Annotated in this window: 107 protein-coding genes and 5 riboswitches (1 of these 112 cut by a window edge); of the genes, 55 read left to right on the top strand and 52 right to left on the bottom strand. The window is 65.8% G+C overall.

Going from position 1 to position 115,343, the window contains the following annotated elements; all coding sequences use genetic code 11:
- Together MWU77_RS06095 and MWU77_RS06090 are read right to left on the bottom strand one after the other, a co-directional pair.
- Positions 1-599: the 5' portion of a Rid family hydrolase gene (locus MWU77_RS06095; RefSeq protein WP_169687024.1), read on the bottom strand. It extends 76 nt beyond the left edge of the window; 599 of the gene's 675 nt are visible here — the first part of the coding sequence; it begins with the start codon at positions 597-599; its stop codon lies off the left edge, out of view.
- Between the two features lie 25 nt (positions 600-624).
- Complete coding sequence (locus MWU77_RS06090) at positions 625-2,199, bottom strand: FAD-dependent oxidoreductase (RefSeq protein ID WP_169687437.1); 1,575 nt, start codon at positions 2,197-2,199, stop codon at positions 625-627.
- Between the two features lie 251 nt (positions 2,200-2,450).
- Between MWU77_RS06090 and MWU77_RS06085 the strand changes: the two genes are divergently transcribed.
- From MWU77_RS06085 to MWU77_RS06065, 5 genes are all read left to right on the top strand, one after another.
- Positions 2,451-3,995, top strand: a complete 1,545-nt coding sequence (locus MWU77_RS06085) for an APC family permease (protein ID WP_169687023.1) — start codon at positions 2,451-2,453, stop codon at positions 3,993-3,995.
- Complete coding sequence (locus MWU77_RS06080; RefSeq protein WP_169687022.1) at positions 3,992-4,735, top strand: IclR family transcriptional regulator; 744 nt, start codon at positions 3,992-3,994, stop codon at positions 4,733-4,735. The genes MWU77_RS06085 and MWU77_RS06080 overlap by 4 nt, the downstream gene beginning before the upstream one ends.
- A gap of 34 nt (positions 4,736-4,769) precedes the next feature.
- Positions 4,770-4,963: riboswitch (cobalamin riboswitch) on the top strand.
- 51 nt (positions 4,964-5,014) lie between these two features.
- Entirely contained in the window at positions 5,015-6,061 is a 1,047-nt protein-coding gene (locus tag MWU77_RS06075) for an ABC transporter substrate-binding protein (RefSeq protein ID WP_169687435.1), read from the top strand.
- Complete coding sequence (locus tag MWU77_RS06070) at positions 6,061-7,110, top strand: iron ABC transporter permease (protein WP_247273173.1); 1,050 nt, start codon at positions 6,061-6,063, stop codon at positions 7,108-7,110. The genes MWU77_RS06075 and MWU77_RS06070 overlap by 1 nt, the downstream gene beginning before the upstream one ends.
- Positions 7,107-7,883: an ABC transporter ATP-binding protein gene (locus MWU77_RS06065; RefSeq protein WP_169687021.1), complete on the top strand. Its 777-nt coding sequence runs from the start codon at positions 7,107-7,109 to the stop codon at positions 7,881-7,883. Before MWU77_RS06070 ends, MWU77_RS06065 begins: the two co-directional genes overlap by 4 nt.
- Positions 7,884-7,907: 24 nt before the next feature.
- On the opposite strand, the gene MWU77_RS06060 is transcribed toward MWU77_RS06065, so the two are convergent.
- Positions 7,908-8,138 (bottom strand): WhiB family transcriptional regulator, encoded by a 231-nt coding sequence (locus MWU77_RS06060; protein WP_308198769.1) that lies wholly within the window; start codon positions 8,136-8,138, stop codon positions 7,908-7,910.
- 28 nt (positions 8,139-8,166) lie between these two features.
- Positions 8,167-9,591: a short-chain fatty acyl-CoA regulator family protein gene (locus MWU77_RS06055; RefSeq protein ID WP_169687019.1), complete on the bottom strand. Its 1,425-nt coding sequence runs from the start codon at positions 9,589-9,591 to the stop codon at positions 8,167-8,169.
- A 144-nt stretch (positions 9,592-9,735) separates the two neighbouring features.
- On the opposite strand from MWU77_RS06055, the gene prpD reads away from it, so the two are divergent.
- From prpD to MWU77_RS06040, 3 genes are read left to right on the top strand one after another with little or no spacing between them, the layout of a single operon-like run.
- A complete protein-coding gene (gene prpD, locus MWU77_RS06050) occupies positions 9,736-11,238 on the top strand; it encodes a 2-methylcitrate dehydratase PrpD (protein WP_247273171.1) in 1,503 nt (500 codons plus the stop codon).
- Positions 11,238-12,152, top strand: coding sequence for a methylisocitrate lyase (gene prpB / locus MWU77_RS06045; protein WP_169687017.1), 915 nt, complete (start codon positions 11,238-11,240; stop codon positions 12,150-12,152). Before prpD ends, prpB begins: the two co-directional genes overlap by 1 nt.
- Positions 12,152-13,276 (top strand): bifunctional 2-methylcitrate synthase/citrate synthase, encoded by a 1,125-nt coding sequence (locus tag MWU77_RS06040; RefSeq protein ID WP_247273170.1) that lies wholly within the window; start codon positions 12,152-12,154, stop codon positions 13,274-13,276. The genes prpB and MWU77_RS06040 overlap by 1 nt, the downstream gene beginning before the upstream one ends.
- A 104-nt stretch (positions 13,277-13,380) precedes the next feature.
- On the opposite strand, the gene MWU77_RS06035 is transcribed toward MWU77_RS06040, so the two are convergent.
- Complete coding sequence (locus MWU77_RS06035) at positions 13,381-14,340, bottom strand: CoA ester lyase (protein WP_169687015.1); 960 nt, start codon at positions 14,338-14,340, stop codon at positions 13,381-13,383.
- Between the two features lie 60 nt (positions 14,341-14,400).
- Between MWU77_RS06035 and MWU77_RS06030 the strand changes: the two genes are divergently transcribed.
- Entirely contained in the window at positions 14,401-14,940 is a 540-nt protein-coding gene (locus MWU77_RS06030) for a flavin reductase family protein (protein ID WP_247273169.1), read from the top strand.
- Positions 14,941-14,963: 23 nt separating this feature from the next.
- On the opposite strand, the gene MWU77_RS06025 is transcribed toward MWU77_RS06030, so the two are convergent.
- Entirely contained in the window at positions 14,964-15,674 is a 711-nt protein-coding gene (locus tag MWU77_RS06025) for a GntR family transcriptional regulator (RefSeq protein WP_169687013.1), read from the bottom strand.
- A 107-nt stretch (positions 15,675-15,781) separates the two neighbouring features.
- Between MWU77_RS06025 and MWU77_RS06020 the strand changes: the two genes are divergently transcribed.
- From MWU77_RS06020 to MWU77_RS06010, 3 genes are read left to right on the top strand one after another with little or no spacing between them, the layout of a single operon-like run.
- A complete protein-coding gene (locus MWU77_RS06020; protein ID WP_247273168.1) occupies positions 15,782-17,185 on the top strand; it encodes an LLM class flavin-dependent oxidoreductase in 1,404 nt (467 codons plus the stop codon).
- A gap of 22 nt (positions 17,186-17,207) precedes the next feature.
- Positions 17,208-18,413: a CaiB/BaiF CoA-transferase family protein gene (locus tag MWU77_RS06015; protein ID WP_169687433.1), complete on the top strand. Its 1,206-nt coding sequence runs from the start codon at positions 17,208-17,210 to the stop codon at positions 18,411-18,413.
- Positions 18,410-19,315, top strand: a complete 906-nt coding sequence (locus MWU77_RS06010; protein WP_169687012.1) for a CoA ester lyase — start codon at positions 18,410-18,412, stop codon at positions 19,313-19,315. Before MWU77_RS06015 ends, MWU77_RS06010 begins: the two co-directional genes overlap by 4 nt.
- 1 nt (position 19,316) lies before the next feature.
- Here the strand turns inward: MWU77_RS06010 and MWU77_RS06005 are convergent, their stop codons facing one another.
- On the bottom strand, positions 19,317-20,087 hold the full coding sequence (locus tag MWU77_RS06005) for an SDR family oxidoreductase (RefSeq protein ID WP_169687011.1): 771 nt from the start codon (positions 20,085-20,087) through the stop codon (positions 19,317-19,319).
- Between the two features lie 14 nt (positions 20,088-20,101).
- Positions 20,102-20,554, bottom strand: a complete 453-nt coding sequence (locus MWU77_RS06000; protein ID WP_247273167.1) for a DUF1772 domain-containing protein — start codon at positions 20,552-20,554, stop codon at positions 20,102-20,104.
- A gap of 88 nt (positions 20,555-20,642) precedes the next feature.
- Here MWU77_RS06000 and MWU77_RS05995 point away from each other — a divergent pair, with 88 nt between their 5' ends.
- Positions 20,643-21,218 carry a TetR/AcrR family transcriptional regulator gene (locus MWU77_RS05995; RefSeq protein WP_247273166.1) on the top strand — a complete coding sequence of 192 codons (576 nt, stop codon included), beginning with the start codon at positions 20,643-20,645 and terminating at the stop codon, positions 21,216-21,218.
- A gap of 156 nt (positions 21,219-21,374) precedes the next feature.
- Here the strand turns inward: MWU77_RS05995 and metE are convergent, their stop codons facing one another.
- The 6 genes from metE to MWU77_RS05965 all read right to left on the bottom strand — a co-directional run bounded on the left by metE (position 21,375) and on the right by MWU77_RS05965 (position 28,509).
- Positions 21,375-23,657: a 5-methyltetrahydropteroyltriglutamate--homocysteine S-methyltransferase gene (gene metE, locus MWU77_RS05990; RefSeq protein ID WP_247273165.1), complete on the bottom strand. Its 2,283-nt coding sequence runs from the start codon at positions 23,655-23,657 to the stop codon at positions 21,375-21,377.
- Between the two features lie 146 nt (positions 23,658-23,803).
- Positions 23,804-24,009, bottom strand: a riboswitch (cobalamin riboswitch).
- 185 nt (positions 24,010-24,194) lie between these two features.
- Positions 24,195-24,755 carry a hypothetical protein gene (locus MWU77_RS05985; protein ID WP_247273164.1) on the bottom strand — a complete coding sequence of 187 codons (561 nt, stop codon included), beginning with the start codon at positions 24,753-24,755 and terminating at the stop codon, positions 24,195-24,197.
- Entirely contained in the window at positions 24,752-25,222 is a 471-nt protein-coding gene (locus MWU77_RS24925; RefSeq protein WP_247273163.1) for a (2Fe-2S)-binding protein, read from the bottom strand. The genes MWU77_RS05985 and MWU77_RS24925 overlap by 4 nt, the downstream gene beginning before the upstream one ends.
- 169 nt (positions 25,223-25,391) lie before the next feature.
- Positions 25,392-26,213 (bottom strand): ABC transporter ATP-binding protein, encoded by an 822-nt coding sequence (locus MWU77_RS05975; protein WP_308198768.1) that lies wholly within the window; start codon positions 26,211-26,213, stop codon positions 25,392-25,394.
- Positions 26,210-27,310: an iron ABC transporter permease gene (locus tag MWU77_RS05970; RefSeq protein WP_247273162.1), complete on the bottom strand. Its 1,101-nt coding sequence runs from the start codon at positions 27,308-27,310 to the stop codon at positions 26,210-26,212. Before MWU77_RS05970 ends, MWU77_RS05975 begins: the two co-directional genes overlap by 4 nt.
- Positions 27,307-28,509 carry an ABC transporter substrate-binding protein gene (locus MWU77_RS05965; protein WP_247273161.1) on the bottom strand — a complete coding sequence of 401 codons (1,203 nt, stop codon included), beginning with the start codon at positions 28,507-28,509 and terminating at the stop codon, positions 27,307-27,309. Before MWU77_RS05965 ends, MWU77_RS05970 begins: the two co-directional genes overlap by 4 nt.
- A 35-nt stretch (positions 28,510-28,544) precedes the next feature.
- A riboswitch (cobalamin riboswitch) is annotated at positions 28,545-28,678 on the bottom strand.
- 70 nt (positions 28,679-28,748) lie between these two features.
- Between MWU77_RS05965 and MWU77_RS05960 the strand changes: the two genes are divergently transcribed.
- Entirely contained in the window at positions 28,749-29,327 is a 579-nt protein-coding gene (locus MWU77_RS05960) for a TerD family protein (protein WP_247273160.1), read from the top strand.
- A gap of 240 nt (positions 29,328-29,567) precedes the next feature.
- Here MWU77_RS05960 and MWU77_RS05955 read toward each other — a convergent pair whose 3' ends face one another.
- The gene (locus MWU77_RS05955) at positions 29,568-30,218 is read right to left on the bottom strand and encodes a hypothetical protein (RefSeq protein ID WP_169687431.1); all 651 of its coding nucleotides are present in this window, start codon (positions 30,216-30,218) and stop codon (positions 29,568-29,570) included.
- Positions 30,219-30,464: 246 nt separating this feature from the next.
- On the opposite strand from MWU77_RS05955, the gene MWU77_RS05950 reads away from it, so the two are divergent.
- Together MWU77_RS05950 and MWU77_RS05945 are read left to right on the top strand one after the other, a co-directional pair.
- Positions 30,465-31,754: an adenylosuccinate synthase gene (locus tag MWU77_RS05950; protein WP_169687001.1), complete on the top strand. Its 1,290-nt coding sequence runs from the start codon at positions 30,465-30,467 to the stop codon at positions 31,752-31,754.
- 67 nt (positions 31,755-31,821) lie between these two features.
- Positions 31,822-32,304 carry a hypothetical protein gene (locus MWU77_RS05945; RefSeq protein ID WP_169687000.1) on the top strand — a complete coding sequence of 161 codons (483 nt, stop codon included), beginning with the start codon at positions 31,822-31,824 and terminating at the stop codon, positions 32,302-32,304.
- A gap of 27 nt (positions 32,305-32,331) precedes the next feature.
- Here MWU77_RS05945 and MWU77_RS05940 read toward each other — a convergent pair whose 3' ends face one another.
- Positions 32,332-33,219: an alpha/beta fold hydrolase gene (locus MWU77_RS05940; RefSeq protein ID WP_247273159.1), complete on the bottom strand. Its 888-nt coding sequence runs from the start codon at positions 33,217-33,219 to the stop codon at positions 32,332-32,334.
- Positions 33,220-33,317: 98 nt separating this feature from the next.
- Between MWU77_RS05940 and MWU77_RS05935 the strand changes: the two genes are divergently transcribed.
- Complete coding sequence (locus tag MWU77_RS05935; protein ID WP_169686998.1) at positions 33,318-33,905, top strand: TetR/AcrR family transcriptional regulator; 588 nt, start codon at positions 33,318-33,320, stop codon at positions 33,903-33,905.
- A 124-nt stretch (positions 33,906-34,029) separates the two neighbouring features.
- Positions 34,030-35,487: a PLP-dependent aminotransferase family protein gene (locus MWU77_RS05930; protein ID WP_169686997.1), complete on the top strand. Its 1,458-nt coding sequence runs from the start codon at positions 34,030-34,032 to the stop codon at positions 35,485-35,487.
- Between the two features lie 47 nt (positions 35,488-35,534).
- Here the strand turns inward: MWU77_RS05930 and MWU77_RS05925 are convergent, their stop codons facing one another.
- The 3 genes from MWU77_RS05925 to MWU77_RS05915 are packed head-to-tail and all read right to left on the bottom strand — an operon-like array spanning position 35,535 to position 39,426.
- Positions 35,535-36,146 (bottom strand): DUF305 domain-containing protein, encoded by a 612-nt coding sequence (locus MWU77_RS05925; RefSeq protein ID WP_247273158.1) that lies wholly within the window; start codon positions 36,144-36,146, stop codon positions 35,535-35,537.
- Positions 36,143-37,636, bottom strand: coding sequence for a hypothetical protein (locus MWU77_RS05920; protein ID WP_169687430.1), 1,494 nt, complete (start codon positions 37,634-37,636; stop codon positions 36,143-36,145). Before MWU77_RS05920 ends, MWU77_RS05925 begins: the two co-directional genes overlap by 4 nt.
- A gap of 26 nt (positions 37,637-37,662) precedes the next feature.
- Positions 37,663-39,426 (bottom strand): alpha/beta fold hydrolase, encoded by a 1,764-nt coding sequence (locus MWU77_RS05915; RefSeq protein WP_247273156.1) that lies wholly within the window; start codon positions 39,424-39,426, stop codon positions 37,663-37,665.
- 44 nt (positions 39,427-39,470) lie between these two features.
- Between MWU77_RS05915 and MWU77_RS05910 the strand changes: the two genes are divergently transcribed.
- Both MWU77_RS05910 and MWU77_RS05905 read left to right on the top strand, forming a co-directional pair.
- Positions 39,471-40,130, top strand: coding sequence for a TetR/AcrR family transcriptional regulator (locus MWU77_RS05910; RefSeq protein ID WP_169686994.1), 660 nt, complete (start codon positions 39,471-39,473; stop codon positions 40,128-40,130).
- A gap of 103 nt (positions 40,131-40,233) precedes the next feature.
- On the top strand, positions 40,234-43,521 hold the full coding sequence (locus tag MWU77_RS05905; protein WP_247273155.1) for a serine/threonine-protein kinase: 3,288 nt from the start codon (positions 40,234-40,236) through the stop codon (positions 43,519-43,521).
- 34 nt (positions 43,522-43,555) lie between these two features.
- On the opposite strand, the gene MWU77_RS05900 is transcribed toward MWU77_RS05905, so the two are convergent.
- Both MWU77_RS05900 and MWU77_RS05895 read right to left on the bottom strand, forming a co-directional pair.
- The gene (locus MWU77_RS05900) at positions 43,556-44,653 is read right to left on the bottom strand and encodes a CaiB/BaiF CoA-transferase family protein (protein ID WP_169686992.1); all 1,098 of its coding nucleotides are present in this window, start codon (positions 44,651-44,653) and stop codon (positions 43,556-43,558) included.
- An 88-nt stretch (positions 44,654-44,741) separates the two neighbouring features.
- Entirely contained in the window at positions 44,742-45,122 is a 381-nt protein-coding gene (locus MWU77_RS05895; RefSeq protein ID WP_169686991.1) for a nuclear transport factor 2 family protein, read from the bottom strand.
- A gap of 90 nt (positions 45,123-45,212) precedes the next feature.
- On the opposite strand from MWU77_RS05895, the gene MWU77_RS05890 reads away from it, so the two are divergent.
- Positions 45,213-45,593 carry a VOC family protein gene (locus MWU77_RS05890; protein WP_169686990.1) on the top strand — a complete coding sequence of 127 codons (381 nt, stop codon included), beginning with the start codon at positions 45,213-45,215 and terminating at the stop codon, positions 45,591-45,593.
- A 6-nt stretch (positions 45,594-45,599) separates the two neighbouring features.
- Here the strand turns inward: MWU77_RS05890 and MWU77_RS05885 are convergent, their stop codons facing one another.
- Both MWU77_RS05885 and MWU77_RS05880 read right to left on the bottom strand, forming a co-directional pair.
- Positions 45,600-46,028, bottom strand: a complete 429-nt coding sequence (locus MWU77_RS05885; protein ID WP_169686989.1) for a hypothetical protein — start codon at positions 46,026-46,028, stop codon at positions 45,600-45,602.
- A gap of 27 nt (positions 46,029-46,055) precedes the next feature.
- Positions 46,056-48,797 (bottom strand): vitamin B12-dependent ribonucleotide reductase, encoded by a 2,742-nt coding sequence (locus MWU77_RS05880; RefSeq protein ID WP_247273154.1) that lies wholly within the window; start codon positions 48,795-48,797, stop codon positions 46,056-46,058.
- 45 nt (positions 48,798-48,842) lie between these two features.
- Between MWU77_RS05880 and purT the strand changes: the two genes are divergently transcribed.
- Positions 48,843-50,066, top strand: coding sequence for a formate-dependent phosphoribosylglycinamide formyltransferase (purT, locus tag MWU77_RS05875; protein ID WP_169686987.1), 1,224 nt, complete (start codon positions 48,843-48,845; stop codon positions 50,064-50,066).
- Complete coding sequence (locus MWU77_RS05870; protein ID WP_247273153.1) at positions 50,063-50,545, top strand: DUF456 domain-containing protein; 483 nt, start codon at positions 50,063-50,065, stop codon at positions 50,543-50,545. The genes purT and MWU77_RS05870 overlap by 4 nt, the downstream gene beginning before the upstream one ends.
- Before the next feature lie 69 nt (positions 50,546-50,614).
- Here MWU77_RS05870 and MWU77_RS05865 read toward each other — a convergent pair whose 3' ends face one another.
- Positions 50,615-52,009, bottom strand: coding sequence for an FAD-dependent oxidoreductase (locus MWU77_RS05865; RefSeq protein ID WP_169686985.1), 1,395 nt, complete (start codon positions 52,007-52,009; stop codon positions 50,615-50,617).
- A 286-nt stretch (positions 52,010-52,295) separates the two neighbouring features.
- Here MWU77_RS05865 and MWU77_RS05860 point away from each other — a divergent pair, with 286 nt between their 5' ends.
- The 8 genes from MWU77_RS05860 to MWU77_RS05825 all read left to right on the top strand — a co-directional run bounded on the left by MWU77_RS05860 (position 52,296) and on the right by MWU77_RS05825 (position 59,363).
- On the top strand, positions 52,296-52,739 hold the full coding sequence (locus MWU77_RS05860) for a hypothetical protein (RefSeq protein ID WP_169686984.1): 444 nt from the start codon (positions 52,296-52,298) through the stop codon (positions 52,737-52,739).
- Between the two features lie 84 nt (positions 52,740-52,823).
- Positions 52,824-53,234: a rhodanese-like domain-containing protein gene (locus MWU77_RS05855; RefSeq protein ID WP_169686983.1), complete on the top strand. Its 411-nt coding sequence runs from the start codon at positions 52,824-52,826 to the stop codon at positions 53,232-53,234.
- A complete protein-coding gene (locus tag MWU77_RS05850) occupies positions 53,231-54,454 on the top strand; it encodes an O-succinylhomoserine sulfhydrylase (RefSeq protein WP_169686982.1) in 1,224 nt (407 codons plus the stop codon). Before MWU77_RS05855 ends, MWU77_RS05850 begins: the two co-directional genes overlap by 4 nt.
- Positions 54,455-54,519: 65 nt before the next feature.
- A riboswitch (cobalamin riboswitch) is annotated at positions 54,520-54,592 on the top strand.
- A gap of 103 nt (positions 54,593-54,695) precedes the next feature.
- The gene (locus MWU77_RS05845; protein ID WP_374229814.1) at positions 54,696-55,589 is read left to right on the top strand and encodes an ABC transporter substrate-binding protein; all 894 of its coding nucleotides are present in this window, start codon (positions 54,696-54,698) and stop codon (positions 55,587-55,589) included.
- Between the two features lie 59 nt (positions 55,590-55,648).
- Entirely contained in the window at positions 55,649-56,611 is a 963-nt protein-coding gene (locus MWU77_RS05840) for an iron ABC transporter permease (protein WP_247273433.1), read from the top strand.
- Positions 56,608-57,408: an ABC transporter ATP-binding protein gene (locus MWU77_RS05835; protein ID WP_169686980.1), complete on the top strand. Its 801-nt coding sequence runs from the start codon at positions 56,608-56,610 to the stop codon at positions 57,406-57,408. The genes MWU77_RS05840 and MWU77_RS05835 overlap by 4 nt, the downstream gene beginning before the upstream one ends.
- Positions 57,408-58,742, top strand: coding sequence for a bifunctional adenosylcobinamide kinase/adenosylcobinamide-phosphate guanylyltransferase (gene cobU, locus MWU77_RS05830; RefSeq protein ID WP_247273152.1), 1,335 nt, complete (start codon positions 57,408-57,410; stop codon positions 58,740-58,742). Before MWU77_RS05835 ends, cobU begins: the two co-directional genes overlap by 1 nt.
- A gap of 375 nt (positions 58,743-59,117) precedes the next feature.
- Entirely contained in the window at positions 59,118-59,363 is a 246-nt protein-coding gene (locus MWU77_RS05825) for a WhiB family transcriptional regulator (RefSeq protein ID WP_169686978.1), read from the top strand.
- Positions 59,364-59,429: 66 nt separating this feature from the next.
- Here MWU77_RS05825 and MWU77_RS05820 read toward each other — a convergent pair whose 3' ends face one another.
- The 3 genes from MWU77_RS05820 to MWU77_RS05810 form a co-directional block, all read right to left on the bottom strand.
- On the bottom strand, positions 59,430-60,188 hold the full coding sequence (locus MWU77_RS05820) for an HAD-IIA family hydrolase (protein ID WP_247273432.1): 759 nt from the start codon (positions 60,186-60,188) through the stop codon (positions 59,430-59,432).
- 74 nt (positions 60,189-60,262) lie between these two features.
- Positions 60,263-61,036: a sulfite exporter TauE/SafE family protein gene (locus tag MWU77_RS05815; protein ID WP_247273151.1), complete on the bottom strand. Its 774-nt coding sequence runs from the start codon at positions 61,034-61,036 to the stop codon at positions 60,263-60,265.
- A gap of 91 nt (positions 61,037-61,127) precedes the next feature.
- Positions 61,128-61,991, bottom strand: coding sequence for a DUF559 domain-containing protein (locus tag MWU77_RS05810; protein WP_169686976.1), 864 nt, complete (start codon positions 61,989-61,991; stop codon positions 61,128-61,130).
- Positions 61,992-62,204: 213 nt separating this feature from the next.
- Between MWU77_RS05810 and fgd the strand changes: the two genes are divergently transcribed.
- The 3 genes from fgd (at position 62,205) to MWU77_RS05795 (ending at position 66,588) form a co-directional block, all read left to right on the top strand.
- Positions 62,205-63,218, top strand: a complete 1,014-nt coding sequence (gene fgd, locus MWU77_RS05805) for a glucose-6-phosphate dehydrogenase (coenzyme-F420) (protein ID WP_247273150.1) — start codon at positions 62,205-62,207, stop codon at positions 63,216-63,218.
- An 80-nt stretch (positions 63,219-63,298) separates the two neighbouring features.
- A complete protein-coding gene (pta, locus tag MWU77_RS05800) occupies positions 63,299-65,383 on the top strand; it encodes a phosphate acetyltransferase (RefSeq protein ID WP_247273149.1) in 2,085 nt (694 codons plus the stop codon).
- Positions 65,384-65,397: 14 nt separating this feature from the next.
- Positions 65,398-66,588 (top strand): acetate kinase, encoded by a 1,191-nt coding sequence (locus MWU77_RS05795; protein WP_247273431.1) that lies wholly within the window; start codon positions 65,398-65,400, stop codon positions 66,586-66,588.
- 48 nt (positions 66,589-66,636) lie between these two features.
- Here the strand turns inward: MWU77_RS05795 and MWU77_RS05790 are convergent, their stop codons facing one another.
- The 3 genes from MWU77_RS05790 to MWU77_RS05780 are packed head-to-tail and all read right to left on the bottom strand — an operon-like array spanning position 66,637 to position 71,262.
- Positions 66,637-68,931 (bottom strand): serine/threonine-protein kinase, encoded by a 2,295-nt coding sequence (locus tag MWU77_RS05790; RefSeq protein ID WP_247273148.1) that lies wholly within the window; start codon positions 68,929-68,931, stop codon positions 66,637-66,639.
- A gap of 7 nt (positions 68,932-68,938) precedes the next feature.
- Entirely contained in the window at positions 68,939-69,913 is a 975-nt protein-coding gene (locus MWU77_RS05785) for a glutamate ABC transporter substrate-binding protein (protein ID WP_247273147.1), read from the bottom strand.
- Positions 69,910-71,262 (bottom strand): hypothetical protein, encoded by a 1,353-nt coding sequence (locus MWU77_RS05780; RefSeq protein ID WP_247273146.1) that lies wholly within the window; start codon positions 71,260-71,262, stop codon positions 69,910-69,912. The genes MWU77_RS05785 and MWU77_RS05780 overlap by 4 nt, the downstream gene beginning before the upstream one ends.
- Before the next feature lie 174 nt (positions 71,263-71,436).
- Here MWU77_RS05780 and MWU77_RS05775 point away from each other — a divergent pair, with 174 nt between their 5' ends.
- Positions 71,437-72,321: an NUDIX hydrolase gene (locus MWU77_RS05775; RefSeq protein WP_169686970.1), complete on the top strand. Its 885-nt coding sequence runs from the start codon at positions 71,437-71,439 to the stop codon at positions 72,319-72,321.
- Positions 72,322-72,325: 4 nt separating this feature from the next.
- Here the strand turns inward: MWU77_RS05775 and thiE are convergent, their stop codons facing one another.
- On the bottom strand, positions 72,326-73,027 hold the full coding sequence (gene thiE / locus MWU77_RS05770) for a thiamine phosphate synthase (protein WP_169686969.1): 702 nt from the start codon (positions 73,025-73,027) through the stop codon (positions 72,326-72,328).
- A gap of 26 nt (positions 73,028-73,053) precedes the next feature.
- A riboswitch (TPP riboswitch) is annotated at positions 73,054-73,168 on the top strand.
- Between thiE and thiO the strand changes: the two genes are divergently transcribed.
- From thiO to MWU77_RS05740, 6 genes are all read left to right on the top strand, one after another.
- Positions 73,164-74,228: a glycine oxidase ThiO gene (gene thiO, locus MWU77_RS05765; protein WP_247273145.1), complete on the top strand. Its 1,065-nt coding sequence runs from the start codon at positions 73,164-73,166 to the stop codon at positions 74,226-74,228. It overlaps the preceding riboswitch by 5 nt.
- Positions 74,225-74,440, top strand: a complete 216-nt coding sequence (thiS, locus tag MWU77_RS05760) for a sulfur carrier protein ThiS (protein WP_169686967.1) — start codon at positions 74,225-74,227, stop codon at positions 74,438-74,440. Before thiO ends, thiS begins: the two co-directional genes overlap by 4 nt.
- Positions 74,433-75,230 carry a thiazole synthase gene (locus MWU77_RS05755; protein ID WP_308198767.1) on the top strand — a complete coding sequence of 266 codons (798 nt, stop codon included), beginning with the start codon at positions 74,433-74,435 and terminating at the stop codon, positions 75,228-75,230. The genes thiS and MWU77_RS05755 overlap by 8 nt, the downstream gene beginning before the upstream one ends.
- Positions 75,231-75,288: 58 nt before the next feature.
- The gene (locus MWU77_RS05750) at positions 75,289-76,218 is read left to right on the top strand and encodes an ABC transporter ATP-binding protein (RefSeq protein ID WP_169686966.1); all 930 of its coding nucleotides are present in this window, start codon (positions 75,289-75,291) and stop codon (positions 76,216-76,218) included.
- Positions 76,218-76,997 (top strand): ABC transporter permease, encoded by a 780-nt coding sequence (locus MWU77_RS05745; RefSeq protein ID WP_169686965.1) that lies wholly within the window; start codon positions 76,218-76,220, stop codon positions 76,995-76,997. The genes MWU77_RS05750 and MWU77_RS05745 overlap by 1 nt, the downstream gene beginning before the upstream one ends.
- 26 nt (positions 76,998-77,023) lie before the next feature.
- The gene (locus MWU77_RS05740; protein ID WP_247273144.1) at positions 77,024-78,490 is read left to right on the top strand and encodes a M28 family peptidase; all 1,467 of its coding nucleotides are present in this window, start codon (positions 77,024-77,026) and stop codon (positions 78,488-78,490) included.
- Between the two features lie 13 nt (positions 78,491-78,503).
- Here the strand turns inward: MWU77_RS05740 and thiD are convergent, their stop codons facing one another.
- Positions 78,504-79,352, bottom strand: a complete 849-nt coding sequence (thiD, locus tag MWU77_RS05735) for a bifunctional hydroxymethylpyrimidine kinase/phosphomethylpyrimidine kinase (protein WP_169686964.1) — start codon at positions 79,350-79,352, stop codon at positions 78,504-78,506.
- A 137-nt stretch (positions 79,353-79,489) separates the two neighbouring features.
- On the opposite strand from thiD, the gene MWU77_RS05730 reads away from it, so the two are divergent.
- Positions 79,490-79,834 (top strand): GNAT family N-acetyltransferase, encoded by a 345-nt coding sequence (locus MWU77_RS05730; RefSeq protein ID WP_374229813.1) that lies wholly within the window; start codon positions 79,490-79,492, stop codon positions 79,832-79,834.
- A gap of 95 nt (positions 79,835-79,929) precedes the next feature.
- On the top strand, positions 79,930-80,592 hold the full coding sequence (locus MWU77_RS05725; RefSeq protein ID WP_247273143.1) for a hypothetical protein: 663 nt from the start codon (positions 79,930-79,932) through the stop codon (positions 80,590-80,592).
- On the opposite strand, the gene MWU77_RS05720 is transcribed toward MWU77_RS05725, so the two are convergent.
- Genes MWU77_RS05720 through MWU77_RS05710 form a run of 3 tightly spaced genes read right to left on the bottom strand, consistent with a single transcriptional unit; the run spans position 80,559 to position 82,960 of the window.
- Positions 80,559-81,362, bottom strand: coding sequence for an exodeoxyribonuclease III (locus tag MWU77_RS05720; protein WP_169686962.1), 804 nt, complete (start codon positions 81,360-81,362; stop codon positions 80,559-80,561). The genes MWU77_RS05725 and MWU77_RS05720 overlap by 34 nt on opposite strands.
- Before the next feature lie 19 nt (positions 81,363-81,381).
- A complete protein-coding gene (locus tag MWU77_RS05715) occupies positions 81,382-82,371 on the bottom strand; it encodes a GNAT family N-acetyltransferase (RefSeq protein WP_247273142.1) in 990 nt (329 codons plus the stop codon).
- A complete protein-coding gene (locus MWU77_RS05710) occupies positions 82,361-82,960 on the bottom strand; it encodes a peptide deformylase (protein ID WP_169686960.1) in 600 nt (199 codons plus the stop codon). The genes MWU77_RS05715 and MWU77_RS05710 overlap by 11 nt, the downstream gene beginning before the upstream one ends.
- 135 nt (positions 82,961-83,095) lie before the next feature.
- Here MWU77_RS05710 and MWU77_RS05705 point away from each other — a divergent pair, with 135 nt between their 5' ends.
- The 4 genes from MWU77_RS05705 (at position 83,096) to MWU77_RS05690 (ending at position 86,124) form a co-directional block, all read left to right on the top strand.
- A complete protein-coding gene (locus MWU77_RS05705) occupies positions 83,096-83,461 on the top strand; it encodes a DUF3263 domain-containing protein (RefSeq protein ID WP_169686959.1) in 366 nt (121 codons plus the stop codon).
- A 31-nt stretch (positions 83,462-83,492) separates the two neighbouring features.
- Positions 83,493-84,176, top strand: a complete 684-nt coding sequence (locus MWU77_RS05700; protein ID WP_169687423.1) for a LytR C-terminal domain-containing protein — start codon at positions 83,493-83,495, stop codon at positions 84,174-84,176.
- A 97-nt stretch (positions 84,177-84,273) separates the two neighbouring features.
- The gene (locus tag MWU77_RS05695) at positions 84,274-84,924 is read left to right on the top strand and encodes a superoxide dismutase family protein (protein WP_247273141.1); all 651 of its coding nucleotides are present in this window, start codon (positions 84,274-84,276) and stop codon (positions 84,922-84,924) included.
- A gap of 78 nt (positions 84,925-85,002) precedes the next feature.
- Complete coding sequence (locus MWU77_RS05690) at positions 85,003-86,124, top strand: glutamate--cysteine ligase (protein WP_169686957.1); 1,122 nt, start codon at positions 85,003-85,005, stop codon at positions 86,122-86,124.
- Positions 86,125-86,151: 27 nt separating this feature from the next.
- Here the strand turns inward: MWU77_RS05690 and mnhG are convergent, their stop codons facing one another.
- From mnhG to MWU77_RS05630, 12 genes are all read right to left on the bottom strand, one after another.
- Positions 86,152-86,487, bottom strand: a complete 336-nt coding sequence (gene mnhG / locus MWU77_RS05685; RefSeq protein ID WP_169686956.1) for a monovalent cation/H(+) antiporter subunit G — start codon at positions 86,485-86,487, stop codon at positions 86,152-86,154.
- The gene (locus tag MWU77_RS05680; protein WP_169686955.1) at positions 86,484-86,744 is read right to left on the bottom strand and encodes a monovalent cation/H+ antiporter complex subunit F; all 261 of its coding nucleotides are present in this window, start codon (positions 86,742-86,744) and stop codon (positions 86,484-86,486) included. The genes mnhG and MWU77_RS05680 overlap by 4 nt, the downstream gene beginning before the upstream one ends.
- A 2-nt stretch (positions 86,745-86,746) precedes the next feature.
- Positions 86,747-87,286, bottom strand: a complete 540-nt coding sequence (locus MWU77_RS05675) for a Na+/H+ antiporter subunit E (RefSeq protein ID WP_169687422.1) — start codon at positions 87,284-87,286, stop codon at positions 86,747-86,749.
- The gene (locus tag MWU77_RS05670) at positions 87,286-88,872 is read right to left on the bottom strand and encodes a Na+/H+ antiporter subunit D (RefSeq protein WP_169686954.1); all 1,587 of its coding nucleotides are present in this window, start codon (positions 88,870-88,872) and stop codon (positions 87,286-87,288) included. Before MWU77_RS05670 ends, MWU77_RS05675 begins: the two co-directional genes overlap by 1 nt.
- On the bottom strand, positions 88,869-89,588 hold the full coding sequence (locus tag MWU77_RS05665; protein ID WP_169686953.1) for a Na(+)/H(+) antiporter subunit C: 720 nt from the start codon (positions 89,586-89,588) through the stop codon (positions 88,869-88,871). Before MWU77_RS05665 ends, MWU77_RS05670 begins: the two co-directional genes overlap by 4 nt.
- Positions 89,585-92,422 carry a Na+/H+ antiporter subunit A gene (locus tag MWU77_RS05660; RefSeq protein WP_169686952.1) on the bottom strand — a complete coding sequence of 946 codons (2,838 nt, stop codon included), beginning with the start codon at positions 92,420-92,422 and terminating at the stop codon, positions 89,585-89,587. Before MWU77_RS05660 ends, MWU77_RS05665 begins: the two co-directional genes overlap by 4 nt.
- Positions 92,423-92,655: 233 nt before the next feature.
- Positions 92,656-93,834: a hypothetical protein gene (locus MWU77_RS05655; protein ID WP_169686951.1), complete on the bottom strand. Its 1,179-nt coding sequence runs from the start codon at positions 93,832-93,834 to the stop codon at positions 92,656-92,658.
- 1 nt (position 93,835) lies between these two features.
- Complete coding sequence (locus tag MWU77_RS05650; protein WP_169686950.1) at positions 93,836-96,037, bottom strand: AAA family ATPase; 2,202 nt, start codon at positions 96,035-96,037, stop codon at positions 93,836-93,838.
- A gap of 21 nt (positions 96,038-96,058) precedes the next feature.
- Positions 96,059-96,913: a phosphatidylcholine/phosphatidylserine synthase gene (locus MWU77_RS05645; protein WP_169687421.1), complete on the bottom strand. Its 855-nt coding sequence runs from the start codon at positions 96,911-96,913 to the stop codon at positions 96,059-96,061.
- A 65-nt stretch (positions 96,914-96,978) separates the two neighbouring features.
- Entirely contained in the window at positions 96,979-97,707 is a 729-nt protein-coding gene (locus MWU77_RS05640; RefSeq protein WP_169686949.1) for a phosphatidylserine decarboxylase, read from the bottom strand.
- A gap of 85 nt (positions 97,708-97,792) precedes the next feature.
- On the bottom strand, positions 97,793-98,257 hold the full coding sequence (locus tag MWU77_RS05635) for an SRPBCC family protein (RefSeq protein WP_169686948.1): 465 nt from the start codon (positions 98,255-98,257) through the stop codon (positions 97,793-97,795).
- A 77-nt stretch (positions 98,258-98,334) separates the two neighbouring features.
- A complete protein-coding gene (locus tag MWU77_RS05630) occupies positions 98,335-101,778 on the bottom strand; it encodes a TM0106 family RecB-like putative nuclease (protein ID WP_247273140.1) in 3,444 nt (1,147 codons plus the stop codon).
- A 145-nt stretch (positions 101,779-101,923) separates the two neighbouring features.
- Between MWU77_RS05630 and MWU77_RS05625 the strand changes: the two genes are divergently transcribed.
- Positions 101,924-103,072, top strand: a complete 1,149-nt coding sequence (locus tag MWU77_RS05625; RefSeq protein WP_169686946.1) for an RNA-guided endonuclease TnpB family protein — start codon at positions 101,924-101,926, stop codon at positions 103,070-103,072.
- Positions 103,073-103,195: 123 nt separating this feature from the next.
- On the opposite strand, the gene MWU77_RS05620 is transcribed toward MWU77_RS05625, so the two are convergent.
- Positions 103,196-103,786 (bottom strand): DUF1707 domain-containing protein, encoded by a 591-nt coding sequence (locus MWU77_RS05620; RefSeq protein WP_206039656.1) that lies wholly within the window; start codon positions 103,784-103,786, stop codon positions 103,196-103,198.
- 125 nt (positions 103,787-103,911) lie between these two features.
- Between MWU77_RS05620 and MWU77_RS05615 the strand changes: the two genes are divergently transcribed.
- Positions 103,912-104,469, top strand: coding sequence for a PadR family transcriptional regulator (locus MWU77_RS05615; RefSeq protein WP_169686945.1), 558 nt, complete (start codon positions 103,912-103,914; stop codon positions 104,467-104,469).
- Here MWU77_RS05615 and MWU77_RS05610 read toward each other — a convergent pair.
- Complete coding sequence (locus MWU77_RS05610; RefSeq protein ID WP_169686944.1) at positions 104,443-105,705, bottom strand: FAD-binding oxidoreductase; 1,263 nt, start codon at positions 105,703-105,705, stop codon at positions 104,443-104,445. The genes MWU77_RS05615 and MWU77_RS05610 overlap by 27 nt on opposite strands.
- A 124-nt stretch (positions 105,706-105,829) precedes the next feature.
- Between MWU77_RS05610 and htpG the strand changes: the two genes are divergently transcribed.
- The 6 genes from htpG (at position 105,830) to MWU77_RS05580 (ending at position 113,573) form a co-directional block, all read left to right on the top strand.
- Complete coding sequence (gene htpG / locus MWU77_RS05605; protein WP_169686943.1) at positions 105,830-107,755, top strand: molecular chaperone HtpG; 1,926 nt, start codon at positions 105,830-105,832, stop codon at positions 107,753-107,755.
- A 33-nt stretch (positions 107,756-107,788) separates the two neighbouring features.
- Complete coding sequence (locus MWU77_RS05600) at positions 107,789-108,565, top strand: HAD-IIA family hydrolase (RefSeq protein ID WP_169686942.1); 777 nt, start codon at positions 107,789-107,791, stop codon at positions 108,563-108,565.
- Between the two features lie 85 nt (positions 108,566-108,650).
- Entirely contained in the window at positions 108,651-109,178 is a 528-nt protein-coding gene (locus tag MWU77_RS05595) for a DUF6764 family protein (protein WP_169686941.1), read from the top strand.
- A gap of 276 nt (positions 109,179-109,454) precedes the next feature.
- A complete protein-coding gene (gene groL, locus MWU77_RS05590; RefSeq protein ID WP_169686940.1) occupies positions 109,455-111,080 on the top strand; it encodes a chaperonin GroEL in 1,626 nt (541 codons plus the stop codon).
- Positions 111,081-111,329: 249 nt separating this feature from the next.
- Positions 111,330-112,343: an alpha/beta hydrolase family protein gene (locus tag MWU77_RS05585; protein WP_247273139.1), complete on the top strand. Its 1,014-nt coding sequence runs from the start codon at positions 111,330-111,332 to the stop codon at positions 112,341-112,343.
- Positions 112,344-112,637: 294 nt separating this feature from the next.
- A complete protein-coding gene (locus MWU77_RS05580) occupies positions 112,638-113,573 on the top strand; it encodes an alpha/beta hydrolase family protein (RefSeq protein WP_169686938.1) in 936 nt (311 codons plus the stop codon).
- A 519-nt stretch (positions 113,574-114,092) separates the two neighbouring features.
- On the opposite strand, the gene MWU77_RS05575 is transcribed toward MWU77_RS05580, so the two are convergent.
- From MWU77_RS05575 to MWU77_RS05565, 3 genes are all read right to left on the bottom strand, one after another.
- A complete protein-coding gene (locus MWU77_RS05575) occupies positions 114,093-114,293 on the bottom strand; it encodes a PspC domain-containing protein (protein WP_169686937.1) in 201 nt (66 codons plus the stop codon).
- A 133-nt stretch (positions 114,294-114,426) separates the two neighbouring features.
- The gene (locus MWU77_RS05570) at positions 114,427-114,747 is read right to left on the bottom strand and encodes a hypothetical protein (RefSeq protein ID WP_169686936.1); all 321 of its coding nucleotides are present in this window, start codon (positions 114,745-114,747) and stop codon (positions 114,427-114,429) included.
- A gap of 189 nt (positions 114,748-114,936) precedes the next feature.
- Positions 114,937-115,326 (bottom strand): phage holin family protein, encoded by a 390-nt coding sequence (locus MWU77_RS05565; protein WP_169686935.1) that lies wholly within the window; start codon positions 115,324-115,326, stop codon positions 114,937-114,939.
- Positions 115,327-115,343: the final 17 nt, after the last annotated feature.

The following is a 115,343-nucleotide window of genomic DNA, read 5'->3' as shown; positions in this document are numbered from 1 at the left end:
CCGACCTCGAGTGCGAACCGGCTCGGGCGGGCCTCGTTTCGCTCGAGCGGCGCTGCGGGTTCGGCGGTACCGAGCGGGACGAGTTCGGTGTCGCCGGTCTCGAGGTTCGTGTTGGCGAAGAACTGGCGGTAGGCGCGGTTCCAGCCGGCGTAGTCGGCCCGATCGGAACCGGGCGCGTTGTCGAGGAACACTCGCATGGTCGTGACGTCGGCAAGAGTCAGACCTTGCGATTCGAGGTTGGCTCGAATGTTCTCGAGCACATTGATGCCCTGCGCCTCGGTCAACGTGACGCCGTCCGGCAATGCTCCGCCGCTGAACTGCGAGGGGATATATGACTCCGGGCTACCCTGTGGCGCAGCCGAGTTCGACGCGGACGGGCCGAGACCGCTGGACTTGTAGATGGTCGCCCCGGCGCTGATCGTCACGCCCTCGGCAATCATCGGGTTCGCCTCGCCCGGTGGGATCACGGCCTGAGCGGCCACGGTGGGCTCGTCGGGCGCGGCATGGTCATCGCTCCCGGACGAGCAGGCGGTCAGTACGACCGCAGTAGTTGCCAGGCTCGCGGCCAGTGTTGCAGTGCGAAAAGTGTTTCGCTTCATGATGTCTCCTGAATGTGTGTGGTGGCTAGGTCGCTGCGACGCGCTGGTGCAGCGCGGTGACGACGTCGCGGGCGGAAGTGAACGCGCCGTGCTGCCATGCGATCGCGTTCGAGAGGTGGTCGCCTGCAAAATAAATCCGGTCGACAGGCTCGAGTAGCAGCTCGTACTCGGGGGTGGCGCTGTCACTGTGCCCGTAGCTCGAGCCCTTCCAGCTCACCCAGGCGCCTTCGGAATACTTCATCCGGCGCCAGCTTCCCGAGAACGAGGAGGCGATGTCGCGGCCGTACTTGTCGCCGTGAATCGCCATGCCCTCGGTGACCGCCTTCGCCAGACGCTGTTCGTGAGTGAGGGATTCGAAGGCGAGGTGCCGTCTGCCGCTGGTGTAGTACCCGACGACGACACCGCGGTCCGAGCCGTAGTGGTCGTACGGGAACATGATCTGGTTGATGTCCTTGTCGGTGTTCGATGCCCCGCCGTAGATGCGGTCCTCGGTTTCCCACCAGCGGCGGGTGTACTCGATTCCGAGTTTGCCGCCGGAGACGGGGACGGCAGCGGTCAGCGCGTTCAGGACATCGGCGGGTAGGTTGTTGTCGAGGCGCCCGATCAGGTTCGGCGGGACCGTGCAGATGCAGTAGTCGGCGGTGATCGACTTGCGCGAGCCGTCCTGCGTGTAGGCCACGGTGACACCGTCGGGGACGTTCTTCATCGACGTAACCTCGGCACCGAACTGGATCTTGTCGGTGCCGATCTTTTCCTGGAAGGCGTAATAGATGCGGTCCATGCCGCCGACCGGTGTCATCATGATCGTGGCCTGGTCGTAGCCGAACTCGAAGCTGATGTTGCGGCCGAGTCCCGAGCGGATGACGTCGGGCATCGCGAACGGCTCGGTCCGGGTGCCGAAATCGAGGCCGGCACCGGGTTCGTCGGAGAACCCGCGGCGCGACGAGCCGATGTAGCGTCCGTCGCTGGACAGGTCACCGAAATCGCTGAGGAACTCTGACAGTGCGTCCTTGTCGTCGGGGGACAACAGGTCGTCCAGAGCGCCCCTCGACGTCGCCTTGTGTAGCAGCTCCGACATATAGCCGAAGGTGTCGGCTTTCGCAGCACGGTACTGGACCGACTGCCCCGATAGCGGGGTGTTGCTCTGATAGTTGACGAGCGTGTTTGCGTTCTGGTTGCCGAACGGCTGGATCTCCACGCCGAGTTCGTGGCAGTAGTCGAGGGTGATGTGATTCTGAGGGATGCGTGTGGCACCGAGGTTGTAGTAGTGCCCATCGGCGAACGTGCAGGTCTGGCGCTCCCCGCCGATCTCGGTTTCCGTGGTGCCGCCGCGCACCGAATAGACACGCCCGCCCGGTCGGGTGCGGGCCTCGAGGACCGTGACGGCGTAGCCGGCCTTACCGAGTTCGTAGGCCGCGCACAGGCCCGCGGGTCCGCCGCCGAGCACGACCACGGACTGCGAGCCGGGTGCCTTCCCGATGAGGTCGCCCATCGTGGGGGCTTGAAACCGGCTGGGGGCGCCCACCGCCGGCGCGAGACCTAGTGTGGACATCGCCCCGTAGGCCAGTCCGACGCCGCCGGTCATGCTCAGGCCTCGCATGAATGATCTTCTGGTGACGCTCACTTCGTGTCTCCCATCGCCCTGTCGTTGTCGGCACCAATCGTGGAACGGGTGTGATTCCGGATCGATACGGCGACGCAACGGTTACGCGGCGGCGAGTGGGAAACGATCGGACGACGTCTTCTCACTCGGATCGGCGACACATGACTCACGCCCGAAACACTCGGGAAACATAGCGTGGCTAGGTTCTGCGAGGCCGGCGTCGAGTCCACTGAGGAGCGGGAGGTGTCATGGCAGAGACATCTGCATTGGCGGATGCCATCGCGCGGTCGTTCGCGTGTCAGGAACCGCGGCGTGCCGCGGTGTCGCCCCTCCATGCGCTCGGTCGCAGACAGCTGTCGGGCTGGGAGGTTCTCGCTCAATCCGTTGCCACCACAGCGCCGGCAGCCTCCATGGTGCTGCTGCCCGTCACCATGCTGAACCACAGGGCATCAGCGACGAACACACCCGCATCGGCCTCGACGTCGGGTCTGATCGCGATCGTCACAGCTGCGGTATTCGTCACGATGATCGCCTGGTGCACCACGCAGTTCACTCGGAGGATGGTCGCGTCCGGTGGGCTCTACGCATTCGTCGCGAAGGGGCTCGGTGCACGTGCTGCCCTGGTCACCGGCATCGCGATGGCAGTCAAGTATCTGGTCAGCGGTGCGTTGAGTCTGTATTCCGGTGGGCTGGCGGTGATCACCATCGCGGCATTGTGCGGGGTCGAGATCCGTGGCCCGGCGACCCTCACGGTGTACCTGGGGATCGCTGCGGCGATTCTTGTCGCGCTGGTACGTGGAGTTCGTTTCGCGGCACTCGCGATTCTCGTGATCGAGGTCTGCTCACTGGTGTTCATCATCGGGCTGATGATGGTGGCCGGTGGGGAATCGACTCCGGTGCAACCGCTTTCCGGTGGCGGTACCGGGATGTGGCTTCCCGTGGTCCTCGCTGCCCTGTTCGCCTTGGCCGGATTCGAGAGTGCGACGTTCATCGGCCCCGAAGCGCGTCGCCCGATGGTCACCGTCACCCGGACAGTGCTCGCCACCCCGATCATCTGCGGAACCTTGTTCGTCTTCGCAGGATGGGCAGCCTGGAGCGGACACGCCGACGCCGTGGTCGGGGCATACCTGCACGGCACATCGACCGGTGTGAGTCCGGTGGTTGTTGCGCTGCTGCATATCGGTATGTGCTGCTCGTGGCTTGCGTCCGCGATGGCCTCGTCGAATGCCGTATCGAGATTGCTGTATTCGATGGGCGTCGAAGGGGTACTGCCGAGGATCCTCGGGACTGTGCACAGCCGCCTGTGCACCCCGTATGCAGCGCTCGCCACTGCGGTGACGGTCCTCGCTATCGGCGCGTCGGTTCTTGCTGTCTTCGGTTCCAGACCGGACTGGATCAACGTCACGTTGCGCGTCGCACTCCTGATCGCCTACGTCCTGGTAGCTGCCTCGGCGGTAGCGTTTCTCGCCCGGATCCGGGAGTCGACGCCGGCGATCGCTCTGATGGGTGGCCTCGGAACCGCTACCGGTGTCGCGGTAATCGGATTCATCGTCGCCGGTCATGTACTGGACGGACGGTTCGCGGGACTCATCGCCGTCGTCGCTGTTCCGGTGATTGCTATGCTCTGGTACCGGTACCTGAGTCGTGCGCGCCCGGCGAGTCTCGCCGATGTCGGGATATTCGACAGCCCCGGTTCGGAGGACGTGCTTCCCGGTTCGGCAGCCTTCGCCGAGAATGCCCGCGGCGACATGGCGCTCGTCGGTGCCGACCATCCGGGTGCGGAGCAGCGATGAGCGTCGGCTCGGGTGGGCATGAGCCGCGATCCGTTCAACGTGCCCTCGCGATGCTCGAGGCCGTTGCCACACTGGGTACGGGCGCGTCGGCGCGGGACATCGCCAGACTCACCGGAACCCCGCCCGCGACCGCATACCGGCTCCTCAACCTCCTCGTGGCCGACGGGTATCTCGTGCGTGTGGAGGATCTGTCCGGTTTCGCGCTCGGCCGTCGGCTCCGCGAACTCGCCTCCGCCGCGCCCGATCCACTGCAGGACGTCGAAACGGGTCGTGTCGTCGAAGAGCTGCGGACCCGGACCCGGTACGGCATCTACCTCGCCTCCTACAGCGGTGGTCGAGTGCACCTGGTGGACCGCGACCCCGACCACGAACTGTCCGGCGAATCGACGTGGACCACGCACCTGCATGCGTCGGCGATCGGCAAGTTGCTTCTGGCACAGCGGCCCGAACTGATCGGGACCGGCCGACTGCGCCGAGTCACCGAGCGCACCAAGATCGAGCCGTCGGAGCTGATGGCGGAGCTGCGGGGCGTTCAGGACTCGGATGCTGCCCACGAGGTCGATGAGAGTCGTATCGGGCGGACCGCACTGGCCGTGCCCGTGCGCTCGAGCGACGGACGGCTCACCGGAGCGCTGGCCGCCACTGGACGCACCGGAAGGCTCGACGTGAATGATCCGACCGTCTGGGAGCTGTTGCGGTCGTACGCCTCGCTGCTTCGGGGGTCGCGAGCCGTCCTCTGATCACGAGCGGACCGAGGTGGACGAGGCATCCATGCGCTCGGAGGCCGAGGCCGGTCTTGTACTGTTCGAACCGACGTAGGGAACACCGGTGTGAATCCGGGGCTGTCCCGCAACTGTCACCGAGGAGCTGCCCTCCAACGCATGGTCACGGCCCACACGGGCTGGAAGGCCGGGGGAAAGCATCGATCCGGGAGCCAGGACACCTGTGTCGGCCGAAGAGGTACCACGAGGATGGACATGATCGATTCAATATTTTCCGCCCGCAAGGGGCGGCGCACGATGCTGCGCGCAGGTATCGCCCTTGTCGCAGTAGCGATGACAGTTGCAGGCTGCTCGTCGAGCGATACCGGCTCCGACGCCGCCGATCAGCAGGAGACCCGCGCCGCGTCGGGGTCGACGAACTACCCGCTGACCATCGAGAACTGTGGCCGCGAGGTCACGGTCGACGCCCCGCCGCAGCGTGCCGTATCGCTCAACCAGGGGTCGACGGAGATCCTGTTGTCGCTCGGCCTGGCCGAGCGCATGGTCGGCACCGCGACGTGGACCGATCCGGTGCGCGAGAACCTCGCGGCCGAGAACGAGCGGGTCCCGCGCCTGGCCGACAACAATCCGTCGTTCGAGGTCGTGCTCGATACCGAACCCGACTTCGTGTCGGCATCGTTCGGCGGCACCCTAGGCGAAGGCGGCGTCGCGACCGCGGAGCAGTTCGAGCAGCTCGGGGTGCCGTCCTACCTCTCGCCCACCGACTGCGACGGCAAGGACGACAACAGCGTCAACTCCGACGGCAACCGCACCGAGCCGCTGACGATGGACGCGGTGTACAAGGAGGTTCGCGAACTCGCCGCGATCTTCGACGTCACCGAGCGCGGTGAAGAGTTCGTCGCCGAGCTCCGGCAGCGGTACGAGACGGCCGCGGGTGAGATCGACGCCTCCGGGGTGTCTCTCGCGTACTGGTTCGCCGACACGGCCACCCCGTATGTCGCGGGGTGCTGCGGTTCGTCGGGCATCATCACCAACTCCGTCGGTGCGAAGAACGTCTTCGACGACACCACGAACGAGTGGCCGCAGGTGAGCTGGGAGTCGGTCCTCGATCGGGATCCCACTGCCCTCGTACTCGGAGACCTGAGCCGGCGCAGCATTGCGGGTGACGCGCTGGACAGCAAGATCGAATTCCTCGAAACGAATCCGGTGACCCAGCGTCTGACGGCCGTGCAGAACCAGCGGTACATCGTCGTCAACGGTGCCGACATGAACCCGTCGATCCGCACGATCGACGGAATCGAGAAGGTCGCCGCCGCATTGCGCCAGTGGAATCTCGCGGGCTGATGGTGTCGGCGACGAAGGATCGGTCGCCTACCGAGCGTGGCCCGGTCGCAGCAGTCGTCGTCGCGATCGGACTGGTCGTACTGGCGCTTTCGATCGCTGTGACGGTCACGATCGGCCCGGCCGAACTGTCCGTGCCGGACGTCTACGCCGTCATCTTCGACCGGTTGGGGCTCGCTGAGAGTTCGGTCAGCGCGATCCGTGAGGGGATCGTCTGGGAGCTGAGGCTGCCGCGGACCCTGCTGGCCGCGGTGTGCGGCGCCGGTCTCGCGGTGTGCGGGGTGATCATGCAGTCGCTCTTGCGCAACCCGCTGGCCGATCCGTTCGTTCTGGGGATCTCGTCGGGTGCCTCGACGGGAGCCGTGATGATTGCGGTGCTGGGTATCGGGGGCGGCGCAGTGTCGCTGTCGGGCGGCGCATTCCTGGGTGCGCTCGCGTCGTTCGCGCTCGTGTTGCTGCTCGCCACCGGCGCAGGTGGCGGTACCTCACGTGTGGTTCTCGCAGGAGTTGCGGGAACCCAACTGTTCTCGGCATTGACGTCGTTCATCGTGATCTCCTCCGCTGACGCGGAGCGGACACGTGGTGTGCTGTTCTGGCTCCTGGGATCGCTGTCGGGCGCCACGTGGAGCGATGTGGTGCTCTGCGGCGCGGTGTGCGCGCTCGGTATCTTCGTGTGCCTGATCAAAGCATCCTCCCTGGACGCATTCACGTTCGGTTCGTCGACCGCTGCGACGCTCGGCGTCTCGGTGGGCCGTACTCGCCTGATGTTTCTACTGGTGACCGCTCTGATCACGGCCGTGCTGGTGAGTGCCGCGGGTGCGATCGGGTTCGTCGGTCTCGTCCTTCCACACGCAGCACGATTCCTGGTGGGCCCCCGGCACAGTCATCTCGTGCCCGTCACCGCGGTGGTGGGCGCGGTGTTCATGGTGTGGGTGGACGCGGTGGCCCGCACTGTGTTTGCGCCGCAGGAGGTTCCGGTGGGTGTGGTGACCGCTTTGATCGGCGTCCCGGCTTTCGCGCTGATCCTGTTCCGTACGAGGAGTACGCCGTGACACTCTCTGCGCAGTCGCTGCGGTGGAGCCGCGGCGGAAACCTCGTCATCGACGACGTGACGATCGACCCGGTGCCGGGGGAGACCATCGGGCTGCTCGGGCCGAACGGATCAGGAAAATCGTCGCTGTTGCGCCTGCTTGCCGGCATCGATCGTCCCGACGACGGGACGGTGACTCTCGACGGAACCGATATCGGGAGCCTAGGTCGGCGACGACTGGCGCGCCGCGTAGCGATGGTCGGGCAGCATGCGCACACCGAGGTGGACATTCGGGTGCGAGATGTGGTGCGACTCGGTCGTATTCCCCACTCCGATGCGTTCGGGCGCGACGAAGGCGGACGCGCCGCTATCGACCGGGCGCTCGAAGTGACGGGGATGGTCGAGTTCGCCGGGCGGTTGTGGCGTTCGATGTCCGGTGGTGAACGTCAGCGAGCGCAGATCGCTCGGGCCCTCGCGCAGGAACCTGAAGAGCTGTTGCTGGACGAGCCGACGAACCACCTCGATATTCAACATCAACTGGACATTCTCGAGCGTGTCGCGGCTCTTCCGGTGACCAGTTACGTGGCGTTGCACGATCTCAATCTCGCCGCGATGTTCTGCGATCGGGTGGTGGTGCTCTCGCGGGGAAGGATCGTCGCGCACGGCACACCGGTCGAGGCGCTCACCGCTGACCTGGTCGAGCGGGTGTACGGCGTTCATGCAACGGTCGAGGTCGATGACGGAGTTCCCGTGATCCGTTACCACAGGTTGCGCAGCCCGGCTGCCCGTGCGTGATTCTGGTAGTTCCGGATACCGAAATCACGCACGGGTCAGGGACTTACGTTCCCGTTCCGAGGTCCCACCCCAGATCCCGAACTGTTCGCTGCTGTCGACCGCGTACTGAAGACACTTGTCGACGACAGAGCAACCGGCGCAGATCCGCTTGGCGTGATGCTCACGGCGGAGTCGCTCGGCGGGCGATTCCGAGTCGGGTCCGAAGAAGGCCGAGGGACCGAAGAACCGGCAATCGGCCTGTGCCCACCAGTCCACATCCTGATCCAAGTGTCGCTCGTGCATCTCACCGGCGCTCGGTGGCGGAGTAGGGCACGAGGCCCGCGTTGTTCTCGTCGATCCGGATGGTGCGGCCCAGATGCGGGAATGCCCGCTGGGTGCACGACGGGCGGTCGCACACTTTACAACCCGCGCCGATGGGCACCGTGGTGTCGGGATCGTCGAGACGCAACCCTCGCGAGTAGACAAGTTTGTCGGCGTAGCCGATATCGCAGCCCAGACCGACTGCGAAATCCCTTTTGGCGGCGAGATAGCCGGGGGCGCCCTCATGGGTGGTGCGGGCGATCCACAGGTAGGTACGGCCATCGGGCATCTGCGACACCTGCGTCAGGATGCGTCCCGGCGACGTGAATGCATCGTGCACAACCCACAGCGGACAGCTGCCACCCACGCGGGAGAAATGGAAAGCGGTGGCGGACTGGCGTTTCGATATGTTACCGGCTCGATCGGTGCGGACGAAGAAGAACGGCACCCCGCGCTGCCCTGGCCGCTGCAGAGTCGACAACCGGTGACACACCGTTTCGAAACCCACCTCGAACTTCGCGCCGAGAAGGTCGATGTCGTACCGCATCGCCTCGGCGGAGCGCAGGAATTGGGTGTACGGCAGGATCAGTGCCCCGGCGAAGTAGTTGGCCAGGCCGACACGCGCAAGGGCACGTGAGCGTTCGGGCAAGCCCTCGGCGTCCGCGACGACTGCGTCGACAGTGCCGGCGTGCGCGATGAACGCGAGTTGTGTCGCCAGCTGGAATGCGCGCTGTCCTGGTGTCAGGCGTCGCGCGAGGGTCAGAATCTTCGCAACCGGATCGTAGCTGCGTTTCGGACCGATACGGTCGGGTTCGTCGGTGCGGATGACCACGGTGATGCCGTGCTCGTCGTGCAGCAGACCGCTCAACTGCAGATCGAGCCCGCCGACTGTCAGTCCCCGGCTGGTGAACAGTTCCTCGGCGGCATCGTCGAGTTCGGCGATGTGGTTGCGGCGGTCGTAGAAGAAGTCGCGGACCTCCTCGTAGGGTGTCGTGGCGGACTGGTCGGCGACGGCGCCCGGATCACCAGGGGCGAGTTGTTCGAGCTGTTCGGTGACGCCGCGCAGTCTCCTGTAGAGGCCGACGAGTGCCCGCGCGGCGAAAGGATTCCGCGACAGCAATTCGTCGATCTCCGACAGTGAGACATCCGCGGCCTCGGGACTTTCCGCGAGTACATCCTGTAGATCGGCGAGTAGTCGCGCGTCGGTGTCGGCAGCGAAGAACGCCATGTCCAGATCGAACATCGAATTCAGGCGTAGAAGTACCGGCACCGTGAGTGGACGGTGGTCGTTCTCCAGTTGGTTGACGTAGCTCGTCGACAGTCCGAGCGTGTGCGCAAGCGCGGTCTGCGTCAGGCCGCGCTCCTCTCGCAGGCGGCGTAGCCGCGCACCGGCGTACATCTTCTGCATGGCTGTGAATCTAACATTTCCAACATTCGCAAGATTTACAAATTTGCTCGATGTGTTCCGCAAAAATAGGCATATGCAAGGGATTTCCAACTTGGCGAAGCCTGCGTAGCGTGCAAATCGAAGCGTCGACGTTCGGAGGATCCAGTGAAGACACATCTCGTACGCACCCATCGGTCGGCGGAAGAATTTCCGAAGGAAGAGCACCTCGCCTGGCGGATCGCGGAGGTTGCGACCGACCCGGTCGAGGTCCCGGACGACACCGCAGACATGATCGTGAACCGCATCATCGACAACGCCGCAGTCGCGGCGGCGTCGCTGACCCGCCGCTCCGTGTCCAATGCTCGGGCACAGGCCCGGACCCACCCGTATACACCGGGCTCGACGGTCTTCGGCATCGGCGGCACTTACTCACCGGAGTGGGCAGCGTGGGCGAACGGGGTCGCGGTGCGCGAACTCGACTTCCACGACACCTTCCTCGCCGCCGAGTACTCGCATCCGGGCGACAACATCCCGCCGATCCTCGCCGTGGCCCAGCACGCCGGACGCAGCGGTGCCGAGCTGATCCGGGGCCTCGCCACCGGCTACGAGATCCAGGTCGACCTGGTTCGCTCGATCTGCCTGCACGAACACAAGATCGACCACGTTGCGCATCTCGGACCGTCCGCCGCAGCCGGTATCGGCACGCTCCTCGGACTCGACAGCGAGACCGTGTACCAGGCCGTCGGGCAGGCTCTGCACACGACGACGGCCACGCGACAGTCCCGCAAAGGCGAGATCTCCAGCTGGAAGGCCTACGCTCCCGCTTTCGCTGGCAAGATGGCGGTCGAGGCCGTCGATCGCGCTCTGCGCGGCGAGGACGCGCCGTCGCCGATCTGGGAGGGTGAGGACGGCGTGATCGCGTGGCTGCTCGGTGGCCCGAAGGCCGAGTACCACGTTCCGCTGCCCGCGCCGGGGGAGGCCAAGCGCGCAATTCTCGAGACCTACACCAAGGAGCACTCGGCCGAGTACCAGAGTCAGGCTCCGATCGACCTGGCCCGTCGCATGCGAGAGCGCATCGGCGACCTCGAGCAGATCGAGTCGATCGTGCTGCACACCAGCCATCACACGCATGTCGTGATCGGTACCGGCTCGAACGACCCGCAGAAGTTCGATCCGCAGGCCTCGCGTGAAACCCTCGACCACTCGGTCATGTACATCTTCGCGGTCGCGTTGCAGGACGGCGTGTGGCATCACGAGCGCTCCTACGCACCCGAGCGTGCGCAGCGTCCCGACACGATCGCGCTCTGGAACAAGATCTCCACCGCAGAGGATCCGGAGTGGACGCGCCGCTACCACTCCACCGACCCGGCGGAGAAGGCATTCGGTGCCCGCGCCGAGGTCACACTGAAGAACGGCGATGTCATCGTCGACGAACTCGCCATCGCCGACGCTCACCCGCTCGGTGCGCGCCCGTTCGCCCGCACCCAATACATCGAGAAGTTCCGGATCCTCGCCGAGGGCGTTGTCGCGACAGCAGAGCAGGAGCGCTTCCTCGGGGCAGCCCAGCGTGTCGCGGAACTGAAGGCCGGCGAGCTGAACCAACTCACGTTCACCGTGTCCGACGACGTGCTGGCGCGTGCACCGAAGCTGCCGAAGGGCCTGTTCTGATGACGGGTCTGATCGCTGCCTCCACAACGCCCGCGGACAAGCGTATTGCTTTCCGGAAAGGCCTCGAATCGGGCAGCATCACGCGTCTGCCCGGCGCTATCAACCCGCTCACGGCCAAACTCGTCCAGGAGATCGGGTTCGAGGGCGTCTACATCTCCGGTGGCGCCTTCTCGGCCGCACTGGCGCTTCCCGATATCGGGCTGACCACCCTCACCGAGGTCGCCGCACACAGCGCCCAGATCGCCCGCGTGACCGATCTGCCGGTACTCGTCGATGCCGACACCGGCTTCGGTGAGCCGATGAGCGCGGCCCGTACCATCACCGTTCTCGAAGACGCGGGGGTCGCCGGACTGCACCTCGAGGATCAGGTCAATCCCAAGCGATGCGGGCACCTCGACGGCAAGGCCATCATCGGCACCGACGAGATGGTGCGCCGCCTGCGTGCTGCGGTGGCGGCTCGTCGCGACCCGAACTTCGTGATCTGCGCCCGCACCGACGCCGCAGGCATCGAAGGAATCGATTCTGCGATCGACCGTGCGAAGGCGTACGCCGATGCCGGTGCAGATCTCATCTTCACCGAGGCACTGCACACCGCGGTGGACTTCGAGAAGTTCCGCGCCGCAGTGGATGTGCCGTTGCTGGCGAACATGACCGAGTTCGGCAAGTCGCAGCTGATCCCCGCGCAAGTTCTGGAGAAGGTCGGCTACAACGCGGTGATCTACCCGGTGACCACACTGCGGTTGGCCATGGGTGCCATCGAGAAGGGACTGCGGGTCATCCATGAGGAGGGAACGCAGGAGACCCTGCTCGACGAGATGCAGACACGCTCGCGGTTGTACGAGGTACTCGAGTACGAGCGCTACAACGAATTTGATTCCGGGATATTCAATTTCACCCTCGACAGGAGTCAGTGATGACAGACACCGCTGTTCCGACGATCTACAAGGGTTTGGCCGGCGTCGTCGTCGACACCACCGCGATCTCCAAGGTGGTGCCCGAGACGAACTCCCTGACGTACCGCGGCTACGCCGTGCAGGATCTGGCCGCTCACTGCAGTTTCGAGCAGGTGGCGTACCTACTGTGGAACGGTGAGTTGCCGACCGATGCGGAACTGACGTTGTTCATGCAGCGCGAACGTTCCGAACGTCGGGCCGATCGTTCGCTGCTCGCGCTCGTCGCGAAGCTGCCGGAGAGTTGCCACCCGATGGATGTGGTGCGGACCGCGATCAGCTATCTCGGTGCCGAGGATCCGGCGGAGGCCGACAGCACTCCCGCCGCGAATCGCGCCAAGTCGCTGCGCATGATGGCGGTTCTGCCGACGATCGTGGCAGCGGACCATCGCCGTCGCCGCGGTCTCGACCCGGTCCGGCCGCACCATTCTCTGAGCTTCGCCGAGAACTTCCTGAACATGTGCTTCGGAGCGGTGCCGGACCCCGAGATCGTCAAGGCGTTCGAGGTGTCGCTGATCCTGTACGCGGAGCACAGTTTCAACGCATCCACATTCGCAGCGCGCGTGGTGACCTCGACGATGTCGGATATCTACAGTGCCGTGACCGCGGCGATCGGTGCACTCAAGGGTCCGCTGCACGGCGGCGCCAATGAGGCCGTCATGCACGACATGCTCGAGATCGACGAACCGGCACGTGCCGAAGAATGGATGCGCGGCAAGCTCGCTCGCAAGGACAAGGTGATGGGCTTCGGCCACCGCGTCTACAAGAGCGGTGATTCGCGCGTTCCGACGATGCGGCAGGCATTCCGCGACGTTGCTGCCCACACCGACGGCGACAAGTGGGTGCGCATGTACGACATCCTCGAGAAGACGATGGCCGACGCCACCGGAATCAAGCCGAACCTCGACTTCCCCACGGGCCCTGCATATTATCTCATGGGATTCGACATCGAGGTGTTCACGCCGATCTTCGTGATGAGCCGTATCACCGGCTGGACGGCACACATCATCGAGCAGAGCGAATCCAATGCGCTGATCCGTCCGCTCAGCGAATACACGGGTGTTCCACAACGATCCGTCGTGGCCTGACACCCACCACAGCGGCGCCGCGGGCTGTTTCCGTCACCGTCTCCTGTCCCGGGGCGCGCTTGTGAAGTGGCCCCCACCGATGATCCGGTGGGGGCCACTTCGGGTCATTCCGGAGGTTGCCACACCGACGTGCGTGTCATGCCCGCCACGCGTCCCTTGCCGGAGATGACCAATGCCATCTTGCGGGAGGCCTCGTCGATCATCTCGTCGCCGAGCATCGCTGCGCCGCGGGATCCGCCTGCTTCCGAAGTGCACCATTCGTACGCGTCCAGGATGTTCTCGGCGTGATCGTAGTCGGCCTGATCGGGGCTGAAGGTCTCGTTGATCACGTCGGCCTGGGTGGGGTGGAGCACCCATTTGCCGTCGAATCCGAGTGCAGCCGCGCGTCCGGCGACGCGTCCGAGTCCGTCGAGGTCCTTGATAGCGAGGTAGGGGCCGTCGATGGCCTGCTTTCCGTGGGCGCGCGCGGCCATGAGGATCGACATGAGGATGTGGTGGTAGGCGTCGCCCACGTCGTATCCGGGCGGCTGCTCGCCTACTACGAGCGACTTCATGTGAATCGACGCCATGAAGTCGGCGGGGCCGAAGATGAGCGTTTCGATTCGCGGGCTTGCCTGGGCGATGGCGTCCAAAGCGATGAGTCCCGAAGCGGTTTCGATCTGTACTTCGATTCCGATCCTGCCGACCTCGAGCCCGACCGACTTCTCGATCTGGGTCAGGAGCATGTCGAGGGCGCGCACTTGCGCGGCGTCCTGCACTTTGGGGAGCATGATGCAGTCCAGATTCGCGCCTGCGCCTTCGACCACGTCTACGACGTCGCGGTAGGTCCAGGGCGTTGTCCAGTCGTTGACGCGCACCGTCCGGATCTTGTCGCCGAATCCGCCGGCTTCGAGCGATTCGACGATGATCTTGCGGCCTGCGGCCTTGGCGTTCGGTGCGCACGCGTCCTCGAGGTCGAGGAACAGTGCATCCACGGGCAGCCCGCGGGCCTTGTCGATCATCTTGGGATTCGATCCGGGTACTGCGAGGGTGCTGCGCCTCGGGCGGATGGTGCGGGTGCTCATGGGACACCTTTCATATATTCAGACTGTACTGATGTATCTGAATATGAGTAATATACGGTCGTGTCCACGACTTCAACCCCGAGCCGTTTCACCGCCGCGTTCCGCGCTCACCCGGCGGGCGTCGCACTCGTCACCGCTGACGCAGGGGGCGGACCGGTGGCGCTTACAGCCACGTCGGTGGCATCGGTGAGCGCCGACCCTCCGATGCTGATGTTCTCGGTCTCCGACGCTTCGTCGAGTTCGCCCACGATCGCTGTGGCCGACACGGTGGTGGTGCACCTCCTCGGGGCGGAACAGTTGCATCTCGCCAAACTCGGCGCCACCAGCGGAATCGATCGCTTCGCCGATGTGTCGCTCTGGGAAAGGATGCCCACCGGAGAGGTGTATTTCCGCGACGTGCACACCCGGATCCGTGCTCGGGCCGTGGAGCGTGTGAAGGCGGGGGCCGCGCGGGTGATCGTCGTCGAGGCGCTGGAAGTCGACGTGCAGGAAGTTCGCATGTCCGGAGTCGGCGACCGTATGGGCGGGCACTCCAGTGCACCGCTCGTCTACCACGACCGCGGGTGGCACAGCCTCGGCGACCACTCGCGGCTCGAGTAGGAAGAGCGCTCGAGGAGGAAGAACTATCGGGGCGGGGTGCCGTTGCGGGTGGCCTGGGCGATGTAGGTGCTCAGCATCTGCGCCGCTCCGGCGAAGTGTTGCTCGGTGATGCGCCGGGCTTCGGCGCCGTCGCCTCTGGCGAGCGCTCCGATGAGGGCGTCGTGTTCGTCGAGGCTGCAGGGCACGCGTTCGGGAAAGAGTTCGAAGTATCGCTGGGGAATCATGCGCCCGGCGTCGCTGAGCATTCCCTGTAGGCGTGTCGACCCGCACGACTTGTTGATCTCGCGGTGGAACAGCCAATTGAGGGTGGCGATGTCGTCGCCGGAGGCTGCGGCGACGCGGATCTCTCGATGCAGTTCGCGTACGCGGAGGAGCTGTTGGTGGGTGATCCGACCTGCGGCCCACTGTGATGCGACCCCGGATAACGCGGCCATCAGCGCGAAATTCTCGATGATGGTCTCCGGGGAGACCCCGATGACGGTGATGCCACTGCGCTGCGCGACGCGGACCAGGCCTTCTTGCGCGAGCGCCAGGCACGCCTCCCGTACGGGCGTGCGGCTGGTTCCGAACTCCTCTGCGACGGCGTCGAGGTCGATGCGGTCGTTGGGGGAGAAGTCCCCGGACAGGATCCGGTGACGTAGCGCGGCGCGCACGCGTTCACGGCCCGTCTGCTTCGACGAGGTCTCGTCCGACGTCTCGCCGACGATCCACGGACCCCGGTCGGTCTCCGTCATCGCGACCCCTTTTCCTTACACGCATTTCGGTGTTGACAATCTATCACCGAGCATTAAATATATCAGTTGAGATCAGATGTGTTTATTTCCAGCAAGGGAGCATTTCCATGGCAGAGCGCAGAACCGACCAGATGACGCTCGTGGCGTTCATGCAGGCGTCGAACGTGTCCGTGTACTCGGGGTCATGGCGATACCCGAATTCGGCGCAGGACTACTTGAGCCTGGCCTACTACCAGCGAATCGCGCGGGTCCTCGAGGAAGGCAGCTTCGATCTGATGTTCTTCGATGACCGGCTTGCGATGCCCGGCATCTACGGCAACTCCGTCGCCGACGCCGTTCGCTACGGCGCGCGGCCCATCAAACTCGACCTCACTGCGATTCTCGGCGCTGCCGCAGCCGCGACCACGCATCTGGGCCTCGGAGCGACCTACTCCACGACCTACTACCAGCCGTTCCATGTTGCAAGGACATTCGCGACACTCGACCATCTCAGTGGTGGACGCGCGGCCTGGAACATCGTCACGTCGGTGAACGACGCCGAGGCGCGCAACTTCGGTGTGGACAAGCACTTCGACCACGACAAGCGTTACGACCGCGCCGAAGAATTCGTGGAAGTCGTTGCCAAACTGTGGGATTCGTGGGAAGACAATGCGATCCTCGCCGACCGGCAGTCGGGTATATTCGCCGACGCGGAGAAGGTCCACGAAGTCGATCACCACGGTGAATTCTTCGATGTCCAAGGCCCGCTGACCGTGCCGCGCACGCCGCAGGGCAGGCCCGTGCTGATCCAGGCCGGCCAATCCGGGCGCGGGCGCCAGTTCGCCGCCAAATGGGCAGATCTCATCTTCACCGGCGACCCCAGCCAGGCTGTCGCTGCAGAGCACTACGCCGATCAGAAGGCGCTTGTCACCGAGTACGGCAGGGCGGCGGACGCGGTGCGGGTTCTGCCCATGGTCTACGTCATCCCGGGCGAGACCGAGGAGATCGCGCAACAGAAGGAGAGTATCTTCCTGCACGACCTCGTCCACCCCCAGGCGTCACTGACCCTGTTGTCCGAGGTCACCAACCACGACTTCTCGGGTCACAGCCTCGACGACGTCGTCACCGACGAGCTGATCGAGAGCGTCTCCGGCATCCGGGGCCTTGTGCAGGGCGTCAAGCGTCACATCGGAGACCAGGAACTGACCCTGCGCGTCCTCGCCAACCACCGCGCCACCCTGCTGCAGGGACCTCGCTTCGTTGGCACCGGCCCCCAGATCGCAAAGCAGATGGAGGAATGGTTCCAGTCGCGGTCGTGCGACGGATTCGTCATCGCTGCAACTCATTTCCCTGGCGCATTCGAAGACTTCGTGCGGCTTGTCGTGCCTGAACTCCGTGCGCGCGGACTCGTCCGTGAGGAGTACACCGGGTCCACGCTGCGTGAGAACCTGGGGCTCGAGCGCCCCGAGAACCTCATGACTGCAAGCGCGCAGACCGAACTTGTGGACGACCGGGTGGTCGAGCATGCCTGATCCCGAACCGTCGCGCAGCACCATGCTGCACGGTATCCGGGTTCTCGATCTCGCAACCCTGGCGGCCGGACCACTTGCGGCCACGTATCTCGGCGAGTTCGGCGCCGAGGTGATCAAGGTCGAGCAACCGCAGGGCGGCGACCCCATCCGGGGATGGGGTGTGCAGAAGGGCGGGATCGGACTCGTCTGGAAGAGCCTCGGACGCAACAAGCGTTCCGTCACGATCGATCTCCGCACCGAGGACGGTCAAGAACTCGTACGACGTCTCGTTGCGGAGTGCGACGTCGTCGTCGCGAACACCCGGCCGCACACCCTTACCCGATGGGGGCTCGACTACGAGTCTCTCAGGGCGGTCAACCCGAAGATCGTCATGTTGCACGTCACCGGGTTCGGCCTGACCGGACCCAAGTCGTCGCGACCGGGATTCGGGACGCTCGGTGAAGCCATGAGCGGATTCGCCCACACCGTCGGCGAATCCGACGGCCCACCGACACTCCCGTCGTTCATGCTCGCCGACGGGGTGGCCTCGTTGAATGCCGCGTATTCGATCATGATGGCGCTGTACCACCGGGATGTCCACGGTGCGGACGGTCAGCTGATCGACGTGAATCTGGTCGACCCGTTGGCGCGTCTGCTCGAACAGTCGCTGCTCACCTACGACCAGACCGGCGAGATCGCGCAGCGCGCGGGGAACCGGTGGGGGATCTCCGCACCCCGCAACACGTACCGGACGCAGGACGACCAGTGGCTCGCGATGTCGGCAAGCTCTCCGACGATCGCGTTGCGGGTGTTCCGGGCGATCGGGCGCGACGACCTTGTCGACGATCCCGATTTCTCCGATCCGCAACGGCGTCTCGCGCATCTGGACGAGGTCGACAAGATCGTGGCCGAATGGGTGGCGCAGCACACCCTCGACGACGCGATGGCCGTGTTCGAAGCGGGAGAGATTGCTGCGGCGCCCGTCTACGATATCTCCCAGCTCGTCGAGGACGAGCAGATGCAGGCGCGCGGGGTGTTCGTCCGGATCGACGATCCGGATCTCGAGAGCATGCTCGTTCAGGCTCCGGTACCGCGATTCTCGGGGAGTGCCGGAATCGTCGACAGCCTGGGGCCTGCGTTGGGGGCCCATACCGCGGAAGTCCTCACCGAGGTGCTCGGCCTCACCGACCCGCAGATCGCCGATCTGTGCGACCGACACATCATCACGTCCGGAAGGAACGCCTCATGACCTCGCTGCCACGTCCGATCCGGCGGTCGGAACTCGCGACACCCGCGTCGAACGAACGGATGTTTGCGAAGGCCGCCTCCTCCGATGCCGACCTCGTGTTCCTCGACCTCGAGGACGCCTGTGCCCCGGCTGAGCGGGAAGAAGCCCGCGGCAAGGCCGTTCGCGCACTCAACGAGTGCGACTGGGGGCGCACGGCCCGGGCGATCCGTATGAACGGCATCGATACCCGCTGGGCGTACGGGGACGTCGTCGAGGTGCTCACCGGCGCCCGTGAGAACCTCGACGTGATCATCGTGCCCAAGGTGACTGCCGCGCGGGATGTCTGGTGGGTGGACACCTTGCTCACGCAGGTCGAGGACACGCTCGGGATGAGGAAACGTATTCGGCTCGAGGTGCTCATCGAGGATGTCGCGGGGGTGGCGAACGCAGAAGAGATCGCCACGTCAAGCGGTCGGCTCGATGCACTCATCTTCGGTGCCGGTGATCTGTCGGTGTCGCAAGGCGCACGGGTCGACACGAACTTCAAGCCCCGCGACGAGTATCCGGGGGACTTCTGGCATTACGCGCGGATGAAGGTGCTCACGGCTGCTCGGATCGCGGGCCTGCGCGCAATCGACGCGCCCTACCCGGATTTCAAGGACGAAGCAGGATACGAGCAGGATGGACGGCATGCCGCATCGCTGGGATTCGACGGGAAATGGGCCATCCATCCGTCGCAGATAGCGATCGCCAACACCGTATTTTCGCCGACCGAGGAGGAGATCACGCGGGCGAAGCGCAATCTCGAAGCCTATCGGGAGGCCGAAGCGCGCGGGCTGGGCGCCACCAGCGTCGATGGCCGGCTGGTGGATGCCGCACATGTGAAACTTGCCGAGGCAATCTTGGCGCAGGCAGGGATGTGACTCACGGTCGGAGGGCCAGGTACTCGCGGAAGGTCCGGACTCCGACCGCCCGCTCCGGGGTCAGGTTGTTTCCGGCACGAAACGCCGCAAATGCGCGCCCGGGGAGCCGGATCGGCCAGATCCTCTTTCGTGCACCGATCGACGCGGCGTAGGTCCGGGCGAGATCGCGGGCGTCGATGATGTCGGGTCCGCCGACCTCCGGTACCCGACCGGCCGGTGGGGCCGCAGCCAGTCGGGCAAGTTCGTCGGCGACTTCGGTCGCAGCGATCGGCTGGATCCGGATATCCGGGGTGAGAAGAACCGGTAGGCGTCTCTGGCGGGTGAACAGGCCGGCGATCAGTTCGTGGAACTGTGTGGAGCGCAGGATGCTGTAGCCGAGCCCGGATCGTTCCAGCAGTTGTTCGACCTCCACCTTGCCCATGTAGTACCCGAAGGGGATCCGGTCCACGCCCACGATCGAGATGAGCACGACGTGCTCGATTCCGACGACCCGTGCAGCCGAGAAGAGGTGCCGAGCGGCGCGGACATCCGCACGTCGGGAGTAGCCGGTCGCGCAGTGCACCACGGTGTCGGCCCCCGCCAGCGCACGCTCGATGCCTTCGTCACGGCCCAGATCGGCGACTGCCCACTCGAGTCCGGTTCTCGTGTCGCCGGATCGGTCGTGACGGCTGACCACACGCACCCGGCGTCCGGCATCGCGCAAACGGTCGACGACATGATGGCCGACGGTGCCGGTGCCACCCGTGACGACTATCGGTGACGAATTATTCATTGCCGTCCTTCGGGTCAGATCAGCAGTAGTCCCACTGCCGACAGTGCGAAGCCGAGCGCGATGACGCCAACTCGCACATAGTGGTAGCGGTCCCAGGTGTCAGCCTGCTCCTTCCAGTCCGGCGGCGCTCCCTCTTCTGCCCATCGGATCGAGCGATTGTTGATCGGTACGAGAAGCAGGACCGACATCACGACGCTGACCAGCAACAACACCGACGCCCCCAGCGTCATCCACGCAGTGGTGTCGCCCCACCCCAGAATCGTCCACAGGATCGTAAAGGCGAGCGTGCCGATGTACCAGAACGGCATCACGCGCCCGAGCACTCGGGCTCCGTCGCTGCGAGCAGCCACACCGGCATCGCCAGGAATTCGATACATGATCGGATTGACGAACACCGCGATGGCGAATTCCACTCCCACCAACATGCCGAAGACCACGACCGTGGTGACGGCAACTGCATTCAGCATGGAGACCTCCATAGATATAGCAGCGCTAGAAATTAGATCGACGATAACATTTCGACGACCCAAGATCTAGCGCTGCTAGAATCATGGAATGTCAGTACAGGAGCGCAAGGCGCGTGAGCGGGCTTCCCGCCACAGGTCGATCATCGCGGCAGCGCGTGAGATGGCAGAGGCAGAAGGGTGGGACGCCGTCACCACTCGGCGATTGGCCGAACGGATCGAGTACAGCCAACCTGTGCTCTACAGCCATTTTCGGGGCAAGGACGAGATCATCGCGGCTGTCGCACTGGACGGATTCTCCGAGATGACCGTGGAGTTGTCCCGAGCGGTCTCCGGAACCCGGTCGTCACGCGCCGCTGTGGCCGCCCTCACGAGGGCCTACATCGCGTTCGGAGAGCGACACCCTGCCGTGTACGACTCGATGTTCAACCTCGACAACGGACTTCCATTCGCGGACCCGGCGACCCCGGCCCCGATGCGTGAGTCGTTCCAAGTCCTACACGACACTTTGGCACTGGTCGCGGGAGACGTCGAACCGGGGCTGCTGGCCGAGGTCTACTGGGCTGCAGTGCACGGTCTGGTCGAGCTCACCCGAACAGGCAGGGTTCCTCCGCAGGACACCGCGCATCGCATCGAGGTGCTCGTGGATCGCTTTGCCGACGAATGAGGAGCCGGCGTGGTCCGGGAGGATTTACCGGACCACGCCGGCTCAGCGTCGTCTACCGGAGGCGCCGGGACGAGTGGGAGGTGCCTCAGGCCTCCCGGCGTGAGTGGCGCGAAGGTTGATGCGTGGTCACGGTGATCGAGAGCTTTCTGGGAATCGCTATCGGTCGAGTTCGGACCGAACCGTTGCCGCCGCGGCGACGAGATTCGTCAACGATGCCGTGACTTCGTCGGCGCCGCGTGTCTTGAGGCCGCAGTCCGGGTTGACCCACAGGCGCTCGGCCGGAACAGCGCGCAGCGCCTCACGAAGAGACTCGGCGATCTCGTCCTCACTCGGAACACGCGGTGAGTGGATGTCGTAGACGCCGGGGCCAACGCTGAGATCGAATCCGACTGCGTTGAGGTCGTCGAGAACCTCCATATGTGAACGCGCTGCCTCGATGGAGGTGACGTCGGCGTCTAGTTCGGCGATGGCCTCGATGACCTCGCCGAATTCGGAGTAGCACAGATGGGTGTGGATCTGGGTCGAAACCGCGACCCCCGACGTCGCGAGCCGGAACGACCCTACAGCCCACTTCAGGTACTCGGCTTGCTTGGAGACGCGGAGCGGCAGCAGCTCTCGCAGTGCGGGCTCGTCGACCTGGATGATGCGGACTCCCGCGGCCTGCAGGTCCACCGTCTCGTTGCGGATTGCCAGTGCGATCTGATCGGCGGTGTCCGCGAGGGGCTGGTCGTCGCGGACGAACGACCACGCAAGGATTGTCACGGGACCGGTGAGCATGCCCTTGACCGGCTTGTCGGTGAGCGACTGCGCGTAGGTGATCCAGTCGACGGTCATGGCGTTCGGTCGCGCGACATCGCCGTAGAGGATCGGCGGACGCACGCAACGGCTTCCGTACGACTGGACCCAGCCGTTCTCGGTCGCGAAGAACCCGTCCAGTTGCTCGGCGAAGTACTGCACCATGTCGTTTCGCTCCGGCTCACCGTGGACGAGCACGTCGATTCCGAGCTTCTCCTGCAGGGTGACCACCTCGGCGATCTCGTCGCGCATCTGCTGCACGTACTCGGCCCGCTCGATCTCGCCCTTACGCAGTGCGGCGCGGGCAATGCGGATCCGGGTGGTCTGCGGGTACGACCCGATCGTCGTGGTCGGCAGCAAGGGCAGGTCGAGGTGCTGTTGCTGGATCTCGCGGCGCTCATCTGCCGACGTACGGGTGCGGTCCCCCGTGATCGAGTCGAGCATGCCGCGCACCTGGTTGTTGCGCAGGCGAGGATCGGACGCGCGCAGTTCGACCGCGGCACGAGCCGCGTCGAGTTCGGACGTCACGGCGTCGCGGCCACTGCGCAGCGCTGTCGACAACGTGGCAACCTCGGCGACCTTTTCCGCGCCGAACGCCAGCCACGTGCGCAGCGACTTGTCGAGGCTTGATTCCGCCTCGACCGTGTACGGAACGTGCAGCAACGAGCACGAGGACGACACCGCCACCGAACCCGTCGAACCGAGCAGTGTCGCGAGGGTCGCCAGGGCCTTCTCCAGGTCGGTGCGCCACACGTTGCGGCCGTCCACCACACCCGCAACGATCAGCTTGTCCGACAGGGCGGGAAGGGCGGCGACGCCGGCCGCGTCACCTGCGACCAGGTCGACCGCGAGACCTTCGACACCGGTGCGGGCGAGCGCGCCGAGTGCCGGACCGAGGTTGCCGAAGTAGGAGGCGACAAGGATCGCAGGGCGGTCCTGCGCTTGCGAGAGCGTGCCATACACCTGCTCGACCGCGGCGACGGTCGCGTCGTCGAGATCGCGGACGAGTGCGGGTTCGTCGAGCTGCACCCACTCGATCCCGGCGGCGGCGAGCTGCGCCAACAGATCCTGGTAGAGCGGGACGAGCTCACCGGCGCGGTCGAGCAGCGGACCCTGCCCGTCGACGGCCTTCGAGAGCAGCAGGAACGTCAGGGGTCCGACCACGACCGGGCGTGCCGGAATACCGAGCGCACGGGCCTCGGCGACTTCGCCGAGAACCTTCGACGTGTCGAGCGTGAAGACGGTGTCCGCGCCGATTTCGGGAACGAGATAGTGGTAGTTGGTGTCGAACCACTTCGTCATCTCGAGCGGTGGGACGTCGTCGTTGCCTCGCGCCGCGGCGAAATAGCGGTCGAGGTCGTCGGCGATTCCCGACACACGAGGCGGCAGCGCGCCGAGCATGGCTGCGGTGTCGAGGACGTGGTCGTAGTACGAGAACGTATTGACTGGGATCGAGTCGAGCCCGGCATCGCGCTGTGCGGTCCAGGTGTCGACGCGCAGATCGGCAGCGACCTTATCCAGGGCGTCGCGATCGATCTTTCCGGCCCAATAGGATTCGACGGCTTTCTTGAGCTCGCGGTTCGGTCCGATCCGTGCGGATCCGAGAACGGTGGCGTGGAAAGCCGGTGCAGAGGATATAGACACTGGTGGTACTCCGGTGGTCGGTCGTGGATGGCCCACCGCCCGTAGAGTGCGCGAATCCTACCGAGCCCCGGTGTCTCCGACGGTGTCGGAGCGACAGCACAGCGGGTCCGCGCGCCCAGTCCTCGAGGCGGCACACCGCCGGGCACGGCATGCCCGGCGCAGATGGCAGGTCTTCGGACTTGCAAGCGCCCGAGCCTGTGGGCCCGTACCTAGTGGCCGTCGCTTCCCGGGATGATGCCCAGTGCTGATGACGGCGGTCGTTCCTGCATACCGCTGCGGGACAGTCCCGGATTCTCACCGGGTTCCCTCTCCGCATCCCGATCGAGGATGCGTCGACGCCGCCACGGTCTTCGGGGCTCCTCACGACCGGCACGGCGAACCAACTACATCCCGGAGTATAGCCACGTCCTCGTTCGAATGGGCAATCGCTGAAGCGGAACGGCTACAACGCAATCAGACAGACACCGCCCTTCACGAGGGTTGTATCTGTCTGCGCGGTTTGTAGTTTCGTCGGTGCGTTCCTGTCGGCTGTGTTGGTCAGGAGTGGCGAAAGCCTTTGCCGGTGCGGTCGCGGGGATCCGGCTCCAGGCCGAGGAACTCCGACCGGATCCGATCCCACGCCTCGAGGTGCTCCCACACAGGTGTCTCGGTCAGTTGCTGCATGTTGGTGAGGAACGGGGTGGGCAACATGACGGTGAGCATCTGCTCGTCGCGGCCGTTGAACAGGCGTAAACCCCACGATGTCGGTGCGTCGTCCTTGCCGATCCTGCGGTACAGCTCGGCGCGGTTGCAGCGGCGGATACGGCCGAGTTCAGGGCCGCTTGCGGTGTGCTCGCCGATGCACAGATGGAAATGCCAGCGACCGAAGTCGACGGTCGCATACCCGTCGTACATCGAGATCTTCTTCGGGGCGTTGGGCGCCGCCACCTCGAGCGCCGAGCCTTCGATGAGCAGACCGAACCACATGTCGTTCCAGTACTCGTCGAACAGCAACCGCGTCAGCCGCAGCAGTGAGTCTTCATCGGTGGGAAGCGACCAGCGCTGTTCGCGACCGCCGTCCTCTGTGTCGACGATCTCGGGATCGAATACGACTGTCACAGAATCTCCTTCGTCGATGCTTTCGGTGGGCTGGGGAAGGCGCAATCGCCGCACACTCCGCCCCCGGGGACGCGGTAATACAGGCAGCAACTGCGCCGCCGGCCGGTCGAGCGGACCAGCGCGCCGACCAGACGAGGATCGTCCAGGAGGTTGTCGACGTGTGTCTGCGCTGCCTCGCCGATCACTCGTCCGGCCCCGACGAGCGCCGATGCGGAATTCCCCCACATCAACCCGGGGGCGACGATGTCGCTCCACGCCTCGATGAGTGGTTCGAGCTGGTCATCGAGGACTTCGTCGGTGGCCGAACCGAATTCGGGGTCGACGATGTGCAGCCGCAGACCCCCGTCGTTGCGCCACAGCAACGTGTCCGGGTCGAGTCGGACACATCGGCCGGAGTCGACGACCGAGCCCAACGCAACGGACCACATCCGGGCGGCGTATCCGAAGAACAGAGTCGACGCGGCCACTCGCGTCTCCCTGGTTCTCATCCGGTGCGCCGTGTCCGACACCAGAGGGTCGCGAACCGTACAGTCGCGCAGGGCGGAGGTCGGTTGCCACCGGGTGTCCGATACCGGACCGGTGCTCACCGCGAAATAGGGACTCGACGCGGCAATGCGTTCGAGTACTGCAGCAGCATCAGGCACGGCTGTCCTCCGGCTCGAGGTCGAACACCAGTGTGCGCGGTTCGAAGCGCATCCGCCCACGATCGAATGCTGCCCCGATACGCCCTGATTCGGCCAGCGCAGTGGGGGAGTCGCAGGTCAATGTCCGGTCGGCGTCGAGCAACCACATCCGGTCCGACACTCGCAGGGCGAGCTCGAGTTCGTGGGTGGACATGATCACGGCGAGGTTCTGTTCACGAGCGAGCCGACGTAGCACGTCGACGAGCTCGACTCTCGAGGGAACGTCGAGAAACGATGTCGGTTCGTCGAGTACGAGCAGCGAGGGGTCCTGAGCGAGCGCGCGGGCAGTGAGCGTGCGTTGCCGCTGCCCATCGGACAGCTCGCTGAATTGCCGGGACGCCAATTCTGCCGCGCCGACCGCGTCGAGTGCCCAGTCGACCGCGGCCTTGTCCTCCGGGGAGAGTCGTGCGCTGGCGGGGAGGTGCGGCGTCCGCCCGAGGGAGACGAGTTCGCGTACCGTCAGCAGACCCGGATCGATACGCTCGGTCAGGACCACGGAGATACGGGTCGCGAGGTCTGCGGGACGGATCGACGACAGGTCGTCGCCGTCGATCAGCACCTGCCCGCGCAGCGCCGGTTGCAGCCCGCACAGGGTGCGGAGCAATGTCGACTTCCCTGCTCCGTTGGGGCCGACCAGCGCGGTGAGTTCACCGCGGCGCGCGACGGCATCGAGACCGGTCGCGATCTCGGTGACGCCGCTTCTCCGCAACGTGCGACGGCGTGTGTAGCCGATCGTCACCTCGCGCAGTTCCACACCGTTCATCACGCTGTTCACAAGGCCGCTCCCAGCGCTCCACGCCGGCTGCGCACGAGGACGATGATGACGACCGGCGCGCCGACGAGCGCGGTCACCGCATTGAGTGGGAACACCGTGTCGGTGCCGGGCATCTGGCTGGCCACACCGCACACCAGGGCCGCCACCGCACCGAACAGCGCGACTCCGGGCAGCAGTACCCGATGATCGGAAGTGCCGAATGCCATGCGCGACAGGTGCGGAACGATGAGCCCGAGGAATCCGATGGGTCCACAGAAGGCGGTGGTGACGCCCGCGAGCAGTGCGGCCGACACCACCGTCGTCAACCGGACGACGCGGATATCGATGCCCATGGACCGTGCGTATCCCTCACCGAGGAGCAGCGCGTTCAGGGCCCGCACCGTCAGGAGCGCCACGGCTGTGCCCCCGATCACCACGGGTATCAGCAACTTCAGATCCGACCATGTGGTCGCGGTGAAACTGCCCAGTCCCCATACAAGGAACTGCTGAGCGCGCTGCGGGTCGGCGTAGACCAGGAGTACGGAGACGACCGCTGTGGTCGCCGATCCGAGCATCACACCGATGAGCAGCAGTGTCACCGCCGAACACACCCACCGCGACAACACCACGATCAGCATCAACACGGCCGCTGCGCCGAGCGCTGCAGCGATGACCACTCCCGTGCGGCCGAGCCCGGCGAGATTCGCTGTGAATCCACTGGCTCCTCCGCCACCTGCCATGACGACGAGCGCGACGCCGAGACTCGCACCCGAGCTCGCACCGAGGATGTACGGGTCGGCGAGCGCGTTGCGGAACAGGGTCTGCATCTGCAGGCCGGCGATGCCCAGTGCCGCACCCACCGCGACCGCGGTGAGCGTGCGAGGTAGCCGGAGGTCGCGGATCACCATGTCCCAGCGGGGATTCTGCGCGTCCTGTCCGAGCAGAACGCGGAGAGTCTCGTCGAGTGGCACCGTGACCGATCCCACCGTCACCGATACGACGGTGGCGACCACGAGCGCCGCGATCAGTGCGGCGAACGCCACCGCGACGCGCCGGGCACGGACCGGGGGAGCGGAGGTCTCAGTGACTGCCGGTGCCGCGTCGAGCACGGTGGTCATGCCGGCAGTTGCTGATAGAACGTGCCCTCGTGATCGGGCAGCAGCTCGGGATGCAGGACTGCGACCAGGTCGGACAGGACCAGGTCGGGTCGCAGCACCCCACGTTCGTAGAAGTCGTTGCCGCCGCCCGGTCCGAGCGCCTTGTTCGCGTTCCACACCTGACCGGTGCCGACCGCCGCGAGGTCGCCGTAGCGTTCGTCGTCGGCGAGGGCGTCGCCGATCGAGGTCCAGCTGTTGGCGACAAGCCAGGTAGGTGCGTCGGAGGACTCCGCGACCACGGCCTCGAAGTCGAGGGGCAGTGACCCGGTACTGGTGACCTCCTGCCACGGCCACGTGGCACCCGCATCGCTGAACAGACGGCCCATGTAGCTGCCGCCCGACGACATGTACCAGGTGCCCTGCGACATCCCGCCGAGCAGCACCGGTGCGGGTTCCGCTCCCGCAGCCTTGTCGGCCACCTCCAGGTAAGCGCTGCGGATTCCGTCGTAGACCTCGGCTGCGCGGACCTCCGTCCCGGTCAGTGCCGCCATCACCTTGATCCACTCGGCGCGACCCAGCGGCGAGGCTTCGAGCCACTCGGCGTTCGCGACCACACCGATCCCGGCTTCACGCAGCTGCGCGTATGCGGGGTCGTCGGTGCCACCGGTCATCACGACGTCGGGTGCGGCGACGACGACGGCCTCGGTGTCGATGGTGCCGCCGGCCGCGTATTCGGCGACGTCACCGGACGCGATCCGATCGACGACCGAGGTGTCACTTACATAGGATCCGTTGGACACACCGGTGAGTACGTCGAGCACGCCGAGTTCGGTGACGAGCGGCAAGTGTGTCGTCGATCCCGAATACAGACTGTCGACCGGCACCGAGATCTGTTGGGCGTCGGCCAGATCGTCCGACAGGTCCGGTGCCGGTGCACCACACTTGACCAGCACATACGACTCCGGTTCTGCGCCCGGGTACGGCTCGTCGACAGTGAGCACCTGGTAACTGTTCTCGTAGGTGATCGAGAAATTCTCTGCGTCGACGACCTCGGACTTGTCGGGGAAGTAGTCGACGCTCGGATCGAAGTCGGTGATACATCCGTCGGGGGCGGCGGTGTCGGTAACGGTGTCGGTGGTGTCGGTCGAGCAGCCGACGAGGGCCAGACCCGTGACTGCCGCAGCGCTGAGAAATCTGAGTGGAACGGCGCGAGCGCGCATGGCGAAGACGCCCTTTCTCGGGGAGGTCCGCCCCGTCCAGGTGAGTGCGGCGACGTGAGTATCTGGCTCCCGGGAGAATTGTTCCCCGGTCACAGTGGCGGGACCGCGCCGGAATCGCACCGGCTTCCTCAGGTGTCGTCGCATAACGACGCCGGGAACCTAACACGGGCCAAGACGGCAATACGGACCGGGTTCTCGATGGTTATCGTGGAGGGACCACAACGATCGAAAGGACCGGTATGGGTGTCAGCTTGGCCAAGGGTGGAAACGTCTCGCTTTCGAAGGAGGCCCCGAACCTCACGGCGGTGACGATCGGCCTGGGCTGGGACGTACGCGCAACCACAGGCACCGACTTCGACCTCGACGCCAGCGCTCTGGTCGCGGGAGCAGGCGGCAAGGTGCTCTCCGACCAGCACTTCGTCTTCTACAACAACCTTCGTTCGCCCGACGGGGCCGTGGAACACACCGGCGACAACCTCACGGGTGAGGGCGACGGCGACGACGAATCGATCAACATCGATCTGGTTGCATTGTCGGCCGACGTGCAATCGGTGGTGTTCCCGGTGTCGATCCACGACGCCGACGCGCGTGGCCAGTCCTTCGGTCAGGTCCGCAACGCGTTCATCCGCGTCGTCGATCGCTCCAACGACCGCGAACTCGCCCGCTACGACCTGACCGAGGATGCCTCCACCGAGACTGCGATGGTGTTCGGTGAGCTGTACCGGCACGGCGGCGAGTGGAAGTTCCGTGCGATCGGTCAGGGCTATGCGTCCGGGCTCGCGGGGATCGCGCGGGACTACGGCGTGAACATCGGCTGACCCGCATCGATCAACGAGCGAGGGGTACTCGGACGGCCCGAGTGCCCCTCGCTTCATTCGTTCAGCTCTCGGCCCAGAGTTCCTCGGGCAGTGGGGATCCCAGCGTGTATAGGCGTACGTCGCGGGAAGCTGGGATTCGGTTCGTGCAGAATCACTTTCAGTGTGATCTCGTCCACCACCTCGGTGGATGCGACCTGGGGAGCCTGGCGGATGGCAGTGGATCCGAGACCTCGACTCGCCTCAGCGCACAAGCTTCCACTTCGTCTCGTGGCGGTAGAAGGTCGACCGCTTGAGCGCGCGAGGATTGGGGACACCGTCGCGGGCGAGGAAAGCCTCGGGAGAACCGAGCTGGACAGCCCTGCCCGTGAGCCACTTGTAGCCGCCGAACCATCGGGCCCGGTCGACGGCGGCGCGTAGTCCCGGCATCTGGGGAGTCGGCTCGATGCGGATGCCGGGCACCGTGCCGGAGAACAAGCGGGTGTCGTCGACGTACGCCTCGCCCACGAGCCCGTTCTCGTCGCCGCGGACGAGCGCGCGCCCCACGAGAGCCACTCCCGCGTCGTCGCGGATGAGCGGGATCGGCTTCGCCTCACCCTGTAGTGCGATGGACGCGGCCTTCGAACCGGTGCGCAATCCGTAGGCTTCCGTCGCGGGTGTCCGCGACTCGGGGACGAACGCGACCTCGATCCCGAGGCGGTCGGTGCGCATCAGCCGTGTCAGTGTTGCCGCGAATGCAGCGTCGTCGCCCACGATGATCAGTCGGGGGTCGTCCACCGACTCGATGTGTGCGAACACATCCTCGAAGTCGTCCTTCTCCGGAATCGCAGGAGCCGACAGCGCGGTTACTGAGGTGAGTGCCAAGGGGAGTGGCACATCGCCGCATCTGAGCACTACCGGGGTCAACTCATCTCCTCGCTGGTCACGATCGGGCGGCCGTCGGTCAGGCGTCCACTGTAATCCGAACCGGTGCCGGTCGTGGGGACCCCGGATCGTGGCGGGCCGGGCCGAGTAAACGGATACCGAAACCGGAGCGCGGTCGATGGTGGACTACACTGTGGTCCCGGCTGCTGCCCGGATTCGGGCAGGACCCTGCAGGCGAGACCGCCCGCACGAAGAACCCTGCCTGAGGAGCGCGAAATGCCGGCAATCGTCCTGATCGGAGCCCAGTGGGGCGATGAGGGCAAAGGCAAAGCAACCGATCTGTTCGGCGGACGTCTGCAGTGGGTCGTGCGTTACCAGGGCGGCAACAACGCGGGCCACACCGTCGTGCTGCCGAACGGTGACAAGTTCGCGCTGCACCTGATCCCGTCGGGCATCCTCACTCCGGGTGTCACGAACGTCATCGGTAACGGTGTCGTTGTCGATCCCGGTGTGCTGCTCGAAGAGCTCGCGGGCCTCGAAGAGCGCGACGTCGATACCTCGCGTCTGCTGCTCTCGGCCGATGCGCACCTGATCATGCCGTACCACGTGGCCATCGACAAGGTCACCGAGCGCTTCCTCGGCGCGAAGAAGATCGGCACCACCGGCCGCGGTATCGGCCCGTGCTACCAGGACAAGATCGCACGTGTCGGTGTCCGTGTCGCTGATGTCCTGGACGAGAAGATCTTCACTCAGAAGGTGGAGGCGGCCCTCGAGTTCAAGAACCAGGTGCTCGTCAAGATCTACAACCGTAAGGCCCTCGATCCGCAGCAGGTCGTCGACGAGGTTCTCGGCCAGGCCGAGGGATTCAAGCACCGCATCGCCGACACACGTCTGCAGCTCAATGAGGCACTCGAGCGCGGCGACACCGTGCTGCTCGAGGGGTCGCAGGGCACGCTGCTCGACGTCGACCACGGCACCTACCCGTACGTGACCTCGTCGAACCCGACCGCCGGCGGCGCCGCTGTGGGCTCGGGTATCGGGCCCACGAGGATCACCACAGTTCTCGGCATCCTCAAGGCCTACACCACGCGTGTCGGCTCGGGTCCGTTCCCGACCGAGCTGTTCGACAACCACGGCGAATACCTGGCCAAGCAGGGCGGTGAGGTGGGTGTGACCACCGGTCGCGCGCGCCGCACCGGCTGGTTCGACGCGGTCATCGCCCGCTACGCCACGCGCGTCAATGGCATCACCGACTACTTCCTCACCAAGCTCGACGTGCTGTCGGGTCTCGACACCGTGCCGATCTGCGTCGGCTACGAGGTCGATGGTGTGCGCGTCGACGACATGCCGATGACGCAGACAGGCATCCATCACGCCAAGCCCATCTACGAGGAAATGCCCGGCTGGTGGGAGGACATCTCACACGCCCGTACCTTCGAAGAGCTTCCCAAGAACGCACAGAACTACGTGCTGCGTCTCGAGGAGCTCTCCGGCGCGTTCATCTCGTGCATCGGTGTCGGGCCGGGCCGTGACGAAACGATCGTCCGGCGCGACATCCTCGCCTGATCGGGGCATTTGCCCGGAAACGCCGCATGCTGGACGCGACCAGGACGGACGCGCGACAGTGGAGTGCATGGTTCGTACAGCAGAGGTGAATGCAGCCGGGCCGCGTAGAGCACGCCCGAGAGCGCTCATGGTCGCCGTCACCGCCGCGGGACTGATTGCGGCGGGGCAGGGCACCGCGCACGCTCAACCGGAATCGACGCAGCTGGCGCCTGCCTACACGATCGGTCACGGATCCTCCGGGTCGATCGCGGTATGTATCGGCCGGCTCGATGTCGAGGTGTACCCGTCCGAGGAGGGCCCCGAGCCGTACGTGGTCCGGCTCGAGAGTAACTTCGTCGGTGTCACACCCGTCTGTTTGGTCGACGGCACGTTCACCTGGCACAACCTCGATACCGGAGCCTCCGGATCGGATGACTGGGCGCTGTCCGGCTGGGATGGGCCGGAAGCGGGTACCGTGCGCTATTTCGACCCCGGGCCAGGGCGCGTCGAGGTCACTATCGCGCCGGCGACACCACACCTGCCGGGTGGGGGCGAGTTCACGGCGTCCTGAGCGCGAATCTTCGAAGGAGACAAGGAGTTACGGGCGGTTCTCGGTCCGGTCGTGTTTCTCGACGAAGCTCAGGAACCGCGGGATCACCTGGTCGGGGTTCGCCCACAGTAGGTCGTGTCCCACCCCTGGCTGAATCTCGACGTCGGCCGACGGGATGTGCTTGCGGACGCGTGCTGCCTGGATCTCGGGATCGTTGGTGATCGTCTCGGCGCCGAACAAGACCAGTAGCGGCGCCGCGACACGGGCCAGTTCGTCGTCGGTGATCGTGCGTTCCCACGGCACGCCCATCCGATATTTCACTCCGGCCACGATCATCGCGAATTCCTCGTCGGTGGGTGCGTACCCGGGCATCATCCACTTGTTGAACTTCCGGAGCCGCTCGGCTGTCGGCCTGACACCCATGAGGAGGAACTTCAACAGCACTCTCGCGCGCGGCCTCGCGAACGTGGCGCCGCCCGGCTCGAACAGGGTCACGCTCGCCAGCCGCTCGGAGTGGTGTGCTGCGATGTTCATGGAAATCCAGGCGCCCATCGAGTTTCCGGCGAGATGGATGCGCTCCTCGCCGAGTCCGTCGAGTAGTTCGACCATCCATCGGGCCAAGTCGGCGCCGTCCGCGAGAGGCGTTGTCTGTGTGCTGCGTCCCGCCCAGCCGATGACGTCCGGTGTGTAGACAACACGGTCGCGGGCGAGGTCCTCGATGAATGAGGCCCAGATCTGCCCGTTGCCGGAGATGCCCGGAAGCAGAAGAAGCGGTATGCCGTCCCCGCTTCCGGATCGGCGCACATACGTTGTGCCGAAGGGTGTTTCGATGTTGATCTCGGTCGACGATATGGGCCATTGCGCCGCGAGAGTGTCGTACGCGCGCATGAATTCGTCCCTGGCCTCGTCGTTCTTGAACTGCCCGATCTTCGGCATGCGTCCCCTCCATTCTTCATGGTATGTGCGTATCACGTTTATGATACGCACATACCAGCAAGATGGGGAAACGTCCGGAACGAAAGGCTGAGCAACCCGTGCCACGATTGGTCGACCATGAGGTGAGGCGACGGGAGATCACCGACGCCGTGCGCCGTGTCATCGTCGCGGGCGGATTGGAAGGAGTGACCTTCCAATCGGTCGCGGCGGAAGCGGGGATATCCGTGCGGCTCGTCCAGTACTACTTCGGTACCAAGAAGGAGTTTCTCCTGGCCACCCACCGGTCGGTGATGGAAGACGCTGGAGCCAGGTTCGGTGAGCGATTGGCGGCGCAGGGTGATGCTGCCCCGCGTGAGGCGATCCGCACGATTCTCACCGAACTACTTCCGCTCGACGATCGGCGCCGAGAGGAGGCGATCGTGCTCGGAGCGTTCAATTCGGCGGCGATCGTCGGCCGGGGGCTCGCTGCCGAGGAGACCCATGCGGCACCGCGTGCGCTCGTTGCGATCGTCGCCCACCACCTGGGGCGGGAGGGGGATCTGCCGGGCACGATCGATCTCGATGCCGAACTCGTTCTCGCCGCCGTCGGTGGCCTCGCGCAGGGCATGTTGGCCGGTGTCTACGCCGAGGGTCGCGCGGTTGAGCTCGTCGACCACCTGCTCGATCGAACGGTGCGTCGTTCCTGATCTCGAGCCTTGCGGATCACGTCGTGTTCACCGCGCGTCGGCGTCGACGGGCCGGTCCGGGGCATGTTCCGAGGAGTCCCACTGGCCTGTCGTGTAGCAGTCCACTATGCGCGATACTGGACCGGTGATCACACGCGCGATAGGAGCCAGTTCGCTGGTCCGCGACCTCGGAAACTGGCAGGACACCGGTGACGTGCGCTCCGCGTACAGGGCCCTCGCCGACGGCATCCGCCTCCTCGTTCACGACGGCCGTGTCCCGCAAGGCGTGGCACTGCCGAGCGAGCGGGAACTCGCGTCGGCCTTGTCGCTGAGCCGCACCACCGTCACCTCGGCGTATTCGGCGCTGCGTGACGAGGGTTACCTCCGCAGCAGGCAAGGTGCGCGCAGTACGGTCGCGATGCCTGCGGGCGGGGCGCGTGCCCGCAATGCGGTCAAGACGGGGCCTCCCGGCGTCGATGCGATCGACATGAGCAACGCGTCGCTCCCGGCCCCCGCTGCCGAGATCGAAGCCGCGTACGAACTGGCATTGCGATCGATGTCGGTATACCTGTCGTCGCACGGCATGGAACCGATCGGTGTGACGGAGCTGCGTGAAGTGATCGCACGCCGGTATCGCGAACGCGGACTGCCTACCTCGCCGGAACAGATCATGGTCACCAGCGGCGCCCAGCACGCTATGCGGCTGCTGCTCGGTGTGCTCACCGATCCGGGCGACCGGGTGATCGTCGACCATCCGACCTATCCGAATGCGCTCGAAGCGATCCGACGGCACGGTGCACGTCCGATCCCGGTGCCGGTCCGACCGGAAGCCGGACCCTCCGGCGGGTGGGATCTCGGTGCGCTTGCCAGTGCCTCGCGCCAGACCGCCGCGCGCACAGCGTTTCTCGTCCCCGATTTCCACAACCCCACTGGTCTGTGTCTCGACGAGGACGGTCGCGCCGAACTCGCGCGCATCATGTACGACGCACGGATGACTCTCGTCGTGGACGAGACGATGGTGGATCTGTGGCTGGATGCTCCGGCACCCCCGCCTGTCGCGTCGTTCCCGGCCGGTTCCTCGGTGGTGACGATCGGATCGACCGGCAAGTCCCTGTGGGGCGGGCTGCGCGTGGGGTGGATTCGTGCCGACCGTGAGCTGATCGGCCGGCTCACCGGCGCACGGTCGGGTGTCGATCTCGGTACACCCGTCATGGAGCAGTTCGCCGCCGCACATCTGCTGTCGGACGTCGAAGAGCTTCTCGAACAACGACGTACACAACTCCGGGAGCAACGACAGGCGCTGTGTGAGGCACTCGACGACCGCTTGCCCGACTGGCAGTATACCGAAGGTCAGGGCGGGATGTCGCTCTGGGTGCGGATGCCCGAACCGGTATCGACATCCCTCGCTGCCATCGCGCCGAGCCACGGTGTACTACTCGCGGCCGGACCGCGTTTCGGGGTTCAGGGAGCCTTCGAACGATTCCTACGGTTGCCGTACACGCAGCAGCCGGACTCACTGCGCCACGCCGTGGCGATGGTCGCCGACGCATATGCCCAGGTAGCGCAGGGCGGTGACATCGAGGTGTCTCGGCTCGTCGTCTGAACGCTCGGCGTCTTGGGGGACAGGAAGATTCGAGATGTCGTTCGGGTTCAGGGGTACGGGAGGACCGAGGCGCCTCGTGCGTCGAGCAAGAGGGACATCGAGGCCAGTTCCTGCTGTTGTTCGTCGACCATCGACAGCGCCCTCGCTCGCACAGCCGGGACGGCGGTGGTGTCCAGTGCCGCCGCTGCCATCTCGATACCACCCTGGTGGTGCCGGATCATCAACTGCAGGAACAACACCTCGCGTTCGGGGCCTGCCGTCTCATGGAGTCGCGTGAGGTCCTCGTTCGACGCCATACCCGCCATCACGGTGTGATCGCCGTGGCCGCCCTGCGACGCTGCCGCCTGAAAGGGTGCTCCCACGAGTTCGAGCCAGCCGGTGAGCGTACCGATCTCCCGCCACTGTGAGGCACGGATCTGACCGGCCACGGCACCGACATCGGATGACACAGCGGTACCGAGAAGATCGACCATGGTGATGGCCTGCTGGTGATGGACCGACATGTGCTGCGCGAACTCCACGTCACGATCCGAGAGTTGCACCATCGCCGCGTCCGGGTGCTCGCCGTAGCTACTTCGGCCGATGAGGAATCCGGTGGTGAGACACACAGCGACGAGGAGCGCCGTGACGGCCGGGAGCAACCATGATCGGGTTCTCATCGCGAGGGATAGACGGACGGGTCGAGTTGCAACGCCATGAATCCGTTGTCCATGCACGTCACATACAGCATGTCGCCGTGGAACTCGGGTGGTGACAGACACCAGTCGGCAGACAGGTCGGCTCCGACCAGCCGGCTCTGATCGTTGATGACCCCATCCGCGCCGGTCTGGCCCTGCATCAATGCCCGCGCCAGCGCGAACGTGCCGATCACCGGCGGTGCGGCGATCGAGCCGAGTGTCGCATGCAGCGAGTTCGGCAATTGCCGATGCTTCCCGGTCTGCGCGGGCGGATTGAAGTAAGCGATCTCCCGGAACCGATCCGGATCGCTCACATCGAACACTCGAATGCCGGATTGAATCCAACTGCACGCCATGGTCGAAGGATCGTCTACTCGGTCGACCGAGCAATAGTGGGCGTCGTAACCGAACGGTCCGTTGCTCGCATTGCTCGACGCCCACCGGTCCTGATTCTCCGGAAGATTGATGGACAGTTTCGCGCTCGTGCGCCACCGAGGGGTCGCGGGGTCGGTGATATCGAAGAGTTTGACACCGCCGGAACCGCCCTCGTCGACGGTGAACAAGTGCGGTGTGCCGTCGTAGGTGACGTGAATGCTGTGCTGATTGAGCAGCCCGTCGGTCCAGAACTTCGCGCCGATATGCGGCAGGGGGTGGCCGATCACGGTGCGTGGCGCGCGGTTCTGCACCGCGGACACGTCGATGATCGTCAGCCCGGCAAGATTGGACAGGAACATGGTGTTGCCGTCGGGAGTGAAACCCATACCGTGTGCAGCAACTCCGGTCAGTCCGCCCCACACCACCATCGGATGCGCGGGGTCGGTGATGTCGACGGCGCTGATCCACCCGGGAGCGATGCCGGAAGCCCAGTAGGTGTTGCCGTCGGGGGAGAAGTCGCCTTCGTGAGTGGTGATCGGGATCGGCATGTTCGGCAACGATCCGGTGGCAGGGTTGAGCAGGCGAGGATGGGCGCAGTCCTGCGAAATGTCGTAGACCGAGATGTATCCGGCGCTTTCGATCAATCCGACGCCGGTGCCGACGAGTAAGCCGCGTTCCTCGTGCACCTTCAACGACTCCCAGGTGCCGCCGATCATCGCGGGTTCGGTCAACAGGGCGGTGGGTATGGGGTTTGCGGGGTCGCTGACATCGAGGACCTGCACCCCGGCGTCGGGCCCGAGAAGATTGGTCGGCCACGTCGAGGCGATGTATGCGCAGTTCTCGTAGGTCGGGCTGACCGGTCCGGCCCCACGACCCTGGTACTGCCCGACCAAGTCGATGTTGCAGTTGTAGCCCTCGGTGCTGCGGCCGGATCTGCGATCATCGAGCGGGACTTCACCTTGGATACCGGTCTCGACCAGATCGCCGGGGCGGCAGTCGGCAGGCTCGACCGCTGTGGGCCACACACCGGTGAATTCGTCGAACCCGGCCGGTGGCGTCGCGTGTGCGACGGTGGAGAACGCGACCATCAGCGACATGGCCGCGAGCGCGACCCCGAGATGCTTCACCGGGCAGTCCGGTTGTTCGAAGCCAATTCGCGCAACGTCGCCGACACCTCGCCGGGACATTCGAGCGGCCCACAGTGGCCCGTATCGAACGTTCTGAGTTCGATCAGATCAGGCAATCGGTCGGCGATCCATCGGGACCGAGACGGCGGTGCAATCCGATCGTTACGCCCGGCTATGACGACGGTGGGAGCGGTCAGCGCCGCTGGGTCGACCGTGGACAGCAGACCGACGAGCATTGCTCCGTATCCGCCTCGGCCGCGCGCGGGTGTCGCGCCGATGATCCGGTCCACCTCCACTCCGACCGACCTGTCGGCGGAGGTGCCGACCGCGACGCGGGAAACCAGCTGTCTGCGTAGGGGGAGTCGTTTCGGCAGCGGTAGCCGCGCAAGCGGAACCGCGGTCTGTGCAAGCCGTCGTCGCGTGGAGACGAGGAATTCGGGTCCACGCAGGAACTGGACGTTGTCGAGAATCTCGCCGGGAGTGGTGTTGACGAGCGCGACCGACGACACGCGTTCTGCGATGTCGTCGGGATATCGCTGCGCCCAGGCCATCACGGCGATCCCTCCCATGGAATGACCTGCGACCACCGCAGTCGTTCCGCGCGGGATCGTTGCGTCGAGGACGGCATGCAGGTCGTCGGCGAGGTGGTCCATCGTGTAGGCCCCGGCGCGCGGTGCGTCGCTGCGGCCGTGACCACGATGGTCGAACGCCACCACCCGGAGTTCCTTGCTGAGTTCGCGAATCTGATTGTGCCAGAATTCGGTCGAGCACAGGATGCCGTGAGAAAGCACGATGGTGGGCGCACCGTCGGGGCCGTGGACCTCCGTATGGAGACGTGTTCCGTCGGCGCTGTGGACGTCGAGCACCGTGTGTGAGCGCAGCTTCGCATTCGGTCGGGTCTGCTCGATTGCACGACGCGCTTGCGGGACCAGCCGGACGAGCCGGGGGAGGCGCGGCACCGTCGCGCGGGACAGGGCCGCGAGAGCGTCGAACATCCGTTGCCGCCGCGGGGTCCACTCGAGTCCGAGGAGCTCGCGCAGCTCCGGTGTCAGAAGACCCGCCGTGACCGACGTCAGGATTGCGCCTGCGACCGGACGCACTGTGAGGTTCCACAGGAAGGCGAGCCCTGGAACCTGGATCGGTGGGGCCTGGGGCGAACCCGCGACCGCAAGGACCCGATCGGTGATGTCGGAACGTGAGAGCCGGGTTCTCGTCATCTCGTCGAACCACACGAGGAAATCGGCCCACTCGGCAGGCATGTCTTTGTCGCGGATGCCGTAGAGCTTCCCTACCTGGCGCATCTCGAGGTAGAACTTTTCGACCTCGCCCGGATTCCAGCCGCGTCCGAGCAGTTTCTGCTGGACGTAGACCCCGTGGACCAGGCTCGCATGTACCCAGTGGAACGGTTCCGGGTTCAACGAGCTCCAACGCGACCCGTCGGGATTCTTTCCCTTGATATCGACATGACGTTCGCGCAGCTTCCGGGCCGTTGCCAACGCCGATTCACGTCCGTAGACGACGCCCATGATCATGTCGAGGGTGCGTTGAGCGCGCCCGTAGGGGTCGGTTTCGAACACCGAGAATTCGCGAACGCCCGCCGCGACCACCGGGTGTGCGACGTCGATGAGCAGCCGGTGTGATGCACCGAGAACGAATGTCAGATCGCCGAAGACCGACCACGCGACGGATTCGGGGCCCAGCGGGGCGAGCTGCACATCGGGTGTCGAACTGGGGGCCTCGGCTTCCACCACGTCAGTCATGAGACTACTAGTAGCACAATCGTCTCAGCTGGGATACTGGATCTGTGACTCGTCCCGGTGCTCCGCTACCCAGGCTGTTCGAACGTGCGATCGAGAAGGCGGTGTCGCACGATTCCACAGGTAGCGACGAGGGGTTCTCGGGCAAGGACGTCGAGCAGGTGTACGACGCGGCACTGCACGTCCTGGCCGAGCGCGGTACTCGCGCGGCAACGGTCGACGACGTTGCCACGCGGTCCGGAGTCAGCCGCGCGACGCTGTTCCGGCGGTTCGGTGGCAAGGACGCACTCTTCGAAGCCGCTGTCGCCTACACGCTGCGCGGCTTCCTCTCCATGATCACCAGTGCCTTCGTCACCGTCATCGACCCCGCTGATCGCATCGCCGAAGCATTCGTCGCATGCTTGCGTCTGCGTCGTCGCCTCTTTGCCGGCAGTCACCGTTCCGGGGAGTTGCTCGCGCTCCTGTCGGCCGGAACACCGTCCCCGCTCGACATCGGTCACCGATTCATCGCCGCACGCATCGCCGCAGCGCAGGCCGAAGGGACGCTCCCACTGGGTGATCCGGACGGCCGGGCCGAAGCAGTCATTCGTATCACGCTGGGGTATCTGGTACTGCCCAGCACTCATTTCGACCTCGATGACGACGCGGTGGCCCGCGAGGTCGCACGCAGTGTCATCGCGCCCCTTGTCACCGGCGCAGGGAACTGACCGGATCTATCTCGGCCGACCCGCCGTGGGCTGTCGGTGGTCGGCGATATCGTGGATACAGGACTCGAAGCCGGGTCTGTGTTCGACGAAGTGAGGGTCGATCGTGGCCGCGCAGGATCCGCTGCAGACGCAGCGCGACGCCGGGCCCGACGTTGCTGCAGAATTGGCTGCGGCCGGATTCGTCGAGGCGGAAGAGATCGGCCGCGGCGGGTTCGGAATCGTCTATCGCTGCCGGGAGGTCGCGCTCGACCGGATCGTGGCGGTCAAGGTCCTCACTTCGGATCTCGACGTCGACAACCTCGAACGATTTCTGCGCGAGCAGCGCGCGATGGGGCAACTGTCGGGCCACCCGAACATCGTCAACGTGCTGCAGATAGGCACCACAGATTCGGGACGGCCGTACCTGGTGATGCAGTATCACCCCCGTGATTCACTCGACGCGCTGATCCGCCGGTCCGGCCCGCTGCACTGGCACGACGCACTCCAGTTCGGCATCAAACTGGCAGGTGCCCTGGAGACCGCCCACCGGCTCGGCATCGCGCACCGTGACGTCAAACCCGCGAACATCCTGCTCACCCAGTTCGGCGAACCGCAGCTCACGGATTTCGGGATCGCCCGGATACGCGGGGGATTCGAGACTGCGACCGGTGAAGTCACCGGGTCCCCGGCATTCACCGCACCGGAAGTCCTGTCGGGGCGCACACCGACGGCAGCGTCCGACGTCTACAGTCTTGCGGCGACGGTCTTCTGCGCACTGACCGGGCATGCCGCCTTCGAACGCCGCAGTGGTGAGCGAGTGGTCGCCCAGTTCGTGCGTCTGACAACCCAGCCGATCCCCGACCTACGGGCGGATGGAGTCCCCGACGAATTGTGCGCCGCGATCGAGCAGGCGATGTCGGTGGACCCGGATTCCCGGCCGTCGACCGCCGCCGAATTCGGCGAGATCCTGCGTGCCGTGCAGGCAGAGCACGGGCTTCGCGTCGATGATCTCGCAGTGGCCGGACCGGCGAACGAACCCGGTGTGGTGCAGGTAACATCAAGTGGCACAACGTCATCCGATACGATTTCCGCGAGTGGACGCGCACGTTCGCGTCGTACGAGCGGCAGGTCCACCACCCCACCCGCTCCCGCAACTCGGTTCCGTCCGCCGGTTCCTTCCCGGCGACTCGTGGCGCGGTGGAAGTTGCTGCACCTGCTCGACGACTCGCATCGTCGCCGCCTGATCGTGGTGCACGCACCACCGGGTTTCGGTAAGACGATGTTCGCGATCGAGTGGCGCTATCAACTCGACGACCAGGGTGTCTCGGTGGCGTGGCTCAACGTCGACCACGACGACAACAACGTCGTGTGGTTCCTCGCGCACCTCATCGAGGCGGTCCGGCAGGTGCGACCCACCCTCGCACAAGAGTTGGGGCAAGCACTCGACGAACACGGCGACGACGCCGAACGCTACGTTCTGGCCTCGCTGGTCGACGAAATCCATGCGGCAGGGGAGCGGCTCGTGGTGATCGTCGACGACTGGCATCGCGTCACCGATTCCGCGACCATCGCGGCCATGGCATATCTGCTCGACAACGGGTGCCATCACCTCCAGGTCATGGTCGTCGGACGCACCCGCGCCGGTCTCCCCGTCAGCCGTATGAGGGTTCTCGACGAACTTGTCGAAATCGACCACAGCATGCTCACTTTCGACGTCGACGAAACGAAGAAGTTCCTCTCCCGACACACCGACATCGTTCTCGACGACGAGATCGTCGCGGATCTCGTCGCAGCCACCGACGGGTGGCCCGCGGCGTTGCAACTCGCGTCCGTTTCGCTGCGTGGTCACGACGACCCCGCGCATCTCGTCGCGCACCTGTCCGGACGCCACCGCGGCATCGGTCAGTTCCTCACCGAGAACGTCCTCACCTCGGTCGACGACGAACTCCTCGACTTCCTGCTCACTGCCGCGGTCACGGAGCAGACGTGTGGGAGCCTCGCATCGGCGCTGAGTGGGCACGGACACGGGCAAGCGATGCTCGAAGACATCGAGGACCGCGATCTGTTCCTGCACCGCGTCGACGAGGAAGGCCGGTGGTTCCGCTTCCAGCCGCTGTTCGCCGAGTTCCTGCGACAACGACTCGAACGCGACTTTCCGGAACGGATGCCAGGGCTCCACCGGAGTGCAGCGCAGTGGTTCGAACAGCATGCGATGACGCTGGAAGCCGTCGATCATGCTCTCGCGGCAGCCGACGACGACTACGCCGTCGACATCGTCGAACGTCACGCGCGGGACCTGCTCGCCGACGGCCGTGCCACCACGCTGCTGGGGTTGGCCGCGAAGCTTCCGCGCGGCGCCGTGGCAGCGCGGCCGCGCCTGCAACTCGCCCTGGCGTGGGCAAGCATCGTCGTCCACGACACTGCGCGTGGCCAGCGTGCACTCGCCATGGTCGAACGCGGTCTCGATGCGGACAAGATCACCGGCGCCGAGGCCATCGACGTCGCCGTCGAGGTGGAAGTGGTGCGGCGCATCGTCGACGTGCGCCGCGACCGGACCGGCCCAGCGGACGGGCTCGCCGAGAGGCTCCTGGCGCGCGCGGACACCCTCGCGCCGATCGTCGTGTCGTCGGGTCTGAACGCCGCGACGTTCGATGCCGTCTACCGCGGTGAATTCGAGGAGGCACGGCGACTGCAGGATCTCGCCGCTCCGTACCACGATCTCAACGCCGGGCCGTACAACCTGATGCACGGCAACGCGCTCCTCGGACTCGCCGCACTCGAACAACTCGATCTCGATGCGGCGGGCGAACTCCTGCGAGAGGCGTGGAGATTGTCCCGGCTCGGCAGCGGTGCGTACTCGTCGTCGGCCTTGCTCGCCGGGTCGGTGCTGGGGGAGTACTTGTACGAGCAGGGAGATCTCGACGAGGCCGAACGACTACTCGACGACGGCTACGAGCTGGGGGCCGAGGGCGGCGTCGTGGATTTCAAGATTGCACGATATGTGATCGGTGCTCGGGTGAAGGCGCTGCGCGGCAGGCATGACATCGCGGCGACCCGATTGGAGGACGGTGCGCGCGCTGCCGCGACGATGAAACTGGACCGTCTTGCTGCGGCCGTCGAGAACGAACGTGTCCGGTTGGGGTACCCGATCGCACATCCACGACCGGTCGCCGAATACGGCCGACCCCGTCCCGAGACGGGAATTGCGTTGCACACCGCCCAGATCGAGGAAGATACCGCGATCCGGTTGCTGCTCACGGATCCCTCGCCCGAACACGTTGTGCTAGCCCACCGGTGGGCGAGCGAGTGGTTCGTGTTACTTCAGCAACGCGGATTCCTGCACCGCGCGCAGCGCGCTCTCGAACTCGTCGAAGAGTGCGAGAAGCACGGTGCCGCCCCGGATCGCGACTGATCCGGGGCGGCAGCGCATCATTGCGCTCGTCCGATCAGACCCAGAGGGTCGTGATGTCGGTGGCCTCGCCGGCAGGTGCCGCCGGTGTGCCCCCCGGGGTGCGGGAGAACCGCGGAGCCGGTGCGTGCTGGGTGATGCCCTCGAGCTCGATGAGTGACCCCCGCGCAGCGATGTGCTCGTTCGCGGGTGCCTCAGCGAAGGTGAGTACGGGGGAGACGCACGCGTCGGTGCCGAGGAAGATCGCCGACCACTCGTCGCGGGTCTTCGACAGGAACTTCTCCGTGAACAGCTTCTTCATCTCCGGCCATGACGCCCGATCGTTCTGGGCGGGCAGCTCGGCCGCGTCGAGGTCGAGACCCTTCAGTAACAGCGCGTAGAACTGCGGTTCGATCGATCCGACGGCCATGTACTTGCCGTCCTTCGTCTCGTACACCTCGTAGTACGGGGCGCCGGTGTCGAGCATGTTCACACCGCGTTCGTCCGACCATGCACCGCGGCCGCGGAACGCCCACATCATGTGCGACAGTGCCAGCGCGCCGTCGACCATCGCCGCGTCGACGACCTGCCCCTTCCCCGACACGCCTCGCTCGACGAGCGCGGAGAGGATGCCGAAGATCAGGAACATCGAGCCGCCGCCGAAGTCGCCGACCATGTTCAGCGGAGGCACCGGACGTTCACCCTCACGGCCGATCGCGTGCAGCACACCGGTGAGGGAGATGTAGTTGATGTCGTGGCCGGCTGCGTTCGCCAGCGGACCTTCCTGGCCCCAGCCCGTCATCCGGCCGTAGATGATCCGCGGGTTGCGTTCGAGCACCACATCGGGGCCCAGGCCCATGCGTTCGGTCACTCCGGGACGGAAGCCCTCGATGAGCACGTCGGCGCGCTCGAGCAGCGAGAGCACCTTCTCGATGTCATCGGGGTTCTTGAGATCGGCCTCGATGATGCGACGGTTCCGCTGGATTGGATCGCGCGCGCCTTCCGGCGGGATGCCGCCGGGGCGCTGCACTGTGACGACGTCGGCGCCGAGATCGGCGAGCAGCGTCGCAGCGTGTGGTCCGGGGCCGAGTCCCTTGAACTCGACGACGCGGATACTCGCGAGGGGACCCTTCTTCTCAACTGCTTCAGCTGACACTCGTCGAACCTCACTCCGATACGTAGGGACTCTCGCAACGGAGAGTACCTTAGCGAGCGTTCAACATATGGGGTGTGTCACTGCTGTGTCACTGCTCGTACAGGTCGGCCTCGCCGAGTCCGGTCGCCTCGAACGCGTCCTGGAGACTGCCGTGGCGCACGACCGTGACGACCTGGTCCTCGACCACACGGAAGGCGATGGCTTCCTCGACCGGCGTGTCGGGGTCGGACGCCCAGGTCGACGTCTCCTCGACGACGACGATGCCGTGGTGCACGAACATACGTCCCATCTCGAGGGTCACGCCCGACGAGGTCGCCCATTCGCGTAGTTCGTCGAGGCCTTGGTCGGGATCATCGTCATCGGTGGGCAACACGATGTCGTCGCTGGACAACTCCACAAGGGTCTCGATGTCGTTGCTGTTGACGGCATCGTGCCAGGCCAGAACGGTCGCGATCTCCGAGGTGCTCATACGCCCAAGACTAGGTGAACGCGGTCGGTGTCGACACGAATGTGACCCGATCTGTTGCCGACGGAGGCGCGCACGGAGCAGAGTGGTGCCATGACGATCAGCGGCCAACTCGTGAGCTTCGTGCCGAGCACCGACCTCGATGTCTCGGAGATGTTCTATGTCGACACCCTCGGCTTCAGGAAGATCGATCGGGACAACTTCACGCTGGTGATCGACGGGGGCGAAGGAGCCCCCGTGCGGGTCACCCTCGTGCAGTCGCGCGGCGAGACGGGCTACACCGCCCTGGGCTGGCGGGTCCTCGACCTCGACGAGACCGTCGAACGACTCCGGGCCAAGGGCGTCGACTTCATTCGGTACACCGGGATGGATCAGGACGACCACGATGCGTGGACGGCGCCCGACGGGCTGCGGGTCGCGTGGTTCCGCGACCCGCACAGCAACGTGCTCTCACTCATCGAAAATCACGCCTGACGTCTGTCACGTCAGGAAGCTGCCCTTCACGAACCCGGTGAGCAGCACCGCGAACCCACCGATCTCTCCGACGATGAGCGCGGCCATCGCGAGACCCAGCCCCCGAGTGGGGTGCGCGAACTGATTGGTGGTGTCGCGCAACGCACCGTGAAGGATGTAACTGGCGATCGCGCCGACGAAGAACACCACGAGTACGGCGGCAGCCGCCAGATTCACCCAGGTCGGCCACGCACTGAGCTCGACGAAGACAGCCACGAGCAGCGTCGCGAACGAATACATCAACGCCGAACGGTGCGCGATGTCCACATACGGGTGCGCGAGGTGCGTCTCCGACGTTGCCATCTGTCGGTATTTCCACACGCCCAACCCCAGCGCGAGCAGGAATATCGATCCGGCCGCGAGCAACGTCAGTTCTGTGTCGACCCCCAAGTTCATTCGGACAGTATGCGATACGAGTGCAGATCAGCTGCAGCCGCTCGTGTTTCCACACGACGGGCAGGCGTGACACGATCCCGACCGCTGCATCTGTACGCCGCACTGCATGCAGTACGGTGCATCCGAACCGGAGCCGGACCGCGCCGGAGTCGACGCAACCTGCCCGTCGCGGGTGTCGGCGGTGGCGTACGCCTTCTCCGAGACCGGCAGCTCGGGAGCGAGTCCGTCGTGCGCGGCGCGCTCACCGCCGGTGCGCACACCGAGTTCCATCCGCTCGTCGGTTTCGAGATAGTCCACCGCAAGCCTGCGGAAGATGTAGTCGAGAATCGACGACGCGATCCGCAGATCCGGATCGTCGGTGATGCCCGCCGGCTCGAATCGTGTACTGGTGAACGCTCGCACGAATGTGCGCAGCGGGACCCCGTATTGCAAGCCGTAACTGACCGCCATGGAGAACGCGTCCATGATGCCTGCGAGGGTGGAGCCCTGCTTCGACACGCGGAGGAACATCTCGCCGGGACGCCCGTCGTCGTATTCGCCGATCGTGACGAAACCCTTGCAGTCGGCAACCCGGAACTCGAACGTGCGCGAATTGCGGGTGCGCGGCAGACGCTCGCGCCGAGCAGTCGCAACCGGAGCAATTGCCGGAGACGACGGTGTCGACGTCGACAGTGGCTGCCCGAGTTTGCAGTTGTCGCGGTAGACGGCGAGCGCCTTGAGCCCCAGCCGCCATGCGTCGACGTAGAGCCCGGCGATGTCGTCGACGGTGGCGGACTCCGGAAGATTCACGGTTTTCGAGATCGCACCCGACAGGAACGGCTGCACTGCGGCCATCATCGTCACATGTCCGCGCGGCGCAATGGCATTGCTGCCCATCGATGTTGCGAACACCGGATGGTGCTCGGTGCGTACATGCGGAGCGCCCGCGAGGGTGTGCACCCGATCCAGATGCGCGACGATATCGGCGACCTCGGCCGGACCGTATCCGAGTCGCGCCAGTGCCCGCGGCACACTGCGATTGACGATCGACAGACTGCCACCGCCCACGAGTTTCTTCGTCTTGACCAAGGCCAGGTCGGGCTCGATTCCGGTGGTGTCGCAGTCCATCGCCAGGCCGATCGTGCCGGTGGGAGCGAGCACCGTGACCTGACTGTTCCGCACACCGTGCTCGGTGCCGTCGGTGACCGCACGATCCCATGCTTCACGGGCCGCCGCCAGGACGGCCGGCGGGGCGAGTGCGGCATCGATGTCGTCGACCGCACCGCGGTGCCGTGCGAGCACGCCGAGCATCGAGTCGCGGTTCTCGTCGTACCCATCGAACGGGCCCGTTCGCTCCGCGAGGCGAGCCGACACTGCGTAGGCGTGCCCCGTCATCAACGCGGTGACAGCGGCGGCATATGCCCGGCCGGCGTCGCTGTCGTACGGAAGACCCGACGCCATCAGTAGCGCACCCAGATTCGCGTATCCGAGTCCGAGTTGCCGGAACCGGCGGGACGTCTCACCGACCTTCTCTGTGGGGTAGTCGGCGCGACCGACGAGAATCTCCTGCGCGGTGAGCATCACCGCGACGGCATGTCGGAAACCATCGACGTCGAACGTGCTGTCTTCCCGTAGGAAGGTCAGCAGATTCAGGCTCGACAGATTGCATGCGGAGTCGTCGAGGTGCATGTATTCCGAGCACGGGTTGGACCCGTTGATCCGGCCGGTCGACGTCGCGGTGTGCCAGCGATTGATCGTGGTGTCGTACTGCAGGCCGGGGTCTGCGCACTCCCATGCCGCGGCAGCTATGCGCTGCAGAAGATCTTGTGCCCGGACCGTGCGTACGACCTCGCCGGTGGTCACAGCGCGCAGCGGCCAGCGGGCATCGTCGACGACGGCCTGCATGAATTCGTCGGTGACCCGCACCGAATTGTTCGCATTCTGATACTGCACCGAATGGATGTCGGAGCCATCGAGACCCATGTCGAATCCGGCGTCGGCGAGTGCGCGTGCCTTGCGCTCCTCGATCGCCTTGCACTCGACGAACTCTTCGATGTCGGGATGGGCGACGTCGAGAATCACCATCTTTGCGGCACGGCGGGTCTTCCCGCCCGATTTGATGGTCCCCGCAGACGCGTCGGCGCCGCGCATGAAGCTGACCGGCCCCGACGCAGTGCCACCTCCTTCGAGAGGCTCGACGGACGAGCGGATGCGCGACAGGTTCACGCCGGCTCCTGAACCGCCCTTGAAGATCACCGCTTCCTGCCGGTACCACTCGAGGATCGAATCGATGCTGTCGTCGACCGACAGAATGAAGCAGGCGCTGGCCTGCTGCGGAGTGTGAGGCACCCCGATGTTGAACCACACCGGGCTGTTGAACGAGGCCTTCTGATGCAGGAGCAGGTGCGTGAGCTCGGCGGCGAATGCGGACGGATCGTCGAGGTGACCGTCGGTGGTGCCCCACCCGGTGATCGTGTCGACGATGCGCGCCACCACATCGCGCAGCGAATGCTCGCGACTCTCGGCACCGAGCCCACCGCGGAAGTATTTCTGCGTGACGATGTCGGTGGCGTTCTGCGACCAGGACTCCGGGAACTCGACGCCCGATTGCTCGAATACGACTTCACCTGTGCCGTGATGGACGATGCGAGCGTCGCGGCGCTGCCAGGTCACTTCGTCGGCGGGATCGACCCCCGGTGTCGTGAACCAGTAGACATCGGCACGAGCGTGATCGGGCCCCACGGTTGTGGTGCGCTGCCCTGCGCTGCTCGACTGTGCTGCACTGCTCATCGCTTCTCTTCCTGGACGGCGACGGATGCCACATATAGTCCCACCATGGTCCCACCGCGTCCCCGTATCTCTCCACGTCTCGGCACACCGTTGTCGCCGGGCGCCACCCGCGTCCTGCTGCTCGGATCGGGCGAGCTCGGCAAGGAGGTGACCATCGCGTTGCAACGACTCGGTGTCGAGGTCATCGCGGTGGATCGCTATGCGGATGCCCCCGGCCATCAGGTCGCGCACCGCGCCCACGTCATCGACATGGGCGACCCGAACGCAGTCCTCGCCGTCATCGAGGCCGAACAACCCCACCTGGTGGTCCCGGAAATCGAAGCCATCGCCACGGAAGCGCTCGCCACCGTCGAAGAACGCGGCCTCGCCGAAGTGATCCCCAACGCGCGTGCCACACAGCTGACGATGAACCGGGAGGGCATCCGCAGGCTCGCCGCAGAGGAACTGGGCCTGCCGACGTCGCCCTACCGATTCGCGAACTCGCTCGACGAGGTCCGGGCCGCTACCGAGGCGATCGGCTTCCCGTGCGTGATCAAGCCCGTCATGTCGTCGTCCGGCAAAGGCCAGTCGACGGTCCGTTCGGCCGACGACCTGAACGCCGCGTGGGAGTACGCCCTGGCCGGGGGACGCATCAACCACGGCACCGTCATAGTCGAAGGATTCGTCGACTTCGACTACGAGATCACACAGCTCACCGTGCGCGCCGTCGGCGAATCGGGGGAGCTCGAGACCTACTTCTGCGAACCGATCGGCCACCTGCAGCGCGACGGCGACTACGTCGAATCGTGGCAGCCGCAGCCGATGAGCGACGCGGCGCTCGCCCGTGCCCGGGAGGTCGCGGCGGCCGTGACCGGCGCGCTCGGTGGCCGGGGAGTGTTCGGTGTCGAACTGTTCGTCAAGGGCGACGACGTCTATTTCTCCGAGGTGAGCCCCCGCCCGCACGACACCGGGCTCGTGACGATGGGGAGCCAGCGTTACTCCGAGTTCGAGCTGCACGCCCGCGCGATTCTCGGGCTTCCGGTGGACGTGGAGCAGTTACGTCCGGGTGCCTCCGCGGTGATCTACGGGGGACTCGACGCAACCGGTATCGCATTCGACGGGCTCGTCGAAGCCCTGCGTACACAGGAGACCGATGTGCGCCTGTTCGGTAAGCCGGAATCGTTCCTGCGTCGCAGGATGGGAGTGGCCGTCTCGACCGGCCCGGACATCGACAGCGCGCGCGAACGCGCGACACGTGCCGCATCGCTCGTTCGCCCGGTCGCGCCGTGAGTGCGGGCGGTGAGCTTCTCGTCGGGCTCGCGATCCTCGTGGGACTCGTCGGCATAGTCGTGCCGATCCTGCCGGGTGTCCTGCTGATCTTTGCGGCGGTCGCGGTGTGGGCGTTCATGACCGGCGGCACCGTCGCCTGGTCCGTATTTGCGGTGGCAACGGTCGCGCTGCTGGTCACCGGGGTAGTCAAATACACCTGGCCGGGTAAGCGACTTCAGCAGTCGGGGGTGCCCACTCGGTCGCTGATCATCGGCGGGGTGGTCGGCATCGTCGGTTTCTTCGTGATCCCGGTGATCGGCCTGTTCCTCGGGTTCCTGCTCGGCATGTACGTGTCGGAGGCGCAGCGGCATCGGACGCACAAGGACGCGTGGCGCTCGACGGTGGAAGCGACGAAGGCGGTGGGCCTGTCGATGCTCGTCGAACTGCTCGGTGGGCTCGTAGCTGCGGGCGCGTGGCTGGGTGCTGTGTTGTTCGTCTGAGAACGAGACCGGCCGGATGCCGCATCGGTAGATGTGGCATCCGGCCGGAGACGCGGTAGTGTGCAGCGTCTACTTGTGGGGTTCCGAGGCGCGGAACATGTCGTCGCGCTCGACGACCTTGACCCGCTCGCGGCCTTCCGCCTCACCGAGGCTGCGCTCGTGCGCATCGAGGCGGTACCAGCCCTGCCACGTGGTGTAGGGCAGGTTCTTCTCTTCGAGGAACTTCACGACGTCGTCCTCGCCCGGAAGTTCCGGAGCGGTGAGACGGCCCGCCGCGCGATCCTCGAGGAGGTTCGCGACGGTTTCGTTGGCGTCGCCCTTGGTGTGGCCGATCAGACCCACCGGGCCGCGCTTGATCCAGCCGGTGACGTACGTGCGCGGCATGAACCTGTCGGGGCCCTCGACGGTGTCGTCGGCGAGCACGCGTCCGGCCTCGTTGGGGACAGTGCCTGCCTGATCGTCGAACGGCAGGTTCGCGATGTTCTGAGACAGGTAACCCACCGCGCGGTACACGGCCTGCACGTCCCAGTCGCGGGTCTTACCGGTGCCGCGCACGTTGCCGGTGCCGTCGAGTTCGGTGCGCTCGGTGCGAAGGCCGACGACCTTGCCGTCCTTGCCGAGAACCTCGGCGGGCGACTCGAAGAAGTGCAGGTACAGCTTGTGCGGGCGATCGCCTGCATCGCGGATGGCCCAGTCCTGCAGGGTGTTGGCGACCATGTCGACCTGCTTGGAATTGCGGCGTGCCGCCTCGGAGCCTGCGTCGTAGTCGATGTCCTCGGGGTCGACGATGACCTCGATGGTCGGCGAGTGGTCGAGTTCGCGCAGCTCGAGCGGCGTGAACTTGGCCTGGGCCGGTCCGCGACGCCCGAAGACGTGTACCTCGACGGCCTTGTTGTTCTTCAGGCCTTCGTAAACGTTCGGCGGAATCTCGGTGGGCAGCAGTTCGTCGCCGGTCTTGGCGAGCACGCGCGCGATGTCGAGCGCGACGTTGCCGACGCCGAGGACCGCGACCTTCTCGGCCTCGAGAGGCCAGACGCGCGGAACATCGGGGTGGCCGTCGTACCAGGACACGAAGTCTGCGGCGCCGTAGCTGCCGTCGAGATCGATGCCGGGGATCTTCAGTTCGCGGTCGGCGTTGGCGCCGGTCGAGAAGATCACCGCGTCATAGAAGCGGTACAGGTCGTCGAGCGTGATGTCGACGCCGTAGTCGAGATTGCCGAGCAGACGCACGTTCGGCTTGTCGAGCACCTTGTGCAGCGCGGTGATGATGCCCTTGATGCGCGGATGGTCGGGCGCAACGCCGTAGCGGATGAGGCCGAACGGGGCCGGCATGCGTTCGAACAGGTCGATGCTCACCCCGGGATCCTGCGCAGTGTCGGACTTCATGAGTGCATCGGCGGCGTAGATACCGGCGGGGCCGGCACCGACGATCGCGACGCGAAGGGGACGGCTCTGATCAGTCACAGGGGATCAACTACCTCTTCGATGTGCGGACGGACATATCCAGCTTAAATTAAGGCTGCCCTCAGTGGGCGGGCGCAGGTTGCGCGGGATGACGGCGGAGGAGAACTCCGGGAATCGTCGGGAGAATCGCTTCAGCGACAACACATGTGGGCACTCACGCGGCACAGGTCGACGGCGAGGCGTCGAACGAGCGGAGTGGTGGCCATGGTCAATTCCTACCTCACTAGGGTTTATTGGCGCAAATGCGGCCGACCGGCGCGGATCCGCCGACGATAGGATGATCCGCATGGCACAACGGCGTGACCCCGAACCCGAACCCGACGGTCTCGACCCGGACGGACCCACGCGCAGCACGCCCTGGCCGTTCATCGGGGCCGTGCTCGTGATCGCCTTCCTCGCGCTGGTGCTCGTCGTCACGCAGATCCTCTCGCCCGAGGGCGAGAACCTCGACGACAACGAACGGATCACACGCACGGCCAGCGACTACGTCAAGGCCCTCAACGCGGATGACGAGGACGTCCTCGTCATTCTCCGCTGTGGCGAACTGGGCCGCGGTGAGGGGCCGCTCGCCGGGGTCGACGGCGACATCGACCTGCAGCGCAGCGACAACGTGGTCATCGACGGCGACAAGGCCACCGTCGACGTCACCACCGAGATCGACGGAGAGTCGACAACCGAGACGTGGCACCTGACTCTCGTCGACGACGTCTGGCGCGTCTGCACTGCATGATCGACCCGGTTCGATCCTGCGGGTCGTGGACCGCCGCACTATCCCGCGTAATCGCTCGTCGCTGACCTGTGAAAAGGTATTCCCGTGAGCTACGCAGGTGATATCACGCCGCAGCACGCCTGGGAGCTGCTGCAGGAAAATCAGGATGCCGTGCTCGTCGATGTGCGCACCGACGCCGAATGGAAATACGTGGGTGTGCCCGACACCGCATCGATCGGCCGCCGCACGCTGTTCGTGGAATGGGTGTCGTACCCGGACGGCGCCCCCAACGAGCGCTTCGTCGACGAGCTGAAGGACGCTGGGATAAGCGGTGGGCCGGTGATCTTCCTGTGTCGTTCGGGTCAGCGTTCGATCGGCGCCGCCGAAGCTGCGACGGCCGCGGGCCTGGCCCCTGCGTACAACGTTCTCGAAGGATTCGAAGGGCCGCTCGATGCCGGTAAGCATCGCGGCGGACAGGGCTGGCGGGCCGCGGGCCTGCCGTGGAGGCAGTCGTGAGTGCAATTCCCCAGGGTGGTGCGTTCAGCAAAGCGCTGCCCGATTCCGTGCGTCCCGCCACACTCGGTGTGCGCGGTGGTGTGCTGCGATCCGGTTTCGAGGAAACGTCCGAGGCGCTCTACCTCAACTCCGGGTTCGTCTACGAATCGGCGGAAGCCGCCGAGCAGGCATTCACCGGCGAGGTCGACCACTTCGTGTACTCCCGGTACGGCAACCCGACGGTGACGATGTTCGAGGAGCGGCTGCGTCTGCTCGACGGTGCCGAAGCCTGCTACTCCACGGCATCGGGCATGTCGGCGGTGTTCACGGCGCTGGCCGCGCTGCTCGGCAAGGGCGATCGATTGGTCGCAGCACGCAGCCTCTTCGGCTCATGCTTCGTGGTGTGCAACGAGATCCTGCCCAGGTGGGGTGTGGAGACGGTGTTCGTCGACGGTGAAGACCTCGACCAGTGGGAGAAGGCGCTGTCGGTGCCCACCACCGCGGTGTTCTTCGAGACCCCGTCGAACCCGATGCAGACTCTCGTCGACGTCCGCAAGGTGTCCGAGATGGCCCACGCGGCAGGCGCAAAGGTTGTGCTGGACAACGTCTTCGCTACCCCGTTGCTGCAGCGCAGTCTCGATCTCGGTGCCGATATCGTCGTGTACTCGGGTACCAAACACATCGACGGGCAGGGCCGGGTGCTCGGCGGAGCGATCCTCGGACCCCAGGACTACATCGACGGCCCGGTCAAGAACCTCATCCGCCACACCGGCCCGTCGCTGAGCCCGTTCAACGCGTGGACCTTGCTCAAGGGTCTCGAGACGATGCCCGTGCGGTTGCGTGCCGCGGTCGATTCCACGTTGCGCATCGGGCAGTTCCTGGAGTCGCATTCCGAGATCAGCTGGATCAAGTACCCGTTCCTCGAGTCGCATCCGCAGTACGACCTGGCGAGATCCCAGATGAGCGGGGGCGGGACCATCCTCACCTTCGAACTCGCCGCCGCTGAGGGCGAAGGCAAGAAACGGGCGTTCGAGCTGCTGAACAAGCTGCGCGTCGTCGACATCTCCAACAACCTCGGCGACTCCAAGTCGCTCATCACGCACCCTGCCACCACGACCCACCGGGCGATGGGCCCCGAAGGACGTGCCGCGATCGGTCTGACCGACGGCGTCGTGCGCTTGTCGGTGGGGCTCGAAGATCCCGAGGATCTGCTCGAAGACCTGGAGCAGGCGCTCGCCTGACCCCGAAACGCTGTGGGATACGCTGCGGGGGCTCTGCCAATCGGGCAGGGCACCCGCAGCGTTTCGGTGAAGCCGGTGAGAATCCGGCGCTGTCCCGCAACTGTGAGACCGGTATTCGACCGGTGAGCCAGGTCAGCCGGCGCCGCGGGCACGTACTGGTCCTCGGACGAAGGACGGTGTCGTGCCGCAACTGCTCGTTGCAGCCGTGCTGTTTTCGTCCTCCGAACCACGGAGGATGGTTGTGACCCTCACTTCCCGCAGGTTTCTCACCGCCGGTATCGCTGCCCTCGCACTGGTGATCGCCGGTTGCGGCAGCGGTGACGATGCCGCGTCCGACAGCGCTCCACCTGCTGAATCCGGAACCCCGCAGGCCATCGTGTCGCTGAGCCCGACCACCACCGAGATGCTCTACGCGGTCGGTGCGGGCGACCAGGTGGTCGCCGTCGACGACCAGTCCGACCATCCCGAGGGTGTGCCGGTCACCGATCTGTCCGGCTACAACCCCAACGTCGAGGCCATTCTGGGTTACGACCCCGATCTCGTCGTCGCCACCGACGACAACGGCGACCTCGTCGCCGGACTCGAGAACGCCGGCGTCGAGGTCCTGATGCTGCCCGCCGCCGTCACGATCGACGACACCTACGCCCAACTCGAGCAGGTCGGTGCTGCGACCGGTCATGTCGGTGACGCCGCCGAACTCGTCGCGCAGATGCAGACCGAAATCGACGAGATCGTCGCCTCCGTACCCGAGCGTGAGGCACCGCTGCGGTACTACCACGAACTCGACAACACGTACTACAGCGTCACCGACGACACCTACATCGGTCAGATCTACTCGATGCTGGGGCTGACCTCCATCGCAACCGGCGGCGACGGATACCCGCAGTTGTCGTCCGAGTTCATCGTCGAACAGAACCCCGATCTGATCTTCCTCGCCGACTCGCAGTGCTGCGGTGTCACACCCGAGACGGTCGGCGAACGCGCGGGCTGGGCGGAACTCACCGCAGTCCGCGACGGTCAGGTCCATGTCCTCGACGAGGACATCGCGAGCCGGTGGGGCCCACGCATCGTCGACCTCGTGCGTGAACTCGCCGCGATCGTCGTCGCCGTCCCCGCAGGCCAGCCTGCACCGTGATCACATCGCGTCGCCGCGCACTCGTACTGGGTGGCGCGGTGGTCGCCCTTGTTGCGGCGATGCTCGTCGGGATCCTCGTCGGTCCGGCCGGGCTCACCCCCCAGGGCGTGGTGCTCGATGTGCTCGACAAGATCCCGTTCGTCGACGTCGACTCGGGCCTGAGCACCCGGCAGCAGGCGATCCTGTGGAACATTCGCATGCCTCGGGTGGTGCTCGGCGTGATCGTCGGCGCGATGCTCGCGATCGCAGGAGCCGCCTACCAGGGTGTTTTCCGTAACCCGCTCGCCGACCCGTACCTGCTCGGCGTGTCGAGCGGTGCGGGCCTCGGCGCGACACTGGCAATCGTCGTAGGGGGCGCAGCCGGATTCGCCGGGGTGCCCGTCGCCGCATTCGCAGGCGGGATGCTCGCCGTCGGAGCCACCTACGCCCTGGGGCGCACCGTCGGTGGCAGTCGCACCGAGGTGATCATCATCCTTGCCGGTGTCGCGGTTGCGGCATTCGCCAACGCCATCCAGACGTTCTTCATGCAGCTCCACGACGACACGCTGCGCCAGGTGTATTCGTGGATGCTCGGACGTCTTTCCACCGACGGCTGGTCCGACGTGCGGACCGTGCTGCCGTACGTCATCGTCTCGGTCGTCGTGATCATGCTGCACAGACGCACCCTCGACGTCATGTCGGTCGGCGACGTCGAAGCCTCGAGCCTCGGCATCAACCCGGCCCGCGTCCGGCTGATCCTCGTGTGCATCGCGACGCTCGGCACCGCCGCCGTCGTCTCCGTCAGCGGCCTGATCGGGTTCGTCGGCATCGTCATTCCCCACGCCGTCCGGTTGCTGATCGGTCCCGGGCACCGCATGTTGTTGCCGCTGTCGCTGATGGTCGGCGCAGCGTTCCTCGTACTCGCCGACGTCCTGGCCCGCACGGTGATGTCGCCTGCCGAACTGCCGATCGGTGTCGTGACCGCGGCGATCGGTGCGCCGTTCTTCCTCGTCGTACTGCGGCGGAGCAGGGGTGTGGCATGAACGGCGTGACCTGTCGAAGTCTGTGCGCCGAGCGCGGCGGCGTGCGGGTGCTGCACGACGTCGATCTCGTCGTCGGCGCGGGAGAGTGGGTGTCGCTCGTCGGGCCCAACGGGTCGGGCAAGACCACGCTGCTGCACGCGCTCGCCGGACTGGTGCAAGCCGACGGCGAGGTCGAGGTCGCGGGAGTGACACCGCGCCATTCGGGGCGTCGCGCGATCGCGCGCGCGGTCGCGCTGATGCCGCAGCGACCCATCGTTCCCGAGGGCGTCACCGTGCGTGAGCTGATCCATCTCGGCCGTACCCCTCATGTTCCGCGTTTCGGTAGTGAACAACCGCGTGACCGCGAGATCGTCGAACAGGTCATCGCGAGGCTCGAACTCGAGAACTTCGCGTCGCGGCTCGCGACCGCGCTGTCGGGTGGTGAACTGCAGCGGGTCGTGTTGGCCCGGGCGCTTGCGCAGCAACCGAAGGTGTTGCTGCTGGACGAGCCCACGAGCGCGCTGGACATCGGACATCAGCAGCAGGTGCTCGACCTCGTCGATTCGATGCGCCGCGAAGGCGAGCTCACGGTGATCGCGGCGATGCACGATCTGACGTCGGCGAGTCAATACGGCGAGCGGTTGGTGCTGCTGGACCGGGGTCGGATCGTCGCCGACGGACTGGCCGCCGAAGTGCTCACCGTCGAGCGCATCGCCGAGATCTACGGTGCCCGCGTCGAGGTGCTCGACCGCCCCGCGGGTCGCGCGGTGCTGCCCTTGCGTGACCGGCCCGAACCCGTCGAACCGCAGGAGCTGTGATGGAGGTATTGCTGCTGGGCACCGGCGCTGCGGACGGGTGGCCCAACCCCTTCTGCCGGTGCAATTCGTGTGGGGATGCGGCACGCAGGAACGAGGTTCGCGGGCAGACGGCAGCGCTGGTCGACGATGTGCTGATGCTCGACTGCGGACCCGAGGCACCCCGCGCGGCGGTGCGGTTCGGCCGGACCCTCGCGGATGTCCGCCACGTCCTGCTCACTCACGCGCACCCGGATCACCTGGGTCCACAGGCTCTGCTGTTCCGGTCGTGGGTGGACGCGGGGCATGTCGTCGATGTTGTCGGCCCACCTGACGCCGTCGATGTGTGCCGGCCGTGGGTCGGGCCCGGGGACCCGGTGCGGTTCGTGCCGGTCGAGGCCGGCGACGAACTGCAGGTCGGTGAGTACACGGTGCGGGTACTGCAGGCGCAACACAAGGTGTTCCGTGACGGAGATGCGGTGCTCTACGACGTCACCGGGCCCGACGGGTCGCGGATCCTCTGGGCCTGTGACACCGGGCCACTACCGGAGTCCTGGTTCGACGCGGTGCGTGACGCCGCTTTCGATGCGGTGTTCCTCGAAGAGACCTTCGGGGACCGATCCGACCTGTCTGCCGGGCACCTGGGCTTGACCGAGTTCGCCGAGGCCGTCGAGTCTCTGCGCGGATGCGGCGCTGCGACGGCCTCGACCGATGTCGTCGCAGTGCATCTGGGACATCACAACCCACCGATCGCACAGCTTCGTGAACGGTTGCGATATTGCGGTGCCCGCGTGGGAACCGATGGGGAGGTGCTGCACATGGGATCCGGATCGTCGGGTTCCCGCACTCTTGTGCTGGGCGGGGTTCGCTCGGGCAAGTCGCGTCATGCGGAGGAACTGTCCGCGGCATACGAATCGGTGACGTACGTCGCGACCGGGGGAACTCGCGAAGGGGACGAGGAATGGGCACGCCGTGTCGCGCTGCACCGCGAGCGACGACCCGACTCGTGGGCGACCATCGAAACGGTCGACGTCGCCGAGGTGTTGCGTGAGGCCACGATGCCACTGCTGATCGACTGCCTCGGCACGTGGCTGACCGCGCGGCTCGACATTCATGATGTGTGGAACGGCGGGGAGGTCGCGGCCGTCGACGCCGACATCGACGAATTGCTCGACGCGTGGAAAGCGTGTCGTGTGCCCGTGGTCGCGGTGAGCAACGAGGTGGGCAGCGGCGTGGTGCCTGCCACAGCGTCCGGTCGACTGTTCCGCGATCTGCTCGGCCGACTCAACGCGTCGGTTGCGTCCGAATCGGATTCCGTGACGATGGTCGTCGCGGGCATCCCCATGCCGTTGCGCTGATACGCACGCATCCAAATTGGACGTGGGCCACATTTCCTAGTTTCCGGCCTCGAATCGTGGCACACTGGATCCTCGGTGCCAGCGGCCAGAATGTGGAGAGGAGGACTCGGATGCGTACCAACCCATATCTGTGGAATGGATCGCGATCGATGATCCGACTCCTCGACCATGAAGTCGAAAAGTCCGGTCGACCAACCGGATTCAGCTGCTGACGCCCCGATTCCCGGGGTGTGTGCGCCCCGGGTTGCCAGTCGCCTCACGGTGACACCCCGGGCCGTTCACTCTTCGAGAATGTGCAATCCCAGAAGGACATGACGTCCCCGCTGCCTGTGTGGGACACACCTGTGCCGCGACGGCCCGGAAGGAGACAGACCGATGACCATGACTTTGGCAGACCTGCTTGCTCCCACCTACGATGCCCCGGACTGGGACGTCGCCGCATGCCGCGGTGACGCACACCCCGATCGGTGGTTTCCGGACCCGAGCGAGGACTTCGACTACGCCGCCCGCGTCTGCGCGCGCTGCCCGATCCTCGATGCCTGCCGCACCTATGCTGCCGAGGACAAGCAGTCCGGTGTGTGGGGTGGCCACGAGTACCGCCGGGGCAAGGTCATTCGCTGACGCCGGGGTTCGAGTGCGCGATGGGCACGCGGAAAAGCTGGGACCGGACGTCTGTTCGCGACAGAGTCAGAACGGGTTTGCGGTGCGGCCCACCAGATCGGCAACCGAGTCGATGATCCGCGTCGGACGATAGGGATACATCTCCACCGAGGTGTGAGTGCTGATTCCGGTGAGCACGAGCAACGTCTGAAGTCCGGCTTCGAGGCCACAGACGATGTCGGTGTCCATCCGATCGCCGATCATGAGCGTGTGTTCCGAGTGCGCGCCGATCGCTCGCAGAGCCGAACGCATCATCAAGGCATTGGGTTTACCGACGAAGTACGGGGCGCGGCCGGTGGCACGGGTTATCAGCGCGGCGACCGAACCGGTCGCGGGCAGCGACCCCTCGGGCGACGGGCCCGTCGGGTCGGGGTTGGTCGCGATGAACCGAGCACCGCGCTCGACGAGCCGGATCGCGGTGGTGATCGCCTCGAACGAGTACGTTCGGGTCTCGCCGAGTACCACGTAGTCGGGGTCGCTCTCGGTCAGCACATAGCCGATGTCGTGCAACGCAGTCGTCAGGCCCGATTCGCCCACCACATAAGCGCTTCCGCTTGGACGCTGATTCGCGAGGAATGTCGCGGTGGCGAGGGCCGAGGTCCAGATGGATTCCTCGGGTACGTCGAGACCCGTCCGCAGAAGACGGGCCCTCAGATCGCGCGGTGTGCGGATCGAATTGTTGGTGAGGACCATGAACGGGATCTCGTTCACGCGGAGTTCTTCGAGGAAGGCATCGGCGCCAGGGATCAGAACGTCCTCGTGCACGAGGACGCCGTCCATGTCCATGAGGTAGTTCCAGACAGGCGCGGTAGGGGGAGCATCGTCTTCCGAACTCACCCACCCAGTCTCTCACCGGAACGTCAGGCGAGCAGTCTGTACAGGCCGATGAGTCCGACCACGACGATCACCGCACGCAGCGCGACGGGCGACAGACGCCGGCCGTAATGGGACCCGAGCCACCCGCCGATCAAGGAGCCCACCGCGATGAGCGCTGCGACGGTCCAGTTGATCCGGTCGAACGCGACGAGAATGTACGCCGTCGCGGCGACTACGTTGACGATCAGGGACAACAGGTTCTTCGCCGCGTTCTGCCGCTGGATGTGGTCTTGCAGCAACGCGCCGAACAGTCCCATGAGCAGGATGCCCTGAGCCGCGGTGAAGTAGCCGCCGTAGATACCGACGGCGAAGGTACCGATGATCAGCAGAGTCATCCGCACGGGGCCGAGCTTGTCGTCGTCGTGGTCCCCGGTGCGTTGCAGGACCCACTTCTGGATCTTCGGCTGAAAAACCACGAGAAGCAGCGCCAGGACCAGCAGCACCGGCACGACCGTCTCGAACACGCTCTCGGGCAGGTGCAACAGCAGCCACGCACCGAGAATGGCTCCCGCGAAGGACGCGGGGATCTGCCAGCGCAGTCGCGGCCACTGACCCCTCAGTTCCTTCCGGTACCCCCATGTGCCCGATACGCCGCCCGCAACCAGCCCGATCGCGTTGGACATCGTCGCAGTGACAGGCGGGACCCCGAACGCGATCAGGGTGGGGAATGTGATGAGGGTGCCGGAGCCGACGAGCGAATTGATCGCACCGGCCCCGAGCCCGGCAAGGGCGATGAGGAACAGTTCGAGCGGGGTCACCGGGGGAAGTCTACGGATCGCTTTCACACGCCGAAGGGGAGGTTGTGTGCGGTGCTCGCCCAGAAACCGCACACAACCTCCCTTTCGGTCGCTATACGGATTCCCCCGCTCGACGAAGCGCGCTTCGGACCCGCTCGACGAGTACACCTGGGCGCCGATACAGCAGATCAGCGCCGACGCGGATGACCGTCCAGCCCAGTTCGGACAACCCGGCGTAGCGATCGATGTCGCGGGTGCGCTGGTCTGCGTCGGTCCAGTGGTGCGTACCGTCGTATTCGACCAGCACGCGCCATTGCTTCCAGCCCATGTCGGCGCGTGCTACGAAATCGGTGCCGTCGAGTACCTCGATCTGAGTTTCCGGTCTCGGCAGCCCGGCCCGGCCCAGAAGGAGGCGCGTGTGCGTCTCCGGTGGTGATGCCGCCCCGCCGTCCACCAATTCGAGTACGCGAGAGACCGTCGAGATTCCTCTGCTCCCGCGGTTCCGTTCGGCGACGGTCTCGATCTCGGGGACCAACAGGTGAGTGGCGTTGCACAGTGCATCGAGGACCTCCACTCTCCGCTGGAGACCGTCGTCCCGTCGTGCGAGGTCGAATGCAGTCTGCGCGGGGGTCGTGACGATCATGCCGTCGACCGTGCAGGTCTCGATGCACGACGCCTTGCGCACGACGATTCCGGGCACGGAGCGGACATGCCCGGTTCTCACCAGTTCTGCCGGTGCAGTCGCGTCCAGCCATCGGGTACCGTGCACTGCTGCCGCAGACATCCCGACGAGGACTCCGCGCGAACCGGCCCACAGTCGAGCAGCTTTCGCGCGGAGTAGGGGAGTGGGCTGCACTCCCCTGGCGATGTAGACGTCGCGGTGTAGACGGACGAAATGGTGCCGTAACCGGTGTCTCGTCACGAGTCCGGCGGCGACGGCCGCCGTGCCGGAGAAAGGCTCACCTTCGTCGATCATGTCCGACAGCGTGCACGGTTTCGGAGTACGACGAAATCCCCTGTGCACGAACCTGTGTACAGCCGTGAGTTATCCACAGATGGGCACCGCAGCATCGAGTCGAGGGGGAGGTTGTGCGCGCAGAATCGGAGATATTCGTACACAACCTCCCCTTCGGCAACAGGGGATGCGGGCATACTCGAGGCAACTGCAGACGACAACAGGAGACGTTCGGTGGCACAGGCACTCAAGTTGGGATACAAGGCATCGGCCGAGCAGTTCGGTCCGCGTGAACTGGTCGAGCTCGGGGTGCTCGCCGAGGCGCACGGGATGGATTCGGCGACGGTGTCGGATCATTTCCAGCCGTGGCGGCATACCGGTGGGCATGCGCCGTTCTCGTTGGCGTGGATGACGGCGGTGGGGGAGCGTACCGAGCGGTTGCAGCTGGGGACGTCGGTGCTCACGCCGACGTTCCGGTACAACCCGGCGGTGATTGCGCAGGCGTTCGCGACGATGGGGTGTCTGTATCCGGGGCGGGTGTTCCTGGGTGTGGGGACGGGGGAGGCGCTCAATGAGATCGCGACGGGGTACAGCGATGCGTGGCCGGAGTTCAAGGAGCGGTTTGCGCGGTTGCGGGAGTCGGTGCGGTTGATGCGGGCGTTGTGGACCGGTGAGCGGGTGGATTTCGAGGGGGAGTTCTACCGGACGGTGGGGGCGTCGATCTATGACGTGCCTGAGGGTGGTGTGCCGGTGTATGTGGCGGCGGGTGGTCCGGTGGTGGCGCGGTATGCGGGTCGGGCGGGTGATGGGTTCATCTGTACTTCGGGTAAGGGGATGGAGCTGTATACCGACAAGTTGTTGCCTGCGGTGGCCGAGGGTGCGGGCAAGGCGGAGCGGGAGGTGTCGGGGATCGACAAGATGATCGAGATCAAGATTTCGTATGACACGGATCCGGAGGCGGCGCTCGAGAATACGCGGTTCTGGGCGCCGTTGTCGTTGACGGCGGAGCAGAAGCATTCGATCGAGGATCCAATCGAGATGGAGGCGGCGGCGGATGCGTTGCCGATCGAGCAGGTGGCGAAGCGGTGGATTGTGGCGTCGGATCCGGATGAGGCGGTGGAGCAGGTGCGGGCGTATGTGGATGCGGGGTTGAATCATTTGGTGTTTCATGCGCCGGGGCATGATCAGCGGCGTTTTCTGGAGTTGTTCGAGCGGGATCTGGCTCCGCGGCTGCGCGCCCTGGCCTGAGGACGATCGAGCGGCCCGCACTCCGCGCATCAGTGCGACCCGCACTCCGCATCAGCGCTGCCCGCATTAGGGTGAGATCCATGAGCGCCAACGCAGGGTCAGTGTCGAGCATCTACATCGCGGCCCCCGAGGGAGACACCGGGAAATCGGCCGTTGCACTCGGTGTACTGCAGATGTTGTGCGCCTCCACCGCACGGGTCGGGGTGTTCCGGCCCATCGCCCGCTCCGACAGCGACACGGACTACATCCTCGAACTCCTCCTCGAATACACGACCGTCGACCTCGACTACGACGACTGCATCGGCGTCACCTACGACGATGTTCACGCCGATCCGGAATCGGCGCTCAGCGACATCGTCACCAAGTACCATTCCGTCGCCGATCGGTGCGACGCCGTTGTCATCGTCGGCAGCGATTTCACCGAGATCACCAACCCCAGCGAGCTGTCGTACAACGCGCGGATTGCCGCGAACCTCGACGCACCCGTGCTACTCGTCCTGCGCGGCTCGGACCGTACCCCCGATGAGATCGCCCAGGTGGCCGCGGTGTGTGCGAACGAACTGTCGGCGCACCACGCGCATCTCGGCGGAACCGTCGTCAACCGCTGCGACCCGGACCGCCTCGACGACGTCACTGCGGCGCTCGCGGGCCGGACCGAAACCGTGTGGGCGCTGCCCGAGAACCCGATTCTGATGGCTCCCACAATGGGTGAGCTGCAAACGGCCATCGGCGGCGAGCTCTACAGCGGTGACCCCGACCTGCTGCAACGCGAGGTGCTGCGCATCATGGTCGGAGGTATGACCGCCGAGCACATCCTCGAACGCCTCACCGAAGGCGTCGTGGTCATCGTGCCCGCCGACCGCACCGACGTCATCCTCGCGCTCGTCAATGCCAATGCGGCAGAGGGATTCCCGACGCTCGCCGGAATCATCATGAACGGCGGGTTGCTGCCTCATCCGGCCATTGCGCAACTCGTCGCAGGTCTCAAGCCGAGCCTGCCGATCCTCACCACCGCGTTGGGCACCTTCGACACGGCCTCGGCGGCCGACCGCACACGCGGACGGATGGCGTTGTCGGCGCAGCGCAAGATCGAGACCGCGCTCGCGATGATGGAGCAGCATGTGGACGCGTCCGAGCTGCTCGAACGGCTGCGCTTGCCGCGCCCTTCGGTGACGACCCCGCAGATGTTCGAATATCAGCTCGTCGACCGGGCCCGCGAGCAGCGACGCCACATCGTGCTGCCCGAAGGGGGCGACGACCGGGTGCTGCGCGCCGCCGGACGGGTCTTGCAGCGGCGCATCGCCGACCTGACCATTCTCGGCGACGAAGCCGCGGTGCGTCAGCGTGCCTCCGAACTCGGCATCGACATCTCGGCGGCGAACATCGACGATCCGCGCAGGTCCGAACACATCGACACGTTTGCCGAAGAGTACACGCGGCTGCGGGCACACAAGGGCATGACCGTGGAACGCGCACGCGAAATCATGTGTGACATCTCCTATTTCGCCACCATGATGGTGCACCTCGGGCTCGCGGACGGCATGGTCTCCGGTGCCGCACATACCACCGCGCACACGATCCGGCCGTCGTTCGAGATCGTCAAGACCGAACCGGGCGTGTCGACGGTGTCGAGCATTTTCCTGATGTGCCTGTCGGATCGCGTACTGGCCTACGGCGACTGCGCCGTGGTGCCCGACCCGACCGCCGACCAGCTCGCCGATATCGCAATCTCGTCGGCGGCCACCGCAGCACGATTCGGAATCGAACCGCGCATCGCGATGCTCTCGTACTCGACGGGCGAGTCCGGCTCGGGTGCCGACGTCGACAAGGTGCGTACCGCAACGGCTCTCGTGCGGGAGCGGCGACCTGACCTGCCGGTGGAAGGGCCGATTCAGTACGACGCCGCGATCGAACCCTCGGTGGCCAGTACGAAACTTCCCGACTCCGCTGTGGCGGGCAAAGCAACGGTGTTCATCTTCCCCGACCTCAACACCGGCAACAACACCTACAAGGCGGTGCAGCGCAGCGCCGGGGCGGTTGCCGTCGGCCCGGTGCTCCAAGGATTGAACAAGCCCGTCAACGACCTGTCGCGCGGCGCGCTCATCCAGGACATCGTCAACACAGTGGCGATCACCGCGATCCAAGCCCAGGGAGATGCCCAGTGAGTACTCCGAACCCGCTGACGGCGGGCACCGTCCTCGTCCTCAACTCCGGCTCGTCGTCGATCAAGTTCCAGCTGATCGACCCGCAGACCGCGGAGGCGCCTGCACACGGGCTCATCGAACGGATCGGTGAACCCGACGGGCGCATCATCTTCCACCACACCACGGGAACCGAGGAACACCTCGGTGAGATTCCCGATCATCGGTTCGCACTGCGCAAGGTCCTCGAGATGCTCGAAGGGCTCGGCCGCCCGCTCGAAGAGGTCGGGATCCTCGCTGTCGGACACCGACTCGTCCACGGCGGCGACCGGTTCTACGAGCCGACCCTCATCGACGACGCGGTGGTACAGGCCGTCTCCGACCTGTCGGTGCTCGCGCCCCTGCACAACCCGGCGAACGTCGTCGGTATGGAGGTGGCCCGCGAAGAGCTGCCCGACGTCCCGCACGTGGGAGTCTTCGACACGGCCTTCTTCCATTCATTGCCTGCGGCTGCGGCGACCTACGCAATCGACCGGGACATCGCACGGAACAATGGGATTCGACGCTACGGATTCCACGGCACCTCACACGAATACGTCTCGAACCGTGCCGCCGCGTTCCTCGGCCGCGACTACGGCGAGTTGAACCAGGTGGTACTGCACCTCGGCAACGGTGCGTCCGCGTCGGCGATCGCCGGTGGCCGCCCGCTCGACACGTCGATGGGTCTGACGCCCCTCGAAGGACTCGTGATGGGCACCCGCAGTGGCGACATCGACCCCGGCGTACTGATGCACCTCAACCGGGCTGCGGGTATGAACGTCGACGAGATCGACCGCATCCTCAACCGCAGCTCCGGGTTGAAGGGACTCTCGGGTGTCAACGACTTCCGGGCGCTTCTCGGGTTGATCGCCGACGGTGACGCCGACGCGAAACTCGCCTACGACGTGTATGTGCATCGGTTGAAGAAATACATCGGCGCTTACCTCGCGATCCTCGGCGGCATCGACACCATCGTGTTCACCGGTGGGGTGGGCGAGAACAACATCGATATCCGTCGCGACAGTCTCGCCGGACTGGACAGGCTCGGCATCGTCCTGGACCAGGAGCGCAACGAAGCATCCGGCGGCGGTGAGCGCAGGATTTCGGCGGACGACTCTCGCGTCGAGGTACTCGTGATTCCCACCAACGAGGAACTCGCGATCGCGCGTGCCGCAGTGGCATTCGTGTAACTCGGTGGACTGCGAACGGTATCGGACCGACCCTGTGCACAGGCGTTGTTACAGCAGGCTTCTGGGACGGATGGCGTTGGCGAGGTCGACGAGGGTATAGCGATGCATGCGTGCCGGGGCCTGCCTCGCGAGCTGACGCAATGCGGCCTCGGTGCCCCGTCGCAGCCCTCGCTCTGTGAACGGCACATCCAGGAACCTGCTGTGCTCGTGCCGGGATCGGTTCCCTGCACGCACCCAGTCGAGCGCGGTACTGAGGACGAGCGCCTCCATCTGAAGAGCACGGCCCTCGTCCGGTGGTAGCGCGGACACCCGACGCGCGGCCTCTCGGAGATCGGATTCGGTGATCGAATCGATATCGCCCTCGCGCAACAGGATCAGCGTGCTCGTCATCGTCGCGGCGCTGTGATGGCGCGACGTGGCGGGCACCTGATCGAGGATCTCCACAGCCGCGGAGAGATTCGCGCGTGCAGTGAGCTGACGTGCCAGACCGAACGCGGCACTGACGATGTTGTGGTCGGTACGCCACACCGTGCGATAGGACTCCTCGCAGAACTGACGCCACGCGGACGGGTCGTCGCTCTCCCAATGCTGCAGGATCAACTCGGCGGTTGCGGCGAGCGCGAGCTTAGGTGCCAACTCTCCCGGCAACGCTTCGAGCACCATCTCGAATCGTCCGAACGCAACCTCGTACTCCTCCATGAGCACCGAAGCGAGTCCCGTATACCAGTCGATGCGCCAATCAGAGCCGATGTCGCTCTCCAGACGCTGGAGGAGCTCCACAGCATGCGGGGCCTCTCCGAGATCGAGATAGGCGCGGGTCTCGGCGAGGGTCAGCTCGCGGGAGAACGCCACATCCGCACTGCCGACGACGCGTTCGATGCCGCTCTCGCGAGCATGTCGCAGCGAGTCCAGGGTCTGCTGCGGTTCACTGTGCACTGCAGCAGCGAGCAACGCCGCGCTCGGGTCGTTCGGATCCAGCAACGGAACAGGCAGCGCTGCAGCGATATTACGTGCTTCGATAGCGGAATCACGGTCCATTCCGTCGACATACACATCGGTTTCCGCGACCGCCTCGTCGGTCCCGAACGTGGTGCGTGGAGGGCTGAACATACGCGACAGACCGGGATGTTCGGTGCCGCTCTTCTGCGACAGGATCTCGCGCAATACCCCCGTCAACTGGCCGGCCAGGTCATCGGCCGACACGAATCGCCGGTTCGGATCAGGGTTGGTGGCGCGCAGCAACAACCGGTGAAACGAATCGTGCTCGGCAAGAATCGGTTCGTCGGAGGGCGTCGGCAAACCGTCGAGGTATCGCCCCTTGTCGGAGGGCATGTCGAGAGTGAGTACCGCCAGAGTTCGTCCGACCGTGTAGATATCGCTCGCGACCGTAGGTCCTGTCCGTGCGATCTCGGGTGCCTGGTAGCCGGGGGTGCCGTACAGGTACCCGTAGTCCTCGATACCGGCAACCGCACCGAGATCGATGAGTTTGAGCTGCTCGTCGGTGACCATGATGTTCTCGGGCTTGAGATCGTTGTAGACGAGCCCGATCTCGTGCAGATACCCGAGCGCGGGAAGGGTCTCCAGAAGATACCCGATGGCCTGCTCGACGGGCATCCGCTGGTCGGGGCACGTCCGCAGCACCTCGCGGAGCGAATGTCCACCCACATATTCCATGACGATGTACCCCATCGGGGTGCCGTCGGACCGAGGGTGCTCCACGAAGTTGTAGATCCGTACGATGCTCGGATGGCTCACTTCGGCGAGGAACTGCTTCTCGGCGACCGCCACCGCCTGAGCTTCCGCGTCGCCGGTGTGCAGAAGTCCTTTGAGAACGACCCACCGGTCACTGACGTTTCGATCGATCGCAAGGAAGATCCACCCGAGGCCGCCGTGGGCGATACAACCCTGTACCTCGTACTGTCCGGCGACGAGCTCTCCGGGCTGCAGGGCAGGTGTGAACTCGAACCGCGAGCCGCACTTCGGGCAGTTTCCAGACGCCGGCCCGGGACCCTTCGGGCCGCTGCGTCCCACCGGGTTGGCGCACTTCCAGCAGAACCGTTTCCCCTCGGCCACATGAGGATCGCGTAGAACTGCGGACGCAGGATCGATCGGTGAGGGTACCGGCACATCGACCAGATCGGCGACCCGACGGTGCAGATGTCCGCGCGTGCGGGAGCGACGAGTCGAGGACCGCCCTGACGGGGTGCTGCTGTGCGGAGCCGAGTCGGGAAGCGCTGAACGCTGTGTAGCGGGAGCCGAACGCTCGGTTGCGGGGGCTGAACGCTCGGTTGCAGGACCGGAGTCGGGTGTCTCGGGTCTATCGGCTGATTCGTCGCGTGTCATGACATCCTCAATCGACGTACGTCGGGGCCGGTGGGACAGGCGCCTGGCCGAGAACCGAGAGATACCGGTTGTACAACTCGGTCCACGTGCCGTCGGCGCGGATCCGCGCGAGGGTGCCATTGACCGCTCTCACCAGATCGTCGCTGCCCTGGGTGATCCCGATGCCGTACGGCTCGGACCCCAGTGACGGTCCGACCAGTTCGAGATACGGGTCCTGGGAGGCGAGCCCGGCAAGGATCGTGTCGTCGGTGGACACGGCGTCGACCTGTCGCTGTTGCAGGACGACGAGACAATCGGCCCACGAGGGCACGGTCAGTATCGACGCTGCCGGTTGCAGTTGTTGCATGCGCGTGAGTGACGTCGTTCCCGCAGCGATGCACACCCGCCGGCCCGCGAGATCCGCGGCGCTTCGGACATCGGAATCCTTGACGACGAGCACTCGCTGCTGCGCGAGGAAATAGACCGTGGAGAAATCCACCTGCTCGCGTCGTGCGCAGGTGATGCTCATGGTCTTCGCGACGATGTCGACGGTCGAATCCTGCAGGGCCTGCTCGCGTTCCGAAGAGTTCAGAATTCGGAAATCCACTGCCTCCGGATCGCCGAGAATGTCGCGGGCGATCTCCCGGGCGATCTCGACGTCGAATCCGGTGATGCGGCCGGTCGCGGGGTCGCGATAGCTCATGAGATTGCTGCCCGTGTCGAGTCCGACGATCAGCCTGCCGCGGGCACGGATGGCGTCGAGGGCAGGCCCGGTCTCGTTGCCGGTGGGACGCAGACTCGCAGTGGGATCGCCGCACTCCGGCGCCGTGGGCACCGCAGACGGGGAGGGCGCGAAGGCGGCGTCCTCGGGCATCGGAAGCGAGACGGTGGAGGTCTCGGTGGTCGCCTCGCGAGGCGGGACCTCCGTGGAGCACCCTGCCGCAACCGCCGCGACCGCACACAGGGCCGTGATCCACACTCCAGCAGAGCGCCGCGCTGTCACTGGTACTCCCGAAGTCGTGGCCACAGTCCGATGATGACAGCGATCAGCGACAGCACCATCAGGGCGATCGCCACGGGCGCGAGACCCGACAACGTGCGCGACGCACGGAACTCGTTGTCGCGGAGCTCGTGGCGGGTGTCCTCGATGCCTTCGCTCAGCGCCGCATCGAGACGGGCGAATTGCGCGGTTGCCTCATCGGGTCCGGGGCCGGTGGCGAGCACCGCAGCAGCGGTGAAATCGCCGCGTTCGAGCGCTGCCACGGTTCGTGCGTGCGACTTGATCCACGCCTGCCTGGCTGCTTCCGCCCGGGACGCGGCGTCGGTGCCGATCTCCACGATGCCACCCTCGGTGTAACCGTCGAGCCGATCCCCAAGGCGGGTGATCGTCTCGTCGTAGACCCCGATATATGCTCCGCTCGCGTCCCGCCGCGCGAGGAGAAGGGTCTCGGCCGTGCGGGACTGCTGCGCGAGGATGCGGCTCGCCGTGAGATCCGCCAGCGGCTCCGCGCCCTGCTCGATGGCGCGTTCGGTTGCGCTCGAGGACACCAGGCCGGCGATGAGGAGCCAGCACAGCAACGTACCGGTTGCACCGATCGCGAAGATCAGACCCGGGTTGAGAGTGCGGCGGGTCTTTCGGCTCACGAGGACATGTGCTGCACACAACGCCGCCACGGTGACCAGAAGCAGCCCGATCGCAGTCCATGGAGGGGCCACCGCGGCGCGCTGGGTCGAGTTCACCGCGATCACGCCTTGCGTATGCAACTCCTCGGCCACCGGCAGCATCGACGTCTGCATCATGTTCGACGCCTCGGCCAGGTACGCGGCGCCGACCGGGTTGCCGGTGCGATTGTTGGCGCGGGCGGTTTCGATCAGCCCCGTGTACATAGGGAGCATGCGCGCGATCGCGGCAACGTTCACTGCGCCGAGTTCGTCCTGCTCTGCGAGCCCGGCCGCGGCGACCACGAGCTGCCCGGACGCCTCCGCAACAGCCTCGACATAGCGGTCGCGCACCGGGGCAGGCTCGATCCCACCCGAGATGAATCCGGTGACGGCGGCCGCATCGGCGATGGACAGCGCGCTGTACAGGTTCTGGGCGGCGTTCGCGAGCGGCTCGGTTGTTGCCAGAAGGCGGTCATGGGTGGCCTTCCGGCTACTGGCGACCTGCGCGGATGCCACCCCGGAGATCACCAGCAGAACTGCGAGTACCAACCCGAGCGAAATCAGTTTGGCCGGTGTCGACCGGAACCACTCACGTGCTCCGTCGCTGCGGTCACGCGGCCCGTCATGATCCTCGGCCGAGCCTCCCGAGCCGCCGACGGAATCGATGGGAGGGGGCATGCGCACGTTCACGGCACAATCCCTTCCTCGAGCAACCCGATTGTGGCGAGCATATAAGTTCGATAGGACGTATTGGCAGGCGTCCACATCGTCGGAGGTCGACCGGAGTTCGAAAGTGCCGGTACCCGGCCCCCGAATGGGGATGTCGTGCCCTCGTGACGGCCGAGGGCGAGGAGGGTGGATTCGATGCGCGGTGATGGGGACGGCTGGGCGGTAGGGCCGGACGGAGGACGCCGATGGGGCGTGCACGGTGCTGCGGGTTTGCTGCTCCGCGCACCGCGAAGTGACGGGAACCCTGCGGTGTTGCTCCAGCTCCGCGCGGTGTGGAGCCACCAGGGCGGTACCTGGGCGTTACCGGGTGGCGCCCGCGACAGTCACGAATCCACAGTCGACGCCGCAGTTCGCGAGGCTCACGAGGAAGCGGGAATCGACAGTACGTCGGTCGCGGTACGAGCCGAACGGGTCACCTCGGGAAAGCTCGGCTCGTGGTCCTACACGACGGTGGTGGCCGATGCGCCCGCACCGCTCGACACCACCATGAACGGGGAGAGCACCGAATTGCGGTGGGTGGGCGAGGACGAGGTCGAATCGATGCCTTTGCATGCGGGCTTCGCCGAAGCGTGGTCTGCTCTGCGCACCCGTCCGGTGCGGATGCTGCTCGACACCGCGAACGTTCTCGGAGCCACTGGGCCGTCCGGATGGTGGCGAGACCGTCCCGGCGCGACAGGCGCCCTGCTCGCCGACATCGCGGCGGCGCTCCCACGCACCGTCGAACTTCCGGACGGAACGTTCGGGTGGGTGTCACGGGTCGAGGCGGTCCTCGAAGGTCGTGCGCGTAGCGCGATCGTCGTCGACGACCGTACCCGCGTGCATACCGCGGACGGCAGTGGCGACGACGAACTCGCGCGGCTTGCCGCGGCAGACACACCCGATACTTCCGCTGTTCCCGCTACGGCGACCGCGCTCGATCCGGCCGTGACAGTAGTGGTGACCGCCGATCGAGGACTACGTGAGCGTCTGCCGCACGGCACCATGGCACTGTCTCCGTCGGCAGTACTGGGCTGGTTGTAGGGCGTCAGACGGGCAGCGCAGCCTTCAGCGCTGCGGCGGCAGCGCGCGGGTCGTCGGCCTTCGTGATCGCGCGCACCACCGCGATGCGCTGGGCGCCCGCGTCGAGCACCTGGGGGAGACGTTCGAGATCCACACCGCCGATCGCGAACCACGGACGCTGCGGATGCGAAGCGTGTACCTCCCGGAGGACGTCGAGTCCGGCCGCCGTGCGCCCCGGCTTGGTCGGGGTGTCCCACACCGGCCCGGACGCGAAATAGTCCACTCCGTCCTCGCCGTCGGCGAGCACGGCCTGGGCGCGGCTGGCCGTGGACCGGCCGATGACGATGTCGTCGCCGAGGATCCTCCGTGCCTGCTTCACCGGTAGGTCGCCCTGCCCGAGGTGCAGGATGTCGGCGCCGGCGGCGAGCGCGATGTCGGCGCGGTCGTTGACCGCGAACAGCGCACCGTGGCGTGCACACGCATCGGCGATCACCTCGAGTGCGGCGAGTTCCTCACCGGCCTCCAGGCGGCCGAACTTCTTCTCACCGGCGGAGTCCTTGTCACGCAACTGCACGATATCGACGCCGCCGACCAGGGCTTCCTCGATGAACCGGGCGAGATCGCGGGTGTCGCGACGGGCATCGGTGCACAGGTACAACCGCGCGGTCGCGAGGCGCCCACGGGGGTCGGGATGGCTGCCGCGGTAGGTGGTCGGATAGGTCGTCACGGACAAGACGGTAGCCTCTACCTCGAAAGTGACAACACGGGAGTCCCGGGGATCGCGGGGCTGAGAGGGGGCCTGCCGGCCCCGACCGTTATGACCTGAACCGGATCATGCCGGCGCAGGGAGTGAGGTGGATGTCGTGTCGACAGTAGCGGTCATCGGCGGTGGCGTGATCGGTCTGGCCGTCGCGTGGCGTGCAGCCCGTGCGGGATGGACGGTCACCGTCCACGATCGTGCTCCGGGCACCGGCGCATCCTGGGTTGCGGGCGGAATGCTCGCACCGTTGTCGGAGGGGTGGCCCGGGGAAGAACGCGTCCTCGATCTAGGGGCGGCCTCGCTGCAGCGCTGGCCCGCACTCGCGCACGATCTCGAACGCGAGACCGGCATCGACGTCTTCACTGCGGGTGCATCGCTGACGGTCGCACTGGACGCCGCGGACGCCGCCGACCTGCGCACGATCGCAACCTGGGTCGCGGAGCAGGGCCACGAGATGCGCATCCTCACACGCGCCGAGATCCGTGATCTCGAACCGTCGCTGGGGCCACGGATCAGGCTCGGCCTGCTGGCCCCCACCGAACTGTCCGTCGACAACAGAAGGCTCGTCGAAGCGCTGCATCGCGCTGCCGTCGCAGCGGGTGTGCAGTTCGTTCAGGCTTCCGTCGGCGACCTCGACGAACTGTCCGAGGATCGCGTCGTGCTCGCTGCGGGATGCGCATCGGCGCGACTGTGGCCGGACCTTCCGGTCCGGCCGGTCAAAGGTGAGATCCTGCGGCTGCGCGTGCGACCCGGAGCGACCCCGCCGCCGCGGCACACCGTGCGCGGCAGTGTGCACGGACGCCCCGCGTATCTGGTGCCGCGCGCCGACGGGATCGTCGTGGGAGCGACCCAGTACGAAGCGGGCGACACCGAGGTCACGGTCGCGGGAGTGCGAGACCTGATCGCCGACGCCGAAATGCTGTTTCCCGCGATCGGTGAGTACGAACTGCACGAGGCGAGCGCGGGGCTGCGCCCGATGACCCCCGACAATCTGCCGCTGATCGGCAGATTGTCGGATCGGGTGATTGCTGCCACCGGGCACGGCCGCAACGGAATCCTGCTCACCGCGGTCACGGTCGACGCGGTGCTCGCCGAACTCGCCGACAACCCGCTCGCCGAGGTGGCACATGCAGATCCCCAACGATTCGCGAAGGAGAGCGTGCGATGACGAATCAGATTTCGGTCGGTATCACCGTCAACGGTGAGGAGAAATACTTCGCAGACGAACCGGCCATGACGGACCTGCTGGCGGAGATGGGACTGCCCGAGAAGGGCATCGCGGTCGCCGTCGACGGGGTGTTGTTCCCCCGGGGGCGCTGGAGCGAGAAAATCGGCAAGGGCGCGCAGGTCGAGATCCTCACGGCGGTGCAGGGTGGCTGAACACGCACTCGCGCGGGTGGACCCGGGGCATGACCTGCCCCCGCTGACCATCGCCGGAAGATCGTTCTCGTCCCGGTTGATCACCGGCACGGGAGGCGCCGCGAACCTTGCCGTGCTCGAGGACGCGCTCGTTGCCTCGGGTACCGAACTGACCACCGTGGCGATGCGTCGGGTCGACGCGACGTCCGGAACGGGCGTGCTGGACCTGCTGGTTCGGCTCGGGATCGCGCCGCTGCCGAACACCGCGGGGTGCCGCGGAGCGAAGGAGGCGGTCCTCACCGCGCAACTGGGCAGGGAAGCGCTCGAAACCGATTGGGTCAAGCTCGAAGTCATCGCCGACGAACGAACCCTGCTGCCCGATGCGATCGAATTGGTCTCTGCTGCAGAGCAGCTCGTGGACGACGGGTTCAATGTCCTGCCGTACACCACCGATGATCCGGTGCTCGCGCGTCGTCTGGAGGATGTCGGGTGTGTCGCGGTCATGCCGCTCGGATCACCGATCGGGACGGGGCTGGGTATCGCCAATCCACACCACATCGAGATGATTGTCGAATCCGCTGGGGTACCCGTCATTCTCGACGCCGGTATCGGTACTGCCTCGGATGCTGCCCTCGCCATGGAACTGGGCTGCGACGCGGTGCTCCTCGCCACGGCGGTCACCCGAGCGAAGGACCCGGCGTTGATGGCATCAGCGATGCGGCACGCGGTCGAAGCGGGTTTCCGTGCTCGGCATGCCGGACGCATTCCCAAGCGATTCTGGGCCCAGGCATCGTCGCCCCTGGAACCCTGAGGCGCTGGTCGCGGGCGTGGTGCTGCGCTCCGGCCGGATTTCCGGCAGTCTGTGAACCATGATCGAAGTGACCGGACTGACCAAGACCTTCGGTTCAACCACTGCCGTCGACAACGTGACGTTCACCGTCCCACCGGGAATCGTCACCGGGTTCCTCGGCCCCAACGGGGCGGGCAAGTCGACGACGATGCGCATGATCCTAGGGTTGGACCGTCCGACATCGGGTACCGCGCTCATCGAGGGCAAGCGGTATCGGGACCTTACGCGTCCGCTGCAGACCGTCGGTGCGCTGCTCGACGCCAAATGGGTACATCCGAACCGATCGGCGCGCGCACACCTGCGGTGGCTTGCAGCCTCCAACGGATTGCCGGATTCCCGCGTCGATGAGGTACTGCGTCAGGTCGGGCTGACCGAGGTCGCAGGCAAACGCGCAGGCGGTTTCTCGCTCGGCATGTCGCAGCGCCTCGGTCTGGCAGGTGCGCTGCTGGGCGACCCGAAGGTGTTGTTGTTCGACGAACCTGTCAACGGTCTCGATCCAGAGGGCATCGTGTGGATCCGCCGGTTCATGCAAGCCCTGGCTGCGGAGGGCCGCACGGTGCTCGTGTCGAGTCACCTGCTGTCGGAGATGGCCCAGACCGCCGATCACCTCATTGTGATCGGACGAGGCAAGCTCATCGCCGACATGTCGGTCGAGGACTTCGTCGATCGGGCGTCGGAATCGCTCGTGGTGGTTCGCAGCCCCCAACTCGATGAGTTGCGCAGCGCACTCACCGAACGCGGGCACACGGTGATCGAGGAGGACGGTGCGTTGCACGTCTCGGGAGCCGGTGCGGCAGAGATCGGTGAGCTCGCCGCGGCACGCTCGATCGTCCTGCACGAACTGGCGGGCCGCCATGCATCCCTCGAGGATGCGTTCATGAAACTGACCGGAGGCGACGTGGAGTTCCACGGCACCGGTTTCGACGACGTGATGAAGGGCAGCCTGTAATGGCATCACCAGCATTGGACACCTTGCGTGCGGAACGCATCAAACTGACGTCGGTGCAGTCTCCGTTCTGGTGCCTGGCGGTGATCGTCGCCCTGGGTATCGGTTTCGCCGCAATGATGGGGGCTGTGGCCCGCAGTTCCATGTCGCTCGACGACGAGGCCGCCCGGTTCTATCTGACCCCCGATATCGCCGCGACCGGTGTCACGGGCTTCGGCATCATGGTGCTGATGATCCTCGCTGCGCTGTCGGTCACGAGCGAGTACCGTTTCGGCGTCATCCGGACGACCTTCATCGCCAATCCCAACCGTTCTCTCGTGCTGACCGTGAAATCGGTTCTCATCGGAGTGATCGGAGCTGTGGTCACCGGCGTGGTGGGCCTGATCTCCGTGTATGTCGCGAAAGCTCTCGCGGGTCCGGAGGCAGGTCGCGACCTAGTGCTCGAGGGCGACACGTGGCGCGCGATCTACGGCATTGCGCTCTACGCGTTCCTGGCGGTGTTCCTCGCGGTGGGTGTGGGGACATTGCTGCGGCAGTCGGCGGGCACGATCGCGCTCCTACTGTTGTGGCCGCTGCTCATCGAATCATTGTTCTCGTTGTTCGGCCGAGTGGGTCGTGAAATTCAGCCGTTCCTGCCGTTCATCAACATCAACCACTTCCTCGGTATGGAGCAGGGGGTCGAGTTCCATTGGGGACCGTGGGGTTCGCTGCTGTACTTCGCATTGTTCACGGCGGTCGTGTTCGGTGTGTCGCTTGCAGTGGTCGGTAAACGCGACGCCTGAGCTGTGCGGGACAGTACGCTCGGGCAATGATCGACACGGTGATCGGCCGCCGCACCGCCATGGTCGTGGTGGCGGCAGTGGTGCTCGCAGGCTGCGCGGACGATGGCGGTACGGACGCGGCATTCGTCGATCCGACCGCTCTCGCCGACAGCGTGCAGATCGATGCCCTGATGGGCCACCTCACCGAATTCGAGCGCATCGCAACGGAGCACGACGGTAACCGTGCGCTCGGTACGGCGGGCTACGACGCGAGTGTCGACTACGTAGCGGGCGCGTTGCGCGACGCCGGATACGACGTGCAGACACCCGAATTCGAGGCCACCACCTTCGAGGTCGAAGCCCAGAGGCTCGAGATCGACGGACAACCCCTCGACGTGCGGGCACTGGGTCTGTCGCCCACGACCGGACCCGAGGGGCTGACCGCACCCGTCGTGCGGGTGCCCACTGACGACACTCCGGGATGCGAGGCCACCGACTACAACGGTCTCGATGTTTCGGGAGCGATCGTGGTGGTCGACCGTGGCGTGTGCACCTTCTCGGTGAAGGAGACACTTGCCGCCGATGCGGGGGCTGCGGCGCTGCTCGTGGTGAACACAGAGGACGGACCCCTCGCCGGTGCGACGCTCGACGAGACCGTGCCGCGACGAATTCCCGTCGGCGGAATCGGTCCGGCAGACGGTGAGCGGGTTGCGGAATCACCGTCGGTGGACCTCGTTCTCGACACGAAGACCGAGACGCAGCGCTCCCGCAACGTCATTGCGCAGACCGCCACGGGCTCGACCGACGATGTGGTGGTCGTCGGTGCACATCTCGACAGCGTGCCCGAAGGACCGGGGATCAATGACAACGGCAGCGGTGTCGCGGCAGTCCTCGAGACCGCGCTGCAGCTCGGCAGCGAACCCGGCGTCACCAACGCGGTGCGGTTCGCGTTCTGGGGCGCCGAGGAGATCGGGCTCGTGGGGTCGAGCGAGTATGTCGCGTCGTTGTCTCCCGAGGAGCGCGATGCGATTGCCCTCTACCTGAATTTCGACATGCTCGGGTCCCCGAACCCCGGTTATCTCCTCTTGGACGGCGACGATTCCGATATGGACGGTGCCGGACCGGGACCCGAGGGATCGGCCGGCATCGAGCGCACCCTCTCCGGATTCTTCGCCGAGCGCGGGATCGATGCCGGCGGCACCGATTTCGACGGTCGCTCCGATTACGGCCCGTTCATTGCAGTGGGAATCCCCGCCGGTGGCACGTTCACCGGCGCCGACGAAGACAAGACCCCGGAAGAGGCCGACAAGTGGGGCGGCGCTGCGGACGAGGACTTCGCCCCGAACTACCACAGCGCGGAGGACACAGTGGACAACATCGACCGCGATGCCTTCGCGGTCTCCGCGGCGTCGGCCGCCTACAGCACCGCGGTCTACGCAGGCTCGCTCGACGGCCCGGACGGAGTCCCGAGCGGGGCAGCGCGCACCGAGGCGCGGGCTGCGTTCACTGAGTAGTCGGGCTGTTCTGTCAGGGCTGCTCGTGGAGTCGCCACAGTGGGTTGACCGGCCCGTGACCGTGGCCGAGGTCGTACGACCATTCGAGGCACTTCGTCACCCATTCCTTCGCGAACGCCACCGCGTCCGGCACCGACCTGCCGTGGGCGAGCGCCGATGCAATCGCCGCCGCGAGCGTGTCGCCGCCACCGTGGTCGTTACCCGTGGCGAGGCGCGGGCTCGGGAACTCGAGGAATCGGTCGCCGTCGAACAACAGATCGGTGCTCGAGTCCGAAGTGCGCAGATGACCGCCCTTCACGATCGACCACTGTGCACCGAGCCCGTGCAGTGCTTCCGCGGCCTGCCTTGCGGTGCGGTCGTCGACCACCTCGATACCGGTGATGAGCCGGATCTCGTCGAGGTTGGGGGTGACGACGGTCGCCAGCGGGATCAGCGCCGAGCGGACGGCCTCGAGTGCACTCGCATGCAATAGGGGATCTCCATGCATCGACGCACACACGGGGTCCACGACGAGTGGGACGGCGGTGTCGCGGCCGATGCCGACCTCCGAGCACACGTCCGCGACCGCTTCGATGATCTCGGTCGACGCAAGCATGCCCGTCTTGGCCGCAGCCACTCCGATGTCGTCGACAACGCATCGCACCTGGGCTGCCACCGTCTCCGGTGGGATCTCGTGGAAGCCGCTCACCCCGACCGAGTTCTGCACGGTCACCGCGGCCACCGCGACACAGGCGTGGACACCGCACATCGCCATCGTGCGCGAGTCGGCCTGGATGCCCGCGCCTCCTCCGGAGTCCGTGCCGGCGATGGTGAGCACACGAATCGGGGTGTGGCCTTGTTCGGCCAGGGGAAGCAGCTGCACGGAGGTGACCCTACCGGTCGTCGTTCGGGCAGCTTCCGGTGTCGGCACTCTGTCGGGGGAGCGGTGCCCCAGCGCTGCGCACATGTGCTCTATAGTGGCGTGCGTCACACTAAGTATTGAGGTTCGGGGAGGCGCTCGTGATCAACTTGTCGACGGCGGAGGTGTCCGACAACGCCGATCAGAACCGATTCGAGTTGCGTCTCAATGGTGACCTCGTGGGCATTCTGGGGTATTTCGATTCCGAGCATCCGGCGGGCATTCCCGGGAGGGGGCGTCCCGTCGTCGATTTCCTGCACACCGTGATCGTCGAAGACTTCGGGCACCGTGGTCTTGCCGGCATCCTCGTCGGCGGGTCGCTCGACATCGCGAGGAGGCGAGGTTGGCGAGTGCGGCCGGTATGTACGTATGTGCAGAGGTATCTCTCGTCGAATCCGGGCTACCGCGATGTGATCGTGCCGATCGAGCCCGCTCGGAGAGTCTGACCCGAAAAATGTGAGCACTGCTCTTGCTTGATCGGCCCAAAGAGTGAACACTGATCTCGAAAGCGGTCGGTGTTCACTATTCGGGAGATCTCGCCATGAATCACGAAAATCCCCAACGACGCACGGTCGCCGCAACGCTGCTGGTGGTCGCGGGCATCCTGTTCGCTCTCTTCCCACTCACCCGGCCGTTCGCACCCGGCGGTGGAGCAGACACCCTCGAACAGTTCGGCTCGATCTGGTGGACGGTCGCGCATCTCGTCGGCGCCGCCGCATTCCTCCTGACGGCATTCGCGTTCGCGGAATTGCACATTGCACCGCGCGTCACCGCGGCGATCGGCGTCGGTAGCGCTCTGACCCTGCTGTACTTCGGATCCGAGACCTTCGCGCTGCACGAACTCACCGCCGTCGACGGCGATACCGCGCTCGAGCTTGCCGAACTGATCCGAACCGGAACCGCGGCGATGATCGCGTTCGGTGTGGGGTTGCTCCTCGTCGCTGTCGGGGTGATCGTCGTGCTTGTGTCAGCGGTGCGTAGGAGATGGACCCCGGTGCTTCCGGCGGGCATCACGGCTGCAGGATTTCTCCTGTACATCCCGCAGTTCTTCGTGTCGCCGACGCTGCGGATCGCGCACGGCGTCCTCATGCTGATCGGTTGCGCGTTGGTGGCGTACGAACTCGTGAAATCGGACCGGGCCCAGGACGTGGACGCGGCCGACGCCCCGGACTATTCGGCGAGGTCGACGATCACCGGTGCGTGATCGCTCGCGCCCTTGCCCTTGCGCTCGTCGCGGTCGATCGACGCGGACGTGACCTTCGCCGCGAGGGCAGGCGACCCGAGTACGAAGTCGATGCGCATGCCCTGCTTCTTCGGAAAACGCAGCTGTGTGTAGTCCCAGTAGGTGTACACGCCGGGCCCGGGCGCGTGCGGGCGCACGACATCGACGAAACCGGCCTCGGCGAACGCGGAGAATGCGTCGCGCTCGGGCTGCGAGGTGTGGGTCTTGCCTTCGAAGAACGCCGGATCCCACACGTCTTCGTCGGTGGGGGCGACGTTCCAGTCGCCGACCAGCGCGACCGGTTGGTCCGGGGCGGTGGAGAGCCAGCCCTGCGCGTCGGCGCGCAGCTTCGCGAGCCAATCGAGCTTGTAGGCGTAATGGGGATCGGTGAGCTCGCGGCCGTTGGGCACGTACAGGCTCCACACCCGGACACCGCCACAGGTGGCACCGATGGCGCGCGCCTCACGCACGGGGGAGACCTCGGGGTCCTTCGAGAATCCGGGTTGATCCTCGAAACCGATCTGCACGTCGTCGAGTCCGACACGCGAGAGGATCGCGACTCCGTTCCACTGGCTCAGGCCGACATGCGCCACCTGATAGCCGAGTTCTTCGAACCGGGCATACGGGAACTGCTCGTCCTTGCACTTCGTCTCTTGCATCGCGAGCACGTCCGTGTCGGTTCGTTGCAGCCAATCGACGATCCGATCGGTACGAGCACGGACCGAGTTCACATTCCAGGTAGCGAGGCGCACGGCCATTACTGTAGGCGACCTAGCCGACGGGCTCCGTCACGTACCCGTAGCGGTGGTGATTGACGAAACCCAACCCGGAATACAGCTCCCGGGACGCCGTGTTGTCCCCCTCGATCTGGACGTAGGCGTGGGTGGCGCCGAGTTCGCGGCCCCACCCCAGCAGCGATCCGCTCAGCAAAGTGCCCACGCCTCGCCTGCGATGCTCGGGGGCGACCTCGATCGCGCTCAGGCCGATCCAACGGCGGCCGTCGGGAGCGTCGGTGATCGCGGCCCGCCCGATCGCGACCGGCCGGGCCCCGGGCGGACCGATGCGGCCGAAACCGAGCGTGCCCGCAACGACCGCGCCGAGAACCGCGCCTGCGACCTCCGGAAGGTCGCCGCCTCGGTAGAGCGAGAGCCAGTCGCCGTCGGGTGCCGGAGAGACGACCACCGGGCCGACACTCGGGGGGAGCGGAACATTGTCGAGGTCTGCTGCCATCACCTGGACCCGGTTACCGCTGGGCACCCAACCGTCCGGAGTCGGAGCGAGTCGGTCGGGGAGCAGCAACCGCAGAGGCAGCCCCCGCTCGGCGAACCACTCACGCAGCCGTGCCCGCACGTCGGGATCGTTGGGGTGCCCCACGGTGCCGCGTGGTCCGAGAGGTGTCGCGGAATTGGCTCGCCCGGTGAACCCGCCACCGGCGCGCAGGAACCAGCCATCGATCCAGGCCTGTTCGAGACCGGGCCACCCTGCGGCCGCGGCGTGTTCGAGCGAACGGATCTCGGCGATGCGGATCGGGCGTGCAGACAGCGCCTTGAGCGCCACGACAGTGCTCGGTGAGATCTGGACGAGTTTCTTCTCAGCGGTACGCACGACCACCACCGGTTCGAGCGACACCAGCTCCCCGATGGCGTCGGTCATCGGATGGCTGTACCCCGCGGGCAAGCGATACCGGACGACGACTCGCGTGCCGAGCGGGATCGGCGCCTCGGCAGGGTTGTCGGTCGTCACCGGCTGGTCAGTCGTCATCGTCGTCGTGCCCGAACGGGTCGTCGACGCTCCCCGGCAGCCACGTGAGGCCGGGCACGCCCCAGCCCGCGCGCTTGATCGTCTTCTTGGCGGCGCGCGCGTTGCGTCCGATCAGGACGTCGACGTACAGGAAGCCGTCGAGGTGACCGACCTCGTGCTGCAGCATCCGGGCGAAGAACCCGTGACCCTCGATTTCGACGGGCTCACCGTTCTCGTCGGTGCCGGTGACCTTCGCCCAGTCGGCACGCCCGGTGGGGAAATTTTCCCCCGGGACCGAGAGGCAACCCTCGAGGTCGTCCTCTGGGTCGGGCATGGTCTCCGGGATCTCGGAGGTCTCGAGCACCGGGTTGATCACTGCACCGCGTCGGCGGATCACCTTGCCGGATGCGTCGCGATCCGGGCAGTCGTAGACGAACAGGCGCTTGGCGAGGCCGACCTGGTTCGCGGCGAGCCCGACGCCGTTCGCGGCGTCCATCGTCTCGTACATGTCGGCGATCAGTTGCGCGAGTTCCGCGGGGGTTTCGGTCACCGGGTCGGTGGGATTGTGCAGAACGGGGTCGCCGGTGATGACGATGGGAAGGATGGCCATGGTGAACCAGGATAATGCGCGCGAGTCGTCCCTTCGTCCGACCGGTATGTGTCGCACCCCCGTGATTGAATGACTCGCGGAAACACACAGGTGTAATTGTCATTGCGGTGTGATTCGAAGCAGTCGAGGAGTGAGATGGACGGCGCAGCAGCGCACGGTACGGACCCATCCGAGGCGGACGATGCGCGTCAGGTCGGCGAGAGCAGCCCGATCGACAGCGGGAGCCCGCACGATATCGGCGAGCACGGCCTGAGCCGTCGGGAGCACGACGTCCTGGCGTTCGAGCGGCAGTGGTGGAAGTACGCCGGCGCCAAAGAAGAGGCGATCAAGGAGTTGTTCGGGTTGTCCGCAACCCGCTACTACCAGGTGCTCAATGCCCTGATCGACCGTCAGGAAGCCCTCGCCGCAGACCCGATGCTCGTCAAACGACTTCGTCGATTGAGGTCCAGCAGGCAGAAGGCGCGCGCTGCTCGACGCCTCGGATTCGAGACGACACGCTAGCGCGCGGCACGTGTCGGCCGTTCGGGCAACTATGGTCGAAGGCGTGAGCAGAACCGCAGAGAACGCGAACCGGGGATCCTCCGGGTTACCGCTACGAGCCATTGCGATGCTGCTGATCTCCCTGGCGATCCTCTTCGCCGGGCTCGGATTCGCATCACTCGGCGGTTCGGATGAAGACGCGGCGTCGACAGCTGCGGCCACCACCGAAACCACCCCCGCGTCTGCGCCCGCGCCGGCGACCACCCGGCCTCCCGCTTCTGTGCCCGGCGCTGCGGGCGCCGCATCGGCGCCCACGGTTTCGGCAAGCCCGTCGGGGGCGGCCCCCGGCGCAGGGGCAGCGGGTGCAGGAACATCGGGCACTGCATCATCAGGCACTGCATCGTCGGGCACTGCATCATCAGGCACTGCATCGTCGGGTTCGCTCTCGGGCGCGTCTGCGTCGTCGGCGAGCGTGCGCGTCTACAACAACAGCAACGTCGCCGGGCTCGCTGCACAAACCGCTACCCTGCTCGAGGACGAAGGCTTCACGATCGCGGAGACCGGAAACTACAGCGAAGGCCTTCTGGCACAGACCTCCGTGTACTACGGCACCGGCTCCGGTGAGCAGGAAACCGCAGAGTCCGTGGCAGCCGCCCTCGGCGTCACCGCGCAGCCGCGTTTCGAGGGAATCGTGGATTCCGCACCGGGCGTGATCGTCATCGTCGCGGAGCCGTGAAACCGGTCGAGGCGGACGACAGTGCCGTCACGACGGGGCGCAGAATCGGGCCCCGCTATGATCAGATGACTTTTCGGTACTTCGAAGGAGCGGTTTGATGGCCCCCAGTTCCACTCGTCGCATGACCTGGCGTGCCCTGGCCCCGATCGTCGCGATTGCCGCGGTGGGCCTGAGTGCATGCTCGAACAACGAGGAAGCCACCACCGTGCCGGGCACAACGCCGCCGGTGTGGACGGGGTCGCCCGCGCCGGAAGGCGAATCGCACGGCAGCGATGCGCACGGCACCGATACGCAGGGCAGCGAGGCCGGGGCCGGCGCGTCCGGCGGCTCGGGTGCATCGCTCACCGCCGACCTGCAGAACGTCGCCGGCGACTCCGCGGGCACCGTCAGCTTCGCGGAGCACGACGGCAACGTCGAAGTCACCATCGAGGTCGAAGGTCTCGAGCCCGGATACCACGGCGTCCACATCCACGAAGTCGGCGTGTGCGAGCCCGAGTCCGCGCCTCCCGCCGGTGGCGAGCCGGGAGCCTTCCTGTCGGCCGGTGGCCACCTCCAGGTTCCGGGCCACACCGCGATTCCGGAGAGCGGCGATCTGCTTTCCGTCGTCGTCCACGAGGACGGCTCCGCGACCGCGACAGTCACCACCGCCGAGTTCACTCTCGAAGATCTCCAGGGTGAGCAGGGCACCTCGGTGGTCGTGCATCAGGACAACGCCGGCGACCGTCTCGCCTGCGGGGTCGTAGCCTGAGGGCACCAGCCGTAATTCCTCTCACAGGGCCCACCCGACCGGCACTCGGTCGAGTGGGCCCTGTGGTTGGATCGAGTGGTGGTTGTCGAATTTCCGGGTTCTCCGCGCCCGACACTCGGTGTGGAATGGGAGATCGCGCTGGTCGACAAGACCACCCGCGAACTGTCCAATACTGCAGCGGTCGTCTTCGATGCGGTCGGTGAGCTTCCGGGCGACACGCCGCGGCTGACCAAGGAGTTTCTGCGCAACACCGTCGAACTGGTCACCGATGTGCACGACACGGTCGGTGAGGCTGTCGACGATCTGAAGGAGTCGTTGGATCTCCTGCGGCGTGCCGCCGATCCGCTCGGCGTCGACCTGATGTGCGCGGGCACGCACCCGTTCGCGCAATGGACCGACCAGGTGGTCACCCAATCACCCGAATACGACGAGATGATCGAGCGCACCCGTTGGTGGGGCCGACAGATGCTCATCTGGGGCGTGCACGTGCACGTCGGAGTGTCGTCCTCGCACAAGGTCATTCCGATTCTCAACGCCTTGCTGGTCAAATACCCCCACATGCTGGCGTTGTCGGCGTCATCGCCGATCTGGGCCGGGCTCGACACCGGGTACGCGAGCAATCGGGCATTGATGTTCCAGCAGTTGCCCACCGCGGGTCTGCCGTACCACTTCGCAGACTGGGAGCAGTACACCCGCTTCATCGAGGATCAGCTCAGGTCGGGTGTCATCAGTAAACCTGGTGGAATGCACTGGGACATCCGACCCGCACCCAAGTGGGGCACGCTGGAAGTCCGGGTCTTCGACGGCATCACCAACGTGGCCGAACTCTCAGCGCTTGTCGCGCTCGTCCATTGTCTCGTCGTGTACTACGACGAATGCCTCGATCGCGGCGAAGAACTACCGACGCTCCAGCCCTGGCATGTCAAGGAAAACAAGTGGCGAGCGGCCCGCTACGGTCTCGACGCCGAGGTAATTCTCGACCCCGCGTGCCATGAGCGACTCGTCACCGACGATCTGCACGATCTACTCGAGCAACTCACCCCGACGGCGGTGCAACTCGGGTGCGCCGACGAACTCGCTGCGGTCGCCGAGATCCCCGTTCGGGGTGCGTCGTACCAGCGTCAGCGACGTGTCGCGGAGGGGCACGGAGGAAGCCTGCTCGCGGTCGTCGATTCGTTGGTCGAAGAACTACGCGGCTGAACACTTCCAGCGCGTCGCGTAGTAGATCTAGGCGCGGTACGGGGGGAAGTCTTCGTCGTCGAGGAGTCCGTCGCGACCGAGCTGCTCCCGGTACGCGATGCGGCCCACGCGATGCGCGATCACGGGTGCGGTGAGCACCATGAACATGCCCGCCAATGCGAGCATCCATACGTCGAACGAGCCCCACAGGTTGAGCATCGCCCCGCCGAGCACGAACAGCAGGCCGATGACCTGAGGTTTCGTTGCAGGGTGCATGCGTGAGAGGGTGTCGCGGAAGCGGACGACTCCGATCGCCGCGGTCAACGAGATGATCGCACCGATGAGGATGAAGACGTGTCCGACGATGTCGAAGAAGTGACTCATTCCTCGTCACGCACCCGGAATCGTGCGACGGAGACGGACCCGATGAAACCGACCAGAGCCAGTGCGACGACGGCCGGCGCAATCGTGGTGTCGCGGGTGTACACCATCCACGCCGCCAGACCACACATCGCGATGGCCAGCAGGGCGTCGACTCCGACGAGGCGATCGAGCGAGTTGGGTCCTGCCAGTACCCGATATCCGATCAGGAGGGCCGACGCGAACAGCAGAACGCCCGATATCACGAGCATCACGGTCATCATTACTCCGTTCCGCTTCGCCACGGGCTCGGCTGCCATTCCGAGTCCCGTTCGAATGTGTCGATGAGAAGACGTTCGATCAACCGTGCCGAGCGGTAGAAGTCGGCGACGGCTTTGTCGGTGCTGACGTCCAGCACGTGGACGTAGACGATCCGGCGAACCTGGTCGATCTCGAGCACCATGGTGCCCGGGATGTTGTTCATGATGTCGGTCCAGAGCGTGAGCACCAGATCGGATTTGATCGTCAACCGGCAGCGCAGCACCCCGGTGACCGGAGGTGCGGCGGGCCGGATCGCCAGCCATGCGACCGAGATCGTCGACTTGATCGACTCGAAGAAGATATACCCGCCCAGCCGCAGGGCAGACAGCAGATGGGCACGGCCTTCCACCGGAACTTTCGGCAGCGGCAGCAGTATCGCGAGGAGTCCCGCGACGAGGAGCCCCCCGAGAACATTGGCGATGCTCAGTGTGCCCCACAGCATCACCCACACGAATGCCATCCAGAGCACCACGGAGACGCGTAGCAGATTGCCGCGTTTGATCATGGCGTCTCTCCCAACACGGCTTCGATGTACACCGAGCGGTCACGCAGATTCTCGGCGGCACGGTCGCTGATGTCGAGCAGCGGCCCCGCGAATACGGTCAGTCCGAGCCCGATCACGACGAGCGCGATGGTGGGGACAACCATGCCCGTGGGCATCTTCCCGACGTCCGCTCGCTCCTCGAACGCGATGTCGGCTTCGGACTCGTCGATCAGTGCCGACGGTCCGATGTCGGCGAGGTCACCTTCCGGCGCGTCTGCGCGGGCCCGCCAGAATGCCTTGGCCCAGACACGGGCCACCGCGTACAACGTCAGCAGGCTGGTGATGGTGCCACCGGCGACGAGAATCCACGCGAGAGCGGATCCGTCTTCTGCCCCGGCCTGCAACAACGCGATCTTGCCGATGAAGCCGGAGAACGGTGGGATGCCGCCGAGGTTGAGTGCCGGGATGAGGAACAGGACGGCCAGGAGTGGACTGGTCACGGCCAGGGAGCCGAGTCGACGAAGTGACGCAGACCCCGCCTGTCGTTCGATCAGGCCCACGACGAGGAACAGCGTGGTCTGAACCAAGATGTGGTGTGCGACGTAGAAGACCGCGCCGCCGAGGCCGGTCTGGTTCGACAACGCGATTCCGAACACCATGTAGCCGATGTGGCTGACGAGCGTGAACGACAGGAGACGTTTGATGTCGTTCTGCGCGATTGCACCGAGGATCCCGACAACCATCGTCAGAAGACCGGCGATGAGCAGGACGTCGTCGAGTTCACCCTGCGGGAAGATCAGGGTGTGCGCACGGATGATCGCGTAGACGCCCACTTTGGTGAGTAGACCCGCGAAGACCGCGGTGACGGGGGCGGGTGCGGTGGGGTAGGAGTCGGGCAACCACGACGACAGCGGGAAGATCGCGGCTTTGATGCCGAACGCCACGAGCAGCACACCGAAGATCGCGGTACGGGTGCCTGAATCCACCTCGTCCATGCGCAGTGCCATCTGCGCGAGATTCAACGTTCCCGTAGCGGCATAGGCGAAAGCCATACCCATCAGGAAGATCATCGACGACACCATCGAGACCATGACGTACGAGACACCGGCGCGGACGCGGTCGGCGCTCGCACCCAAGGTCAACAACACGAACGACGCGGCGAGGAGCACCTCGAATCCGACGAACATGTTGAACAGGTCGCCTGCCAGGAACGCGATGTTCAGGCCCGCAGTGAGTGCGAGGTAGGTGGGCAGGAAGATCGACACCGGCTGTTGCTCGTTGCCGTCGTGGATACCCTGACCGACGGCGAACCACATGACCGACAGCAGCACGATCGCCGCGATCACGAGCATCAGCGCGGCGAGCCGATCGGCCACGAGAGAGATACCGAACGGTGCTTCCCATCCCCCGACCTGCACCACTTCGATGCCATCCTGATCGGCGAAGTAGAGCAGTGCCACTGCTACAGCGAGCGACGCGACGAGAGCCGAGATGGTGACGAAGCGCTGAGCCCGTGGCCGCCGGCCCAGGATCAGGGTGACCGCGGCCGCGAGCAGCGGAATGAGGATCGGCAGGGGAATGAGAACGGCGGTTTCCAAGGTCATCGGTCGCTCTCCTTCCCGTCGTCCTCGGTCTTTGCCTCGACTTCGCTGATCCCGCCCCTGTCGTCGGTGTCCTTGCCCTTGTCCTTCTGTTCGCCCTTGTTCTTCGGTGCGCGCTTGTCTTTCGGTGTGTGCGGCGGATTGCCGCTGCCGGGGTTGCGGGGATCGTCATAGGCGGAGTCGGTGGGATCGTCGAAATCACCGTCGTGCAGATCCTCGTAGACCTCGAGGTCCTCGATGTTGGTGAGGGCCTCGAGCGGGATCGGATTGCCTTCGGCGTCGAAGGCGTCGCCGCTCATGCTCGGTTCGCCGGTGACCGGGTCGTCGGAACGGTCGCGGCCCGGGGCCTCGGCAAGGGTCCGCCGCTGAGAGACCATGGTGTCCTCAGGGTCGTTCTCGACTTCGTCGCGTGCGCGGATGGAGTACGAGCGGTATGTCAGTGCGAGCACGAACGCTGCGACACCCATGGTGATCACGATCGACGTGAGCACCATGGCCTGTGCGAGCGGATCGGCCATGTCCTCGCGTCTCGCATTGTCGGACCCGACGATCGGGGGATCCCCGGCCGGGCCGCTGAGGGCGATGATCAGCAGATTGACGCCGTTGCCGATGAGGAGCAGGCCGAGCAGCATCTTGATGATGCTGCGTTCGAGCAGGAGATAGACACCGCAGGCGACGAGTACGCCGACGATGACGACCAGGGTCAGATTGGTGGTCATCGGCGCTCACCCACGACTTCGGCGTCGAGCCGGGCTCCGAGGCTTCGGAGCACATCGAGGATCAGGCCGACGACGATCAGGTACACACCCAGGTCGAAGAAGAGCGCGGTGACGAGTTTGACGTCGCCGATCAACGGCAGTGTCACCTCGAGAACCGCAGACGAGAGCACCGGCGCTCCGAGGAACAACGAGAACAATCCGGTGCCTGCGGACAATGTCAGTCCGAGTCCGAGGATCTTGCCTGCGTCGATGGGAACCGCCTCTCCGAGTTCGTATCGTCCCCCTGCCAGATAGCGCAGGACCAGAGCCAACCCTGCGACGAGGCCTCCGGAGAATCCGCCGCCCGGGGCATTGTGCCCGGCGAAGAAGAAGTACACCGACAGCACCATCATCGTGGGGAACACCAGCCGTGTGGTGACCTCGAGGACCAGTGACCGGTAGCGCGGATCGATCAGATCGCCTCCGCGCAGCCACGTGATCTCGGAGTTCGACCCCGCCGCATCGAGCTGGGCGGCGGGTGCATCGGAGACACGCGGTGCGGTACCGAACCTGCGGGTCCGGAATACCAGGCTCGCGACGCCGGTCGCGGCGACGAGCAGCACGGAGATCTCGCCCAGGGTGTCCCACGCACGGATATCGACGAGCAATACGTTCACCACGTTCTTGCCGTGGCCGAGTTCGTAGGCGAGTTCGGGAAGTTGCAGTGAGATCGGGTCGGCAGTGCGCGCGGCCACGGCGAACGCTCCCACAACGGTCACCACCGAACCCACTACGATGCCGAGCAGGGCCCGGGGGGCGCGTTTGCCGATCTCGGCTTGTCGATCGTTTTCGGGAGGCAGTTTCCGTAGCACGAGCACGAACATCACCAGGGTGACGGTTTCGACGAGGAACTGCGTCAACGCCAGGTCGGGGGCGCCCTGCAACGCGAACAGAACGCCGAGACCGTAACCGGTGACACCGACCATCAGGACGGCGGCGAGCCGGTTCCTCATGACCGTCGCGGCCAGTCCTCCACCGATCATGATCAGACCGACGGCGAACTGCCACGGCGTGTCCCACGCGCGTAGCTCCGGTGTGGTCCTCGCACCGAAGACGAACAACAGCACGGTGGGGAGCAGCGCGAGCGTGATGAGGATCGTGGCCTGTGTCAGCGGCAGGGAACCTCGCTGGATGAAACTCGTCAACCTCGTCGACAGGTTGTCCATGCCGCGCAGCGTTGCGTCGTAGATGCGGTCGGCGTTGCCGAGTGGCGGGTGCTCGAAACGAAGTCGTGCGGCCGTGCGGTGCGCGAGATAGAGGAGGACGCCGGCCACGATCACGACGGCGGTGAGGGCGAGTGGCAACGTCAAGCCGTGATACAACGCCAGGTGGTAGGGCTCGGCGAGTGAGGCGGCCAGCGTGTCGGCGTAGGGCGCGACGAGAGCGTCGACCCACGGCGCCGCGAAACCGGCTGCAAGTCCGGCGACCGCGAGCAGGGTGGGCGCCGACAGCAGCAACATGCCGGGAGCGTGAAGATTCTGCACCGACGGGCTGGGCCGTTTGAGCTGCTTGCGGCCGAATGCTCCCCAGATGAACCGGATGCTGTAGGCGAGGGTGAGGATCGACCCGAGCACCATGCCGCTGACGATGGCGATGCGTGCCCAGTCCGGAACCACGTCGGCGGACAGCGCTGCTTCGAGCGCGGCTTCCTTGCCGACGAAACCGATGAACGGTGGTAGGCCGGCCATACTCGCAGCGGCCATGGCCGCCACCACCGCCAGTATCGGAGTTCGCAAGCCGAGGTGGGCGAGCTTGCGGATGTCGCGGGTGCCCGTCGAGTGGTCGATGATTCCGACCACCATGAACAGGCACGCCTTGAACATGGCGTGCGCGATCACCATCGTCATACCGGCCAGGGCGGCTTCACGACTGCCGATGCCGACGAGCGCGGTGAGGAATCCGAGCTGGCTGACGGTGCCGAACGCGAGGATCAGTTTCAGGTCGAACGCACGGAAGGCGCGCCAGCCACCCAGGATCATCGAGGCGAGGCCCAGGGTGATCACGATCGGGCGCCACGGCGCCGCGTCGGCGAACGCCGGTGCCAATCGTGCCACCAGGTAGATGCCGGCCTTCACCATCGCGGCGGCGTGCAGATATCCGGACACGGGAGTGGGGGCGGCCATCGCGCCGGGGAGCCAGAAATGCAGCGGCACGACTGCGGACTTCGACAGCGCACCGATGAGCACCAGCACGATGGCAACACCGGCCAGCCAGCCTTCGGGTGCCACCTCGATCACAGCGGAGAGGTTGTAGCTGCCCACGAGCTGGCCGAGGATGATGATGCCGACGAGCATCGCGAGGCCACCGGCAGTGGTCACGAGCAGCGCCTGGGTGGCAGCTCGTCGACTCGACGCACGTTCGGCGTAGTGGCCTACCAGCAGGAACGACAGGACCGTGGTCAATTCCCAGAAGGTGTAGAGCACCAGCATGTTGTCGCTGGTGACCAGGCCGAACATCGCGCCGGCAAATGCCACCATCTCGGCTGCGAAGATTCCCAGACGCGGTTCGTCGTCCTCGAAATAGCGCGCGCAGTAGAGCAAGATCAGTGCGCCGATGCCCAGCACCAGCAGGCACATGATCGCGGAGAGGGAATCGAACCGCATGTCGATGTCCATCGACACCGCCGACGCCCACCGGATGCTCAACTCCTGCTCGGTGCCCCAGTTCGCGACGACCCAGCCGAGGCTCGCGAGCGGGACGAGCGCCAACGGCAGGAAAGCATTTCTCCCCATGACTCTGACCAGCGGCGGTGCCAGGATCGCGGCGACCGCGTGAGCGATGAGTATGGCGAGCAAAAGGCACTCCGTCGGGGTCGGGCCAGGCGGCGGCGTGAAACTGTTCTGTTCTCAGCAGTCTGCAGCGGCGATGACCGTCGCAGAATTGACAATGCGTTCGACACAAGAGCCGAAACGCGGGACGCCCCGACATGCGCGCCGTTCGCCGTTTAATGGGCAAACCGGAATGACCCCATACTAACGAGAGGCTTCGCATCGTTGCGAATCGGGGGTTGCGTGCGCGAAAGTGTGGCTCAGCGCACCTGCCAGGCGCAGACGGCGCCCGTCGCGGCGAGTGCGAGAGCCGTCCACATGGTGTCCGCCGGGAGTAACCAGACTGCTCCGATCACGGCGGTCAGTGGCACCGGGAGCGACAAGCCGAGTGCGGCAACCGGCGCGGATCCGGGTAGCGACGACGCGAGGGCCAGGCCTGTGCCCGCGGCGATGAGGGCCAGACGAACCGGCAGGGGAACGTTGTCGGCGAATTGTGGCCACAACACTGCCGCGGTCGAGACCGCCAGGGCCAGCGCGAGACCCGCGGCCGCGTACGGAATGTACGGGGAACAACACACGCCGAGAGCGGCGGCCGCGACCACGAGCAACGGCAGCCACCACTGCTCGCTACCGAACAGTTCGAGCATCACCGGGTATGCCGCAGCCACCGCGCCGATGACCGCCAGCACGAACCGGTCGTCTCCGGCAGGCACGACACGGGCGGTGACCTCGGCGCCGATCACCACCGCCACGAGAGCGCCCACCGCCACCACCCACATCCTTGCCCCTCCGGCACCGGACTCGGAGGTCACGAGTTCGCCGAGCAAGCGGTAGCCGACGGCCAGCACGCCCGCAGCGAGCGCCGTGACCGTGAGAAGTTGCGGATCGAACCGCTGGGTACGACCGCCGGACGTCGCGGTCAGTGCCGCGGCAACGAGCGTCACCAATGCGAGCGCCAGCAGCCACTGCGTGATCGTCCACCGCACCGAATCGATCGGCACCTCGATGCCGACCGCTGCCGCGGTGAGAAACGCAGACCACGCACCGGTGAGCAGCGCCCACGGTCCGTTCGGCACCGCCCATGCACCGGCGACGGCCGTGCCCAGCAGTACTCCCGTGGTACCGGAAGCGACCAGGCCTACGGCGGTCGAGGTGTCGGCAGAAGCCCCTGCAGGCACCAGGTAGCGGATGGAGCCGAGCACGAGAACGGCGCCTGCGCCCAACGACCACGCCGTCCGCGGGGATCCCGACCGTTGCAGGCCCACCACCGACACCACGGCGAGCACCGCGGTGATCATCGGCGAGAAATCACTGCGGGTGCCGGCCGGGAGTGCGGCCTCGCCAACCATCAGGACGAACACCGCGACCGCGCCGGCGCACGCAGCCGCAGCGAGCGCAGCCGGCACGCTCGCTCGCACGGACGTCGAGGTCGGCGACATGTCAGCGTCCGTCCGCGTACGCCCGTAGATGCTCGACCTGGACGGGATCGAGCGACGGCCTGACTGCCTCGCGGGCGGCGGCGACATCCTCGGAGGTCACCGCGGCCGCATCGACCCGCCGCCGCATCGCGGCCAGCGCGGCTTCGCGCAGCACCGCGGCGCAGTCGGCTGCGGAGTAGCCGTCGAGCTCTTCGGCGAGCGCATCGAGGTCGACGTCCTGGTCCAACGGCACCGACCGGCCCGCGGTCTTCAGGATCGCGGCGCGTGCTTCGGCGTCCGGCGGCGGCACGAACACCAGGCGTTCGAGCCGCCCGGGACGCAGCAATGCCGGGTCGATCAGATCCGGGCGGTTGGTCGCCCCGACCACGACGACGTCGCGTAGCGGCTCGACGCCGTCGAGCTCGGTGAGCAGCGACGCCACGACTCGATCCGACACCCCGGAGTCCGAACTCTGGCCGCGGCGTGGAGCGAGGGCATCGATCTCGTCGAGGAACACGAGTGAGGGCGCCGAGTCCCGCGCACGTTGAAACAGCTCTCGCACCGCTTTCTCCGACGCGCCGACCCACTTGTCCATCAGTTCGGCGCCCTTGACGGCGTGCACACTCAATCGCCCGGTACTCGCCAGCGCGCGGACGAGGAAGGTCTTGCCGCAGCCGGGCGGGCCGTACAGCAACACCCCGCGAGGCGGATCGACACCCAGTCGGGCGAACGAATCGGGATGCTGCAGTGGCCACAGCACTGCCTCGGTCAGCGCCTGCTTCGTCTCGACCATGTCGCCCACGTCGTCGAGACTTACGCTCCCGATCGCCAGCTCCTCCGAGCCCGAGCGGGACAGCGGCCGGATCACCTCGAGCGCGCCGACCAGGTCGTCCTGAGTCAGCTTCGGCTCGTCGGTGTCGCGGCTCGCGCGGGACGCGGCGCGCAGCGCAGCCTCGCGGCACAGCGCGGCCAGATCGGCGACCACGAAACCGGGGGTGCGTTCGGCGATCGCATCGAGGTCGAGACCTGTGGACGGCACCGCCCTCAACAGCACCTCGAGCTGGGCCCGGCGGGTGGCCCCGTCGGGCAGGGGCAGCGACAACTCGCGGTCGCAGAGCTCGGGTGTCCGCATCCGCGGATCGACGCCGTCGGGTGCGGCGGACGTCGCGACAAGCGCAACACCGTCCGTCTCGACCGCGCGGCGGAGCTGCTCGACGATCAGTGCCGCCACCGGTTCCGCGTCGGCAGGCAGCACGGTGTCCACATCGGTGACGAGCAGGACACCGCCGCTCTGCACCGCGTCGACGGCCGCGGTGATCCGCGCCAGCCGATCGGCGGCGGCGAGGGCGCCGACGCTCGGGCCGTCGACTTCGACGACGCGACGCTTCGCGAGTACCGCCCGGGCGAAGGTGGTCTTTCCGACCCCCGCGGGGCCGGTGATCATCACACCCAGGTGCGGAGATGCACCGAGGGTTCGCAGCAGTTCCGGTTCGTCGAGGGCGAGCCCGAGCCATTCGGAGAGCTTGCTCACCTGCGCCTGTAACCCGACGAGGTCTTCGACGGAACGCGGCGACGGCCGTTGAGGCTCCGCCTCGGATACGTGTCCGGAAACTGGTGCGGTGACCGACATGGTGGTGGCCGCCGCGGGCGCGGGCACGGCGCTACCCCCGTGGCTCCAGGCGACCGCGGTGTTCGGTTGAATGCTGACCGGCCCCGACGGATCGACCGCCGCGACGGTGAGCAGCTCTGTTGTCCAGGCGATGCCGAATGTCCGTGACAGTGCGCGCGTGGTGTCGGCGCTGCTGGTTCCGGGGCCGAGATCGCGCGGCAGCAGCGACACCGCGTCGCCGACGGTGACGACCTTGCCGAGCAGCGCCTGCCGCAAGGTGGCGTCGGGGATCGCGGTGCTGGCCAGGGCAGAGCCCGAGACGGTCACCGAGCGTGCTCCGTACACGGTCACCGATCCGACGATCACCGTGGCGTCCTCGCGTAGCCCGGTATTGGAGAGCGTCACGTCGTCGAGCAGGATCGTCCCGGTGGGGGTACCCGCCGGTGCGTGCCCCGCGACGGCCGCGGTGCGTCGCGCCCCGGTGAGCGCGATCGCATCCCATTCGCGGAGTCCGAGCGCGGTGAGCACCTCCGGGTGCAGGCGGACGAGTCCGCGGCGGGCATCGGCCGCGGAAGTGTTGAGCCGGACGGTCAGCGCGAGTTGTGGGGTGGTCACCCGCACGAGCCTAGATCGTGGTCAGCCTCCGCGCGGGCGACGCAGCCCGAGGCGCGCCGAGGAACGCCCCGTGGCTGTGAGCATGCGCCGGCCGACGGCGCGGCGGGGCCGCAGCGCGCGGGACTCGGCGCGGATCGCCCGACGTTCGGACGGTTTGATGTCCCATGTCGCCGGGCGCGCTGCCACCCACCGCTTCGAGCGGATCGCGAAGGGAATGTGCACGAAGTACACGCCCACCAGCACCAGCATCAGGACGAACGGGTAGGTGACCAGCGCTGCCGCACCGGCGGCCACGAGCGCCAGGAGAAGGATCGCGAGACGCGGCGGTACGGATACGGACTTCATCGCGAGGGTCGGGATCCTGCTGACGATCAGGCCGGCGGAGATGAGCGTCCACGCGACGACAAGTGGGAACGAGGTCCACCATCCGTCTCCCCACTGGATGTACGCCGCAATCGGGCTCAACGCGATGATGGCGCCGGCAGGTGACGGCACGCCCACGAAGTATTCGCGGGCGTAGGCGGGGACGGAGTCGTCCTCGAGCAGGGTGTTGAATCGGGCAAGACGCAGAACGATGCTCACCGCGTACAGCAACGCGATGATCCAGCCCAACGCGCTGCCGTCGAGCAACGTCACATACAGCACGAGCGCGGGCGCGACGCCGAATGCGATGGCGTCGGAAAGCGAGTCGAGTTCGGCGCCGATCTTGCTGGTCGCATCGAGCAAGCGCGCGATGCGACCGTCGAGCGCGTCGAGGACCGCGGCAGCCCCGATCATGCCGAGGGCGATGCCGAGTTCCCCGTCGAGCGCAAACTTCACGGCCGACAACCCGGCAGAGAGCGCAAGGATCGTGATCACGCTCGGAAGCAGGCGCACCGCTGCCGGGCGACTTCTGGTCGCGTGGTTGTCATCCTCTGCCGGGACGTTCGGTTTGAGGGGAGTCACAGCACCGGGGCGGACGGAAGCGCAGCAATGACCGTCTCGGCTCCGATCGTGCGCTGACCACGCTCGACGAGCAGTGTGCTGCCCGCGGGCAGATAGGTATCGACGCGGGAACCGAAGCGGATGAGTCCGTACGTGTCGCCGATGGGAACCGTGTCGCCGACCTGTGCGTCGCACACGATGCGCCGGGCAAGCAGACCGGCGATCTGCACGACCCCGACCAGCGCGCCGTCGCGCATCTCGAGCAGCATGCTCGTGCGTTCGTTGACTTCACTCGCGTCGGCGAGATCAGCGGAGAGGAACTGCCCGGGGCGGTGTACGACCTTACGGACGATGCCGCCGACGGGGCTGCGCTGTACATGTACATCGAGGACCGACAGGAAGATGCTCACGCGGGGGAGCGGCTCGGTGCCGAGTCCGAGTTCGGCGGGTGGGACGGCCGTGTCGACGAGCGCGACCTCACCGTCGGCGGGTGCGACTGCGATGCCGGTCCGGTTCGGTGGCACTCGGTGTGGGTGCCGGAAGAAGGTCGCCGTCGCGGCGGCGGAGGCGAGGCCGGCGCGGCGGACCCACTTGCGGTTGCGGCCGAGTGCGGCCACCACCAGGGGTGCAGCGACGAACGGCACGCCACCGGGGTGAAGCGGCGGAATCGCCTTCTTGATCAGGTCGACGACATGTGCTGCACCGCTGGTCGGTGGTGTTCCGACGGGTGTGGGCTTACGTGCCACGGCTCCTCTTCACTCACGTTCATCGGGTTACCCGGCCGGGTTGCCCCCAGGACACTCGAGAGTACGTGAGTATAGACGCGCGTGGTCAGACGGATGCGCTCCCCTCGGCTTCGTTCTTGATCCGGGCGAGTGTGGAATTCATGCCGATGACCATGTCGTCGTCGAAGTTCTCCTGACCTCCGAGGATGTATTTGATGAGGGTCTGCGAGACCTTGCTGGTGCCGGTGGGGGCTTCGCGACGCTGCACGATTCGGGTACCCGTCGCGGTGGGTTCGAGGACGAACGACCAGATCGAGCGGTTTTCGTTGACGCGGAAACGCAATTCGCGACCGGGTTCGAAAGTGAGGACCTTCGATGTGGTCGGCCACACGAGGAGACCCTTGCGGTTGATGTTGATCGTCGAGGTTCCTGCGCCGACGCTGCCCCCTCGGATGATCATCTTCCGGCATTGGGGGCTCCACTCGCCCATGCGCTGTAGATCCGAGACGACGTTCCACACCCGGTTCGGGTCTGCTGCTACGTCGATGGTGGCTTCGAGTGTCTTCGACATGTCTGCTCCTGCTCGGTATCTGATACTCGTGGTCACAAAAATTCTGGCGTCGATCGTATCCGACGACGTGGCGACGGTCACCGGGTCGATCGCAGGAACGCTCCGAGATCGACCAGCTCCTCGGGCGTCGACGGCAGGTGATCGGTCAGTGCGCGCGAGCGGATGACGATCGCACACCACTGTCCTCGTGAGAGCGCGACGTTGAGCCGGTTGCGTGAGAGCAGGAACGACATCCCGCGCGGTACGTCCTCGATCGCCGACGCCGTCATCGACATCAGCACCACTGGAGCCTCGCGACCCTGGAATTTGTCGACCGTGCCCACATCCACCCGGGTCAGCCCGACATCGGACAGCCCGGACCGGATCATCGCTACCTGCGCGTTGTACGGCGCGACGACGAGCACATCCTTTTCCCCGAGCGGTCTCGGTGCGGTTTCTGCGTCGTCGCGCCACGCGGTGCCCAGCAGTGCCTGCACCCGGCGCACCACCTCGTCGCTCTCTTCGACCGAGCACGTCGCGTTGCCGAAATGCTCGACCGTGACGGTGTGCACGCCGGGCGAGAGCCCGTCGAGGACGCGTGCCGTGGTGTGGCCGGACTGGGACAGCAGCCGCCCGTCGTACGACAGGTCCGACACCCGCGCGCACAGGTCGGGATGCATGCGCCAGGTTCGCGACAGGAAAAACCCCCGGTCGGCGGGCAGTGCACCGTGCCCCTCGGCGAGCCAACCGAGGGCCGACTCGTCGGCGGGTTCGGGGTGTGTGCCCTGACTGACCTGAGGCAACTGCTGAGGATCGCCAAGGAGCAATAGATTCCGTGCGCTCGTCGCGACGGCGACGGTGTTGGACAGGCAGAACTGCCCGGCCTCGTCGACGACCAGCAGATCCAGGCTGCCCGGCGTGATGCAGTTCGCGTTCGTGAAATCCCATGCGGTGCCGCCGACGACGTAGCCGTCGTGGAGTCCGTCCAGATATCCCGTCAAGGTCTTGGTGTCCTTCGCGGGTGTCCAGGTGGGCTCGGTGGCCTTTGTCTTGGCTTTCGCGACGACCTCGCCCGGCACGCCCGCTTCGACGATGCCGCCCAGCATGTTCTCGACCACCGAATGCGACTGCGCGACCACCCCGACCCGCCAGCCGTGCTCGCGGACGAGTGCGGCGACGACGCGGGACCCCGTGTACGTCTTCCCGGTGCCGGGCGGACCCTGCACGGCGACGTACGAGTCGTCGAGGTCGAGGACGGCAGCGGTGATTGCGGCGGGGAACCCGCCGTCGCCGACCGGAGGGAGCGCGCCGGAACGGGTGCGTGGCGGGGTCCTTCGCAGGATGTCGACACCGGCCGTGGACGGCAGATCGGGCAATGACGCGCACATGGCGCCGGCCGCCGCTTCGATCGCCTTCTCGATACTGGCCGCCCCGATCGGGGAACCGGGCGTGATCGCCATCGGCAGAGCCGAATATTCATCGTCGGTCTGCAGCAACTCCTCGATCACGAGCACATCGTGGAAATCGCTGCCGGACCGGCGTTCGAGAATCGTCCCGCCCGACCACGCCCGCGTCCACGGGCCGCCGTCGGGTAGTCCGTCCGGTGCCGGCGCTTCGTACAGTACGAACACAGAATCCCCGGCGCGCACCGTGCTCCCGGTGTCGAAATCACCCGTGACGGCCAGATGACGCCGGGCCTTGCGCTTGCGCGGCGGCAGGTGCCAGTCGACCTCGACCGCGACGGAGGTCGCGACGAGCGTGTCGCGGGTGTCGGCCCATTCGTCCACCGGATTCGACAGGCGATCGAAGTGGGCCCACCAGAACGGTTTCCGCTCCCGCCGGTGGTAGCCGAGCGAGGCCGCCATCAATGCTGCGGCCTGCTGGTCGTCGGTGCGCTTGCTCGTTGCCTCGCCCGCGAACTCCCAGAGCGTGACCTCTGCGGGGTGCGGTTCGAAGGGGAGCGCGGTCTCCTCGGGTGTGACCCCGGTGGTGGCGATACCGTGCTCTGCGGCCCGGTCGAGTAACCAGTTGCGCAGCCGCCACGTCGATGCGCAGTCGTCCTCGTTGTACGACGCGATCGAGTCGAGCAGCTTTGCGGCCTCTTCGGTCCGGTCGGCGTCGCGGAGATCGCAGTAGTCCGCATACGCGACTATCGACGCACCGGCATCGAGCACCTCACCCTGCCGCGCCGGCATGTACAGCGGCTCGAGCTTCTTGATGCTGTACGACGACTCGCCGGCCCGAAGAGTAGCGCGCACAATCGGATACAGGTCGACCAGAACGCCGTCGCGGAGCAGGCTGTCGACCTGCTCCTCGCCCACGCCGTGCCGGCCCGCCAGGCGCAGCAGTGCGGATTTCTCGTACGGTGCGTAGTGGTAGACGTGCATCTTCGGGTGCGTTCGGCGGCGCTGTTCGACGTACTCGAGGAAATCGAGCAGTGCGCGTCGTTCCTCGGCGCGCGTATGAGCCCAGAACGGGCGGAACGTCGGATCGGTCGCACTCGGGCCCGAACCTGGTCCTTCCAACACACCGAACAGGTACTCGAGTCCCCAGTCGGGGCCACCGTCCTCGCACCACAGCGGGTCGCCCTCGAAGTCGAAGAAGATATCTCCGTCGTCCGGCGCGGGCAGTGCGGCAAGGGACCCCGGTTCGTAGACGTCGACGACCGGTTGGCCGGTCTGCTCCTGCCGCAGCTGTACCTGCGCTTGTGCACGCAGTGCGGCATATGTGCGATGCGACATTCCCGGAACGGGCTCTTCCCGCGTGCAGAGATCGTCGATCGTCGTGACGCCGCCGGCGATCAGGCGGGCGCGCTGTATGGACCGCATTCCCGCGACCAGCAGCAGATCGCGGTGGGCGGCCACCTGAGGTTCGCACGTGTCGCAGCGGCCGCACGCAGTGTGCCCCGCGTCGGCCCAGCCCACGGGAAGGCCAGAGTGGTGATGGCCGTCGACCAGGCGCTGCAGATGCAGCCTGCGCTGCGAGTAGACGGGAGCGATGTCGGCGAGGGGGTACGACGCGATCGTGCCGTCGCCGAGGATCAGGTGTGCGTGCGGCGCGACCGGGATTCCGGTGTGTGCGAGGGCGTCGGCGTAGGCGGCGAGCTGCAACAGCGCCTCGACTCGCGCGTGTCGGGCGAGTTTCGTGTCGTACACGGCGTATGTCTCGCCGGTGCGGACGAGGAAATCACAGAACCCCACGAACCGGCCGTCGAAGAACGTGCCCTGGTAGATGACGTCGGCACCCGATCGGGCGGCCTCGAACGTGGCGCGGGCAGCAGCGTCGTAGCCCTCGCGGGTGTGATCGGGGCGGGCGATCTGCACGACACCGTCGCCGAATTCGTCACGGTAGCGGTCCAGGACGCGTTGCTCGTGGGCGCCACCGAGACGGGCGGTGCGATCGAGCATCGGATCGTCGACGGCAGTGGGTCGTGGCCCGCGACCGAGGACAGCGTCGACCGTGCTGAGCAGTGAGAACTCGCACCGGGCGGCATCGGCCAGATCGCGCGAGCTGTAGACCAGCACATCGTCGAGCAGAAACATCGGCGCCGCCTCCCGCGTGGTGTCGTTGCCCGACTATGGCAGACGCGGGTGACAGCACTATCGTCGGCGCGAGCCCGTCAGTTCACGGCCGGGACAGCTGATCTCTCGACCGGTGTGTGTCGGTGGTCGCTTGTACGGTGCGGGCGTGCAACTGCGATACCAATACCGCGTGTATCCGACGCCCGGCCAGCAGGACATGCTGGCCCGTTCGTTCGGCTGCGCGCGGGTGGTGTTCAACGATGCACTGCGCGCCCGGCAGGACGCGTACGCAGCGGGAGTGAGGGTCTCGGACACCGACGTGCAGCGGTGGGTGGTCACCGCAGCGAAGAAAACTCCGCAGCGGGTGTGGCTGGCCGAGGTGGCGTCGGTGGTGTTGGTCCAGGCCTGTCAGGACGCGCGGCGCGCGTATCGGAATTGGTTCGATTCGCTGTCGGGGAAGCGGAAGGGCCGCAAGGTCGGGGCTCCGCGGTTCCGGTCTCGCAAGGACAATCGGCAGTCGATACGGCTCACTCGGAACGGGTTCAGTATCCGAGGCAACCGGAAGCTGTATATCGCGAAGGTGGGCGAGCTGAAGGTGGCGTGGTCACGGGAGTTGCCGTCCGAGCCGAGCAGCGTCACGGTCATCAGGGATTCGGCGGGTCGGTACTTCGTGTCGTTCGTGGTGGAGACCACCGACGAACCGATGCCCGAACTCGACCGCGAGGTGGGGATCGATCTCGGGCTCACCACGTTCGCGGTCCTGTCGGACGGGAAGGTCATCGAGTCGCCGAGGTTCTTCCGACGTGCCGAACGCAGACTCCGCAAAGCGCAGCAGAATCTGTCCCGAAAGGAGAAGGGCAGCAAGAACCGGGCAAAGGCCCGCCTCGAGGTCGCCAAAGCTCACGCGAAGGTGGCCGACGCCCACAAGGATTGGGCACACAAGCACTCCACGACGATCGTCCGCGAGAACCAAGCGGTGTATGTCGAGGATCTGTGTGTCGCGGGCCTGGGGCGGACGCGGTTGGCGAAGTCGGTGCACGATGCCGGGTGGGGGATGTTCACCCGCATGCTGGAGGAGAAGGCCGCCCGCTATGGGCGGACCTTCCAGCGGGTGGACCGGTGGTTCCCGTCGAGTCAGTTGTGCTCGGTGTGCGGCGTGTCGGACGGTCCGAAACCGTTGTCGGTGCGGGAATGGACCTGTCCGGGGTGTGGTGTGGTCCATGACCGGGATCTGAATGCAGCCGAGAACATCCTCGCCGCCGGACGGGCGGAGAGGCGAAACGCCTGCGGAGGGACTGTAAATCCTGCCGCATAGCGGAAGGTATGTCCCTGTGAAACAGGAACCCACCGAAAGCGCCGAGCGGGCGCTGGTAGGAATCTCGGTCGTTCACGGCCGGGAGGACGTCAAAGCTGACGGCTACCTCGCGGGGGGACGGAGTTACCAACGCCGATGCGAGGTCGCTGCGAGCGGTCGTGTCTGTGTCTGTGCGAGCGGTGCGCAGCGGAGCTGTCCCCGGTGCGCGATCGAGTGGGCGCGCATCGCCTCCCGGCGGGCGAGCATTGCTGCCCGGGCGGCGTCTCGTCGTGGGTCGTGTGCGCGCGAGGAGCATCCGCCTCCTTCGATTCCGAGCACGGTCCGGCCGAGGAGTACCAGGCCCCACGGGCCGATGACCCACAGCGGCCACGGGTAGACCATCGATGCCGTCCCGAGCGACACCAAGGCCCAGACCAGCACGTTGATCGCGCTTACGCCGAGCCACGCAGTCCACTCGATCCTCTGATGGACGGGAAGTCGTCGACGAGCACGTGCTGTGGTCGGCGCTGGAGGAGCGGACCGCGGAAGGTCGGTGAACTGCGCGCGCGCCTCGGCGACGGTCGTCGATGCGTAGACGGCGGAGGCACGGGTGTCGAACTCGTCGATGGTGAGGCGCCCGCTGCCGACATGCTGTGCAAGTTCGTCGACGAACCGCTCGCGTTCGGAATCGGAAATCCCGTCGGAGTCGGGAATGTAGGGGTTCTCGGTGGCCATGGGTCCTCCAGCGGAGATTTCCTGCCCTGATGAGCTTCCATTGTGGAATGTCGTTGCTTCCATGATGGATATGACACAGTGGAATGTCAACGGTTTCCCCGATGACGGGATGAAGGGAGCGCGTGATGGCCGGACGTCCGCTCAACGCGACGGCAGCGTCGCTGCTGGGTTTTCTGCACGAGGGTCCGATGACGGGGTGGGACCTGGTGACCACGGCGCAGGAGCGGATCGGCAAGTTCTGGTCGCTCACTACCAGCCAGGTGTATCGGGAACTTGCCGCGATGGAACGAGACGGCATGATCGTGCCCGGTGAGAAGGGACCGCGCGACCGCAAGCCCTACACACTCACCGACACCGGCCGGCAGGCGTTCGCCGAATGGATCGAGCGTGACCCCGGACCGGAGAACATCCGGCACCCGTTGCTCCTCACCGTCGCTTTCGCCGACCACCTGAGTCCGGAACGGCTTGCCGAGATACTCGCGCACTATCGGGCCGCACACGAGAAGCAACTCGCCGGTTACGAAGACCTCATGGCCCACCACGACCTGCCGGACTTCTCCGCTGCCACCGTCGAGTTCGGAATCGCATACGAACGCGCGGCGCTCACGTGGCTCGAGGGCATGGACGCACGTCTCGCGAACCGGCAGCAGAGTCCGTCAACGGAGCGGATCGAAATGCCGTAGCACCGGATCGGTGTGGCCTGTCATCGCACCCGCGAGCAGCCGACCCGTCAGCGGTCCGAGCGCGACTCCCCACATACCGTGACCGCCCGCGACGAACACGCGCGGTGATCGGGTGCCGCCGATCAACGGCAACCCGTCCGCCGTGCACGGTCTCGAACCGACCCATTCCTCACTCCGGCCGGCCCAGTCGACGTCGCGCAGGAGCGGGCGGGTCGTGTCGACGATCGCGCGGACCCGTCGTGGATCGAGCGGTGCGTCGGGGCGGCGGAACTCCATCATCCCGGCGATGCGGAACCGGTCGTGCAGGGGAGTGCAGGCGACGCGCTGCACAGGGAAATACACCGGGTTCTTGGGAAGTTCGCCGGGGACCACACTGAAGCTGTACCCGCGACCGGCCTGAACCAGGGTGCGCACCCCGAAGTCGTGGGCAAGTGCATTCAGCCGCGCTCCCGTCGCGAGGACCACCGCATCGACGGACACGTCACTCCCGTCGGCGGAGATCACGTCGACCATGCCGTTGCCGGGGTCGCGCACCTCGCTGACGTCGAAGCCGGTGATGATCTCACCACCTCGTGCTCGCACCGCATCCGCGAGCGAGGCGACGAACCGTGGGGGATCGATGAATCGTTGACCGCGGATCCTCACTCCCGCGCGCACCTTGTCGCTGAGCAGGGGTTCGAGGGAGTGCACGGTCTCGGCGTCGAGGACCTCGTAGTCGACCTCGCCTCCCGTTGCTCGCACGTGATCGAATTCCTCGAGCAGGTGGTCGCGGTCGGTTTCCGCGGTGAACGCCGCGAGGAAGGGGTCGGCGTCGCGGGTCTGCTCGGCAACGCCACCGTCCGCCAGGTCGTCGTATGCCCCCAGTGCAACCCTGTTGACCTGAGCGAACACCTCCAGTGCCGCCATCTGATGTCGTGTGGTGCAGTGCCGGGCGAAATCCGCGAGGAAGCGGATCAGCTTCGGGTCGAGCGTGGGCGGCACGTATACCGGTGACGACGGCGTGAGCATCGCTCGCAGCCCGTACTTCAGGATCGACGGCTCGGGTAGTGGCAGGGTCAGGGCCGGCGCGAGCCAACCGGCGTTGCCCCACGACGCGCGTTCGCTCGCCTCAGTGGCGTCCGGTGCGACGGCTGCCCGGTCGACGACCGTGACGGCCACACCTCGGTCCTGCAGAAACCACGCGGTGGACAGCCCCACGATGCCGGCACCGGCCACGGCCACTCGACGAATCGTCATGACCAACTCCTGTCGACGCAGAGGTACGTCCCTCCATCATGGCGCCATCGGGGGCTTCTGCACGCGTGTCGCGGGCCGTCCTAATATTCGAGGGGGAAATCTGCTTGTCGAAGGGGACAGTGAGTTGAGCACACACGTCGAACAGCGCGAGTTCCAGGCCGAGGCGCGCCAGCTGCTGGATCTGATGATCCACTCGATCTACTCCAACAAGGACACCTTCCTGCGTGAGTTGATCTCCAATGCGTCCGACGCACTGGACAAACTCCGCCTGGAGTCGTTCCAGAACAAGGACCTGAAGGTCGATACGTCCGATTTGCACATCGAGCTCGATGTCGACAAGGACGCCCGCACGCTGACCATCCGCGACAACGGTATCGGCATGTCGCGCGACGAGGTTGTCGAACTCATCGGCACCCTCGCAAGGTCTGGCACCGGGGAGCTGCGAAAGAAACTTCGTGAGGCCAAGGACGCCGCGGCATCGGAGGAACTGATCGGCCAGTTCGGCATCGGTTTCTACTCGGCGTTCATGGTGGCAGACAAGGTCACGCTCGTCACCCACAAGCCGGGGCAGGACCTCGGAACCCGGTGGGAGTCGAGTGGCGAATCCACCTACACGATCGAAGACGTCGAAGACGCGCCGCAGGGAACATCGGTCACCCTGCATCTCAAGCCCGAGGATGCCGACGACCATCTTTTCGACTACACCTCGCAGTGGAAACTCGAGGAGATCGTCAAGAAGTACTCCGATTTCATCGCGTGGCCCATCCGCATGGAGGTCTCCCGGACCACCAAGGGCGAGGACGGCGCCGACGAGGTCACCTTCGAGACCAAGACCCTCAACTCGCAGAAGGCCCTGTGGGCACGCTCGCGCGACGAGGTGTCCGACGACGAGTACCACGAGTTCTACAAGCACGTCGCCCACGCGTGGGACGAACCGCTCGAGATCATCCCGATGCGCGCCGAAGGAACCTTCGAATATCAAGCGCTGCTGTTCATTCCGTCGCATGCGCCGTTCGACCTGTTCGCCCGCGAGCGCAAGACGGGCATCCAGCTCTACGTCAAGCGCGTGTTCATCATGGACGACTGCGAAGACCTCATCCCCGAGTACCTGCGCTTCGTCAAGGGTGTCGTCGATGCGCAGGACCTGTCGCTCAATGTCTCCCGCGAGATCCTGCAACAGGACCGCCAGATCCGGGCCATCCGTCGTCGTCTCACGAAGAAGGTCCTGTCCACCGTCAAGGACATGGCGATCCAGGATGCCGACAAGTACCGGACCTTCTGGAACGAGTTCGGCCGCGTCCTCAAGGAAGGTCTGATCTCCGACACCGACAACCGCGACACGCTGCTCGCGATCTCGTCGTTCGACTCCACGGCGAGCGCCGACGAGCAGACCACGCTCGCCGGATACGTCGAGCGCATGAAGGACGGCCAGGACGAGATCTACTACCTCACCGGCGAGTCCCGTCAGCTGCTGGAGAGCTCCCCGCACATGGAGGCATTCACGGCGAAGGGAATCGAGGTGCTGTTGCTGACCGACCCCGTCGACGAGATGTGGGTGACCTCGGTACCCGAGTTCGAGGGCAAGGCGTTCCGGTCGGTGGCGAAGGGCGAGGTGGATCTCGACACCGAGGACGAGAAGAAGGCGGCCGAAGCCGAACGTGAGGAGCAGGAGAAAGAGTTCGGTGATCTCCTGACGTGGATGAAGAGCAGCCTCGACGAGTACGTCAAGGAGGTGCGTCTGTCGTCCCGCCTGACGACGTCGCCCGCGTGCATCGTGGGCGACACTTTCAGCATGTCGCCTGCGCTCGAGCGCATGTACAAGGCGTCGGGCCAGCCGGTGCCGCAGACCAAGCGAATCCTCGAGCTGAATCCCGGGCACCCTCTGGTTTCGGGGTTGCGCACGGCGCACGGCGGTAATCCGGACGATCCGGCTCTCGCCGAGACTGCGGAGTTGCTGTACGGGATGGCCTTGATCGCCGAGGGCGGCGAGGTCGACGATCCCGCACGCTTCACTCATCTGCTCGCGGACCGGCTTGCCCGCACGGTCTGAAGCAGGCCCTCTCGGGGCGATAGGCTCGGGGGTATGACTGACGTGGCGGGAGTGCTGTTCGACATCGAGGGCGTGATCGTGACGTCCTGGAAGCCGGTCCCGGGCGCCGCCGAGGTCCTCGCGGGTCTCCGAGAAGATGGTGTGGCGCGAGCCTTCCTGACCAACACCACGTCACGGACGTGTGCCGAGATCGCTGCAACGCTCAGCGATCTCGGCATGCCCGTCGAGCCGAGCGAGATCGTCACCGCCGCATCGCTCACGGCCGAGTATCTGAAGCAAACCTATCCGGGGCGCCGGTGCTGGGTGCTCAACGACGGCAATGTCGATGCCGACCTCGATGGGGTCGAACGGGACGAAGACGAGCCCGAGGTGGTGGTGCTCGGCGGTGCAGGGGAGATGTTCACGCATCGGACTTTGAGCCGCGTTGCCGAGTTGATGCTCGACGGTGTACCTGTCGTCGCGATGCACCGCGCGGCGAGCTGGCAGGGAACCGACGGGCTGCACCTCGATACCGGTGCCTACCTTGCCGGGTTGGAGGAGCTCGCCGGTCAGTCGGTAGTGGCGGTAGGGAAGCCATCGATGCAGGGATTCCTTGCAGCTGCGGACATCATGGATGTCGACCCCTCTCGCATGGTCGTGGTCGGTGACGATCTGTACGGCGAGGTGCTTCCCGGGCAGCGGCTCGGAATGACAGGAGTTCTGGTGCGTACGGGAAAATTTCGGCAGTCCGTGCTCGAGCTCGCCGTCGACCGCCCCGATCACGTGCTCGACTCGGTCGCCGATCTTCCGGAACTTCTTCGAGCGGTGTGATCGGGCTCTCGCGTCCTGCATCGCTGCCCGGTACCCTGCGCGCGGGGGCTTTCTCCCTCCTTCTTCCAGCGCAGAGGAGCACTTCTTGTCCATTCGTTCTCTCCGGTCCGTCCTTTCCGGTCGTCGTATTGCGCAGGCCTTCGCGGCGGTTGCAGTCGGGGCAGCATCGTTTGCCTTGGTGGGCACGGGTACGGCGTCGGCCGCGCCGGTGACGTGTGTGTCGCCGCCGTCCGAGAATCAGATCCTGGTGTCGGACACGGCGAGCTGTGGTGCGACGACCACCGGTGAGGGTTTTGCGCGGGCATCGGCAGCCGACAGCGGCACTGCGGTGTCGGTCGCCGAGTCCGCGGGTACGGCCGAATCCCAGGCAACCGGGTTCGGTACGGCGCTCAGCGCAGCGCGTGACGGTGGGCGGTCGTACGCGTTCGCGCTCGGTGGCGGCCTGAGTCATTCGTGGGCGCAGGGTCCGGCGACCACTTTGTCGGTGGCGGGCTGGGGTTCGGGAGCGACGGCGGACACGACCGGTGTCACCTGCGTCGGTGCCCAGTCGTTCGCTGTCAACACCGCCACGGGGCAGTGGTGCGCCGTGGGTGTGGGCTCTACACGTCGCTAGTCGATGCAGCGTCGTTAGTTGATGCGTGCAGAAAACTTCTGCACCGCGACGAGGGTGGTCGAGTGCCGGTAACCTTGCACTCGCCACCCTCGAGTGCTAAAAATGCAGTTGGCACTCGCAATGAGGGAGTGCCAGGTCGGGAAGGTGAGGCCGGGAAATATCGACACCCCTGGTCGTCCGTCGCGGGCACTGATTCCGACCGAATGCACAACAACGGGGCGTCCCGACGAGCGGCCGTCCTAGGTGTCACCCCGATATCCGGAGGATCACTTCGCAATGGCCAAGATCATCGCGTTCGACGAAGAGGCCCGTCGCGGCCTCGAGCGTGGCCTGAACAGCCTCGCCGACGCAGTCAAGGTGACGTTGGGCCCCAAGGGTCGCAACGTCGTGCTCGAGAAGAAGTGGGGCGCGCCCACGATCACCAACGATGGTGTCTCCATCGCCAAGGAGATCGAGCTCGAGGATCCGTACGAGAAGATCGGCGCCGAGCTGGTCAAGGAAGTTGCCAAGAAGACCGACGACGTCGCGGGCGACGGCACCACCACCGCCACCGTTCTCGCTCAGGCGCTCGTGCGTGAGGGCCTGCGCAACGTCGCTGCCGGCGCCAACCCGCTGGGTCTGAAGCGCGGCATCGAGAAGGCCGTCGAGGCCGTCACCGCCAAGCTGCTCGACACCGCCAAGGAAGTCGAGACCAAGGAGCAGATCGCTGCGACCGCCGGTATCTCCGCTGGCGACCCCGCGATCGGTGAGCTCATCGCCGAGGCCATCGACAAGGTGGGCAAGGAAGGTGTCATCACCGTCGAGGAGTCGAACACCTTCGGCCTCCAGCTCGAGCTGACCGAGGGCATGCGCTTCGACAAGGGCTACATCTCCCTCTACTTCGCTACGGACGCCGAGCGCCAGGAAGCCGTCCTCGAGGACGCGTACATCCTTCTCGTCAGCTCCAAGATCTCGACGGTCAAGGACCTGCTGCCGCTCCTGGAGAAGGTCATCCAGTCGGGCAAGCCGCTCGTCATCATCGCCGAGGACGTCGAGGGTGAGGCTCTGTCCACCCTCGTCCTGAACAAGATCCGCGGCACCTTCAAGTCCGTCGCCGTCAAGGCTCCGGGCTTCGGCGACCGCCGCAAGGCTCAGCTCGCCGATATCGCCATCCTCACCGGTGGCGAGGTTGTCAGCGAAGAGGTCGGCCTCTCCCTCGAGACCGCAGGTCTCGAGCTGCTCGGCCAGGCCCGCAAGGTCGTCGTCACCAAGGACGAGACCACCATCGTCGAGGGCGCGGGCGATCCCGACGCCATCGCAGGCCGCGTCAACCAGATCCGCGCCGAGATCGAGGCATCGGATTCGGATTACGACCGCGAGAAGCTGCAGGAGCGCCTGGCCAAGCTGGCCGGCGGCGTTGCAGTCATCAAGGCCGGCGCTGCGACCGAGGTCGAGCTCAAGGAGCGCAAGCACCGCATCGAAGATGCCGTGCGCAACGCGAAGGCTGCTGTCGAAGAGGGCATCGTCGCCGGCGGTGGCGTGGCTCTGCTGCAGGCCGCTCCGGTTCTCGACGACCTCAAGCTCGAGGGCGACGAGGCCACGGGTGCCAACATCGTCAAGGTTGCCCTCGAGGCTCCGCTGAAGCAGATCGCGTTCAACGCAGGTCTCGAGCCCGGCGTCGTCGCGGAGAAGGTTCGCAACCTGCCTGCAGGTAGCGGCCTCAACGCTGCCACCGGCGACTACGAGGACCTCCTCGAGGCCGGCATCAACGACCCGGTCAAGGTCACCCGCTCGGCGCTGCAGAACGCTGCGTCCATCGCGGCTCTGTTCCTGACCACCGAGGCCGTTGTGGCCGACAAGCCGGAGAAGGCCGCTGCTCCCATGGCCGACCCGACCGGCGGTATGGGCGGCATGGACTTCTGATCCGGTCCTGACTGCTCCACCCGAGCTGCACAGCGAGGCCCGATCCCACTTCGGTGGGGTCGGGCCTCGCTGCATGTTCGAAGTGTGGTTTGTGTCGCATACCAAGATCTTGACCTTCTCGTGACCTTCACATCGGAATCGTGTAAGAACGATGGTGTAATTCGGGGCTGGTCGGGGAGCGCCGCCGGGGCGAGCGTTGGACTCGCCGTGGGACGGGACGGTTTTTCGAGGGGTGTGGGTCTTTTGTCGATGTGGTTCCGACGTGCGTGTGGTGCCGTGACGGTCGGATTGGCGGCTGCGGTGTGTGTGCCGGCAGGGGTATCGGCCGAGCCGGTTCCGGGGTCGTCGACCGTGGGGGAGCGGCTCTCGGCACTGTCGCACGTCGAGGTGGAGAACGACCGTACTGTCATTGCGCACGTGTATTCGGCGTCGATGGACACCGTCGTGCCGCTCAGGGTGCGGTTGCCTGCCGATACCAGCGAGCCGCGACCCACGCTGTATCTGCTCAACGGGTCCGGTGGTGGCGAGGGTGTCGCCACATGGGACGAACAGACGGACGTCGATGAGTTCTTCGCCGACAAGAATGTCAATGTGGTGACTCCGCTGGGCGGACGCTACAGCTATTACACCGATTGGGAGCAGGACGACCCGGCGCTCGGCCGGAACAAGTGGACGACGTTCCTCACCGAGGAGTTGCCGCCCATCATCGATGAGCAGTTCGAGACCACCGGGGTCAATGCGATTGCGGGTCTGTCGATGTCGGGTACATCGGTGCTCGGCCTGGCAACAGCCGCGCCCGAGTTGTATCGCGCTGTCGGTGCGTACAGTGGCTGCGCCGAGACGAGCACGCCGGTGGGCCAGGCCTATGTGCAGGCGGTGGTTCGGGTCAAGGGGGGCGATCCCGAGAACATGTGGGGTCCGGTCGGCGGGCCGGGCTGGATCGCGAACGACCCGTATCTCAATGCGGAGAAACTGCGCGGGGTCGCGTTGTATGTGTCGTCGGCGAACGGCCTTCCGGGTGAGCATGACCGGTTGAGCGCGAGGTCGATCAACTACGACCCCCTCGGTCTGGTGGGTCAGCTCGTCGTGGGCGGAACCATCGAGGCGGCCGTTCACCACTGCACGACGCGCCTCGCGGATCGGCTCGAGGAGTTGGAGATCCCCGCGCACTTCGAATGGCGGAACGGGACGCATTCGTGGGATTACTGGGAGGACGATCTGCACAAGTCGTGGCCCATGATGGAAGCGGCCATCGGGTTGTAACGGTGGCGGTAGCCGTCGGGTTGTGACGGTGGCGGCAGTCATCTTCGGCGAGGGCCGGTTCTTGACCGGTCCTCGCCGTTTCTGTGTCTGCTACTCGAGTTCCGCGAATTTGACCGTTTCGTGACCATTGCGGAGCTTTATGGTGTAGAAATGGTTTCACTCCGGCCGGGCGGGGTGTCGTGACCGACGTTCGTCCGGCAGGTTCCCAAGGATTCGGGAGGGGGTCGGGTGGTCTCGTTCCGACGAACATGTGCGGCGTTGTCGGTTGCTGCGCTCGCATCTGTGTGGTCAGTGATGTGTGCGACCGAGGTTGCCGCCGAACCGGTTTCGGTTCTGTCCAGTATCGAGGTCGAAAGTGATCGTACGGTAATCGTGCACGTCTGGTCGGCTGCGATGGATCGGGTCGTCCCGCTCCGAGTGCGGACGCCGGCCGACACCAGCGTTCCGCGGCCCACGCTGTACCTGCTGAACGGGGCCGGAGGTGGGGAGGGGAAGGCTACATGGGACGCTCGTACCGATATCGATGAGTTCTTCGCCGACAAGAACGTCAATGTCGTCACTCCGCTCGATGGGTCGTTCACCTATTACACCGATTGGGAGCGCGACGACCCGGCGCTCGGCCGGAACAAGTGGACGACGTTCCTCACGCAGGAGTTGCCGCCGATTGTCGACGAGACGTTCGGTACCACGGGTGTGAATGCAATTGCGGGGCTGTCGATGTCGGGAACCTCTGTCTTGAGTCTGGCGATCGAGGAGCCGTCGCTGTACGAGGCGGTCGGGGCGTACAGCGGGTGTGCCGAGACCAGTACGGAGCTGGGGCAGCTCTATGTCCGTACCGTCGTCGAGAGTCGTGGGGAGGCGGATGTCGAGAACATGTGGGGCCCGCTCGATGGGCCCGGCTGGGTCGCAAACGACCCGTACGTCAACGCGGAGAAGTTGCGGGGTATCGACCTGTACATCTCGTCTGCGACCGGGCTGCCGGGGCCACACGAGAACCTGGGGGCGAGATCGGTCGAAGGCGATCCCGGGCTTCTGTTGAATCAGATCGTTGTCGGGGGTGTCATCGAGGCCGCAGTGAACGACTGCACGCACCGTCTGGCGTCGCGGCTCGATGAGCTGGGTATCCCTGCAACGTTCGAATTCCGCTCCCGGGGAACACATTCGTGGGGCTATTGGCAGGACGATCTCCACGCTTCCTGGCCGATGATTGCGGGCTCTATCGGATTGTGATCGTGTGAGTGGCTCGCGGCCCTGCCTCCGGCCGGGCGGTCGATTGCTGATGCCTCACTCGAGATCTATTGCAGTGCACTGTGTTCGGAGTTTACAGTTTCAAATTTTTTCTTACGCAACATCATTGACGAGTTCGTTGCCGTGTCGTAATGTGAGTTACGGCACACCGTGGTCTCGAGTTCGGTAGTGCCACATCACCTCAACCATTCGGGCGTAGGAGGATCAATGGGTAGCACTACCATCACCGAAATCATCACCTTCATCTTCTCGTTGCTTTCGCAGAGCGCAGAATTCCTCAGCTGAATTCACTGAATCTGTTGATCCGAACTCCGGAAGCGTGAGGTTTCCGGCGACACACTGGAGGAAAGATGGGCAGTATTACCAACGGTCTCGAAGTCATCAACCAGCTCATCGGGCTTGTGCTGGCCATTGCCCCGGCGCTGCTCACCGGGTCGCTGTAGGTCGGAAGCGTTGAAAGGCCGTGGATCTCGTCTCTCGGGATTCACGGCCTTTGCGCTGTCATTCCGGGATGATCACCCAGAGTGCGAGGTACAGCAGGATTGCGGTGCCGCCGGTGATGAAGGACGCAACCACGGCAGCAGCGCGGACGATGTTGACGTCGATGCCGAAGTATTCGGCGATTCCGCCGCAGACGCCGCCGAGCATGCGCTGCGAGGTAGAGCGAGTGAAGGTGCGGGGTGTGTTGTCGTCGAAGGTCATGAGGTAATCGTGCTCCTTGTCGAGTGTGTGCACATCAGGGCCGGCCCCGATCTTCACCCTGAACTTTCTTCTCGGGGTCTCGTGTGACGGGTGTCTTGCGTCGGTGTCGATACGTCGGACGCAACGGTGGGTGTCAGCGGCAAACGACGGTCAATCCGATACCGCGCCAGATCTTCGTTTCCTTGCGATCCCAGCTGTCGGTGCGGGAGTTGTACGTCGATTCGACCTCGGTCCGGTAGCCCCGGTCGCGCTGCGCGGTTACCGCGCACCGGCCGGAGATGTTCCCCGAGCGGTTGGTGACCGAGTACGGCGTACCGGCGGCGGAGAGCGTCGAGGCGGCTACGTGCTCCTCCATCCCGACGACGTTGGGCGCGGATTCTGCTGCGGCAACACCTGTTCCGATCGTCAAGGCTGCGGCACCGGCGAGCAGTGCGGTCATGATCGTCTTACGCATGAGGTCTCCCGAGTGGTGGTGTGAGGCTCGTCGAATCGATGTATCGATCGTGCGCCTCGGACCCCTTCGGGCACATCGGGGACAGACCCCCGTCTGTACCCTGAACTTTTGGTCAGGGTTCTCTACGACAGCACCCGCACGGGACTTCCCGTACGGGTGCTTCGAGTGTGCTGTGCTCGACGGAGAGCGTCAGGCACTTCTGCGTTTGGCGAGTGTCTTCTTGAAGATGATGTACGGCAGCAGCAAGCGCGCGATCAGCGCTACAGCCCAGACGATGACGGTGGCGAGGATCCAGGTCGTGATGCCGTCGATCCGGAGGCCGTCACTCATGATCGCGGTGACGATGAGCGCGAGTAGTGTCGAGATCAGCGCGCTGCTCCCGATGAGTACCGGGGTTTTCGTCATCGCAACCTGACGGATCAAAGGGTCGAGAAGAACCGTGGCCACGGTGAAGATCACCACGGCGATGACGAACGCGAACGAACTGAGCGTCATGCCGGGCAGGACCCACGCGCCGACGATCAAGCCAATCGCATTGGCGATCAACGCAACAATTGTGGTGGCAAGCAGCCTGATCATGGTGTCAGGGTATCTCC

Origin of the sequence: Rhodococcus sp. F64268 (assembly GCF_023015605.1) — a bacterium.
In the GTDB taxonomy this organism is placed as follows: domain Bacteria; phylum Actinomycetota; class Actinomycetes; order Mycobacteriales; family Mycobacteriaceae; genus Rhodococcus.
The sequence above is the reverse complement of the archived record's forward strand: the minus strand, read 5'-3'. Positions and strand labels throughout refer to the sequence as shown.

Coding starts and splice junctions, on each gene's coding strand:
- purT (WP_169686987.1), top strand. CDS start 48,843: ATGGTCCCACCGCGTCCCCGTATCTCTCCACGTCTCGGCACACCGTTG.
- MWU77_RS05880 (WP_247273154.1), bottom strand. CDS start 48,797: ATGAGCAGTGCAGCACAGTCGAGCAGCGCAGGGCAGCGCACCACAACC.
- MWU77_RS05610 (WP_169686944.1), bottom strand. CDS start 105,705: ATGACGATTCGTCGAGTGGCCGTGGCCGGTGCCGGCATCGTGGGGCTG.
- MWU77_RS05925 (WP_247273158.1), bottom strand. CDS start 36,146: ATGAGAACCCGATCATGGTTGCTCCCGGCCGTCACGGCGCTCCTCGTC.
- MWU77_RS05565 (WP_169686935.1), bottom strand. CDS start 115,326: ATGATCAGGCTGCTTGCCACCACAATTGTTGCGTTGATCGCCAATGCG.
- MWU77_RS05920 (WP_169687430.1), bottom strand. CDS start 37,636: ATGTCGCTGATGGTCGCGTTCTCCACCGTCGCACACGCGACGCCACCG.
- MWU77_RS05700 (WP_169687423.1), top strand. CDS start 83,493: ATGGTCGAAGGCGTGAGCAGAACCGCAGAGAACGCGAACCGGGGATCC.
- MWU77_RS05860 (WP_169686984.1), top strand. CDS start 52,296: ATGGCACAACGGCGTGACCCCGAACCCGAACCCGACGGTCTCGACCCG.
- MWU77_RS05965 (WP_247273161.1), bottom strand. CDS start 28,509: ATGCGCGCTCGCGCCGTTCCACTCAGATTTCTCAGCGCTGCGGCAGTC.
- MWU77_RS06010 (WP_169687012.1), top strand. CDS start 18,410: ATGACCTCGCTGCCACGTCCGATCCGGCGGTCGGAACTCGCGACACCC.
- MWU77_RS05630 (WP_247273140.1), bottom strand. CDS start 101,778: ATGTTTCTGCTCGACGATGTGCTGGTCTACAGCTCGCGCGATCTGGCC.
- MWU77_RS05970 (WP_247273162.1), bottom strand. CDS start 27,310: ATGACCACCGTGCTCGACGCGGCACCGGCAGTCACTGAGACCTCCGCT.
- MWU77_RS06000 (WP_247273167.1), bottom strand. CDS start 20,554: ATGCTGAATGCAGTTGCCGTCACCACGGTCGTGGTCTTCGGCATGTTG.
- MWU77_RS05600 (WP_169686942.1), top strand. CDS start 107,789: ATGACTGACGTGGCGGGAGTGCTGTTCGACATCGAGGGCGTGATCGTG.
- MWU77_RS05790 (WP_247273148.1), bottom strand. CDS start 68,931: ATGACACGCGACGAATCAGCCGATAGACCCGAGACACCCGACTCCGGT.
- MWU77_RS05890 (WP_169686990.1), top strand. CDS start 45,213: ATGACGATCAGCGGCCAACTCGTGAGCTTCGTGCCGAGCACCGACCTC.
- MWU77_RS05670 (WP_169686954.1), bottom strand. CDS start 88,872: ATGACCTTGGAAACCGCCGTTCTCATTCCCCTGCCGATCCTCATTCCG.
- MWU77_RS05705 (WP_169686959.1), top strand. CDS start 83,096: ATGGACGGCGCAGCAGCGCACGGTACGGACCCATCCGAGGCGGACGAT.
- MWU77_RS05725 (WP_247273143.1), top strand. CDS start 79,930: ATGAATCACGAAAATCCCCAACGACGCACGGTCGCCGCAACGCTGCTG.
- MWU77_RS06040 (WP_247273170.1), top strand. CDS start 12,152: ATGACAGACACCGCTGTTCCGACGATCTACAAGGGTTTGGCCGGCGTC.
- MWU77_RS05620 (WP_206039656.1), bottom strand. CDS start 103,786: ATGGCCACCGAGAACCCCTACATTCCCGACTCCGACGGGATTTCCGAT.
- MWU77_RS05915 (WP_247273156.1), bottom strand. CDS start 39,426: ATGACTGACGTGGTGGAAGCCGAGGCCCCCAGTTCGACACCCGATGTG.
- MWU77_RS05895 (WP_169686991.1), bottom strand. CDS start 45,122: ATGAGCACCTCGGAGATCGCGACCGTTCTGGCCTGGCACGATGCCGTC.
- cobU (WP_247273152.1), top strand. CDS start 57,408: ATGGAGGTATTGCTGCTGGGCACCGGCGCTGCGGACGGGTGGCCCAAC.
- MWU77_RS05665 (WP_169686953.1), bottom strand. CDS start 89,588: ATGACCACCAATCTGACCCTGGTCGTCATCGTCGGCGTACTCGTCGCC.
- MWU77_RS05940 (WP_247273159.1), bottom strand. CDS start 33,219: ATGCCGAAGATCGGGCAGTTCAAGAACGACGAGGCCAGGGACGAATTC.
- MWU77_RS06070 (WP_247273173.1), top strand. CDS start 6,061: ATGGTGTCGGCGACGAAGGATCGGTCGCCTACCGAGCGTGGCCCGGTC.
- MWU77_RS06025 (WP_169687013.1), bottom strand. CDS start 15,674: ATGACGGAGACCGACCGGGGTCCGTGGATCGTCGGCGAGACGTCGGAC.
- MWU77_RS05570 (WP_169686936.1), bottom strand. CDS start 114,747: ATGCGTAAGACGATCATGACCGCACTGCTCGCCGGTGCCGCAGCCTTG.
- MWU77_RS05885 (WP_169686989.1), bottom strand. CDS start 46,028: ATGAACTTGGGGGTCGACACAGAACTGACGTTGCTCGCGGCCGGATCG.
- MWU77_RS05715 (WP_247273142.1), bottom strand. CDS start 82,371: ATGACGACTGACCAGCCGGTGACGACCGACAACCCTGCCGAGGCGCCG.
- MWU77_RS06080 (WP_169687022.1), top strand. CDS start 3,992: ATGAGCGTCGGCTCGGGTGGGCATGAGCCGCGATCCGTTCAACGTGCC.
- pta (WP_247273149.1), top strand. CDS start 63,299: ATGAGCGCCAACGCAGGGTCAGTGTCGAGCATCTACATCGCGGCCCCC.
- MWU77_RS05835 (WP_169686980.1), top strand. CDS start 56,608: ATGAACGGCGTGACCTGTCGAAGTCTGTGCGCCGAGCGCGGCGGCGTG.
- MWU77_RS05710 (WP_169686960.1), bottom strand. CDS start 82,960: ATGGCCATCCTTCCCATCGTCATCACCGGCGACCCCGTTCTGCACAAT.
- MWU77_RS05825 (WP_169686978.1), top strand. CDS start 59,118: ATGACCATGACTTTGGCAGACCTGCTTGCTCCCACCTACGATGCCCCG.
- prpB (WP_169687017.1), top strand. CDS start 11,238: ATGACGGGTCTGATCGCTGCCTCCACAACGCCCGCGGACAAGCGTATT.
- MWU77_RS05995 (WP_247273166.1), top strand. CDS start 20,643: ATGTCAGTACAGGAGCGCAAGGCGCGTGAGCGGGCTTCCCGCCACAGG.
- MWU77_RS06085 (WP_169687023.1), top strand. CDS start 2,451: ATGGCAGAGACATCTGCATTGGCGGATGCCATCGCGCGGTCGTTCGCG.
- MWU77_RS05635 (WP_169686948.1), bottom strand. CDS start 98,257: ATGTCGAAGACACTCGAAGCCACCATCGACGTAGCAGCAGACCCGAAC.
- MWU77_RS05810 (WP_169686976.1), bottom strand. CDS start 61,991: ATGATCGACGAAGGTGAGCCTTTCTCCGGCACGGCGGCCGTCGCCGCC.
- MWU77_RS06055 (WP_169687019.1), bottom strand. CDS start 9,591: ATGCAGAAGATGTACGCCGGTGCGCGGCTACGCCGCCTGCGAGAGGAG.
- groL (WP_169686940.1), top strand. CDS start 109,455: ATGGCCAAGATCATCGCGTTCGACGAAGAGGCCCGTCGCGGCCTCGAG.
- MWU77_RS05775 (WP_169686970.1), top strand. CDS start 71,437: ATGCGCGGTGATGGGGACGGCTGGGCGGTAGGGCCGGACGGAGGACGC.
- MWU77_RS05585 (WP_247273139.1), top strand. CDS start 111,330: ATGTGGTTCCGACGTGCGTGTGGTGCCGTGACGGTCGGATTGGCGGCT.
- MWU77_RS05680 (WP_169686955.1), bottom strand. CDS start 86,744: ATGACCGTGATGCTCGTGATATCGGGCGTTCTGCTGTTCGCGTCGGCC.
- MWU77_RS05740 (WP_247273144.1), top strand. CDS start 77,024: ATGATCGACACGGTGATCGGCCGCCGCACCGCCATGGTCGTGGTGGCG.
- MWU77_RS05820 (WP_247273432.1), bottom strand. CDS start 60,188: ATGGACATGGACGGCGTCCTCGTGCACGAGGACGTTCTGATCCCTGGC.
- MWU77_RS05750 (WP_169686966.1), top strand. CDS start 75,289: ATGATCGAAGTGACCGGACTGACCAAGACCTTCGGTTCAACCACTGCC.
- thiS (WP_169686967.1), top strand. CDS start 74,225: ATGACGAATCAGATTTCGGTCGGTATCACCGTCAACGGTGAGGAGAAA.
- MWU77_RS05960 (WP_247273160.1), top strand. CDS start 28,749: ATGGGTGTCAGCTTGGCCAAGGGTGGAAACGTCTCGCTTTCGAAGGAG.
- MWU77_RS05575 (WP_169686937.1), bottom strand. CDS start 114,293: ATGACCTTCGACGACAACACACCCCGCACCTTCACTCGCTCTACCTCG.
- MWU77_RS05745 (WP_169686965.1), top strand. CDS start 76,218: ATGGCATCACCAGCATTGGACACCTTGCGTGCGGAACGCATCAAACTG.
- MWU77_RS05840 (WP_247273433.1), top strand. CDS start 55,649: ATGCTCGTCGGGATCCTCGTCGGTCCGGCCGGGCTCACCCCCCAGGGC.
- MWU77_RS05950 (WP_169687001.1), top strand. CDS start 30,465: ATGCCGGCAATCGTCCTGATCGGAGCCCAGTGGGGCGATGAGGGCAAA.
- mnhG (WP_169686956.1), bottom strand. CDS start 86,487: ATGAGTCACTTCTTCGACATCGTCGGACACGTCTTCATCCTCATCGGT.
- MWU77_RS06075 (WP_169687435.1), top strand. CDS start 5,015: ATGCTGCGCGCAGGTATCGCCCTTGTCGCAGTAGCGATGACAGTTGCA.
- MWU77_RS06005 (WP_169687011.1), bottom strand. CDS start 20,087: ATGAATAATTCGTCACCGATAGTCGTCACGGGTGGCACCGGCACCGTC.
- MWU77_RS05655 (WP_169686951.1), bottom strand. CDS start 93,834: ATGTCGCCGACCTCGACGTCCGTGCGAGCGAGCGTGCCGGCTGCGCTC.
- MWU77_RS06090 (WP_169687437.1), bottom strand. CDS start 2,199: ATGCGAGGCCTGAGCATGACCGGCGGCGTCGGACTGGCCTACGGGGCG.
- MWU77_RS05945 (WP_169687000.1), top strand. CDS start 31,822: ATGGTTCGTACAGCAGAGGTGAATGCAGCCGGGCCGCGTAGAGCACGC.
- MWU77_RS06015 (WP_169687433.1), top strand. CDS start 17,208: ATGCTGCACGGTATCCGGGTTCTCGATCTCGCAACCCTGGCGGCCGGA.
- MWU77_RS06020 (WP_247273168.1), top strand. CDS start 15,782: ATGGCAGAGCGCAGAACCGACCAGATGACGCTCGTGGCGTTCATGCAG.
- MWU77_RS05615 (WP_169686945.1), top strand. CDS start 103,912: ATGGCCGGACGTCCGCTCAACGCGACGGCAGCGTCGCTGCTGGGTTTT.
- MWU77_RS05580 (WP_169686938.1), top strand. CDS start 112,638: ATGTGTGCGACCGAGGTTGCCGCCGAACCGGTTTCGGTTCTGTCCAGT.
- MWU77_RS06035 (WP_169687015.1), bottom strand. CDS start 14,340: ATGAGCACCCGCACCATCCGCCCGAGGCGCAGCACCCTCGCAGTACCC.
- MWU77_RS05695 (WP_247273141.1), top strand. CDS start 84,274: ATGGCCCCCAGTTCCACTCGTCGCATGACCTGGCGTGCCCTGGCCCCG.